Origin of the sequence: Oceanobacillus locisalsi (genome assembly GCF_042675985.1) — a bacterium.
Taxonomy (GTDB): Bacteria; Bacillota; Bacilli; order Bacillales; family Amphibacillaceae; genus Oceanobacillus; species Oceanobacillus locisalsi.
The window spans coordinates 57672-139446 of the sequence record NZ_JBHTKK010000007.1; the positions used below are offsets into that span (position 1 = coordinate 57672).

Sequence of the window (81775 nt, forward strand, 5' to 3'; positions counted from 1 at the left end):
TCAACCGGAAGCGCTGGAGGAATTAACAGCATTTGCTTTACATAACAATCACCCTGTTGTTTATATGAATGACAAAAAAATGACAACCAATGTACCGAATGACCATCCTTATATCAAGGAGAGCATTGCAACGTTAAAGGTAGATGCTTATCCAACGCAAGAGCAAGATTTTGTAAAACATAATAAAATCTACCAAGGACTTCTTTTCAACACAGAAGGCGAAGAGGAAATATATCAACAAACGTTTCCCGATTTTGATTTTATCCGCTGGCATTCAAAATCTTTAGACATTCTTCCGAAAGGGGTCTCAAAGGCCCTTGGTATCAAAAAGCTGCTGGAATATCTTGACTTTCCTGCAGAAAGACAATATGCGTTCGGAGACGCTTTAAACGACATGGAAATGATTCAAATGATTCCAAACAGTGTCGCTATGGGAAATGCACTGCCTGAGATTAAGGAAGCAGCCTCCTATGTGACGAAAGATGTAAGCGATGATGGGATTTTATATAGTCTGCAACAATTTGGTTTACTGCCGGAAGATTCCTGATCCGCTTTAAATGAAACTTCATTCCTTTTAGAAAGAAGCATTCTTTCTCCAATGGAATGAAGTTTTTTATTCCCTCACAACCTATTTTCTTTTAACTGCGTTTTTGGAAACCTTCTTTTTCTCTCCGTCATATTTACCCTTTCTTGCGAATATTCTCTTATTACTGTGAAAAAAACACCTAAGGGAGGATATGAAATGACAGATAACCATGACCGGCAGCCGGAAGAGAATAAAAAAACGAAACAAATGCAGCAATTTTATAGAGATAACGAAGGGAAACCGATGACAACCGACGAATCGGTCACCATTTCAAATGATGAGAATACGCTTAGCGCTGGTGATCGCGGACCACAGTTATTAGAGGATTTTGTTTACCGCGAAAAATTGTCTCACTTTGACCGGGAACGCATTCCTGAGAGAAACGTCCATGCACGCGGTTATGGTGCCCACGGGATTTTCGAATGCTATGCATCTCAATCCGATTTAACTGAAGCACATTTCTTACAAGAAGCAGGAAGAAAAACACCAGTATTCGTCCGTTTTTCACAAGTTGCTGGATCAAGAGGCGCAAATGAAACATTACGGGATGTGCGCGGGTTTGCTACAAAATTTTATACAGAAGAAGGAAACTTTGATTTAGTCGGCAATAATATTCCGATCTTTTTTATACAAGATGGGATTAAATTTCCTGATTTAATTCATGCGCTAAAACCCGAACCTAATAATGAAATTCCTCAAGGACAGACAGCCCATGATACGTTCTGGGATTTTATCGGCAGTAATGAAGAATCCGCCGCGATGATGATGTGGATTATGTCCGACCGTACGATTCCGCGCAGTTTTCGGATGATACAGGGCTTTGGCGTGCATACCTTCCGTCTTGTAAATAGAGAAGGTGTCTCGCATTTTTGTAAATTTCATTGGCGGCCGACCTTGGGAATGCATTCTCTTATTTGGGATGAAGCTCAAAAAATAGGCGGCGCCGATCCGGATTTTCACCGCCGGGATCTATGGGAGAATATTGAAAAAGGATATTTTGCGGAATATGAACTTGGTATTCAAGTTATCCGCGAAGATCAGGAGTTTGATTTTGATTTTGATATTTTAGACTCCACCAAGTTGTGGCCAGAAGAACTGGTGCCTCTTAAAAAAATTGGAAAAATGACCTTAAATAAGAATGTCGAGAATGTGTTTGCAGAGACAGAACAGGTCGCGCTGCATCCAGGGAATATTGTCCGCGGCATTGATTTTACAAATGACCCGCTGCTGCAGGGGCGATTGTTCTCGTATGCAGATACACAATTTTACCGAGTAGGTACGAATTTTAAGCAGCTCCCGATTAATTGCCCGATCCATACAGCGCATAATAACCAACGTGATGGTGCAGCACGTTACGTCATTGATAAAGGCCAGGTCGCTTATCATCAAAACTACTTAGCAAATAACACACCTTATCCTGTTCCGGGGGATAAAGGCGGATTTGTTACCTACCCATCTCTGGTAGAAGGAAGAAAAGTGCGGCAGACAGCACCTAGTTTTGAAGACCATTTTTCTCAAGGACGGCTTTTCTGGAACAGCATGAGTGAGGTGGAAAAAAGCCATATCCTGCAGGCATTCAGTTTTGAGCTTGGAAAAGTGAAAACGCCAGCAGTTCGTGAACGTGTGATTCGTTTGATTGCTCATATCAGCAGACCGCTGGCTGTTTCTGTCGCAGAACAAGTTGGTGTACCTGCACCGCCGGAAGATATTCCAGAATCCGAAGTAACCGCGTCTTCTCCAGCATTAAGTATGCAGAATACGACTTTTACCACAAAGACGTTGAAATTGGGTGTCATTATTGATGAAGGGTATGACAGCAATGCATTGAATGATGCCAGAGAAGCCTGGAAGAAGGCAGAACTGGAACCTGTATTTATCAGCAGACACTTAGGTGACTTGACTGGTACAGCCGGGGATACGATATCCGTTGACCAAAGTTTTCTAACAGGATCCCCAGTACTTTATGATGGATTATTTGTGATAGGCGGCCCTTATGCTAAAAGAGATTTTCAATTTATGAGTAATCAATTTATTATTGAGCAATTTAATCATTACCGTCCAATCGGAGGATACGGTAAAGGTGCGGAATGGATAAAAGAAATACATCTCGATCACCGCCCCGGCGTCTTTGTTACCGAATCGCCCAGTCCGGCATTTAATCAAGCATTTATCGAAGGAATGGCAAAACAGCGTTTTTGGGATCGGTAAAAAAAATTAAAAAATGCGCCGTGCTGCTATGTTTCAGTACGGCGCATTTTTTCAGGAGTTGATTAAAAGGACGCACATCATAATCTGCGAATGCAATAAGACGCGCTTTTGAAAATATCAATCATATGTCGTCTGGATTCGAACCAGAACGGCTATTTTCATTCATTCCGTCGATCTGTTTCATTTCTTCATCCGTTAATTCAAAATCAAAAATATCCGCATTGGAAATGATCCGTTCCGGTGTAATGGATTTTGGAATTGTAATTACATCATGCTGTATATCCCACCGAAGAATAACCTGTGCAACATTTTTCCCGTATTTTTCCCCAATCGAAACAAGGGTTGGATGATCTAATAATTGTCCTCGTTTTAACGGGGACCAGGCTTCCAGATAAATACCTTGATTTTCGCAAAATGCCCGCAAACCAACTTGAGTTAAATGCGGATGAAATTCCACCTGATTAATTGCCGGAACTATTTCAGCTTCCGGTAAAAGCCGTTCCAGGTGCTGTACATGAAAATTACTGACTCCGATAGCGCGGACGCGGCCGTCATGATACAGTTTTTCTAATGCTTTCCACGTGTCTATAAACGTGTCTTTTACCGGCCAGTGAATCAGATACAGATCCAAATAATCCGTACCTAATTTTTCAAGACTGTTTTCAAATGCTTCTAAGGTAGATTGATAGCCCTGCTCATCATTCCAAACCTTTGATGTTAGAAAAATATCCTTTCTTGGTACGCCAGATTCTTTGATTCCTTGCCCGACACTGACTTCATTTTGATAAAAAGAAGCTGTATCAATACTGCGATAGCCATGTTCTAATGCAATTCTTACCGCATCTACTGCCGTTTGCCCTTCTTCTACTTTATAGACACCAAGCCCAAATTTCGGCATATCGACACCGTTATTCAATGTTACCGTATCTCGCAAATGTGTACTCATCTCAGACAACCTTCCTTTCCAATCTTTTCTATCATCATATAACAACTAATCGTGGAAAAGAAAGTGAAAGGGTTCTAGAGAAAAGCAATCATCAAAAACGCTGCCCGTCCCTGTTAACTAATCACATGATAAACATAAATACCGTTCACTAAATCACGCGCACACTCACCTGACAGACGTAAATATTCTAAATGAGCAAGCGTTTCTCCTACCGCAAACCGGGTATCATGAACAGCCAGCTTCTTCGGGAAAAGTTTTTCCATCGTCTCATAGACAGTTAATCCGGTTTTTAACATTTCTTTCAGGCTGCTTAACCGTTCTGCATGATGTGCCTCTATTTCCGAAATCCGCTTGGATGCATTCAGAAATGGATCGCCATGGGACGGGATCACCCATTCCACATCCAGTTTCTTTATCTTCTGTAAAGAATGCAGATAATTTTCCAGAGGATTAGGATTACCATGAAACCAATACGAAATATTTGGTGTAATCTTCGGAAGGATATGATCCGTTGACAAAAGGAGATTATTTTCCCGACTATAAAAAGTGACCAGGCCGTCAGAATGTCCTGGTGTATGGATAATCTCATAGGCATACTTCCCAAATTGCAGCGTTTCGCCTTCCTTTAAGATGTTTTCTACTTTGGGATAAGGTGTGACTAGCGGTGCAAATGCGGCTGTATTCTCCGCCAAAGCCTCGCTTATCTCCTCTGGAATACCCGCCCGGTGATAGTTTGCCTTTAATTTTTCTAAAAAAGGCTTCTCCCAAGCCTGCAGAGCCGCCTGTAAATCAATTTCAGGCATCCATACACGTGCGTTTGTCTTTTCCTGCAGTTTTCCTGCATAGCCGAAATGGTCCGGATGATAGTGAGACACAATAATATCTGTAACCCGCTTCCCTGCCAATTCGTTTTCCCATACTTTCGCGGTAGCTTCATTATGCAATCCTGCATCTAAAATCTTATAGCCGTCCGCTTCCTCTGCGATAAAACAATTGACATGATTTAGGCGAAATGGCAATGCTAATGTGATACATTTTATTCCTAACTTATCGAACATAGGCGTCACTTCTTTCTTAACAATCATCTTCCTTTAAATTCAGGTTTTCTTTTCTCAAAAAATGCCTGAATGCCTTCTTTGTTATCCTCAGATTGCAGCAATAAGGTCTGAATTGCTGTTTCCTGTAAATCATTTGTCCCGCTGCTCCATTCATCCGCGCGGTTAACCATATGCTTGACAAATGTATTGGCAAGCGGCGGTCCATCTACAATAAAGGCAGCATAGTTCATCGCCGCTTCTACCACATCTTCCTCTGTAACTTGATTGACCATACCGCGGTGATACGCTTCTTCCGCTGTTATCGGCCTTCCAGAAGAAATCCATTCCTTCACAACCGCTTCAGGCAGATTATCTGTTAATTCCTTCAACAGCCCTAAGTCCGGGATAATCCCAACATTGGTAAAACTGCAGATGAAAGCAGCATCTTTTTTGGCTACCACAAAATCTGCTGCAACAGCAATACTGAATCCTGCTCCTGCGGCAAATCCATGTACGGCGCTGATCACATATTTATCAAGCTCCCGTATCGTTTGAATAACCGCTAATGCCTGTTTCATATATGCCATTATTTTCGCACTATTATCTAATGTATGAAGTACTTCCAAATCGCCGCCTGCAGAAAAAATTTTTCCCTCTCCGCTGATAATAACAGCCTTTACTTCCGGGTCTTTTTCTGCCTCTTTCAACGCATCTACAAAGTCATTCACCATGTCTACCGACAGAGCATTGCGCTTTTCCGGACGATTCATCGCGATGAAAGCAATGGCATCTTTCTTTTCATATGTTACAGCATCTGTTTTCATTTTCTCTCCCCCATATCAGGTTAACTGATGTACCTTTTTCGCTTGATTATATGCTGTTTTTAACTCAGTAACTGCTTCCTGCACCGTCTGTGTTTTCGTTGTTCCGCCGACACCTTGGCCGGCGCCCCAAATATCTTTCCATGCCTTAGCTGAGGAGTCAGACAGTTTTTCAAAATCAAGCCCGGTCTTTTCTGGCAGATTTTTTGGATCAAGTCCAGCTTTGACTATACTCGGAATCAAGTAATTCGCTGGTATGCCGCTAAAAGCAGGTGTATAGATAATATCAGCAGCTGCAGATTGTATAATCGATTCCTGATAGGCTGCACTTGCTCCACTTTCCTTTGTGGCAATAAAATGGGTACCGATATAAGCAAAATCAGCCCCTAACATTTCGGCAGCCAATACCTGTTCTCCCTTTGTAATCGACCCTGCCAGCACAACTGGTCCATCAAAAAAGCTGCGTACTTCCTCCATAAAAGCAAATGGGTTTAACGTTCCCGCATGGCCTCCAGCCCCGCTTGCTACTAAAATTAAACCGTCACTGCCCTTTTCCAATGCTTTTTTAGCAAATGTCACATCCACCACATCGGATAAAACAAGCCCGCCATAGTTATGGACCACATTTACAACTGGCGACGGGTCTCCTAATGACGTGATTACCAGCGGCGGCTGATGTTTCTCTATTAACGACAAATCTTCATAAAACCGCTTATTAGAAGAATGACTGATAAAATTCACTCCCCAAGGAGCGATGTTGGCATGAGGATCTGCTTCTCTCTTTTCTAACAGTCGCGCATTAATTTCCGCCATCCAGCTGTCTAAAATATCTGTTGTACGTGCATTCAAAGCCGGGAATGTTCCAATAATCCCTGCTTCACATGCCCCGACCACCATGTTGGGATTGGAAATTAAAAACATCGGAGCCATGATAACAGGCAGCTCCATCCTTTTCTTTATATCTGTCAGTTGCATTTGATCAGCTCCTTTTAAATAAGAAAACACAGCAGCGCCACCCATATCGCTTCTCTTTCAAACCGTGGTGTTGTAAATGGACGCTTTCTGTTATCAAAGCATTGTTATATTGTCACGATGGATCAGATATGGCAAGCATCTCTTTCACTTGATCCCGTAAGGCACGTTTTAAAAATTTCCCCACCGATGTTTTTGGAATTTCTTCCATAAACAAAATACGATCTGGCATCCAGTACTTAGCAAATTGCGGTGCTAAAAACTGTTTCACGTCTTCTTCAGTCAATGTTTCTTTTTCTTTTAATACAACACATGCTACAGGACGCTCCTGCCATTTCGGATCGGGAACAGCGATAACAGATGCTTCAAATATGGCCTCATGAGCCATTAGCGCATTTTCTATATCGACAGAAGAAATCCACTCCCCGCCGCTTTTAATCATATCCTTGGTCCGGTCAACAATTTTAACGGACCCTTCTTCATCAATATTGACCACGTCCCCTGTGTGCAGCCAGCCGTCCCGGAACGATTCATTGCTGCGGTCATCTTTATAATAGGAATCCGCAATCCAAGGTCCTTTCACGAGCAATTCTCCGATGGTTTCTCCATCATATGGAATATCCCCGCTCTCATTGATGCCTTTAATTTCAATTCCTGGAACAACCATGCCCTGCCTCGAACGCAATTCTAACCGTTCTTCTTCATCCAGCTCCTGCTGATAGCTTTTTAGTCGGGCTAACGTGACAATCGGAGAAGTTTCTGTCATACCATATGCATGAATAAAAGGAATATGATATGTTGATTCGAAGGTGCGAATCATCTCTTTTGGAGCAGCTGAACCGCCGCAAAGAATATAACGCAGGCTGCTTGTGTCATAATCTCCCTGCTCCAAAGCCTGCAAAAAGCCTAGCCAAATCGTCGGCACTCCTGCTGCCATCGTAACCTGGTACGTTTCGATTAATTCAGCTAAAATTTGCGGCGTCGGCATTGGGCCCGGCAATACCTGTGTTGTTCCAAACCATAAAGCGGCAAATGGCATTCCCCAGGCATTTACATGGAACATAGGGACGATAGGCATCGCAATATCTTCCTCTGATAAACCAACTGTGTCCTTTAACCCAAGGGCTAAACTATGTAAATAAATCCCGCGGTGTGAATAAGCAACTCCCTTTGGTCTCCCAGTTGTTCCAGAGGTATAGCATAAACCGGCGATATCATTTTCATCAATTGCTTCATCGAGCTTTGTATGCGGATCTGCTTCTTCCAGCAGTGATTCATAGGAAGTAACATTTGTTAAGCTGGTTTCAGGCAGCTCTTTTTTATCCGTCAGCACAATGATATTTTCGACATGTGTCATTTGATCTTTCACACGCTCAATCAATGGAAATAAGTCTTCATCTACCAGCAATACTTTATCCTCTGCATGGTTGATAATATAAGCTAAATCATCCGGTGAAACACGGATATTAATCGTGTGCAATACTGCCCCTATTGTCGGAATAGCAAAATAAGCCTCCAGATGGCGATGGTGATTCCAAGCTATCGTACCGACTTTATCTCCTTTTTCCACGCCTAAACGTTTTAAAACGCCTGCCAGCCTGCGGATTCGTTCGGTTATCTTCCTGTACGAAATCGTTTGAACACCGCCCAATGTACGTGAAATAACAGTTTTATCCGTAAAATAATTCTCTGCATGTTTCACCATTGTCGTTAAATTTAACTGCGTTTGCATCATGTTAAAGCTCCTCCCTATCCTTATGTCAATCGTTCCATAACTGCGCCTTTAGTAATGCCTGACCTTTCACGTATGTCTATTGACGAAAAACTTTTTGCTTTCATCCTATGCAAATGGATCATGAATGAATAATCATTCATTTTATGCCGGTAAAAATCTCCTGTGCTATACTAGTTGTAAGGTCACTTATTGGTTGCATCTCATCTTCTTTACATCGTTATTTAAAACAAGCATTTCATTCAGAAGGATTACCATTATTTATTTTTAAGTAAACGCTTTCAATATTGATTTTATGTTTTTCGAAAATGAATGTCAAGTACGAAAAATTTTCAAACAGGGGTTCAATCAGAAAAATATATGCTTCCCCATATAAAAAGACGACGCTACAATTTATCAGAAACTATAGCGTCGTTGTCATGAGAGACTTTTGAACATTCTCAGATATAATAGTATCTCAACTTTCTTACTTTAAAAAGTAACTTCCTTACCATAGGAACAAAGGTAAAGTGTAAGGCGACCGCTGCGGCGGACCGTTTTGCTTTCCTAGGGGCACGCTCTTCAGCTAACTTTTGCCAAGAAGAACGCTTGGCAAAAGTGGATCTTCAGATAGTGCTGATCCCTCAGGAGTCAAAACGGTCCGCCTCCGCTAGTAATATCTTCTATACATGAAATAGCTGAACAAATAAAAGTAAGTCAGACAGAACAAATTTTTCGTGGTGCGTGGTAAAAATAATCAGCAATCATTCCTTTCTATGCATGAAAGCTATGCTCGATATGAACGATCCATGCTGTCATGCAGCTGAAACACCAGAATGATGGTTTATTTAGGCTGAAGCCGTCCCCATGAAAAGCGGAGGGCTTGGCCGGAGCGGTTGCTATACACCCTATCCTGTTCAAAAAATAGAAGGACGCTTTAACGGAGAGCAAGCATGATAATAGGAATCATGTTTATCCTTGAACAGCAAGGGTTATATGCTTATTCTTAAGCGCGAAATTTGGGATAGTAACATTACATCTGATGAATTACTTCTTTCACCAGCTTCACAAATTTACTGCGGGACTGGGCAGCTACTTCGATCACTTCGTCATGACTCAGCGGCTGGTCTAAAATTCCGCTTGCCATATTTGTCAGACAGGAGATTCCTAATACTTTTAATCCGCCGTGCACGGCAACTAGTGCTTCTGGAACAGTAGACATTCCGGCTGCATCCCCGCCGAGTACCCGAATCATGCGGATTTCTGCTGGTGTTTCATAAGCGGGGCCGCTCCACCAGGCATACACGCCTTCTTGTAAGTTTATATTGTTTTCTTCGGCAATATTTTTAGCTACATCACGCAGTTCTCGGTTGTATATCTCCGAAGAATCCGGAAAACGCGTTCCCAAGTCATCATTATTTGGACCAATTAATGGGTTTCTTCCGACTAAATTAATATGATCGGAAATCAACATTAAATCGCCCGGGTTGAACTCCTTATTTACTGCCCCGGCGGCATTGGTAATAATCAGTTTCTCCGCTCCAAGCGCCTGAATCACACGTACTGGAAAAGTAACCTCATCCAGGGAATACCCTTCATAATAATGATAACGTCCCTTCATCGCTACAATTTGCTTCCCGTTTAATGTACCGATAACGAGCTGATTAGCATGTCCGATCGCAGCTGATTTTGTAAAATGCGGAATATCTTGATATGGAATAGTAACGGCATCTTCCAATTCATCTGCCAGTCCGCCCAAGCCGGATCCGAGAATTAAACCAATTTCTGGTGCTATTTCTGTTTTTCCTTGTATATATTCTTTTGCTTCTTTGATTTGACTTGTCTGATGCATTTAAAATTCCTCCCTCAAATGATAATAACAATAGTAAGCGATTGATTGAAAGGTGTCAATTGGATAAAGGGAAGCTTTATTCAATGGGGTTCTTCCACTTCAACGGAATAAGAGAAGAATAAAGACTCCATTCGCGAGGTCATGGACTGAAACTGCGATAGACCTATCCGCTATGCCTTCCATCTATATCCGGCAATATGGAATTCGTATTTTACAGACTGCTGGATTCAACATATAATAGATTCAATTATCTATTATTATATAACACGAGGAGATGCTAAAATGCTGGAGTTAACATATGATATTGTAGGTTCATTTTTACGCCCGGAAGAAATCAAAACTGCCCGCAAGAAATATTTTAATGGAGATATTGATTTACAAGCACTGCGGTCTGTAGAAGATCAGGCCATTTCCGATTTGGTGGAAAAGGAAGTGGCACACGGTCTCCAATTCGTTACAGACGGAGAATTCCGACGCAGATGGTGGCATCTTGACTGGCTAAAGGAATTTGACGGCTTTACCACTAAGCATTTTGACAAAGTGATGAACGGTGTGACGAATCAGATTGAATTAGGATGTATTGAAGGAAAAATTTCTTACGATAAAGACAAGAAGCATCCAGAGATAGAAGCCTGGGATTATCTACATAGCCTTGCTAAAAAATATGATGGTATAGAAGCAAAGAAATCTATCTCCGGTCCAAATATGATTCTCGTCGACCATTTTCTGCAGCTTGGCATCAAAGAAACACCTTACTATGGAAACGATATCGATGCGGTTATTGAAGATATTGGAACTGCCTACCAAGCTGCCATCCAGGATTTATATGACCATGGATGCCGCTACTTACAAATTGATGATACCTCATGGACATATATGATTGATGACACATTCAATGAAAAAGTATCCGCGCTCGGCTACACAAAAGAAGAAATTCTGGAATGGTTCAGCAAGGTTTCCACAAAAGCGCTGGCACACAAACCGGAAGGAATGACAATTGCCACTCATTTTTGCAAAGGGAATTTCAAGGGAAACCCGCTTTTTTCCGGATTCTATGATTCGGTTGCAGAAGTTATCAGCAAGATTCCTTATGATGGTTTCTTTGTGGAATATGATGATGCTCGTTCCGGTTCCTTTGAACCATGGAAAGTATTAAAAAATACAAACGCCACCTTCGTGGTTGGGCTGATCTCCACTAAAAATCCGGTTCTGGAAACACGGGAAGCCATAAAAAAAAGGTATCTGGAAGCCAAATCAGTAGTAGGAGATAATATTGCACTCTCTCCACAATGCGGTTTCGCTTCGGTGGAAGAAGGAAACTCCATTGATGAGGAAGTGCAGTGGAAAAAGATTGACCTGCTGGTTTCCTGCAAGGATTTCTTGTAAAAAATGAAAAGGGTGCTTCGCAATGATTTATTTCGTTGCGAAGCACCCTTTTCAATGTCTATTCCTTAAATTCCAGCATTTTATTTTTCAAGTCCTCTTCCATGCCAATCAATTCTTTTTCTGCGTCCTGACGTTTCTTGCGGCCGTCTGATTGAATTTGTAAGGTTTCTTCAATTGTTGACATTAATTTTTCCTGTGTCTGCTTCAATGTCTCAATATCCACAAGACCGCGTTCATTTTCTTTTGCCGTTTCCACACTATTTTCTTGCAGCATATCAGCATTTTTTAATAATAAATCATTGGTCGTCTGCGATACTTGTTTTTGGGCTTCCATCGCATGACGTTGTCTTAATAATGTTAAGGCAATAGCGACTTGGTTTTTCCACAACGGAATTGCTGTTAACACAGACGATTGAATTTTTTCGACAAGTGCCTGGTTCGTATTTTGAATCAGACGGATCTGCGGCGCACTTTGCAGCGTTATCTGACGGCTTAAGCGGAGATCATGCGTCCGTTTTTCAAGCCGGTCGACAAATTGCAGCATATCATTTACTTCCTGCACGTCCATCTGGCTTCCGCTTGCTTCTGCTTTTTGACGCAGCTGCGGTATAATTTCATTATGAATTTCTTCTGCTTTCAATTCACCAGCTGCAATATAAATATTTAAAGCGTCATAGTAATCACGGTTTGTTTCGAATAATTTATCAAGCATCTCGTTGTCCGATAAGAGTAAATCTTTATTCCGGTCCAAACGGACGCTAATACGGTCAATCTGGGAACTTGTCTTTTGATAGCGGGACAAAAGTTCATTGACGGATTTCTGCAATTTCCCGAATAAACGAGAGAAAAACCCTGTCTTCTCTTCCTGCAATTCAGAAGGGTCGACATCCTCCAATTTTTTCATCAGTTCACTCAAAATAGAACCGATTTGGCTGACATCCTGTGATTGAACATGCTCTAACATTTCATGGGAAAATTGATGCAGCTTCCCTTGTGCTTCCACACCGTATTTCGTTAAAGACTGCTGGTTAGTTGTATCAATCTGCACTGCTAATTGTTCCGCTTTTTTACGTTGTTCGCTGGAAAGTCTGTCAATAAGCCTTGTCGTTTCCGCGCTTTCTTCCACACTTTGATCTGACGTATTGGCAGCAACTTCTTTTCTTTCCCCAAACGGATCATTTAATAAATCATTTATGGAATCATTGGAATGGTCTTTTGCAGTCATGTAGAATCCTCCTTATTTTTTGGAACGGCGCAGCGTCTGCTTTGCAACGTCCAATTCAAAATCTAATGTTTCTAAATCATCCCGCAGCATCACCTGCAAATCTTTTTTTATCGTGTTACTAAACGTATTAAGCGTCTGCCTGGTTTCCTTCAATGATTTTTGCATCTCAATAGACGGGGAAGGCTGGCTGGAAAGGTAAGCATAACGTTCAGATAATTCGACAAGCGAGTCCAGGTGGCTGTAGAAAAAACTTTCCGCCTGATAAAAGCGCATTGGTTCTTTTCGGGCGTTGTTATATATTTTCTGCGCTGTTTTCACGATCGTTAAGTTTTCCCGCGCATGCTGGAGAGACCGCACTTTAAATAAAGCTTTTTGCATACGCCTTAACTTGCCCTTTGCTTCTTTTAAATTGGTATCAATAAATTTATATTCTTTTTTAGTCAGTCCCTGTTTTTTTACAAAGCGATAATCCATAATCTGTTTTGCCGTCACATAAGTCAGCACGCCACCAATCGCAGCAAACAGACTTGTTAACAGGACGGTCTGTCCATATATAAAAAAGCTCACAAGCCATATAATTGTCAGGCTGGCAGCACCAATAAAGCTTTGCATTAAAAATTGCAATATTGCTCTCATACCCTCACCTCTGCGTGATTAATATTATAATATGTCATTTTTACGATAGATTTCCTTCCTCTTATTATACTATTACGAATGAGTGATTTAAAAGTTTCAATTTCTTTTTATTCAAGATATGACCCATTTATTTCCTCACACAGTCACATCTTGAATAAAATCACATAAAAGCGGAACGAGCGTTCTAAGGTTAATAATGGTACAATAAAGAAAATACTTTTGCAATCGCATTGATATGGAGGGGATTCTAATGAAGCGAATCGGGATTGATGCTGGCGGTTCTTTAACAAAAATAGCGTACGAGGAAAATAACAGACTCCGCTTAAAAACCTATTCTTCCAATCGGATGGAGGAGGTTATCCAGTGGCTAAAGATAATGGCTCCTGAAGCAAGCCTTCACGTAACAGGCGGCAGAGCCGAAGCACTGAAAAATCATCGTTCTACGATTTTCAAAGAATTTGAATGTGTGCTAGAAGGAACAAAGTATTTACTGATGGAGGAAAATAAGCTGCCTGCTACGGAATACTTATTAGTAAATATTGGAACAGGAACATCTTTTTTTCATCAAAAAGAACGCTTATTCGGCACCGGGGTCGGCGGCGGATTGTTTACCGGAATTGGCGCGATCATTGCCGGTACCTCAGATTATCATACATTAGTCGATTTGGCTTCAAAAGGAGACCGGTCCAAAAGCGATTTAATGGTTTCGGATATTTATCAATCCAGCTACACTCCAATTGAAGCTTCATTAACTGCAGCAAATTTTGGAAAAAACCAGCTCGATACATCTGTTTCTGCCGAGGATCAGCTGGCAGCTTTAACACAGTTAGTCGGTGAAACCATTGTTTTACTTGCAAGCAAAACAGCAGCTTCTCTAGGCACAAAAGAAATTGTAATGATCGGCGGTGCCTTGTCCGGCAATCCGCTTTTAAAACAGGTTATTGCTTCTTTTGAAAGCATGTTTGACTACCGCCTGACTTTTTTAGAAAAAGGCAGCCATGCCGGCGCAATAGGCGCACTATATTATGATAGATAAAGAATGAACCGGACAAGGAGAATGACGTTTTGAAAAAGATATTATATGTTAGTTTGCTTACACTATGTATGTTACTGACTGGCTGTAACACAGGGTCAGATGCTACAGCTCAATCTGAGAAAGTAGAAGGAGATTTTAAAGCGCACTTTATCGATGTCGGCCAAGGTGACGCCACATTATTTACAGTCGAAGAAGAAGGCGAGGAAACGGTTATCCTGTTTGATACTGGAGACTGGCAAGGGGATGAAGTTGTTCCCTATTTAGAATCGCAAGGAATCTCAGCTATCGATTTAGTTATTATCAGTCACCCGGACGCGGATCATATCGGACAGCTTTCTAAAGTGCTCGATTATTTTGCTGTTGATGAAGTTTGGATGTCTGGTAATGAAAGTACATCAAATACGTATCAGACAGCTATGGAAAATATCTTATCTCAGGATGTCGGTTACCATGAACCGCGTACTGGGGAAGAATATGAATTAGGTCCGGTTGAATTGGAAGTGCTGTACCCGGGGGATATATCCGGTGACGTAAATGAAGAATCAGTCAGTGTCCGTTTAGCTTATGAGCAGATTTCTTTTGTCCTGACCGGAGACGCAGGTGTAGAAGAAGAAAAAGAAATGATGGAAACCAATTCTCTCAACAGCACCTTTTTACATTTAGGGCATCACGGTTCCAAAACTTCCACCGACCCTGCTTTTGTAGATGCAGTGCAGCCGCAAACGGCAATCTATAGTGCCGGTGAAGATAATACTTATGGTCATCCAAGTCCAGAAGTCATTGATTTATTACATGATAAAAATATAGAATCGTATGGAACGGATGTTGACGGCACGATTGTCATAACGACAGACGGCGAATCTTATTCAATAGAGACAGAAATGGATTCAGATAGGAGTGCATCCAATCGAGGTGACAAACAAACTGAAGCAAAGGCGGAAGAAACTCCAGATGGACCAGACAACCCTTCATCTGTTGAAGAAGAAACAAAAGAAGGCAGCTGCATCGATTTAAATCGTGCTTCCGAAGAAGATTTAACAGAGATTATTCATATCGGTGAAGAACGGGCAGCGCAAATAATAGATGCACGTCCGTTTGACAGTTTGGAAGACATCGAAAATATAAATGGTCTTGGACCGAGCAGAATAGCAGATATAGAATCAGAAGGCTATATTTGCGGCTTTTAAAGGAGTTGAAAAGTGATGAAAGGTATCATTGACCGCTTCGAAGGGGATCTGGCTGTTATTTTAATAGAAACAGAAAACCGGGAAATCCACGTTCCTAGCAGAGAGCTTCCTGAAGCATGTACGGTAAAATCAGTTGTGCATATCGAAGAATCATCAGAAACATATCCTAAAATCACCCTTGATGCAGCAGCTGATCAGGAGAATAAACAAAAATCCAGCGATCTGCGTAAGGCATTATTAAACAGGGAAAAGAACAGTAAGCTAAAAAGAAAAAAGTAACGCTGCTTCCTCCTTTAGCGCATAAAGAAAACTTGGCATTCGACAAGCCTTTCGCGAATGCCTTAGTTGCACTTATACTTGGTACTTAAAAATTTTTACTACGTCGAAATTCTTCTTCGCTAAAATTTTATACTTTCCTAACGTGTAAAAAAAGCAGCGCCCCCTGTATCCAATACAGGAGTGCTGCCTGTTTTATGAAACCGCAGATACCGACTGCTCTTCCACCATCGAAAGAAATAACTCTAAAAATCGATTATCGTCTGTTAATTCCGGATGAAAAGCTGCTGCTAATAAGTTACCTTCTCTTGCGGCTACAATTTTATCATCATAGGTTGCTAAAATGGCAACATCTTCCCCAGCCGTTTCAATATAAGGTGCACGGATAAATACTGCCGGATAAGACGTTGTCATGTCTTTCACATCTAAGGCAGCTTCAAAACTATCCTTTTGTCTGCCAAATCCGTTTCTTGTTACTTGAATATCCATTAATCCCAGTTTTACAGGATCCTCCATACCTGGCTCATCTGTTGCAAGCAGGACAAGTCCGGCACATGTCCCAAAAATCGGCTTTTTCAACTGGGCAAAAGATTGAACAGCTTCTATCAGATTATTTTGCTTCATCAAATGCCAAATAGATGTACTTTCTCCGCCAGGGATAATAAGACCATCTACATCCTCCAGCTGTTCTTTATTTTTAATGAGAATCGCGTCATGCCCCAAATGATGCAGATGATTCGCATGTTCTGCAGTTGCTCCTTGCATACCGAGAATGCCGATTGTATATTTACGTTCAGTCATCGTACTCTCTCCTTCTCCAAGACTTAAAAACTGCGTTCCTGCATTCTGTCTTCTGCTTGCAATGTTTTTATATCGAGACCTTTCATCGCTTCACCCAAGTCTTTCGACAGCTCCCCGATCTTCTGATAATCTTGGTAAGCTGTGGTTGCTTCAACAATGGAACGGGCAAATTTTTCCGGATGTTTTGATTTAAAAATACCAGAGCCTACAAATACACCGTCTGCCCCGAGTTCCATCATCAGTGCAGCGTCCGCTGGCGTTGCTACACCGCCTGCTGCAAAGTTTACTACCGGCAGTCTTCCCTCTTCTTTTATTTGCAATAAGGTTTCAAATGGTGCTCCAAGCTCTTTTGCTTCTGTCATCAGTTCATCTTCGTTTATATGTACAATTCGTTTCACTTGCGATTGTACTTCACGTAAATGACGCACTGCTTCCACGATATTCCCTGTTCCCGGCTCTCCCTTTGTACGCAGCATTGAAGCGCCTTCTCCAATACGGCGGGCCGCTTCTCCTAAATCACGGCAACCGCACACAAACGGAACGGTAAACGGCTTTTTATTCAGATGGAATAAATCATCTGCAGGAGTCAGCACTTCACTTTCATCAATATAATCCACACCCAGGGATTCTAAAACGCGTGCCTCCACAATATGACCGATACGGGCCTTTGCCATGACGGGAATCGATACGGCTTCCATCACTTCTTCCACAATATCAACATCTGCCATTCTCGCCACACCGCCTGCAGCACGAATATCAGATGGCACTTTTTCCAGAGCCATCACAGCAACAGCACCAGCTTCTTCCGCAATTTTTGCCTGCTCTTTATTGACTACATCCATAATGACGCCGCCTTTTTGCATTTGCGCCATCCCTCTTTTAACACGTTCTGTACCAGTTACTCGATCTGCCATGTTTCTTCCTCCTTGAATTTTTCATTATTTTTTTATTATTATAAGAATAAGATGACATGAATGAAAGCGCCAATTTTATAAAATTTAATAGGGTCAGTTTTCGAGAGGAGGAAAAACATGGATTTACTATCCGTTCATTTGGACAAAACAAATGACATCGCATTATACGAACAGCTCTATGAATTTATTAAACAGGAGATTATAGAAGAGCGTCTTTCGCATGGGCAAAAACTGCCTTCCAAACGTAAACTCGCCAATCATTTGGAGGTAAGCCAAAATACAGTGGAAACAGCTTTTGAACAGCTTGCCGCAGAAGGATATATCACGTCTCGTCCAAGGAGAGGTTTCTATGTTCTGGCACATGGAGATTTAGAATTTATAGAACAGGCAACCAATAAAGAGATTCCTAAACAGGAGGAGGAACCTGCTGTTCTACTCGATTTTTCCCCAAATAAAATAGATACAGAAGCATTTCCGTTTTCTACATGGAGAAAATTAAACCGGCAAATGATTGATGAATCCCATCACGATTTACTGTTGCTTGGAGAAGCACAAGGTGACAGAGCACTGCGTGAAGCCATTGCGCATTACGTTTACCATGCACGCGGTATCGACTGTGATCCTGATACCATCGTTGTCGGAGCTGGCGTGGAAGTTTTGATGCAGCAGCTGCTGTCCCTGCTTCCGGACTCGACAGTATTTGGCATCGAAGACCCCGGCTATCAGTTAATGGTAAAATTGATTACGCATTTCGGCTTTTTAGGGCGCCCTTTATCTATGAATGAGGAAGGCGTATCCATGGAAGCAGTCCATCTCTTGGAACCTGATTTTATCTATGTGACCCCTTCCAATCATTTTCCTTATGGAACGGTTACCTCTATCAACCGGCGCAGCCAATTACTGCAATGGGCCAATGAAACAGAGAACCGCTATATTATGGAAGATGATTATGATAGTGAATTTCGTTATACAGGGAAAACCATCCCGCCAATGAAAAAAATGGATTTTAATGACCGGGTTATTTATCTGGGTTCTTTTTCGAAATCGCTCATTCCGTCCCTGCGAATCAGTTATATGATTTTGCCGAAAAAATTATTAGAACAATATCGGAACAGACTCACCTTTCAACATTCTACCGTTTCACGAATCGACCAGCATGTGCTGACTCATTTTATCCAGGACGGTCATTTTGAAAAACATTTAAATCGGATGCGGAAAATATACAGAAGAAAATTTGAATTGGTCCATGCACTTTTTGAACCTTATAAGCCTTCGATTCAGCTTCTTGGAGAACAGTCGGGACTGCATGTCGTCTGTGAGGTAAGGAATGGCTTAACAGAACAAGAAATACTCCAAAGAGCCAAACAGCAAAAAATGAAACTGTATTCTATTTCTTATTATGCTACAAAAGATGCGGTTGTCACCTACCCACAATTTGTGATTGGGTTTGCAGGAATACAGGAGAAAAAATTGGAAGAGGCCGTCAAACAAATAATCGATGTATTTCAACTGTAAATTTATCACGGAGAAAAGCAAAAACTCCCACTGAATGAAGTTTCGTTTTATGTTATAATAAATTATTCTATTAAAGTGTATGTTCAAAACGTATCGATGCGTTTTGGCAGAATGACTGCGCCAAACGTATTCATCTGCCATTTTAGGCGGGTTGCAATTTTAGATTGAACGTTTTACACAAGATGCTTGAACATATACGAGAAATGATAGGCGACTGGCCCATCAATCAAACAGAGAAAGGAATGAAGATAATGGATATTTTTGAGTCCATTCTGGGCCATGTGAATGATTTTCTCTGGTCTTATATTTTAATTATTGTTCTCCTTGGTTTAGGCCTTTACTTTACCATAAGAACCAAGTTTGTTCAGTTCCGCTTACTGCCGGAAATGTTTCGTGCGGTTGCAGATAAACAATCCTATAATGCTTCTGGCAAAAAAGGAATCAGCTCCTTCCAGGCATTCGCAATCAGTGCTGCTTCCCGGGTCGGCACCGGCAATATGGCAGGTGTTGCATCCGCTGTTGCGCTCGGCGGCCCCGGCGCATTATTCTGGATGTGGCTGATTGCTTTGCTTGGCGCTGCAACCGGATTTGTAGAAAGTACCTTAGCACAGCTTTATAAAGAAAAAGACCAGAACCAATATCGCGGCGGACCTGCGTTTTATATGGAAAAAGGAATGAATAAACGGTGGCTGGGGATTATTTTTGCCATTATGATTACTTTTACTTACGGTCTGGTATTCAATTCAGTACAATCAAACACCATCAGTATTGCCTTTCATTCACAGTTTGATATCCACCCCGGCTGGATTGCTGTTGTCTTGACCATATTTATCGCCATCGTTATTTTCGGCGGCTTAAAAAGCATTGCAAATGTATCCCAGGTTATTGTCCCTTTTATGGCCATTATCTATATTGGATTAGCACTTGTTATCTTAATTATGAATATAACAGCCCTGCCTGATATGTTTGTACTTATTTTCGAAAATGCTTTCGGTATCCGTGAAGTGGCTGCCGGCGGACTAGGAGCAGCGATTATGCAAGGGATTAAACGCGGACTATTCTCGAACGAAGCCGGAATGGGTGCTGCACCAAACGCAGCAGCAACAGCAGAAGTAAGCCATCCGGTGAAACAAGGCCTAGTTCAAGCATTAGGTGTATTCTTTGATACAATTTTAGTTTGTTCGGCTACCGGATTAATCATTTTATCAGCCGGCGGATTTGCCGGAAGTGAAGCGGATGGTATCGCCTTGACCCAAACCGCCTTCTCACAAATGCTGGGCGACTGGGCAGCTATTTTTATAGCCATCGCTATTTTCCTTTTCGCATTCAGTTCGATTCTGGGAAATTATTATTACGGCGAGAACAACCTGGCTTATATTAAAGATTCTAAAACTATTCTGTTTATCTATCGTATTGCCGCACTGGCAATGGTTGTGTTTGGATCGCTGGCTTCCTTTGGCTTGGTCTGGTCTTTAGCAGATGTAACCATGGCGTTACTGGCATTGATTAACCTTTATGCCATTTCTATCTTATTTAAAAAAGCCAACGTTTTATTAAAAGATTATGTAAAGCAGCGGAAAGAAGGAAAAGACCCTGTCTTTTATAAAGATATCTTGGATGACCAGACTGGTATCGAATGCTGGGAACGGGAATCGGAGAAGCAGTAGCATCAAAATAAAGCCTGACTGATTTTCACCACCAGTCAGGCTTTATTTTGATCATCCATACGTGCACGAATAATAGAATAAAGGAGATGCCGCTCAAATAACGGAGCAGCATCTCCTTTTCTCTTATTATTCAAATACAATTGTTTTATTTCCATATACAATAATCCGATCTTCCAAATGCCATTTCACAGCCTGAGCCAGCACCCGGCGTTCAATGGACTGGCCGATTTTTTTCAAATCATCGACATTGTGTTCATGACTGACCGGCTCTGTCCCCTGCTCAATAATAGGCCCTTCATCCAAATCATTGGTGACATAGTGCGACGTAGCACCTATCATTTTTACGCCTCTTTCAAAAGCACGTTCATACGGTTTTGCCCCAATAAATGCCGGCAAGAAGGAATGATGGATATTAATGATTCTGTTTTTGAACACATCTACAAAGGTTGGAGAAAGAATCTGCATATACCTTGCCAGAACAATTAAATCAATATCATAGTCCTCTAAAATGTCTTTTTGTTTCGCTTCTACCTCTTGTTTGGTTTCTTTCGTAATCGGCAGATGGTAGAAATCAATCCCCAATCCTTCCACCAATTGCCGGGAATTTTCATGATTACTGATAACTACTGAAATATTGGCCATTAAATCGCCGCTTTGCCATTCCCATAACAACTCCAGTAAACAATGCGGCTCTTTGGAAACAAAGATAGCGATATTTTTCAATTCGTGGACAAGGCTAACACGCCATTCCATTTGAAAACGATCTGCAATTTCCTGAAATTCCTGCTTCAATTTTTCTATATTTGTTCCAGGTTGATATTCAAAATCAAGGCGCATAAAAAATTCTCCGCCTTTTGGATTTTGTGTATATTGATTCGATGATACAATATTGGCCTGCTGATTCCATAAGAATGTAGAAATTGCTGATACAATGCCCGGCTGATCAGGACATTTAATGATTAATCTTGCTCTATTTTCATACCGGTCTTTATAAAAATCTGTTGGTTTGTCTGTATACATATTCACTGTCTAACTTCCTCGCTTCATTGGTATTCGTAATTTATAGATTATCGGAAAAAGGGAGGCACGGTCAAGTATTTTATTAGAAATATGCAGCCAGAAGTTTCCACCTGGCTGCATAGCTTATTCTAAATCTATCAGTTGATATTACCGTATATCGTATATGTCCATTGATAATCTTCTGTATCTTCGTTGTTTGTTCATTACTTATGTATGTAAATTTTAAACATTTCCGTATCATTATGATCTTCATTTCTTGCTTACCCTTCTCGTTGTCTTCTATACACCTAAAGCATTTGTGCACAGCTTTAGCCCAGTTTGCATAGAATAGGATTATCCTGCACTATCTTAAGGCAGTCCAAAGTTAACGTAAGGAGGTTATTCGAATGGACTCTGGTAAGCGAGACCCCCATTCAGATAAAAAGAAGGTGTTTCCTGAAAATTGGAATATTGATTTTTCCCCCCTTCAAGAATTTGTTGATCGGATGGATAATTTATTTTCCCGTTCTTTTAAATCTTTCCAGGGGCAGGTGCTTCATGACTTCCCCGCAGAAATCATCGAAGAAGATAAACATATTCTTGTAAAAGCAGAAGTTCCCGGATACAGCCGTAAAGACATTCAAATTGAAGTAATAGGAAATCAAATAAAAATAACATTGCATAAAGATGAATCCATATCATTACAGTCAGATAAAGAAACTGTGAATAAAAAATCTACCCAGCGCAAAGAGCGCATTGTCACACTCTCTTTTAATATACCAAAAAACAGCATAACAGCAACCCTTGAACATGGAATTTTAATGATAAATATCCCAAAACAGTCCATACCGTCCCATGTTATAGATATTAAGGACTAGGATACAGTTAAAATACTATCTTAAAAAGGATGTTCAAAAAGTCCAACAAAAATAACACTGCAAATTTCTGCGTTGACGTGTTTTTTTCCGATACGCACGTATTTAGAAGCATACGGCTCCGTTCGGAAAAAACACGTCGCCCGGAACTTCTTGGTCCTTTTTATCGAACTTTTTGAACACGCACTTAAAGAACTTTTTCTTCACAAGCAAAAAGGGCTGCCGCAAAATGCATGATTTGCATTTGATGGCAGCCCTTTTAATCTTCTTTTACATTCCTGTCTGACTCCGTGCATCTTCTAACACTTCCGCAACGGCAATCGTATGGTCGATTAATTCCTCAAATGTTTTTTCATCTTTGTTGCTGATCATCCGATTAAAGTGAATAAACTCATAAGAAAGCCGTGCACGATCCTGTTTCACGGAAATATCTTTCGTTTTGCCGTCAATGGTGAGTTTCACACTTTTGGCACCATTGGCACCGGGCTTAATATACATATATCCTTTTTCTCCTTGGATGGAGACAAAGTTTTCGCCGGTTGTATCCTTTGATCCGACACAACTTGCTTGAAAACCGGGATACGATAGCAAAGCAATACCAGAGGTATCCACGCCATTATCAAATAGGTTCGCTTTATAAACAACCTCTGAAGGCTTTCCAAACAAGCGCATAACAAAATGCAGATTATAGACATTGATATCAGCTAATGCTCCGCCTGCAAATGCAGGGTCAAACATATTGGTTACTTCACCAGCTTTTAATTGATCATAGCGGCTGGAATATTGACTGTAATTACATTGAATTAACCGAATATCTCCCAGCCGTTCAATATGTTCTGACAACTCTAGAAAGTTAGGTAAAAATAATGTCGGGATCGCTTCAAAAACAAATACATGATTTTGTTTCGCTGCTTCTTTCAGTTCTTTCGCTTCTTCTGCAGTCGGGGTAAAGGGTTTTTCACAAATAACATGCTTTTTATTTTCTATCGCCTGCAAAGCCTGCTTCGTATGCAGTTTATTGGGCGAAGCAATATATACCGTATCTATCTCTTCATCAGCAAAAAAGGATTCCAATGACGTATAGGTTTTCGGAATTTGAAACTCTCCAGCCAATTCATCCGCTGTTTCTTGCTTTCTGGAATATGCAGCAACCGGGGTTACTCCTTCAACCGGCTCAATCGCACGTAACATCTCCTGAACAATTTTACCAGATCCAATGGTGCCTAATTTCATACGAATCAACCTTTCTTATGGTTTAATAATTCTATTATACTAAAGATGATTGAATTTTTAAAAGATACTTTTCTCATCCTAATCATCACCTTTTTGCTGATTAATACTAGAATAACACAGGTTGTCAAAACCTGTGTTATTCTAGTAAGTGCCATTACCGTTCTCCGTAGAGTTGGACAAGCCCCCGCGCTAGGCCTATACTTTTTTGTGAATACCGGAACCGGAAAAGCTCTCTATTGCTTTAATGCACCATATAAGCTTTTAATGTCGCTGCTATTTCTTGTGGATTTTCCTGCCCGGTTATTGTACTGCCGACAATAATGATAGCTGGATGATTTTCGACAATACCGACAATGGAATCTTCATTAATTCCTCCAGCTACAGCAACTGCCAATCCGGCCCCTTCTGTTAATTGGAATAAATCTTCATGAAAAGCCCCTTCCTTTTGCTGGTCTTTCCCCACATGAAGACTTACCAGCTCAACGCCTAAAGAGGCCAATTCTTCGACACGATTTTTAGATTGGATTCCCAGCAAATCAATCATAATTTGTCCGCCTAATTTCTCCGCTTCCTGTAAGGCGTCTTTAATCGAAGCATCTGCCGAAAATCCCATCACAGTTGTTATATCAGCGCCCGCTTCCAGAGCCTGCCTTACTTCATGTTTTGCGGCATCACAGGTTTTCATATCTGCGAGAATTGTTTTTTCCGGAAAAAGCCTGCGCATCTCCTGAACAATAGACATCCCGTACGCTTTGATGACTCCTGTGCCGATTTCAATGATATCGACATATGCCTTCGTGTCCTCTGCCAATTGGATACATTTATCCTTTGGTAACCGATCTAATGCTAATTGCAATCTCAATAGGAATCCTCCTTACCGATCAATCCGTTCTACTTCTCCCAATCTTTCTTGTACATCTTCATAATATGGCAAGCCTTCGTTATCTCCAGCAATCCCAACAACCATAGATCCGATCGTATTTGCAAAATGCAGGCTGCGTTCTAAATCCCAGTTATGAAGATAACCATACAGAAAACCGGCATCAAATCCGTCACCAGCTCCAACCGTATCCACCACTTTGGAAGCTTGGACAGGTTCTGCCTGGATCGTTTTCCCTTGATCATATCCCACAGAACCTTGTTCACCGCGTTTAATAATGACAGTCGGGATAGCAAATTCTTTGGTTTTCTCAATAATTGCTTCCGGCTCACGCTCGCCGATAATAATATCCATTTCATCTTCTCCCGTGAGCAAAATATCCACATGTGGAAGAATATCTAATAATACCTTTCGTGCTTCTTCTTTTGTCCACATCTTCAGACGGATATTCGGATCAAAAGCAATTTTTACATCATGTTTTTTGGCCAGACGGATTGCTTCCATCATCACTTCCAGGTTATTTCCGCCAATAGCCGGGAAGATACCGGTTAAATGCAGTACCCGTGCATTTTTTATATAGGATTCGTTTAATGCTGCCGGCTTCATCGCTAAAGTAGGCGACTTATCACGGTAAAAAAAGACTTTCACACTGCCATCTTCCATTATTTCTTTAAAATTTAATGACGTCGGATAGCCGTCAACCAGATTCACTTCCTGTACATCAACGCCTTCTCCCCTTGCAAATGTAAGAATCGTTTTCCCAAACTCGTCATTTCCCAGATTACTGATATATCCTGTACGAAGACCAAGACGTGAACAACCGACAACTACATTCAGCTCAGCACCTCCAATATGTTTTTTAAACCCATTCACAAATTTCATCGGCCCTGTTGCTTCCGGATTAAAAACAATCATCGCCTCTCCTAATGTAATAACGTCTTTCATTTTATTCCCTCCAGTTTCCATTCTACGGTTTAACAACCTTTATTTTTCCGTTTTCCGAAATAATGACTTCATTCACCATATTTATAAATATACCTGTTTCTACTACACCAAGCAGCGCTTTTATTTCCTTATGCACGTTTTCCGGCTCTTCTATGCTTTTAAATTGGCAATCAATAATATAATTGCCATTATCCGATACAAACGGCTTTTCTTCCTGGTATCGCAAGGTCGTTTGACACCCTAATTCCTGAAGCTTTTTTTCCGTTACTTCCCAGCCAAAAGGAATCACTTCTACAGGTAAAGGAAAAGCTCCTAATCTTTTTACCAATTTGTCTGCCCCTGCAATCACAATAAAATAATCTGCATGACTATCAACCATCTTTTCCCGAACCAGTGAACCTCCGCCCCCTTTAGCGAGTTGAAAATGTTCATCTATTTCATCGGCGCCATCAATAGCAAGGTCTATATGATGATGTTCAGCAAAGGTGGTCAGTGAAATACCAAGTTCGTTTGCTAACTTCTCCGTTTTTTTAGAAGAAGGAATTCCTTTTATCTGAATCCCTTCTGTTTCTATTCGTTCGGCAAGTTTTTGTAACATATAATTAACCGTTGAACCCGAGCCGATTCCAAGTACCATCCCATCTTTCACCTGTTCAGCGGCTTTCTCTGCCGCAAGCTGTTTATCAGATAGCTCCATTTTTTGTAAGCCTCCTTTTTAAATATTTTATTAACTCGGCTTTCGCACCTAAGAATAAGCATATAACTCCTGCTGTACCAGGATGAACATGAACTGAACTCTGTTATCATACTTGCTTTTCTTTAGAGCGTCCTTTTATTTTTTGAACAGGATAGGCTGTATAGCTACCGCTCCGGCCAAGCCCTCCGCTTTCCAGGGGCTTGCGCTCTGATAGGATGCTTCAGCGCTTGGAAGAAATAACACCCTGATGAAGTGAGATGAGATAATCGCTTTTTTAAGCTTAATAAACAATTATTCTGGTGTTTCAAATGGTTGATTTAGAAATTCAACTCATGGCAGCACGAATCTATCGTTCATACCGAACATAGCTTTCATGCCCAGAAAGGAATAATTACTGAACATTTTTACCATGCACCTCGAAAAATGTGTTTTGTCTTATCTAACTTTTATTCGTTCAGCTATTTCATATAATGAACACCCCACTAGCGGAGGCGGTAGCCTTACACCTTACCCTTGTTCTTATGGAAAGGAAGTTACTTTTTAAAGTGCAAAAGTTGAGTTTTTAAAATAAGGATGGGCTGATTAATTCAGGAATATAGAATGCCATATCCGGCAAGAAAGCTACAAACAAGAGAACAATCAACACAATGGCAATATATGGAACGACTGCTACAAAGGACCGTTCTATCGACATATTCCCTATTTTTGCTGCAAGCAGCAAACAAAGCCCATATGGCGGCGTAATTAATCCAATTGCAAGTGTCATAATAACAATTAATCCTAGATGCACCGGATCCATTCCGAATTCTAAAGCAGTCGGTAAAATAATAGGTACAAACAGAATCATTGCTGGAATCGCATCCATAAACGTACCAACGAATAAGAAAAACGCAATAATAATAAGAATAAACAACCATTGTGAACCAATATTATTTTCGAAAAATGCTTGTGCAGTCGCTCCCAATTGGTAATAGCTCATCAATTCTCCAAGAGCGCTGGCTGCTGCCAGAGCGAATAATGACAAAGAGCTGAGTGCCAGTGTATCAAATAAAATCTTTGGAAAATCTTTCATTTTTAATGTTTTATAATAAAACATACAAACAATTGCTGTATAAATAGACGCTACTGCTGCAGCTTCTGTAGCAGTGAAAAAGCCAGATATAATGCCTCCAATAATAATAACAGGGGTTAATAAAGCTGGAAATGCATCTAAAAATAATGTAAACAATTTCTTCATTTCAACGCGCTTATCCTTGGGATAGTTTCTTTTAACTGCTATCACATAAATTAAAATCATCATCCCTAAACCGATTAAAATTCCGGGAATAATTCCTCCCAAGAATAAAGCTCCAACTGAAGCATTCGTCAGCCCTGCAAAAATAATCATTGGAATACTTGGAGGGATGATTACTCCGACAGTTGAAGATGCGGCTGTAACCCCTACAGACGTTTCTTTATCATAGCCTTTACGCTCCATACTGGGAATAAGAATTTTCCCTACGCCGGCTGTATCTGCCTGCGATGCTCCAGACACACCAGCAAACATCATCGAAACTAACACGTTTGCATGTGCTAATCCCCCGCGAATCGGTCCGACAATGGCCAAAGCAAAGTCAATCAGCTTTTCAGAAATCTTTCCAGAATTCATCAGATTAGCTGCCAGAATAAATAATGGAACAGCAATCAATACAAACGAATCCAGCCCATTTACCATCGTCATAGCGACAGTTGCTTCCGGAGTATAAGGAATGGTCAAAATGCCAATTAAAGCTACTATTCCTATAACAAAAGCAATCGGTACACCGATAAACATCAAGACTAAGAATAAAATTAACAGCAAAAATCCCATTATTCATGAACCTCCTTTGCTTTTAAATGCTGCACATGCTGGACCATATGAGATAGTGTATAAACCAGCATTGTACCTGCCATAATTGGTATAGCAATCCAGACATACCCCATTTTCATTTCCGGAAGTGTAGACCATGTATAATTCCAAAACTCATTAACAACCTGCAAGCCTAATAAAAAGATACATACATTAAAGATAATTAAAACACTATCATTAAATAGACTTAAAAAAATTCTTTTCTTGCCTTTCAACTTTTGCTGCAAGAAATCAAAGTTAAAATGTTCCCGGCGATTAACCATAACTGCAGCCCCCATAAACACAGCCCAAATAAAGGAGTAATTAGCTGCTTCTTCCGTCCAGATAATGGATATTCCTAATTGTCGCGTCACAATTTGTAAAACAATAACAAAAAAGAATGTACATAAAAAAATAATTCCGATCGTGATTTGTGCTTTTTCCAGCGCCTGTATCGTTTTTTTCATCTGGTCTCTCCCCCCCCCCCTTTTTACTCCTCTGCTAGAGCGCGGATTTTTTCAAGCATTTCTTCGACTTCAATTTCCTCTGCAAAGTCATCTAAAATTGGCTGCGCTATTTCAATAAAGGGCTCGCGGTTCACTTCATTAACTTCTGCCCCCTCTTCAATGGCTTGCTGTTTGTATTCCTCGTCTTGCTCTAATGTTACTTCACGTTCTGTTTCAACAGATGCCTCTGCCGCTTCCGACACGATTTGCTGCTGATTTTCATCTAAATTATCAAATCGCTCTCCGTTTATCAGAAGAAAACGCGTTGTATAATCATGAGCAGTCTCGCTGATATACTGTCCATTTGGAGTTGTATGATGAGATTGCTGTACAAAAAATGGGTATGCGTTTTCAGAAGAGTCAACAACATCTTGTTGCAATCCTTGGTATAGTTCTCCCCAGGATATACCTGATGGAATGGCACCAACTTCTGTCCAAAAGTCCGATACGACACCAGATGTTTGCGTCCGGAATGATAACCCTCTCATATCCTCCGTTGATTCGACTGGTTGTTTTCCATAATAATGTCTTGTTCCAGCTGACCAATAACCTAATAATTTAAAAGAGTTATCTGATTTTTCATTGATAATTTGCGCCATTTCCTCCCCAACTTCTCCATCTACAGTACGGAGCCAATGCTCATAATCATTGAATAAATACGGAGCAGAGAATAAATCGACTTCACGTATTCCGGTTTGCGTCATAAATCCAGGTGAAACAACAACAACATCCGCTGCTCCCAGCTGGAGTTTTTCAACCAGTTCATCTTCTTCTGTACCAATTGTTCCGGCATGAACTTCAACTTCGATAGCACCATCCGACTCTTCTTCCACAACTTCTTTAAATTTTAAAAGTCCAGCTTGATAAGGATTATCAGGTGATGTCTGATTATGTGCTGCAATAATTTTTAGCGTCCCGTCTTCTTCCTCCTCAAGTTCATCGTTCCCACAAGCGGCCAAGAAAAAGAACAATGCCGCAACCACACAGGAAATGAAAACGCATTTATTCATTTTCATCATTCGTAACCTCCCTTTTCTGCTAAAAAATGAGTGCATCTCTTGTCCGTAAATGATTGTTTGCAGAAATGAGATAGACATCACGATGGCGCCCAACTCATTTCTGCAGCTCTTTCTCTTCGTCTAGGCTTTTTACTTGGCCAATGCAATAAATTCCTTCGCACGTTCTGTCAGCGCTTTATAATCTTCTGCTGTTTTCAGTTTGGTGGCGTCTACCAGATTACTGCCAAGCCCGACAGCTGCACTGCCATTATCCAGATATTCTCTTAAATTATCTTTGGTAATTCCGCCTGTTACCATAGCAGTTACATGAGGAAGCGGACCGCGGATATTTTTAATATATTTAGGTCCGACAGCATCAGCTGGAAATACTTTCACCATACGGGCTCCGTGTTCATATGCGGTCGTTATTTCTGTTGGTGTAAGAACGCCCGGGATATGTTCTACTCCATAACGCTGGCAAAGCTGTAAAGTTTGTAAATTCCATGTTGGAGCCACAACGAAGGATGCGCCTGCCAAAATAACAGAACGTGCTGTTTCTGGATCCAATACAGTTCCTGCGCCGACTTTAATCGATGCATCTACATTTGCTGCCGCTTTTTCAATAATGGCATTGACATTCGGCGTTTCTGCTGTGATTTCAACATGATGAATACCGCCTTCCGCCAAAGCTTCCAGAATGTCTACAATATTTTCTTCACTGGATTTGCGAATAACCGCTACTACTTTCTCTTTTTTGATTCCTTCAATAATAGTCATATCAATCTCTCCTATTCTAAATTTGTATGTTTTTGATTTAAGCTCTCTTCATTACGGTTTCCTGGATAGGTTTGCAGTAAATAAACAATCACGCTGTCTAATATCAAGTGTGCAGATTGGTCAAATTGGCTGCCAAGCGGCTGAATGGTATCTGGCTCTGTTTCCAGCCGTTTTTTGGTAGCGGCCGGGATGCGGACAATATGATTGCTGTATTCGCCAATAGCAGATTGCGTATTTGTTGTAACCAATGCAACCAATGCCGTAATGTCTTTTGCTTTTTTGGCATAGTTTAACAGAGAAGCCGTCCCGCCAGAACCAGAGATTAATAGTAACAAGTCACTTGATTCCAGGCTTGGCGTAACTGTTTCTCCAACGACATATACGGCATAACCACTGTGCATTAACCGCATCGCAAACATTTTGCCAGCTAAGCCCGACCTGCCTGTTCCTGCAATAAATATCCGGTTTGCTTGTTGAATTTCCTCTGCCAATTCTACTGTTTGATTTGCGTCCACCTGCGTTAGGACTTCCTGCATTTCTCCAGCGACGGTATGCAATATTTCCTTCATTCTATGATTCTCCTTTTTTCAACAAGATTTTCTTCGGACTAAAATGGGATTAAAACGCACCATTTCCGATTGCTTATCTGTTTTTTCTTTTAAAATAATCGTAAATAACATCTCTGCTGCTTTTTCACCCATATCAAAAGCTGGCTGCGAAATGGTCGTAAGCGGCGGATTATAAAAATCCGCAAACGATACGTCATCCACATTAATGATGGCCGCATCCTCCGGTATCTGTATATCTTTCCCGCTGAAAAACGACAGGACTTCATGCAGTACACGGTCATTTATCGCAAAAATGGCATCTGGACGCTCTTTATTTTGAAATAACGCATCCAGTTTTTCATAAATGGTATGAATTTCTCCAGTTACCAAAGAAACCTTTGGAATAGGAGAATTTGTCTGTTGAATCGCTTTTTGAAAAGCATGGACACGTTCCATTCTTGGTGTCACTTGTTCCATTAAAGGCGGACTTACTACGGCAATATGTGTATAAGCTCCTTGTAATAACGTTTCAGCCGCCAGCCTTGCCGCTTCTGCATTATCCAAAAGAATCGTGTCTACTTTCAGTTCCTCAACAACCCTGTCCATAAATACCAATGGGTACCCCTCATCCAGCAGCTGCTGGTAAAGTGCTACATTATCTCCAGTAGGAAAAGCAATCATGCCATCCACTTGCTTTGCCTTTAGCATTTCAATGTATTTTTTTTCTTTCTCCGGCTGATCATCGGCATTACAGACAATCACATGAAATCCTCTTTGATGACAATAATCCTCAATCGCCCGGATGACTTGAGTGGAAAATACATGAAGAATATTTGCGACAATCACACCTATCGTTGTCGATGTTTTTTGCTTTAAACTCCGCGCCACCATATTGGGCTGATAATTTAAATGCTTCACAGCTTCTCCTATTTTTTCACGTGTTTCTTTTCCCATATAGTCAAACCGACCATTAACATATTGGGAAACTGTACTTTTAGACACTCCTGCGTACTTCGCTACATCTGCCATCGTCGTTCTTTCCATCTGCTTCACCCATTTATCATTCGTTTTATAAATCGGTTTAGTAAACCGATTTAGATGTAGTATAAATCATAAGAAAGCGTTTTACAATACTTTTTAATAAAATATAAAGGGAAACTTCATTTATCTTCTATTACATATGTATCCCCCTTCACACACCAAGAGGCTGTCCCCTGACTAGAAGGACAGCCTCTTGTTTTCTATTTTTGAAATGCCTGTACAGTAATTCCAGCTTCTTTGACTTTTTCTTTCACTTGTCTAGCAAACGCAAGCGCGTTGGCTCCGTCACCGTGAATGCACACGGTATCTGCCTGAATCATGATATCTTTTCCTTGTACCGTTTCCACTTTATTTTCTGTAACCATACGAATCACTTGCGCGCTAGCGGTATCTACATTCTCGATGAGTGCATTCGCTTCACGCCGCGATGTAAGCATGCCTGTTTCCTGATACGTCCGATCTGCAAACACTTCGCTAGCTGTTTGCAAGCCGACTTTTTCACCTGCTTCAAGCAGTTTGCCGCCTGCCATTCCATACAAGATTAAGTTCGGATCCAAGTCGTAAACCGCTTGGGCAATTCCTTCAGCTAAATTTGCATTTGTAGCTGCCATATTATACAGTGCTCCATGTGCTTTAACATGCTGAAGCGTTCCGCCTTCTGATTTAACGATGCCTTGAAGCGCACCGACTTGATATTGCACAAGATCATACGCTTCCTTGTAGGAAATATCCATATTTCTTCTCCCAAATCCAATTAAATCCTGAAGACCTGGGTGTGCTCCAAGCTTCACATCGTGTTTCATTGCCATCTGAACAGTTTTTCGCATCGTTGAAGGATCCCCCGCATGGAATCCGCACGCGATATTTGCCGATGTAATAAACGGAAGAATTTCTTCATCCGATCCCATTTTATAAGCTCCAAAACTTTCTCCCATATCACAATTTAAATCAACAGTTAACATCGTAAACTCCTCCCTCTTACATTATCGAAATAAATCCAGTAATCCTTCGAGCGCCATGATACTTGCGCCAATGGTAAACAGAGCCGTAATTGCCCCAAAGACAACCAGCCATGTCGGATGCTTATAGTCACCGACAATCTTTTTCTTACGAGATGCGATAAGAATCGTGATGAGAATAATCGGCAAAATGATTCCGTTCAATGCTCCGGCAATGATTAATAACCGAACCGGCTCTCCAAGAAAAATAAAGATAACAGCCGATATAGCAATAAAAGCGGCAATAAACCAACTATTATACTTTTCGAAAATAGGATGAAAGGAACGTAAGAACGAAATACTCGTATAACCGACACCAATAACAGAACTAATAGCCGCTACAAACAGGACGATGCCAAACATATAGTAACCGATATCACCAAGACCGACGAGAAATGCAGTTGCAGCAGGGTTGTTTTCATCAAGGGTATATCCCGCAGTAACCACACCTAAAAAAGCAAGGAATAAAAATAGACGCATGAGGCCGGTTGTTAAAATCCCGTAACTTGCCGCTTTACTGACAAACCCGACGTTTTCTCTTCCAGTTACGCCTGCATCAACCAATCGATGACCGCCGGCAAAGGAAATATAGCCTCCGACCGTTCCCCCAACGATGGTGACAATCGGCAGCAATAATATGACATAATCTTCAGGTACAAATGCACGAACGAATGCTTCTTGATACGGTGGATTGGTCGTAAACATAACATATCCGGTCATAATAACCATGATCACACCAAAAACCTGCATTAAACGATCCATCACTTTGCCGTAATTTCGAATAGAGAAAATAATAATCGTAATCACAGCTGTCATACCAGCTCCGAGCGCTGGAGGGAGATCAAAAAGTACATTCAAGGCAAGGCCGGCTCCGCCTAAATTTGCAATGTTAAATGCAAAGCCTCCAAACACGATAAGTCCGGCAATCAGAAAACCTAAACCAGGCAATACAAAATTGGCTATTTCTTGTCCCCTCATCCCTGATACAGAAATAACACGCCAAATATTAAGCTGCACCCCGATATCAATGATAAGCGAGACAACAATCGCAAATGCGAAACTGGCCATGAAATCATCAGTAAATGTCGCCGTTTGCGTAAGAAACGCCGGACCAATGGCTGATGTTGCCATCAAGAAAATCGCACCGCGTAAAAATCTGTTTCTTTCTTTCTCACTCAGCTGTCCATGCACATGGAGCCCTCCCTTCTCTGTCTACAGAACACCTAATGTCTCATTTTTTATATCCGTAAGAAACATATGCCCCGGTGCATGCGTAATCATATCAAGCTTATTTGCTTTCGCAGCTGCTTGAGGAGTTACCCCGCAAGCCCAGAATACCGGAATTTCTCCTTCTTTTAATGTCACTGCATCACCATAGTCTGGCTGGGTGATATTTATTATTCCAATTTCACTCGGGTCTCCAATATGCACCGGTGCACCATGAACATCAGGAAAACGGGAGGTGACTTGTACAGCACGGATGGCATCCGCCCGCTTCATCGGGCGCATACTTACAACCATCGGACCGCTGAACAATCCGGCTGGTACGGTGTCTATATTCGTTTTAAACATCGGTACATTGCAGTTTTCCTCGTTATGTCTGATAGCGATTCCATTTTGAATCAATGCTTCTTCAAAGGTAAAACTGCATCCTAGTAAAAAAGCAACTGATGTGTCGGTCCAAAGATGTTCCATATTCTCTGTTGTCTCTACATGTTCGCCGGATCGATAAATATGATATTTCGGTATATCGCTGCGTATATCCGCATCTTTTCCTGCAAGTGCCGGCACTGCTATCCCCGGATCAGTAACATCCAGTACTGGACAAGACTTCGGATTCCGCTGGCAATATAATAAAAATTCAAACGCAAAAGCTTTATCCAGCACAACCAGATTTGCCTGCGCATAACCCGGCAGAACTCCTGAAGTAGGTGTCGTCCATCCACCATGTCGAATCTTTTCTATAACACGTTTTCTTTCCTCCACCGGCAACCATCCTTTCTCATTCCTTTTTTTGCTGCTATTTCTCTTCACTTTCCCACTTTAATTGAATAGCCATTGCTCGTTCTCTCATGGCATCTTCCTGTTGAAAATACAGTTCTTCTGCTTTTGAAAACGTAATTTGATCAAAGTGAACGGTTTCATTCGTCCTCAACTGCGCAAGCTTTGGCAAATCCACAACAGCGACCTGAGCAATTCTTGGATACCCTCCTGTTGTCTGCCTGTCCGCCATTAATACCATCGGCTTCCCTTCATTAGGAACTTGAACTGTACCAAAAGCAACTGCTTCGGACAAAACATTGAATGCTTCTTCCAGGATTAATTTATTTTCCGATTGAAAATGAAAGCCCATCCGATCAGCCTGCGTGGATAAAGCATACGCTTCGGAAAAGAAAGTTTTCTTACTCTCGTTTGTAAAACGTTCAAAATGTGTACCCGGAAAAGCCCGAATCGTATATCGATCCTGATCATCAATCCGTAAATCATTCGCTCTCCACCCAGGTGCACAGGCTTGTCCTCCAGCTTTTTCAGCCAATATATCCTTACGTTTTGCGATGCGTTCACTCGCTTTCTGAATCTGCAGCAAGTCCCCTTTCTGCAGCGCTCGTCCTTGATAACCTCCAAATCCGGCACGTAAATAGGTACTTTTGCTATGCATCCGCTCCGGAATATCTAAACCGCCAGCAATAGCCAAGTAGGCACGCATCCCGCTCCCAGTCGGTTTAAACGAAAGAACATGTCCGCCTGGAATATAGATTGGTGAACCAAGATAGAAAGTCTTCCCATTTACCATAGGATGCATACCACCGCCAGTTACTGCAATCAGCGCATCTTCTTTAAAATGGATTTCCGGACCGGATATCGTTAATTCAAGCACAGCTTCCATTTCATCATTGCCTATCAATAAATTAGCCGTTCGCATTGCAACAGGGTCCATTGCACCGCTTTGGAGCACACCCTGATTCAAATAACCGAATCTTCCATTATCTTGTACTGTCGTTAGCATCCCCGGCTTTAAGACCTCTGCTTCCATTATCTCGCCTCCTTCTGCTCCTCATATTCCTGCCGGGAGATTGGCTTAAACTTCACTATATCACCTGCTTTCAAAAGGCTCGGCTGTTCCCGGTCAACGTCAAATAAAGTGACATGGGTCTGTCCGATTAATTGCCACCCTCCCGGCGTTGCAAACGGATAAACTCCTGTCTGGGCGCCCGCGATTCCAACAGCACCGGCTGGCACGAGTTCTCTCGGTTTCTCCTTCCTCGGCGTTGCAATTTCCTCAGACATCCCGCCAATAAACGGAAATCCCGGTGCAAAACCAATCATATAGACCAGATACTCTCCATTCGCATGAATATGAATAACCTCTTCTTCTTTTAACGCATTTTTCTTTGCAACGTCGCTTAAATCCGGACCAAAATCTCCGCCATAGCAAACTGGAATCTCGACAATATGCTGTTTACTTTCTGGCGTGTAATCCTTCCCTGCCTCGTTCACCCTTTCTTGCAGCCATTGCATCACTACTTGATAAATATTCTTTTTATGGCGGGTGTTTTTCCTAACTTTTATTGGATCATAAAATACCGTAATCCCTGTATAACTCGGAACAGATTCAACATATCCTTCGAAAGGGTTTTCATTTAAAATCGACATCACATGCTGAACATAGGCATGCAGATTAGGATCAATCCCCTCTCCTAACGTAATAATCATTGCCCGTTCACTTAACGGATGAAAACTTGCATGAGGTAAAAGGCTCAAATGCACTCCCTCCTTTCCATGCTTTATTGTATTGAACTATTTCTATATTACATCTATTCCCTTTTAAAAAACAAGGAAACCAAGCAACTCCAGATAAGCCCATCCCTGTATTCTCTGTACATACAAGGATGGGCTTATCTGGAGGAGCCGCATGGAAAGGCGATGCAATATCTCATACGACTCGTAACAACATAGATTAGATTAATATATTTCTACATTAAACAGATTGATTCCCTTGCCAATGCAAGGCTGGATGACCATATGGCTGTTCATAGCGAGGAAACTGATCAATAGCCATCCCCGTGATGACCCCGCCCAAAAACGGGATACCATATTGGAAAACCGGATTTCCATAAATTGGAGGTCCATACCCTGGGCCGAAGACACCGGGGCCATAAAATCCCGGACCATAAAACCCCGGTCCCCAGAACCCAGGCCCTCCAAAAAAGAGGCGGGAATCCATACCCCCATATGGATTCATTGGTTCTTCAGGAAATTGACGCATCTCATGCATTCTACACTCGCTCCTTCCCTTTTCACATCTCATTTAATATATGCATCCACCCAAAAAACGAATGGGCTCGTCCTCTCTAATATATAAATCAAGAAAGCGTATTCGCTCGCATCCTTGTTTTTAATACGTTATGATACAATAAAAGAAATATTTTGAGAAAGCAGGTGATACAGATGACAAAGCAGCACTATGCCATCATTGACATCGGCTCCAACACCATGCGTTTAGTCATTTATGAAAAAAACAAGAGCAATCGTCTCAAAGAAATCGAAAACGTAAAAGCCTCCACCAGATTGCGCACCTTCTTGGAAGAGGACAATACGTTAAACCAGGACGGAATAGACCTTTTAATAAATACCCTGAAAAGCTTTCAGGAAGTACTGGCTACTTATACATTGCAGGATACTATTTGCGCAGCTACCGCTGCCATTCGCCAGGCTGAAAACAAAGAGGAAATTGAAACGCAGATTGTTCAAAAAACAGGTTTAAACATTCGTATTTTCAGTGAAGCGGAAGAGGCATACTACGGCTATTTAGCTGTTGTACATTCGACCTCTATCGAAGAAGGCGTTACCGTGGATATTGGCGGTGGAAGTACAGAAGTGACCTATTTCCAAAACCGTGAATTGAAAGATTCACACAGTTTCCCTTTCGGCGCCCTTACGTTAAAGGATTTCTTCCAAAATCCAGTTCCCACCACCCAGGAATTAAAAAAATTGCGCTCTTACTTGAAAAAACAATTTGCAACACTGCCCTGGCTTGAAAATAAAGACGTAAAATTAGTAGCTATTGGCGGAAGTGCCCGTAATATGGCACAAATTCATCAAAACCTGGAGTCCTATCCTCTGGCCGGTCTGCATGAATATCAAATGTCTCAAAAGGATATTGTGGAGGTCAGCAATTATTTAACTTCCTTAAAACCAAATAAATTAGCGAAAGTAGACGGACTTACAAAAGACCGGGCAGACATCATCATTCCTGCCATTGAAGTCTTTCATTGTCTTTTTCAGACCGTTGAAGCACAAAGCCTTGTTCTGAGCCGGAAAGGGCTTCGCGACGGGGTTTTATATGAACATCTGGCCCTGGAAACCGATGCTCCTCTCTATCCGGATGTGCTTCAAGAAAGTATTCAGGAGCTTATCAATGATTATAATTTAAACAAAAAACATATTGAACACGTCCAGAAGCTGGCCAGCCAACTTTTTGATTTTTGCAAAGAAAATGGGCTTATCCATGCGGACAAGCAGGACCGGGAATTGCTTAACATGTCTAGTCTTTTATTTAATCTCGGGGAGTATATTGATTCGGAATCCAGTCCGCAGCATACATTCTATCTGCTTGCCAATCGTACCATTGACGGCTTAGAGCATCAGGAACGGCTTAAACTGGCACTTGTCGCTTCTTATAAAAATAAGACGGTGTTCAAGCAGTTTATCGAGCCATACAAATCATGGTTCTTAAAAGAAGAACGTCATAAATTATTAGATCTGGGCTCCTTATTAAAATTCACTTATTGTCTGGACGCTACGAAAAGACAGGTTGTGGAAGAGGTATCCTTTCAATTACAGAAGAACAGCCTTCTTATTCGCGTCTATACGAATGCAAATGCCATGCCGGAAGCATATCAAGCCGAAAAACAGAAAAAGCATGTGGAAAAGGCCATTCGAAAAGATGTGGAATTGGAGTTCCATACGTGGTAGAACGGACTTTCTGTTTAAGAGGACGTTTGACGCTCTAAGCACAACAGTCTGCAGGGTGATTCGGAAACATTCTCCCCTGTTACACAGAATGTTCACATAAACTTTACATCCCTTTAACATACTTTATATTGAAAAGGATTATGATATATATAGAACCTTAAAAGGGAGGGTGTTCCATGGAAAAACAAATAGAAACCAGCTCATCCGCCTCTTATAATAACAGGGAGCTGAGTTGGCTCTCTTTTAATAAACGTGTATTAGAAGAAGCAACTGATAACAGCAATCCGCTGCTTGAAAGACTGCGGTTTTTATCGATTTTCTCATCGAACTTGGATGAATTTTTTATGGTACGGGTTGCTGGATTAAAAGATCAAGTAAAAGCCAACTTTAACCGGCCGGATGATAAATCAAATTTAACTCCGAAACAGCAGCTGTCTGCCATCGCAAAATTAAATCACGAGCTGGTGGGGCAGCAGTATCAACAGTACAAACAATTAAAAAAGGAATTAGAAAAGCAGCAGATCCGCCTCTTGCAGATGGATGATTTATCCGCAGATGCGTTGTATCAATTAGAGCACTATTTTGATGAACAAATTTATCCGATTCTGACCCCGATGGCCATCGATGCTTACCGTGCGTTTCCAATGCTGTTAAATAAATCGTTAAACCTTGCTATTCAATTAGAAGACAAATATGAACAAGAACAGTGCCATAAGAAAACTGCCATTGTTCAAGTGCCTGCATTGTTAAACCGGTTCATACAGATTGATGACACCCATCATTATGTCTTGTTAGAAGATCTTATCGGCTTTTTTATCCATAAACTTTTTCAGGGCTACCGTGTGCTATCGTCAAGTACCTTCCGTATTACCAGAAATGCAGACATGAATATTCATGAAGACAGCGCACATGATTTATTAAAAGAAATTGAAAAAGAACTGAAGAAGCGGAAATTCGGAGCTGCCGTCCGCTTGGAAATGAGTGCTGCCGATCAGGATCCGAAAATCATTTCCTTTTTACTTCATGACTTGGAAATTCACGAGAAAGACTTATACATTGTGGATGGTCCGCTGGATTTAACCTGTTTAAATGATTTCTATGATCATGTCAAGCATGATTATGAACAGCTTATTTATGAAACATTCATTCCACAGCCGGCTCAAGACATTCACGAAGACGAGTCTGTATTTGAAGCTGTCCGAAAAAGAGATCTCTTTCTTCATCATCCATACGAATCTTTTGAACCGATTGTTGACTTGATGCGGGAAGCTGCAGATGATCCGGACGTTTTGGCTATTAAGCAGACGCTTTATCGTGTCAGCGGCGATTCCCCAGTTATTGCCAGTTTAAAACGGGCTGCCGAAAACGGGAAACAGGTCACTGTACTGGTAGAATTAAAAGCACGATTTGACGAAGCAAATAATGTGGAGTGGGCTAAACAATTAGAAATAGCCGGCTGTCATGTTATCTACGGAATGATTTCGTTAAAGACACATAGTAAAATTACTCTGATTGTCCGTAAACAGGATAATCGAGTGGAACGTGTCGTGCACCTTGGAACCGGAAATTATAATGACCAGACCGCTAAATTTTATACAGACATGTCTTATCTGACAACGAAAAGAAAGTACGGTATCGACGCAACCAATTTCTTTAATTATTTGAGCGGTTATACGGAAAAACCGGATTTTCACCATTTGTCCATGGCTCCATTTGATATCCGAAATGATTTAATCAAACTTATTGATCAGGAAATCCAATTTCATAAGCAATTTAAAAACGGGCGGATTATTGCCAAAATGAACTCCTTAACAGACAAGCCGCTGATTAAAAAGTTTTATGAAGCTTCCAAAGCCGGCGTGCAAATTGATTTGATTGTCCGTGGCATCTGTTGTCTGCGTCCTGGTATACCGACTGTAAGTGAAAACATCCGGGTCATCAGTATTGTCGGGCGATTTTTGGAACACAGCCGCATTTACCTTTTCCATCATAATGGAGATATGCATACGTTCTTATCTTCGGCGGATTTAATGACACGGAACATGATTAAACGGGTCGAGCTGATGTTTCCCATCTATGAGCAGCGAATAAAAGAGCGTATTTACGATATACTTGATACCATGCTTCAAGATACCGCAAAAGCTAGACAGCAAGCAAAAGATGGCACATACGCTTACGTTATATCAGAACAGCCTGGGAACAATAGTCAATTACAATTATTCGAACAGGCAATGGATATATTTGCCTAAAGAAGATACGATAAAGATCAAAGACGAACGAAAGGAGTCTTTGATCTTTTTTATTTCCTGTGCATGCGAGCGGAAAAGTTGAGGCTCCTCCCTTTTATCAGCAATCCATATTGCCATGGTGTATGCATCTGCTTTATAATAAAAAATAATGCATAAAGATTCATGCATCCAACAGACATATTCCATTGATTTTATTATCTAACCGGCATATTACAAAAAAGGAGCCTTTTTCATGAAAATTACAGAGATTACCATGCATCGTATGAACATGCGTATGAAAAACCCATTTACAACAAGTTTTGGGACAGAACAAGACCGTGAATTTATCATTTTAGAAGCTAAAGATGCGGATGGAACCATTGGCTGGGGAGAATGTGTTACGTCTGAATCTCCGCTTTATATTGAAGAATTTACAAAAGCTGCCTGGGTCATGCTGGAGGAATATTTAATCCCTCTTACACTCGGCCGGGAAATATCGCATCCGGACGAACTGACTGATTTATTTGCGCCATTTAAGCGTAATAACCTGGCCAAAGCTGCTATCGACGCTGCTGCCTGGGATATTTATGCAAAACAACAGAGCATCTCGCTGGCTGAAGCTATCGGCGGATCCAGAACAGAAATTGAGGTTGGTGTCAGTATCGGAATTGAAGATGATATGGAGCGCATGCTTCACAATATAAAAGAGAAAACCGAAGAAGGATATAAACGGATTAAAGTTAAAATTAAACCCGGAAAAGATGTCGAGGTGGTCAAGGAAATCCGTGAATATTTCCCTGATATTCCCTTGATGGTCGATGCGAACTCTGCTTATACATTGGATGATATCGATACACTGAAAAAACTGGATCCATATAACCTCATGATGATCGAACAACCATTAGCAGCGGGCGATTTAATTGATCACGCGGAACTGCAAAAACATATTAAAACACCGATTTGTCTGGATGAAAGCATTCATTCCTATGAAGATGCCAGACAAGCAATTCAAATCGGCAGCGGCAAAATTATTAATATGAAAGTCGGCCGTGTCGGCGGAATCACAACCATGAAACGCGTACATGCATTATGTCAAGAAGCGAATATTCCAATGTGGTGCGGCGGCATGCTGGAATCCGGTGTAGGCCGTGCACATAATATCGCGATCACCTCACTTCCTGCATTTACTTTGCCTGGAGACACCGCCGCTTCTTCCCGCTATTGGGACGAAGATATTATTGATCCGGAAGTACACGTCAAAGATGGCATCGTACAGGTTCCGGCATCTCCCGGCATCGGCTATGAAGTAAACCGGGAGACACTAGCAAAATACACTGTTCAGAAACAAACATTTACCCTATAAGTGCACAAAAGGGAAGAAAACCTGACAGCCTTTTCGAAAGAGGAACTGTCAGGTTTTCTTCGCTTTTTCGTTTCAAATTTATCATGTTCTTTCCAAGATAGCACATGATAAAGGCAAGGAACTATCCGATGATACATCAACAACCTGCATTTCTCTATATGCGCAGGAGAAAATTTTCTTCATCATGTTTAAAGCAGGTTTCTTGAAATCAAAAAAGAATCAATGTATAGTTTAATCCGTACTATTTTCATTGGATTTATACAGAGGTGTTCAAAAAGCCTGGGAAGAACAAAATCTTTTACGTAACTTACTTTTTGAACAGACACTTTTAGAAATATTCACTGAAGGAGGATACTGCCCAATGGATAATTGGTTTATTGTATTAAATGTTGTTATTTTACTTGCATTAATCGGTTTATTGATTTATATGCAGAAAAAACATGTTTCCTTTGCGAAACGCGTTTTCACCGGTATGGGGCTCGGTATTGTATTAGGAGCTATTTTCCACGTTACCTACGGAGAAGGGTCAGATATTCTTACACGGACCCTGGACTGGTTCGATATTGTCGGCAGCGGCTATATCCGTTTCTTAATGCTGATTGTGATTCCGCTCGTTATGGTTTCCATTATTCGTGCTATCATTAACCTGAATGAAACGAAACAGCTTGGTAAATTGGCCAGCTTAGTGATTGGTATACTTATTTCCACCACACTTGTTGCAGCAACGCTCGGTGTGGTAACTTCTCTTGTCTTTGATTTGAACGCAGAACAAATTGAAGCTGGTCAAGAAGAAACAGAACGCGGTGCTTCCATGGAAGAAAGCTTGGATTCGATGACAGAAGAAACGACACCGCAGCGGATTATTAACTTTATCCCGAATAATATCTTCCTGGATATGACAGGGGAACGTTCTACATCGGTTATTGCTGTTGTTATTTTCTCTATTCTGGTCGGGATAGCTACCCTCGGAGTGAGCAGGAAACAGCCGGAGCAGGCAGAACGCTTTACCAAGATGGTTAATGCCGTATTTGCCATTGTCATGCGGCTGGTAACCCTTATTTTACGCTTAACACCATTCGGGGTGCTCGCATTGATGACAAATATGGTCGCAACCACTAACTTTGCCGGTATTGTACAGCTTGGTAAATTTGTGATTGCATCCTACGTGGCAATGATTGTGATGGTGCTGATCCATATGCTGATTGTCAGCGGATTCCGGTTAAATCCCGTTACATTTATGAAAAAAGTATTTCCGGTTCTTGGTTTCGCCTTTACATCACGTTCCAGTGCAGGTGCGATTCCTTTAAACGTCACTGCACAGAAAAATGCGCTTGGTGTCGATGACGGAGCTGCGAACATGTCCGCTTCCTTTGGGGCAACCATGGGACAAAATGCTTGTGCAGGTATTTATCCGGCAATGCTTGGCGTCATGATTGCACCAACTGTCGGTATCGATCCAACGTCGCTTAGCTTTATTGTACAGCTTGTACTGATTACAGCTATCAGTTCATTCGGTGTTGCCGGAGTTGGCGGCGGTGCAACATTTGCGGCGATTATTGTACTGTCCTCTATGGGACTTCCAATTGCTCTAGCAGGCTTGCTGATTACTGTTGAGCCGCTGATTGACATGGGCCGTACTGCTGTCAATGTCAACGGCAGCATGGTTTCAGGTACCGTCACTTCCAAAGTGCTGGGCAACTTAGACGAAGACACCTTTAATAAAAAAGACGCTGTTGTTGAAAGCAATGGTCTGTAAACTTTCATGAAAAAAGCAGTTATCTCCGCAAATGGAGATAACTGCTTTTTTATTAACTCAACTTTCGCATCTAAAATAAGCATATAAACCTTGCTGTTCAAGGATAAACATGATTCCTATTATCATGCTTACTTTGAGTTAAAGCGTCCTTTTATTTTTTGAACAGGATAGGCTGTATAGCAACTGCTCCGGCCAAGCCCTCCGCTTTTCATGGGGACGGCTTCAGCTAAATAAACAATCACTCTGGTGTTTCAGTTTCATGACAGCATGAATCGCTCATATCGAGAATAGCTTTCATGCACAGAAAGGACTGCTTGCTGACTATTTTTACCATGCACCACGAAAAATGTGTTCTGTCTGATTTAACTTTTATTTGTTCAGCTATTTCATGCATAGAATACCCCACTAGCGGAGGCGGACCGTTTTGACTCCTGAGGGATCAGCACCCTCTGAAGATCCACTTTTGCCAAGCGCTCTTCTTGGCAAAAGTTAGCTGAAGAGCGTGCCCCTAGGAAAGCAAAACGGTCCGCCGCAGCGGTGAGCCTTACACTTCACCTCTGTTCCTATAGAAAGAAAGTTACTTTATTAAAATACGCAAGTTGGTTTATAAGAAAATACATGTTAAGAAAAAATAAAAACCACATGCATACCTCCCCAAACTGCTGCAATACTTAACAAAACAGACGTAGCAACATACCAAAAAGCCTGCAGCCACTGTTTATCCAGCAGCAGATCAATCACTTCCTTGCCAAAAGTAGAAAAAGTCGTGTAGCCGCCGCAAAAACCAACTCCCAACAGAAGCCACAGCTGTAAAGATAAATCCAGTCCATACAGCATTCCCAGCAACAACGAACCGGATATATTAATAAGCCAGGTCGCCACCGGAAAGATAATACCCTTTTTCGCCCTGAACGGTTTCATATACCCACTGATTATGTACCGTAATAATGCACCAAACGCACCGCCAATACCTGCCGAAATCACGGGACTGACTCCTCCTTCCTTGTTTTTATGTTTTCCTGATACGTAAATGAACGCCTCTAGCTATCCAGAAACCGAGTCCCGCAAAACTAATTCCAACAATCAGGCTTAGCCCAATATACAAAAGAGCCGTCTGCAAGTTAAGAAAAAGGATATCCAACGCAAAGGTAGAAAAGGTTGTAAATGCTCCTAAAAATCCTGTCCCAAAAGTTAACGCCCATACTTGATGATCACGCTTAGAAAGCGAGACCAGGGTCAACAGAAAACTTAAAAAGAAACAACCTATCATATTCACTGTCATCGTCGCCACCGGAAATGACAAGTCGCCAAACCACAGACTGATTCCATAACGGGCCATTGCGCCAAAAAAACCGCCAGCCATAACGAATACATAGTTCATCTAACCACCAGACCTTTATACGTACATTATTGACATCTATAGAATAAGTATAATTTAATCCTAACCGGCAGAAAAAGCAATGGTTTTGAAATAAACTAGTGCCATTTATCCGAAAAACGCGTTTTTTTCATCTGCATTGAAACTTTCTCACACTCAGTCCATAATTATAGTACAGACAAAGTGCGAAGGGACAAATCGAATGGAATACATCTACGTTATTCAAATCTTTTTAATTCTCCTATTTTTCTTTTTCAGTTACCTTATTTTAATACGAAAAAATTATTATATCATCAGCGGATTTCAATCAAGTACACCTGAAGAGCGGCAGAAGATGATCAAAGCAGGGCATCCTCACGCTGTTGGTAAGATGATGTTACATATAGCTATTATTTTAAGCTTTGGATTTCTACTCCAGCTTTTGCATGTCCCTTATGCAATGGAAGGTTCGTACGTTATCATGCTTCTCGTTTTATTTATGGAATCTTTTAGGATAACGAAAAAGGTGAAAAAGAAATCACGAAAGGTAAATAAAACAATATTATTGCTGTCCCTGATGCTAACCATTGTTGTATTTGCTATTCCTTTTATACCAAATACATTGGAAATAAACGAAAATTCTTTTGAATTGACCGGTTTGTATGGAGAAACATGGGCATTTTCTGATATAGAAAATATCTCCCTCCAAGATGAACTTCCTGAAATAACAGTACGCATGAATGGCATTTCCCTGTTCGGAAATCGCATTGGAAATTATCGTATGGAAGGATTGGGAACTGGAAAACTATTTCTTCGTTCGAAGGAGGCTCCATTTATTGTTATTCGTACGCTGGACAGTTTTGTCATTATCAATACAGAACAAATTGATAAAACAGTAGCGTATTATCAGCAGTTGGAGCAAGCATATCAGCAACATAACAACCATTAGAAAAAGCTATCCATTATGGATAGCTTTTTCTAATTATTGATTATTTATTTCAAGAAATCTGGATCCTCAAATGCCGGGTCAGGATATTTGTAAAAGCCTTCTCCAGATTCAATCCCGAATTTCTCTTGATCCAAATAGGTTTCTTTTAAAAACGAAGCAACCCTCTCCGCTTTTTCATCACCAGCCTCTGCTTTTGCAGCAGCCAAGTTATATGGTGTGCGGATACCAATCACATCTAATGTAGCAAATGGACCTCGAGGAGCTCCTGTCGCTACCATCCACGTTTTATCAATGGTTTCGGCATCAGCAACATCATTTACTAACAGATTTTGTGCTGCATCTAAGAATGGAACCAATAAGGAATTCAAGATATATCCTGTTTGTTCTTTATAAATAGGCAGGGCAACCATACCGATTTGTTTTGCGAATGCCACAACATCATCAAATACAGTCATATCTGTCCCTGCATGCTTCATGATTTCTGCTGTATTGTTTTTCCAAATCTCATTTGCAAAATGCAGCATCAGAAATTGATCTGGACGACCAGTTGTTTCAGCAAATTGGCTCGGAAGCATCGTCGATGAGTTCGATGCAAAAATGGTTTTCTCTGGTGCAAATTCAGCAAGTTTTTGATAGAAATCTAATTTAATCGCTTCTTTTTCCGGCACTGCTTCAATTACCAAATCTGCATCGGCGACAGCTTCTTTCAAATCTGTAGAGAAGTGCATACTATTGAGAGCTTCTTTTACTTCTGCATCTGTTGCCTTCAAATCTTCTTTATAACGTTGCTGCCATTTTTCCATACGCGTTTTCGCAGCACTAACAGCCTCGTCATTAATATCGTACACTGTTACATTGAACCCTTTATAAGATACTTGGAAGGCAATTTGGCTTCCTAAAACACCACTGCCCGCTACCGTCACATTATTGAATTCCATGAAACATCCTTCTTTCTTTTTATTACAATTTGTTTACAATTCTATTATATGCCTCTTTTGACAGAAATAAAATATTTTTGCCTGTACAGATACCTATATATAAAGCAGTTTGGAAATGCTATATTTTATAGTATCTCCAAACTGCTCTATTCAATTCCATTCTTTCAAACGAGAAATCATTTGCTTCAGCTTTTTCTCCACCTTCCCTTCCCCGTCACGTTGTTTTTTCCATTCATTGTAACTCGCAATAGCGATAAATAATATACCGGCAATAAGCAGATACGCCCACCATGGAAGATTGCCCCAATATGGCCGTGTCTGATAAATCACATTAAATAGCAATGTGCCGATCCCGACAAAGAAATAGGATTTCAACTGGTAATGCATCCCTGCAAGTAAGGACACAATGGATAGAATACCGATAATCAATGCATCCAGAATCGTCCCGCTTTGGATGGCATCGGCAATTAAATATATCGTAATCATAATCAGCAGCACAGTCTGGATATGCCGCATAAGCGCTCCATGATTATGCCATGTTTTCTTAGACAGCAGAATCGCCAAAGCAAGGATCGGCAAGGCTTGCAGTTCCCCATAAATGACTTTTGGAACCGCATCGCTATAATGACCAAGCAGCAAATAGTAAGGTGCTAACCAAGCCAGGCCGCCAATCGTAATACATATTTTCCGCGGCATACTGTGGTCAATACGATTCATCTGCAAGAAAAACCAGGAAGCGAACAAGATAAGCGGCATCACAGTCAGCCAAATATTATCCAGATCTCCTGCCCACTGCAATGCAGAAATCAGATAGGCAACTGCCATCAGCGAATACCAATCAACAGCTTGCAGTCTCCCCTCATGTGCCTCATACAATTTTGTAAATAAATAGCTTCCAGCAGCTGCTAAAACACCAAATCCAACGTTATAAATCAGCCATAAATCAACTGCGCCCTCAAACACTCCTTGCATTTGCCATAAATAGACGGAGAAGAATAAAGGAACAACAAGAAATACGGTGCCCTTCCGCTTATGAAGGAAATAGGAAATCAAGACAATCAGTCCAACAAAGCTGATGAGCTGCCAAAATTCCTGGACAACTGCCAGAAGTACGCCCATGGCCAGAACCAGATTTAAATACGGAATCAAAAACCAGTCGATACGGCGTTTCCATATGGCAGGCATACCTAACCAAATGGCAGTTATCATCAGCCCGGCAACCAGCCAGGCGTAGATAAGCGAGAAATCTGACAATAGTTCATAATGTGAAATGAAAGAAACCACCGCACCAACCAGCATCAGGAGTCCGGCATATAAAGCGACTTTTATCTGCCATTCCTTTTCCTTTGCCCATACTGTATAAACATAAATAAGAAGCGGAACGAGCCAGACCGCCGGATGAAGAAGCGGCTGAGCTGCACTATCTCCTGCGATGAGAAGAACTAAAAATAAAAGTACAGCCTGTGCAAAATAAAAGAAATAAGGCTTTACATGTGCATCCCATTTTCCTAAATAATGTTCCACTGCCAAAAAGATGATAGGCAGACCAAGCATAAACCAGACAAAACCCGATAACGTATCGATTGAAAATGAACTTAATAACGCGACATAAAAGCCTAAACTTACCGTCGTAACCAAGCTCCAAAGCATTTGCTGCCCCGTAAAACGGACAAGCCAGTACATTACCCCGATTCCGATAAACAACAGTACAGGTCTTACAAATATGTCATCCCCAGCAAAATCTGCAAACAGTAAAAGCATCGCTAACAGATAGCTTCCCTGCCCAGTATAAAAAGTTGTACGTGTCAATTCCTGCTGCTTTCTCTGCTTCCAGATAAGGCTGATACCGAGCAGAATCACCCCCGCTGTCGCCAGCTGAAACGGAATATCCAGCTGGTTTCGGTAAACATAGGAGTTTTCCGCAAATTCAAAGTAGAGTATATACATAGCCAAAAGCCAATGTATTGGAACTGCCCAGGCAGTAATACGCTTTTCTAACGGTTTTTTCGATACAAGCGTCATATATAATGCAATGGCACCAAGAATAGCAAACATAATTGCGATACCAACAAATTCAAGCAATAAGAGCTTCAGTAATATCGTTATTCCGACCACCGGCATGGACCAGAAATACATACTTTTCTGTACAGCTTGCATATACGGAACACGATTTTGAAAACCAATCGACAAAAATAATATCACCATATAGAAAAAGATAAAGTTAAGTATACTTTCCGGGAAGAACGGTTCAATGATTAACGACCAAAATTGAATACCAATCGCCATAAAGAAGGCAGGAGCTATCCATCGGAACACGCCCCGCTTCGTCACCTCTGCTAAATAGACATATGTTCCCGCAATAACGATGTAGGCAAGCAGCATAAACCAAGAATCCCCGTCTGCCCGGACTACCAGACCTTGAAAACTGATATATAGAAAAGCAAAACCTGAAATAATCCCGCTCGTATAGTAAAAAATATTACGCGCAAAACGGTCTTTCCGCATCACATAGGCAAATCCTAAATATGCTGCACCCATAAGTGCATAAATCAACGAATCTGCGGTATACAATATAGAATTCTCTGTCAGCTGATAAATGCCATAAGCAAATAGAGCGACAAACACGAACTGATACCCTTTTGTCTGGTATACAAACACCATGGCCATATATAGAAAAGCCGTTAAAAGCACATTAAAACTGTAAAACACTGCCTGATTATAAACAAACAGCATCAATAACGTGGAGACAATCAGATTCAACTGTGCATAAGCAGGCAATTCAGGTAAAAAGACGCGAAGCACCTTCTGCTCCTTCTTCTGAAAACGATGATATACCACTAACAAAATACCGTTGTACAGCATCATCAAGAAAAAGAACATATCTACCGGTATTTGCAATGCTGCAAGGAAAAAACCGATAAAAAAAGATAAGAATAAATAAAAAATCCACACAAATAACTTGGCCCTTGTCTTATAAGCATTCCATGCATACAACGGAAGCGGAACCAGCGTACACAGTATTCCCAGCCAATAACGCCCCTCTCCGGTTAACGTGAGGTACTCGCCAAACAATCCGAAAAATCCAATCCCGATAATCGCTATCGGCAACAATAAACTGCCCAGTGTCAAAAATGCAAATGCCGTCTTTTCGATTTTAAGAAAGCGGGAAGATAAACCGCTCAATGCTAAAAAGAAAACCGCAACACCAAGCAATGCGGCAACCTTTAACAAAGGCCCCATCTGGTCCCAGGAACTGGTAGCTACCACAAGTCCGCTAATCAGCAGAAAAGAAACCCCTAAAATAAGCAGCCAAGTAATGTTTCTTTCCCGGACTTGCTCCGCCGTCTTCGGCTCCCGTACCGGCTTCTCTTTCTTTGGTTTTGCTCCTTCCTGCTCCTCTGGCGCATTCAGCCAATCTTTTTTATCCTGATCTCCCTGTAAAAACCGCGTCATTCGTTCTTTGCCAGACTTGGCAGCAGGAGATTGCCCTTCTTCATCAGGCTGAAGCTGTTCAGCAGTCTGATACAAATCTTGAAGCGCATCTTCTCCTTCCTCATCCACTGGTTCATCTATCTGTCGCGCATATTCCTGATGAGCGGTTAAGATGCGCTTATAATCTTCCATACTGATTAAATCTCTTTTTAATAATTCAATTAATTCTTCTTGAAGAATCTGGGCTCGGCTTTTTGAATTGGAAATAATGATCACGCCCCTTTTTTAAAGATGAAGCATCTTGCTGTTATATCCTATGAAAACAGGGAATGTAAAATCCCCACTTCACCTTTACATGAAAGCGGGGACATTGCTTTTACGGTACACACACAAATCGAAACAATCAGGCCTGCACATCAATGGAATGTCCTAAGTCCGGATGTTGCGGCTGATCCAGCATTTTAACCATCTCCGCATTTTGCGTTTCCGCATGATCCATGACTTTTCCCATTAAACTGAAAGACATCTGTGTCTGCAAATTAGCCTGACTCATGATCATAGACATTTTTCCGACGTCCACTTATCATTCACCTCGCTTTGAGAGAATTATTGATTAGCTTTATTTTAACATAGTTTTCAGAGAAATAACGTATATTTCTTTTAAAAAGGAAAGAGACAAAAGCGAGAAAACATACCCTTTTTCAACAAAGCTCCAAGAATGAAATCAGTCGATCTATATGCAGGATTAAATAAAATCTAGCGGATAGCTTGGTAAGTATAAAGATTCATGATAAAATCTTAATAATAGAATATAGAACTATTTCCAAAGAATCAGTTACCAGGAAGTCTCGTTATGCATCTTATCAGGTGATAAAAGCAAATTCTGAACCGGTAATAGCTGTCTATTCATCTCTGAAAAGAAACAGCTTCTATTATTTATAAAATGACATACATATTAAAAATGTTACACCTCCAGAAAAAGCTTGATTGTAGAATAAAGGAGAGGAAACCGTTTGATAAACGGAAATATACTATTTTACTTTTTTGATGATTTTTTTATTAATCTATGCATTATTATCACTTTAACGATTTTGTACATACCGCTGCGATCCAAATTAAATATAGCTGCCATGCCGTTTTGGCAAAAGGGAATCATAGATGGAGTTATTTGTGGATTAGCCAGTGTTATATTAATCGTATTCTCCATTGAGATGGCAGAAAATATCCTCGTTGACTTACGTTTTGTACCGATTATGCTGGTGCTTCTGTTTAACGGATTCTTTCCAGCTGTGATTGCCGGTATCGTCTTGATTATTGGCAGATTTATGATTGGAGGCATGTCAGACTTTTCTGTATCCGCAATGTTTATCGTGATCGCCCTGCTTGCCGGTTTTCAATTGATTTATAAACTGTACCAGCCTGACAAGGAAAAAGGAACTTATCGAAAAGCAATTATCATGATTCTATATTCAAATGTGGTATTTGCTATTTTTACGATGTTCCATTTTAGTAACCATTATTTTTATCTGATAACTTTTTTACCGATGTATTGCTTGATATCCTTTGCAGGCGGGCTGACTGCTCTCTTTTTCACCAACTATATGAAAAAAACAGAGATGCTTTTATCGAGGTATAAAGAAGAAGTATCAACTGACTTTTTGACGGGACTGCAAAATATGCGTTCATTTGCAGCTATCTGGGAGAAATCCATTGACAGAGCCGTTACAAAAAAGGAAAAGCTGACCATATTAACATTGGATATAGATCAATTTAAAGAGATAAATGACACCTATGGCCATCCCGATGGTGATCAGCTTTTAACACAGTTTAGCAACATTTTAGCAAAGAACACCCGCTCTTTGGATAAAGCCTTTCGCCATGGCGGAGATGAATTTTTGATTATTCTGCCAAACTGCGGCATTACTAACGGGTTAGAAGTTGCTGAGAGAATCAGAGAGGAAGTCGCGGAGCACTCTTTTCAAATTTCTAAGAATCGGTACATACATGTGACGGTTTCCATTGGTGCTGCAACCTATCCGGATACATGCAGCCATTATCAGCAAATCATCCAGCAGGCGGATGAAGCCTTATATAAAGCTAAACATGCAGGAAAAAACCAAATATACTCCAATATTACGTCATCCCAAAAAGAATCATAAAGATTCCTGGGATGATTTTCTTTTCCATGGGTTACCATAACTTTTCGTAGAATATTCCATAAAATAGCCGGAGAGCCTTTATGGAACTATCTTTTTCGTCTTTAATATTTCCGACATTGCTGGAACAGTTAGCGGTTTGCTGTAGTAATAACCTTGGATTTCATCAATATCATATCGACATAAAATCTCCATTTCATCTTTGTTCTCTACCCCTTCCGCAACTACCTTCATGCCAAGGCTCTTTCCAAGCTGAACAATGGTTGTCGCTATTTCTTTTTTGGTAGAAACATTGGAAATCCCGCGAATCAAAGACTTATCAATCTTCAAAATATCTAAATCCAGCTTTTGCAAGTACGCCAAGGAAGAATAACCCGTTCCAAAATCATCCAGCGCCACCTTAATCCCCTGCTCCTTCATTGTTTCTAAAATTTGCTGGACATATTTCATATTATCAATAAAGAGACTTTCCGTAATTTCAATTTGGATCCAAGCTGGATGAACGCGGTATGTTTGGAGATGAGACCAGAATTTTTCTGTAAAATTCACTTGCAAAAACTGACTCGAGGATAAGTTAATAGACACCGGAAGCAGGTCGTATCCAAGCGATTCCCATTGCTGCAGCTGCCTGCAGACATTTTCTATCACCCAATCGCCAATATCATTAATCATCCCTAATTCTTCCGCCAAAGGGATGAATTCCCCAGGAGAAATCTCTTGAAAATCAGGATGCTTCCAGCGTATCAGCGCTTCACAGCTGGTGACGATGCCCTCTTCCGGAGAAACTTTAGGCTGATACACCATATAAAATTGATTGTTTTCCAAGCCCATTCTTAAATCATTTTTAATTTGAAAAGCCCGTTGATTAGAGATTTTCATTTCCCTATCAAAAAATTCATAATCGTTTTTAGACCTGTTTTTCACACGATACATAGCCAAATCCGCATGCTTCATCATCGTAGACGTATCTGAACCGGCCTCGGGATAAGTAGCGATACCAACACTAGCAGTCATATTTAACTGGTATGCATTGATCGCAAAAGGTTCTTTAAAACTGGTAATAATCGCTTCTGCAAAGCATTGCATTCCTTTTGGAGCAGCGATCGAATCAATCAAGACGGCAAAAACATCCCCGCTTAGTCTGGCAGCGATCCCCCGCTCGCCAATTATCTTTTCCAAACGGCGGGCAACGGCGATAAGTAATTCATCACCTGCGATATTTCCCAGCGTATCAATGACGTATTTGAAACCGTCTAAGTCCACAAACATGATGCCAAATTTCATATCATTCTCTGCAGAAAATGCAATTTTTTGAGTTAAAAGATCATCAAATTTACGCCGATTGGCCACGCCTGTCAAATGATCATAATAAGCCATCATACGAATTTTTTCCTGATTTTTTTTCTTATCCGTAATATCATAACGCATGGCAATATACTGTATCGGTTTTCCTTTAGCATCCTTCACCGGAATAATCGTCGTATCTACCCAATAAAAAGAACCATCTTTTGCACGGTTTCTGATCTCCCCATTCCAAACACCGCCAAAACCAATCTTCCGCCACATTTCTTTAAAGAACGCTCTCGAATGATACCCCGAATTAATCAACTGATGGGTGCTTCCGATTAATTCACTGGGAGAGTAACCGGATATTGCGCTAAAATGTGTATTGGCATGTATAATCTTTCCCTGCCGATCTGTTATTGCTAGAATCACAGACTGATCTAAAGCATATTTAATATCGGACAGCTCTTTTAAAGCGATCATCAATTGATTATTTGCTTCTCGCTCATCTGAGATAATACCGAATATTTCCATACTATTGCCTGATTTGACAGAATAGCCGGACACATGTAACAGCAGGAATTCACCGTGCTGTTTTCCAAAAGTTGCATTAAAATGAACCTGTTCCTCTTCGCCATGAACAAGCTTTGAAAATTCTTCCGCACTCTGCAAGCCGATATAGGCAGAAAGCACTTCTTTATAATCTCCTCCAGAAATGATACCTTTCGACTCATCCAGTACATCTTGTGACATACCTTCTGTAAAATATATTTTCTTATCCTTAATGGTAAATACAATCTGAGCCAAAATTACTTCCTCCTCACATCGACTGTGCACGCTAGTATCAATATATCATGTAAAGACGCGAAAAACATATATTTTGTCGAAATAAACATTTTTTACTGTCTTCATTTTTTATCATTTGACAAAAACTGCTAAAACCCAAATAACAATCTAATAGATCCTCATCCTTTTTACTTATTCACTACAAACATAGCATTTGCTTCCTCTCTCCGTTACAATAAAATCAGAAGATAATGCGTTACGAACATCGGAGGTATCTCATTGAGTAAAGAAAAAATGCAGCAGGAAGCAGCAGCTTTCTTAACAACCTATTACGAAGAAACCGGCGCTTCTGCAGAAAATGCACAGGCCCGAATCGAGGAAGCCACAGCAGAAATACATACAAGCGGGACGTATACACAAACATACGAGGAAATGGCCTACGGAGCAAAACTGGCATGGCGAAATTCAAATCGCTGCATCGGCAGACTGTTCTGGGAACGGCTGGAGATTGTTGACGCCAGAACCGCAAATTCAGAGGAAGAAATATTCGAATTCCTGTTCAATCATTTGAAAAACGCCTTTAACCAAGGAAGAATTAAACCCTATATCACGATCTTTCCAGCCACCTCAGCAAAAGAAGAAACCGTGACCATCTGGAACCATCAATTGCTGCGCTATGCCGGCTATGAAACAGAAGAAGGGATGATCGGTGATTCCGATTCGCTGGCATTCACAAAAATATGTGAGCGATTAGGCTGGCAAGGCAAAAGAACCCATTTTGACATCTTGCCTCTTGTGATTCAAATTGGCAATCAGCCGCCTGTCTGGCGAGAAATCCCAGACGTATTGATTCCCGAAATTCCAATGGAACATCCAACCTATGAAGCCGTAGCCGACCTGCATTTAAAATGGTACGCTATTCCGGTTATTACCGATATGCGCCTGGAAATTGGCGGACTGCATTACATAGCTGCCCCTTTTAACGGCTGGTATATGGGAACAGAGATTGGGGCCAGAAACTTTGCAGATGAACACCGCTATAATCTGCTGCCGAAAATGGCAGAAATCATGGGCTTAAATACAAAGCACGCCAGTAATTTATGGCAAGACCGCGCGCTTATTGAATTGAACGAAATGGTACTGCATTCCTTTAAAAAACAAGGTGTATCCATCGTCGATCATCACACCGCCGCATCCCAATTTCGCGTTTTTGAAACGCAGGAAGCAAAAGCAGAACGCGACATAACCGGAAAATGGACCTGGCTTATCCCGCCTGTCTCCCCGGCAACCACACATGTCTGGCATCAGCCGTACAACAATGAATGGAAAAAGCCGAATTTCTTTTACCAGGATAGGGGCGGCCGGCGCGGGGAGGGTTGTCCGTTTCATGGGTGACAAGTTATGTGCTGGTTCACTGGCAGGAAGTGAACCAGCATTTGTGTTCCATCAGCCTCTTAATATACGCATTAAATCATAGTTTCTGTATTTTTTATTACGTTTTACATCTTTTTCGGTAAATAACAATTCTTTATCGACTAAGCGGTTCAATGCTTGACGTGCAGCATTGGCAGATATTTTGGTTTGCGCGGAAGCCCCTTTCACAGTAGTAAATGGATCTTGAAATGTATACAGCCACATGGTTTTCTCTGAATTGGTTTCACACTTTTTCAACCCATCTTCAGCAAGTTTTTCAGCTTGATATAACTTATGATTTAATTGATCTGCCATCCGCTCACTTGCCTGTATAAAAAAGAGAATCCAGTCACCCCATTCCGGATTTTCTCCCCTGGTGGCATTCAACATATCGTAATAACGTGCTTTTTCTTTTTCAAGCTCTTCACTTACAAAAAAAGTAGGTTTACTAATCATCTTTGACTGAATAAGATGTAAAACGATAAGAATTCTTCCTAAACGGCCATTTCCATCTAAAAAAGGATGAATCGATTCAAATTGCGCATGAATAATTGCTGTTTTAATTAATTCATTTGCATTTTCATCAAAACAATATGAATCTGATGATATATGCTCTTTAGACAATGTTCCGCCATATGGATGACCATTGATAAATAACTCTAAATTATGCATAAAAGATGCAATATCTTCCGCTGAAACCGCGATATAACTTGCCTCTTCAATTCTATTCGAGGGGCCAATAAAATTTTGTATTTTCCGGTAATCACCCGCAGCTTGTTTTGACCCTCTTGCATCCTCCATCAAAATCTTGTGTAAATCTTTTATCATTCGTGTACTAATAGGGTAACCTATAGTGATTTGATGATAACCTTCCATTAAAGCACGGTGATAATTCGTTACTTCTATAATTTCTTTTCTCGGTTTCGTATCATGTATTTCTTCAACCATATCTGTAAATGTCACCTGTGTACCTTCAATTCTCGTAGATTCAACCGATTCATTTAAAGATAGCAATTCAATAAGGTGCGTACTAACAAGCGGTGATCGGAACCTCTCTTCTAATGCTCCGATTTTCCTCGAAATCATTGGCAGCTTTTCTAATATCTTTAATGCTTGACTGGTGGACACTCCAATTGGGAGCTTACTTACACCTTTTTTCACCATATAAACACACTTTCTCATTATTTTTTAGTTATTATTCATTATACCTTTTATATAACGCAATTATAACAATAATTTGCGTTAAAATGTATAATATCATATTTCAAATAAGAAATAGGTGTATCTACTCTGATAAAACGTTTATATTTATTTGTTTGTTGCTGTTAGATAGTATATCGGATTGTTTCGTACAGATGTGAAGTTATAGGGGCGTTTTTATTTGGTGTTCTCAAAAATAAAAAAGAGTCCTCATAGCCAGACATAAGATTCAAGCTAAGAAGGACTCCATGCATATACAAAATGTATCAAAGATATAATCATCCAGAAAACTTCATCTTATAAAATAACTGCTGCGATTACACCAAAAATAAACAGAGGAATATTGTAATGCAAAAAGGTAGGTACACAAGTATTCCATATATGATGATGTCTTCCATCAGCATTTAACCCAGCAGTCGGTCCAAGCGTACTGTCTGAAGCAGGTGATCCTGCATCTCCCATGGCACCTGCTGTCCCAATAAGTGCTGCGGTTGCCAAGGGAGATAACCCAGCTGCTGCACAGATTGGAACATATAATGCTGCCAAGATAGGAATCGTACCAAACGATGTACCAATCCCCATTGTGATGAATAATCCAACCACCAACATTGTTGTAGCAATAAGAAACGATGATGTGCCAACCATGGAAATTGCCTGTTCAACCAATTGTTCAATATCTCCAGTTTCTTGTAATACAGTTGCATAACCAGAAGCAACTAGCATAATAAAAGCGATCATTCCCATCATTCCAATACCCTGTTGGACAACTTTTTCGTTCTCGTTCATTTTTATCACTCTAGTTACAAATAAGACAATGATTCCAGCCAATGCTCCAAGGATAAGCGATTCCGTTATAAGCTGTGTTACCAAAGCTACGATAATTCCAACAATCGTCATCCATTGATAAAATCCCCATGTCCTCCCTTCTTGCGTATAGGCAACTTCTGTATTTGCTTCGTTCGGATTCCCCTCCTTAGGCAGATGATCTTTACGATATGTGATAAAAATTGCCACAAATAATCCTACTACCATCCCTGCCCCAGGTATCAACATAGATATTGTTACTTCATTCAAACTGATAGCCATGTTATTCGCTATCATTTCATCCCTAATAATGCCTTGAAATATTAAACCAAACCCTACTGGTATTGTCATATATGGAGCTTTAAGTCCAAATGTTAAAGCTGCAGCAACTGCTCGCCTATCTAATTTCAATTTATTAAATAAACCTAACAATGGTGGAATCAAAATAGGTATAAAAGCAATGTGTACAGGTATTATATTTTGCGATAAGCAAGCAATCCCAGCAATCGTCAAAACTAAGGCTGTTTTTTTGCCCTTAAAGAGGATTAACATCTTATTTACAAGTGTTGTTGTAATACCTGATAAACCAATCATTACAGCAAATATACCGAGCAGAACATAACTTAATGCTGTATTTGACTGTCCCCCCATTCCCGATACCATTAGTTCTGCTGCTTCCGCTAAACTCATTCCAGACATTAAACCCGCCGTTAAAGCTGCAAGAATAATAGCGAACAAAACATTGACACGAAATAAACTTACCACTACCATCACAAGCACACTTACTAAAACTGCATTTGTAAGCATCTCCCAACTCCCCCTTTATTTTTCAAGTATTTATGAGGTATCATGCGAGGCAACCTCTCATGATAGCGCTATCATTTTTTTAAAAAAAGAAGAGACAGCTTTACGCCCTTCATAAATACCTATGAGTGCTGTCTCTTTTTTATTTATTTAATACAAATTTCTTTTTCTAAAACGCTATTGTTTTGATGTAGCGGATTTAATACTTGATTAACCTTCTCTATATCTTCTGAAAATACTCTATCTTTAGTGATACTCGGAATAAAACCTCGCATTTTCTCCCATTTTTTCTTTAATTTTGGTGATACATTTTCTACTCCTTGATATTCTACTGCTTGTAGGGCACAAATACATTCAATCGCCAATACACGCCGCGCATTCTGTATCATCATTCCTGCATGTCGTGATGCCGTCATTCCCATGCTGACATGATCCTCTTGATTAGCAGAAGACGGAATGGAATCTACACTTGCCGGATGTGCTAATGTTTTATTTTCTGATACAAGTGAAGCTGCAGCATATTGCATAATCATTGCGCCTGATTGTAAGCCGGGTTCCGGGCTTAAAAAGGCAGGTAACTCATTTAACTGTGGATTTACTAATCGTTCAGTACGCCGTTCAGATATATTTGCTAATTCTGCAACAGCAATCTTCAAAAAGTCCATTGCAAATGCGATTGGCTGACCATGAAAATTCCCACCCGAAATAACAACTTTTCCTTCTTCAAAAATAAGTGGATTATCCGTAGCCGCATTCATCTCAATCTCCAGTTTTTCCTTCACATAATCAAGTGCTTGCCATGACGCACCATGCACTTGTGGAATACAACGCAGGGAATAAGCATCCTGTACTCGCTTTTCACCTTGCCTAGTGGTCAGTTTGCTACCTTCTAACCATTCCTGCATTCTTTTTGCTACATCCACTTGTTGAGGATAACCCCTTGCTTCATGTATTGCAGGATGGAAGACGTCAACAATACCTTCTAATCCTTCCATTGTCATCGCAGCAATCCATTCACTGTCAAAAGCAAGTTGTTCCGCTTCTATATAATTGACCACCCCCTTGGCAACCATTGCCTGCGTTCCATTGATAAGCGCCAGCCCTTCTTTCGCTTGCAAAGTAATCGGTTGCACCTCTTTTTCAGAAAAAATGGCAGCTGAATCAATTATTTTTCCGGAATTGTCATAAACCTTTCCTTCTCCAATTAAAACAAGTGCTAAATGAGCCAATGGAGCTAAGTCGCCAGATGCTCCTAAAGATCCTTGTTGCGGAATGACTGGATGAATGCTTTTATTAATCAATTCAGCTAGTAATTCCACTAATTCCCCGCGAACTCCTGAAAAACCTTTTATCAATGCATTTAAGCGCAGTACCATCATGGCGCGTGATACAATCTCCGGAAACGGGTCACCAACTCCGCATGCATGGGAACGGATTAAATTTAATTGCAAATTTTCTACATCTTTTTGATTGATAATCACATCACTAAATTTTCCAAAGCCTGTATTAATTCCATATACCGTTTCTTTATCAGCTACAATTTGTTCTACAGCACATCTGCTCTCATAAACTTCCTCCATACTATTTTCTGAAATAGACACTTTTTCTTCAGCAATCAGAATTCTTTTCATTTGATCAATTGTTAAAGAATGTCCTGTTAATTCAATCATAGTTTATTCCTCCCTCTTATCGATTTGTTTTTCTTCTGTTAAAGTGATTTTCTCTAAAAACATCAAAAAGAGGTGATAACGGCATACCAAAGTAAGCCATCATCACCTCCTAACAACTCGTTACTATAGGTCATGATTTCATATTTGATTGTTAAATGTGATTAATTCCCAAACCAACCGCTTCATGTTCCAATCCCCTTATAGGCGCTCCAATTGTCCCGTAAAAGGCAACGGCTATCCATTCTCCTTCTTTTTCCTCTGCATATGGTTCTCCGCGTACAACAACAAAGCGAAGGCCTACTGTCCGCATTGTCTCTCCAATCGCCAATTGTCCTCTGGTTACACCTTCAAGCGCCTCAACAATTGTATGGTATAATGCGTGGGTTTCTCGATAAACCCCTTCTTCAATTAATCCGCTTCTTTTAACTGCTGTTTCTACTGCGGAAATAACTTTCTGCATATTCATGGATCCCACTTTCCCAAGACATGTATCCACCTCATCAAATATGGATTCAAAGGAGCTATATTCATTTTCATCTAACATAGCAAGTAACGTTGCAATTTTTCCAATGCGAATTTTTTGCGACATGTAAACGCTCCTTTTTATTTTCAAAATAAACTGTTAACTACTAATTACCTTTAATTATGATCTGAATAGTGTTAATAGTCAATTATTTTATTAGTATTTAATTTTTAACGAAAAAGAATTTTTGATACTTCCCTGTTATATTTATATGATCTCTTTTCCTTTTTGATAACCTATTATCGAACGAAATTTCATTCAGTGGGATTTTTATAATCTGTTCTCTGCAATAAATTTAGGAACCGTAATTGCTTGGAATTTTATTAAAATGATTCGTTTTACCTTAAAGTAATAAATATCCCACTGGAGCAGCAATCAAAATAGTTAATACAACTCTTTCAAACCATATTACAATTAGCTTTGGAATACTAATGGGAATGTCTGTTGATAAAATAACTGGTACAACAGCTGAGAAAAAGATGATAGAAGAAATACATACTACCGCTATTACGTACTTCGTAATTAAAACTGCTTCCGTCACCATTAGAGCAGGTAAAAACATTTCTACAATTCCCATGGAAGCGGCTTTTGTTGCTAATAAAGGCTCCGGTAATTGCACTAACCATGTGAAAGGATAAAAAATATAACCAACAATATCAAAGATTGGTGTATATTCTGCTAACACCAGTCCAAGTAAGCCAATAGACATAATAGATGGCAAAATTGCCATCGTCATTACCATTCCATCCTTAAAATTCATTTTAATATTTTTAAATAAACTCGGTGCATTATCAGCAACTTCCATCGCTTGCCCCCATGCTACCTTTAAGCGGTGTTCTTTAATTACTTCTTCATATTGAGGTTTAGCCCCATTGTAATATTCATTACTCATTTTATTCAGCGGCCATAACCGTACAGTAATTGCCGTTACTAAAAATGTGATGATAAGAGTTGACCAGAAATACAAGTTCCAAATATCCATTAAACCTAATGTGTTAGCAACAACGACCATAAATGTAACAGAAACAGTAGAGAATCCAGTTGCAATAATGGAAGCCTCTTTAACTGAATATTTTCCTTCTTTGTATACACGATTTGTTATCAGTAATCCAATTGAATAACTGCCAACGAATGAAGCAACTGCATCAATTGCAGAACGGCCGGGAGTTTTCCAAACAGGCTTCATAATTCTTTGCATTAACACCCCAATAAATTCCAGAAATCCATAACTTACGATAAGCGCAAGGAATATTGCACCAATGGGAACGAGAATACCAACAGGTGTAACTAGACTATTGAATATGAAAGGGCCCATATCTGGATTAAATAACCAAGCTGGGCCAATATTCAAAACAATCATTAGAGCAGCGACTAATCCTAAAAGTTTAAAAAAAGATAAAACTGTATTTACCTTACCTTTATTCCATGTACCATTAATAAAAGGATAAATCGCACCCAAAGCAATAACTATTAATAAATAATAAGGTACAAAAGTGGGAAAAGTATTTCGAATGAAAGTTACCATGTGGTCTAGCATAATGGAAGTATTTCCGTTAATCGTTATGGGAATAAAAAACATAAATCCACCTATTAAACTATAAATGCTGAATTTGATAATATTTTTACGATTATTCTTATAATCATCATCAACATCATATTTAGTCGTTTGACTCTCTCTCATTTTACACCCAACCTTTTTTATTTGAATTTAGTCTGTTAACAATATACTCCCATAACAAAACCTTTATCTTCATTGGCTTAGTTATTGCGATAATCGCCCTTTTCTCCCCTCTTACAATATCCAGTCAAAAACGACAACATCGTATGAACGGCATTTTTCACCGTAATTTGTGCAACATCTTTTCTCGGATCCAGACAAACAATATCCATCGCTTTGACTTTCGGATGTTCTCCGGCAAGCTGAACAGCATCAAATAATTCTTCTGTATACATCCCGCCTGGCGCTGCTGCCGGTGTCCCAGGGCCATGTACAATGTCTAATACATCCATATCTACCGTTAAATAGATCGTATCTACTTGTTGATTCAGCTGTTCTAATGCATACGCAATAACTCGCTCTACACCTTCTTTGCGTGCCTGCTTCATAGTCATATAACGAATCCCATTTCGATTTGCAACGTATTTTAGTTCTTTTGCGTTAAAGAAACCATGGAGCCCAATGGTGTGGATATGCTCTCCTTTAACCGTACCACTCTCAATAATATTTCGGATTGGGGTACCATTTGCCGGACCAAATATTTTCAGATCACGTAAATCAAAATGAGAGTCAATTTGTAAAATTCCAATTGTCTCCTTAGGATGCGCCTCTTTCCACCCCTTTACCAGCCTAGCCGTGATGGAGTGATCACCGCCCATCGTAATCGGTAGAGTGTGTGGATGATGACTTCTTATTGCAGCCATTGCCTCTTCAATATTTCGGTGGGAAGAGGCGATGGCTGTTACATGCTGCTTCACATCTCCTAAATCAACTACCTTTAACGCTGCCAAATCTATATCTTCATCCAGATTGTACGTACCAAAGGATTTCCATGCTTGCCGCATCGCGTCTGGATTTTCACTGGCTGCTGATGTACTGATAGAAGATTTAGAAAGCGGAACACCAAGGATCGTCACATCATATGGAGACCAGTCCACCTCGGTATCTCCAATCGTTTCAATCCATTCATGCACCTTTAAATCTCTTGTTTTATCCGTTTCTTTCGTCCATATCATACTGGGCCTCTGCAGCATTGGGTAAGGATAGTGACTCATTGTAACTGCCCCTCCACGACAAGCTGCTTCCCAGATTTTATAACCGTATCCACATGATTCATGCCATATTGATACGATAACGTTAAATAATTGGGAACATCAAAAATCGTAATATCTGCTTTTTTCCCTGCTTCCAGGCTCCCCGCTTCATCCGCAACACCAATAGCATGTGCCGCATTGATCGTCGTTGCAGTCAACACTTCTTCAGGTGTCATATTCATCTTCAGACAGCCTAAATTCATGATAAACGGCAAGGAAATGGTAGGAGAAGATCCTGGATTTTGATCCGTTGATAATGCCACAGCAACCCCTGCATCGATCATCTTCCTCGCAGGAGCAAATTCTGCCATTAAGAAAAATGCTGTACCAGGTAATAAAACACCAACAACTCCTTTTTCCGCCATTGCCTTTATCCCTGCATCGGAGGCTTTCAGAAGATGATCCGCCGAAATGGCACCCACTCCTGCAGCTAATTCCGCTCCGGCATAGGCTTCAATCTCATCAGCATGAATTTTAGGAATCAGTCCATGTTTTTTACCAGCTTCTAATACACGCTTTGATTGTTCTGGTGTAAATACACCGCGCTCACAAAATACATCATTAAATGTAGCCAGTTTTCTTTCGGCCACTTCCGGAATCATTTCTTCTACGACACGTGTAACAAACGTTTCCGGATTCTTTTTCTCATCCAGCGGCACCGCATGCGCTCCCATAAATGTAGAAACAATATCCATCGGATGATTTTGCCGCAACTGCTCTGCCACTTCTAACTGTTTTAATTCATGTTCAAGCGTTAATCCATATCCGCTCTTTGCTTCAACGGTGGTAACACCATGTAATAAAAACTTATCTAATCGTTTTTTCGACGCTTCATATAATGTTTCATAGCTGGCAGACTGTGTAGCACGGGTTGTGGCATGAATTCCCCCGCCAGATTCCATAATCTCCATATAGGTTTTTCCTTTTAAACGCATGGCATATTCATTTTCACGTGTTCCAGCATGAACAAGATGCGTATGTGGATCAATCAAACCAGGTGTGACAGTTTTGCCTGATGCATCAATTTCCGTTGCAGAATCAAGTTGTTCTTGGTATTTTTTGCGAATTTCTGTGTCTGTACCTACCTCAACAATGTTGCCATCTTCTATCCAGATACTCCCATGTTCTAAAATTGTTATATCAGACATCGCCTCTTTTTTGGCAGGCTTATGAGAATGTCCAGCCATGGTAACTACTTGGTTTGCATTTGAAATAAACAGCTTTTGTGTCAATGTTTTCCCCTCCTGAAGTTACATTCTATCTATTTACCAGTACCATTGAAAATAGCACTCCCCAGTCAAAGAACTGCTTTTCCCAGGGAGTTGCTATCCATATTATTGATCTTTTAACATCGGAATTTTCATATTCTTCTTACGGGCTGTTTCCTGGGCTAACGCGTAGCCAGCATCTGCATGACGGGCAACCCCCATCCCAGGATCTGTCGTTAACACACGATCCAATCGTTTTTCCGCATCTTTGGTACCATCCGCTACAATGACCATGCCAGCATGGAGGGAGTATCCCATTCCTACGCCGCCGCCATGATGGACACTGACCCAGCTTGCTCCACCAACACTATTAATCAGAGCGTTTAAAATCGGCCAATCCGCAACTGCATCACTACCGTCCTTCATCGCTTCTGTTTCCCGATTCGGCGAAGCAACAGAACCGGAATCGAGATGATCTCGGCCAATAACGATTGGAGCACTTATTTCACCGCTGGCAACCATTTCATTAATAATTTTTCCAAAACGGGCGCGTTCTCCATAGCCAAGCCAACAAATACGTGAAGGCAACCCTTGGAAACTCACCTTTTCACGAGCCATACGAATCCAGTTACATAAATGCTTATTATCACTAAACTCCCGCAAAATAACTTCATCTGTTTTATAAATATCTTCTGGATCTCCCGATAAAGCTACCCAACGGAAGGGTCCTTTCCCCTCGCAAAATTGCGGACGAATATAAGCTGGGACAAAACCAGGAAAATCAAAAGCATTTTCCACTCCTTCGTCCTTTGCTACTTGGCGGATATTATTCCCATAATCAAAGGTAACAGCGCCCTGTTTTTGCATTTCCAGCATTGCTTCAACATGCTTTGCCATACTGGCTTTGGAAAGTTTCGTATATGCGGCTTCATCTTTTCCTCGTAAATCAGCGGCCTTTTCCAGACTGAATCCTTCCGGAATATAACCATTCAATGGATCATGTGCCGATGTTTGGTCCGTTAGTACATCTGGAGTAAATCCTTTTTCAATCATTTTCGGCAGCAATTCTGCTGCATTTCCCAACAATCCAATAGACAACGCTTTCTTTTCCGAACGGGCTTCATTAGCAAGACGAACGGCTTCATCCAAATCATCGGTATACGTGTCTAAATACTTCGTTTCGATTCGGCGATTAATTCGATGCTGATCTACTTCCATCGCGATACAAACACCGCCATTCAACGTTACCGCCAGCGGCTGCGCACCGCCCATTCCACCGAGACCTGCAGTCACTGAAATGGTACCAGCCAAATCGCCATGGAAATGTTGCTTGGCACATTCCGCAAATGTTTCATAGGTTCCTTGAAGAATCCCTTGGCTTCCAATATAAATCCAACTTCCTGCTGTCATTTGGCCATACATCATTAATCCTTTTTGATCCAGCTCATGAAAGTGATCCCAATTTGCCCAAGCAGGAACAAGATTTGAATTGGCAATTAAAACTTTCGGTGCATCTTTATGAGAGGGTAAAACAGCTACAGGCTTGCCAGACTGAACTAGTAATGTCTCATCTTCTTCTAATGTTTTTAAAGAAGTAACAATCGCATCATAGCATTCCCAATTTCTTGCTGCTTTCCCTATTCCTCCATAAACGACTAATTCATCTGGGTTTTCTGCTACATCCGGATGCAAGTTATTATTTAACATTCGTAATGCAGCCTCTTGAATCCATCCTTTTGTATTTAATTCCGTACCTCTGTATTGCTTGATTTCTCTTGATTTTGTCTCCTCCATCACGCATTCACTCCTCATTGAAGTCTTCTGATAATTCTTATTTTATCAACGAGGAGAAACGGAATATAGATAACTCCAATTCGAAATAAGATAAAAATAATCGGATATTATAAATAAATAATTAAAACGCTTTCACATTATAGAAATAATATTAGATTGTTATAAAAATATATGATAATTAATCAATCTTCCTATTTTTCCTTATTGTAGTCTCCACTCGCGAGGTGTTAGTCCTGTATATGATTTAAATACTCTACTAAAATAATTCGGATTGCGGAAACCAACGGCGATTGAAATATTTTGTATGGACTCATCTGTCGCACCGAGCAGTTCTTTCGCTTTTTGTAATCGAAAATAAATTAACATTTCACGAAATGATTGATGATATTTTTTGGCAAGAATATGACTTAAATAAGAAGAACTTCGGCCAACATGCTCTGCTACTTCTGTTAATGAAAGGGTCGTATCGCTATAATGATTTTCCATATACCCGATGGCTGCCTCAACGACATCGGCTTTCGCATACATTTGCTGCTTTTTAACTGTTTGAAACAGATTATAAATAAACAGAATAAGTTCTTGGACAATCCGATATAAAACAGGACTGTATAAAATAATCTCAAATATCTTTTTATAATAAACCTCAGTCTCTTGATCTGTAATTCCTTTACGAAACATAAAGCGACGTATTTGCGCAAGAATACTTGTTAAACGAGTACGAAGCAACCCCGGTTCAGGATAAGGGGGCTGCATATCAAAAAATGCCTCATACAACCATGTTTTCAACTTATCTCCCTGGCCTTCATCCAACATAAAAACCCAATTTCTTTGTTCTTCCACTGTTAAAAAAGGGTCTATTTCCACCCAATTCTGTAACTCTTCTGAAGGCAACACCTGCCCATAACCGATAAAAAAAGTTGTTTCCATTATTCGGAGGAGCTTCATATAAATTTGATGAAGAGAGTCTTCCTTCTCCATATGTACAGCTATCGCAATCGAACTTGCTTCCACATGTCTCCATTCTCTTAAAAATCGCTGCGCTTGTTTTAATGGAGATGGAAAATCATGATGGAACACAAGAACAATACAATCATGCGTCGAAAACACAGATGGCTTATAATCAAAATCAAATTGGTGAATAAAAGATCGTAAATCAGTTAACGTTTCCCTTTGTTCCGCCTCTAATAAATAGACTGGATAAGGATAAGGCACTTGGTCATCCATAAATAAAGATTCGTATCGCACAACTTGACCCAGTTCTGTTTCTGCTTTTTTCTTACGATTTACCGTTAGGTTTCCAATAGCTTGTTGTATAGCATGCTTCATACGCGAAGGCGAGAGTGGCTTCACCCATAAATCAACCGCCTTCAAAGACATCGCCTGCATTGCCCGCTCAAATGTTGCTTCCGCAGTAATCGCTATGACCTGCCCAGAATACTGATGAATAAATGATTTCACCATCTCCCATTTATCCTCCGATACCATATCTAATTCAATACATAAAATATCGGGAAGTTCATTTTCTAGCATTGCTAGCATATCGGTTACATGATTCGTTAAATGAATATTCGTTATTGGAAAAGAATATTTAGATAGCAGCCAATTAATACCATGGAGTTCTTCTTTATCACGGTCAGCGAGAAGTAGTTTGTAGATAGGAAGGACCTCCTTACAGGATGAATTGTTATATGTTTATTGTATTATAAGTGGTTATTGTTGGGTATGGGTTTGTGGTTTTATTTGTCAACTCTAATTGAATTAAAATCACACAATAATAATATGAATCGAATAAATTAAAAATAAAAGGATATAATGAATTTATGATTTAAATAAGTAATTCTAATTTAGATTTTACTTTTTAATTACTATTGACTATAATAAACGATAAGGAGGGATGTCTAAAATGTTACTTACTTTTGAAATCGAAAACTTTTTATCCTTTAAAGATAAGCAAATATTTACTTTCCTGGCTGATTATAATCGGGCGGATATCTTCAATGGTAATACGATTGCAAAAATACCCAAAAACAGAGATTCCAGCAAAAAATCGAATGTTTTAAACGGATCGCTGCTTTATGGTGCAAATGCTGGTGGAAAGACAAATTTTATCAGTGCTTTTCACACTTTAAAACAAATTGTAAACCATGAGGACAGCTTGAGACAGCTTCACGGAGAATTTAGTTTTAAATTTACCAACACTCCAAAACCAGCATCATTTAAATTAGCTATACTAAAAGAATTAAATGAAAAAAACTATGTTTTACATTATGAACTATCATTTTCCAAAAATGAAATTACTTATGAAAAACTGACCAAACAAACTGTTAAGCATACCAAATTAGGAAAAGAATCTGTCATTTACGAAAGAAATTATCAAGACCTGGTACAATATGATACAGCAATCCAATCTCTTGTATATGATTTCCTGCCTAAAAACTTTCAGCACAGCACATTGCTGCATTTATTTGTAAATAAAATTAATCACTCCTACTTTAAAGATATTGTTGAATCCAAAGAGTTTCAATGGATGAATGAAGTTTACCGTTTTATCACACAAGATATTGTTTTAAAAAATCAAGACGGCATATCCAAAAGTGATTTAGCTGACCGTATAAATGAAGATGAAGGCTTAAAACAAGCAATACTCGGCGCGTTGGATGATGTTGATATAACCATTGATGATTTTGAAATTATAGATATCACAGATGCTTATATAAATGAGCTTCGTCAGAGTACTCTGGAACTAAATGAATACACACGTAATCAAGTTATTCATGAACAAGAACAGAAGCGCATCTTTGATATTAAAACAATCAGAAAATCAGATGACAACCATTATCCTTTGGAACTTATGAACGAATCCAGAGGTACCATTGAATTTATCCGTGACTTCATTCAAATTTTTGACTGCATTCAAAATAATAAATTATATATCGTGGATGAAATCGAAAACCATTATCATCCTTTGATTCAGTTTTATATTATAAAGAGATTTTTAGGTTCACCTGATGATAATTCTAAATCGCAGGGGCAATTTCTCTTTACTACACACAATACAGATTTTCTGGAAGCCAATTTATTAGCAAAGGAACAAATCTGGTTTATTGATAAAAATCAGCAAACATTAGCATCCGAATTCTACCGCTTTTCTGAATTTCAGGAGATTTCTTATAAGAATCATAACTGGAGAAATTTATACAATGAAGGACGATTTGGGGCCATTCCCAAGGTGATGGATTAGTGAGAAAAACTACTCCTATTATTCATATGTATATTGAGGCAAAGCAAAATAAAACAAATACAGAAAAAGAATATTTTGGAATACTAAATAGAAACTTTGAAAATATAAGAATAGAGTTTTTACCAAGCTATCCAGAACTGCAAAAGAAAGTTAGGGAAGCAAATAAAAAAAAGAATCGTACACTATTTAAAAACGATGAATTTGTCGCCATTTTAGACGGAGATATTGATTATAATAACAAAGAGATAAGCATGGAAGACCGAATCCGGAAAATTGAACAGTTAGCCAAATTAGATAAAGTGAAAATTTATCTCTCCAATCGATGCTTTGAAAATTGGATTGTATTACATTATGAACGTTTTTCTAAGTTTACGGATCACCGTACTTCTTTCCCGATACCTGACTACACTAAGACAAGGTCCTGGTATCGGGGGCAAAGAGATTTTTTATTAAGCAATCAAGAGACTGCAATCAAAAATAGTATATCCATTCGGAAAGAAATTTACCGGAATAATCAAATCAGCAGATATGCTGTTGATGAATTACCTTTTCTTCAGTCAAAAGAGCAGATTAAAGAAATACTGGAATTGAATCCGATCACTTACTTAGATTTACTGGTTGAGATGTTGAATGAAAAGAATAGACAGTAAGTTTATGATTTATTTTTATCAAATGCATAGTAATTCCATATCTACTATGTATTTGATTAAATGATTTCTTTCAACTTAGTTCTCCTGCGAAAGAAATTAATGCTGCTTTAATTACATTATATTATTTGATTAGTTATTAGAAAAACAGCAATTTTTAAGAAAAGTATTTATTCATTCTCAAAAATATAAACAAAAGACTACTATACTATATTGTAGATAAAGAAACCTGATGAACTATATTTTTTAATGGAATAACCGGTTTGATATATAATAAACTGGCTGAGGTTTGATTTAATCCGTTAAATGAAGTTAGCAAAGTACACCTTTCTTTTCAAACATGATGTATTTTCTTACATAAAATAAGAGACCCTAACCCAAAAGCTAGAGTCTCTTAAACATATTATTTTATTGAAGTAATTGTAAAACACCTTGTGGTTGTTGGTTGGCTTGCTTTGCCGCTACGTTTTTCAATCATAGAATAGACTATATCTTCACCCTTCAATTTCAAAGGGGCTGGGCACTTCGAATGATGAACGATTTCATCATCCTACGAATCTCATTGCCATTGTTTTGACCACTTTAGGCAGTACATTCTAGTCGTTGAACCTTCGCCAGGTTTTCACCACAGGCGCTTGGCTGCTGATTATCCATTGTTTCATTGCTTTGTTTTTCAAACCATCACGTTTGCCGTTTCCAGCTCCGTTGTGGTACAAAACACTTTAGGAAGTTCCAGCAATTCACCCAGTTATTCTCTAACCCGTTACCAAATTAGACGCCCTCATCAAATTACTGAAGAAGTTGTAATACTCCTTGAGTAATTGACTGAGATTGAGCTAACATAGATTGCGCTGATTGAGAAAGAATATTGTTCTTAGTGAACTCCATCATTTCTTTCGCCATCGTGCGAACATTTACTTTCATAAATGACTAGACTATATCTTCACCCTTTTATTATTTAAAAGGGGCCGGGAACTTCGGATTCTGAAAGATTAAGCGCCTCTCTCATTCACCTACGAATTTCATCACCATCGCATGCGCATTAGGTGGTTTATTCTAGTCGTTGAATCTTCTCCGGAGTTTCCTCATAGGAGCTTGACTGCTGATTGCCCAATCTCGTCTTTTTTCAAACCTTCACGTTTGCCGTTTCCAGCTGCGTTGTGGTAAGACAAGCTCTAAGGGGTTTCCAGCAATTCACCCGGTTGTAATCACTAACCGTTACCAGTTAGGACGACTGCGACTGTCACTGTCTAAGCAGCTAAGTCATAATCAGTGTCACGGATACGAGATTCCGCTGCAGTTAAGTTTTCAGCAGATGTTCCTAAGTTATTGATAGTATGTTCTAAACGATTTTGTACTGCTCCAAGATTGGAACGTTCCGTAGATACAGTTTCAATAGCTTTATCAATTTTTGCAATTTCATTATCAAAATCAAATGGAGTATCTGATGTTGGTGGTTCAGCACTAGGGTCCCCTGGTTCACCCATTACATTTAAATCATTAACTTCTAACGCCTCAGCACTCATATCATTAATGTTTATAGATAATTGTTGTTCTTCATTCGCCCCTACTTGGAATGTTATTTTATCATTTTCAAATGAGCCGTTCAATAAGTTCTTACCGTTAAATTGAGTACGATCAGAAATGCCCTGACTATCGGAAGTACCACCTAGTTCTTCCGTTAATGAATCCAGCTCATCTTGAATCGCTTGTAAATCTTCAGTTTCTTGAGTACCAGTATTACCAGCTTTTACAACAAGTTCTCTCTGACGTTGCAATATGGAATGTGTTTCATTCAAAGCACCTTCAGCAGTTTGAATAAGAGAAATCAATTTTGTTATCGCAGCAGTATTTAATCCACCGCTTCTTTATGTTTCCATAAAGTTCAGATCATATCTTCATCCTCTTAAGGATGCTCCGCGCTCGTGGGCAGGTTATTGGTTATGTATCCTCACTACCTGATCGTTACACCTTCCCGGCTACCGCTTGCTTACAATTCACCAGGCTTGGCTCGGTATTGCCCACCATCCACAACTGCCAGTTTGGTTTGGGGTTCCACCGAATTCACGGAGTTGTCATCTAAGTATTGCTACTTAGAGCGGCATTTAATGTCTACCGTCCTGCGCATTGGTAGAAGCTTGCTCCAACCCTCTAATCTGACCACGCATTTTTTCTGAAATAGATAATCCTGCAGCGTCGTCTCCAGCCCGATTAATCTGTTGTCCAGAAGTTAGTTTTTCTAAAGACCCTTGCACATTGTTTTGGTTTGCACCCAACTGACGATGCGCGTTAATCGCAGAAATATTGTGATTAATAATCATAATTTTTTACCTCCATGTAATTGTCATTTTTTTGAGCCACATCCTTGTGAACTCATCTATATTAACCTAGCAGGTCAATATCAAAATAAATAATAAACGTTAAGGCCCTAACGAATCATCTTTTGATGACCTATTTCTTTTATCGGCAAAGCGAATAAATTGTTGAAGCACTTTTTAGATATTTTTTTAATTTTTTTGATGAAAATGCATTTTTATGCGATACTTTCTTTTCAAAATAAACATGCCTCCATTTACAAAGCTCTTTTAAGGGAATGTAAAAAATTACTACCTCTAATATTCTTTATTATTCTCGTATTTACTGTTAGAATCTTGCTTAAGAGCCTTATCACATCTTTTTATGCCATATCCAAATTAGCTTTTCTGTTTGGTAATTGGAGAGGGCGTGAGAGTATGTCGGAAATAGATGAATTGAACAAGCAGATTGAAATGAAGCGTAAAGAAATGTATGCAGTATATGAAAAAGATCCAACGGACCCGAATTTGTTGAAACTATCGCAGTCGCTGGATAAATTACTGAATCAACTAGACCAGATGTTAAAAAAATCTTAGTAATAACAAACGCAAGATTTCTTAAAGAGGGATTTTTTACTTACGCAGCAAAATCAGGATAAATATTTTCAATTTGTCCTATAAATCAAAAATGAAAAAATCCCATGCAATGAAAAAAATGATAATGAATAGCGACACTTTCTGGTAATTGCTTAATGTTGCGACTTTGTTTAAAGCTAAAAACAAATTACCGCATTCTATTATGCAAAAACATGGATGGATAATATGTATAGAAAGAATAAGGCTGTACTCCAACTTTTTGAGTGGATAAACCTTGGTAACTTTGTCCACTCAAAAATATTATCTTTTAAAAAATAGGTACGGAGTGCAAGTAAAATACATATTAAAGAAGGATTCCCTATGACAAAACTTGGGAATCCTTCTCTTTTTGTGTGATAAAAACTTTAGTATTTATACTCCGCTACTTTTACTGTTAAATCTTCTGCCATCGTAGACAGGGATTTTGCGGATGCCGAGATTTCTTCCATAGAAGCCAGCTGTTCTTCTGTAGAAGCAGCAACTTCCTGAGAAGATGCAGCATTATTTCTGGCAATGGAAGCAAGATCATTGGCCGTTGCTGTTACTTGCTGAACAGACGCAGACATTTGCTCGGAGATAGCCATCACTTCTTCCATTTGCGGCTTTATTTCTCCGCTTGACTGCAGAATTTGTCCAAATTTATCAATCGCATCATAAGACACATCTAAGCCATCATTGACATTAGCTGTTACTTCGGACATTTTGTCAACCGCTTTTTGCACATCTGCCTGGATACCGTGAACGATCGAGCTGATTTCACCGGCTGATGTTTTCGATTCCTCCGCTAATTTACGCACTTCATCCGCAACAACAGCAAACCCTTTTCCATTTTCTCCAGCACGAGCCGCTTCAATCGCTGCATTCAATGCCAGCAAGTTGGTCTGCTCAGAAATATCCGTAATTGCTTTTAATATCGTATCTACTTCTTTTGATCGTTCCAGCAAGGAGGAAATATCCAGATTGGTATTATCTACAGACGTTTGAATCGACGTCATTTGATTTAACGTATTGCTGACGGCTTGTCCTCCGACTTCCGCCTGCGTACTCATTTGACCTACCATTTCCGATACTTTGGTAGAGCTGTCGACAATCCGGCCGACACCGGTAGAGACTTCCTCTAAGGAATTCGCACTCTCTTCTGTACCATGCAGCTGTTTTTCGGAGCTGGAAGATACTTCTTGAATCGCTAAAGATACCTGTTCCGATGCGTTTGTCATTTGGTCGGCATTCGCCGTTAATTCCTCTGCAGACGCTGCTACTTGCTGTGCATTATGTTCTACATCATGGACCAGACTTCTTAATCCCTCCTGCATCTCATTAAAAGCCTGACCCAGTTCGCCAATCTCATCCTTCGTTTTTATTTCAATCGAATGCGTCAGATCACCGGTACTGATGATTTTCGCATTTTCTTTCAGATTTTGGATTGGACGGGTAATGGAACGAACCAATAATAGAATAATAACCGTTCCCAGCACTAAGGTGATGACAATAATCGTTATCATCGTTACGAATGTAGATGTTGCTTCATCTTTAATCTCATCATAATCAATCGTTCCTGCCAGTTTCCATCCGGATAATTCATTTGTCTGGTACACCATGATTTTCGATGTATCCTCAAAGGTATATTCATAACTGCCAGCATCATCATCAAACATCGTTCCCAGTACACTATCTTCTGCTTTTTCCCCCGTTTCAAAGGTTGGGTGATACACATAATTTTGCTGCGGATCAATCATGACAGCATAGCCATTTTCCCCAATCGAAATTTCAGAAGCTAATTCCTGGATGGAATCGATGTACAAACTTACCCCCATAACACCGGAACCATCATCCAATGTTTTGGTGATGCTGACTACAGTCCCTGTTTCACTTGCACTTTCAAATGGTGCGGAAATTTGCACTTCTCCAGGATTATCTACGGCATTGATAAACCAATCGCGTTCGGTTGCATCGAATCCTTCTGGTAATTCTGTATCCGGCTGTCTATAAAATAAATCGCCGTCATTGGAAGCGACATACACTTCGGAGACATCCTCATTCATTTCATTATATTGCCCCAATACTTGATCTAATGTTTCTTCATCGTCTTCTATTTGCCTGCTGTTAAATTGTGCTGCAAATGCATTCAAATCACTTATTTTCAGTTCGAGGGCATTATCGATAGTCTGATTCAGCACCGCAGCAGTATCTTTTACCTGCTCTGTCTGTTGATGCTCTAATGAATCGATCGAACTGAAATAAGTCATGATCCCAATGGTTAATCCTGGAACCAACAACATAAAAAAGAAGGATAAAACTAATTTAAATCGAATTCCTTTTGGTTTCGTTAATTTCTTCACTACGGACTCTCCCTTGATATAATCTTTCATTTTATCGCGATGTAGCTGTATACTCCCGCTATATAAAGTTTTCCTATTATAATATCTCGTATGCTTTGATATGTTCATGTATCGAACCAGTTAGTTATACAAACAAGCCCCTACTCGGTTTATAGAAATAAGTACAAAATAATTCCGATTGTCTCCCTCCCTTTTTATACAAAACACTATACTTATCCCTAAGATTTCATACCTATTATGTATCGGTAGATTTTTAATAAAATAAATATATTATCATGATTTCATGATTTTAAACCTGTTTCTTACATACTTGGTCATGACTAAATATCTATAAATATTAAAAACTGTATTGGAACAACGTGCTTTGTACAAACGCGTTCCAATACAGTTCAATTAGATTATATTTTCCATAGTTAACGTGTTTAAACAATTATCTTGCTTCAAATAGAGTGAAGTTATTCCTTTTCATATTTATACACGTTAATCTTCTCCGTTAATTCCTCCGCCATAGAAGACAAAGATTTTGCGGAAGCGGAGATTTCCTCCATGGATGCCAGCTGTTCTTCCGTAGAAGCTGCTACTTCCTCCGAAGATGCAGCGTTATTTCGGGCGATGGTCGCTAAATGATTGGCAGTGGTGTTCACCTGTTCAACCAGTGCAGCCATTTGTTCCGAAGTAGCGGTTACTTCTTCCATCTGCGGTCTGATAGTTTCACTTGTCCGGATGATTTCTCCAAATTTATCGATAGCATCATAAGATACATCTAAACCATCATGGACAGAGTCGGTCACACGTCCCATTTTCTCCACGGCTTTTTGTACATCATCCTGGATACCTTGCACAATGACACTGATCTCGCTTGCAGATGTTTTGGATTGTTCTGCCAGCTTCCGCACCTCATCGGCAACCACCGCAAATCCTTTGCCATGTTCGCCGGCGCGGGCCGCTTCAATTGCTGCATTCAGCGCCAGCAAGTTTGTCTGCTCGGAAATGTCCGTAATCACATTGAGAATCGTGCTGACTTCTTTCGAACGCTCTAATAAAGAATCAATATCCTGATTGGTTTCTTCCACAGATGATTGGATAGACGTCATCTGATTCAATGTATTATTAACAGCCTGTCCACCTACATCCGCCTGTTCATTCATCTGTTTCACATATCCGGAAACGGTTGTTGCACTGTTTACAATCTTCTCTACTCCAGTCGATACTTCTTCTAACGCGTTTACACTGTCCTCTGCACCGTCTAATTGGTTTTCCGCACTGGAAGACACTTCCTGAACTGCAAGGGATACTTGTTCAGAGGAGCTCGTCATTTGATCTGCATTGGCAGTCAGCTCTTGTGCAGATGCCGCGACTTGCTGTGCATTCATTTCTACATCACGGATTAATTCTCTTAAACTGTGCTGCATTTCATTGAAAGCTGTGCCAAGCTGTCCGATTTCATCATTCTTGGTGACGCGAATTTCCTTTGTCAGATCTCCAGTACTAATTATTTTTGCTCGTTTTTTCAGTCCGTTAATAGGGCGGAGAATCGATTGGATGGTGACAGCATTAATACCGGCTCCAATCAGAAAGGCAACAATCATTACAATAACCAGTGTTTTGATAATACCCGATGCACTATCTTGAACTTCCCCATAATCAATACTCCCTGCTAATGTCCAGCCCGTGAACGGGTCGGTATCATAAACCAGAATGTGGGATGCACTTCCCTTCTCATATTCCAAAATCCCTGCTTCCTGCGCATCGGTTAATTGATTATCAAGGTCTTCCTCCAGATCCGAACCTACCTCATAATTCGGGTGAAAAATCACGCTTCCTTCGCTATCCAGTAAAATCGGGTAACCGTTTTCACCGATTTCAACAGATGAAGCCATTTCCTGGACAAAGTCGATCGATAAATCGATTCCGACAACACCTGATCCATCTGCTAATGATTGGGACATGGTTACAACCGTACCGCCATTCACCGCTGCTGTTTCATAAGGAGCAGAGACAATTAATTCTCCCGGATTTTCCATCGCTTCGATGTACCATTGCTGCTCTCGGGGATCATAGCCATCTGGGACCTCTGTTTCTTGTTGAATCAGGAATGTCCCTTCTTCTGAACCGAAATAAACTTCATTTACTTCCTCATGAAAATGTAGATATTGGTTAAAAACCGTAAGTAACTCATTATCCTCTTCTTCTATTTGGTCTCCTCTCGTGTTTTCAGCAAAAACATCAATATCGCGGCTTTTTAATCGGAGTGTATCATCAATATTCTGCCCCATCAGGGTGATAATTTCATTTACCTGCTGTTCCTGCTGCGCTTGCATAGAGTTGACAGAAGTTTGGTACGTTAAAAAACCAATCAGGATAATCGGTATAATTAAAATAGAGGAAAAAGATATAACTAACTTTTTCTTAACGCCATTTGTCTCTTTTTGTTGCTTCATCTTTACCAACCTCCTATTTCTAAATTCTTCTCATTTTTTATCGGTTATATTTCGATAAAACTGAATCTTTTCTCCTTATTTCCCTACTTCTAACCTAATTAAAATTACTCTTTTGAATAGAAATATCTACACATAGAAAGAATCCCGAAGCAAGTTATACAGTTACTTGCCTCGGGATTCAGATGACTTTCAGAGCCATTTCTTCTTGCTTTTTAATACTGGTATCTACTTATCTTTTCTGTTAAATCTTCCGCCATCGTGGACAAGGATTTTGCGGACGCTGAAATTTCTTCCATAGAAGCAAGCTGTTCTTCAGTTGAAGCAGCTACTTCCTGCGAAGATGCAGCATTGCTTCGTGCACTTGCTGCCAAATCATTGGCTGTGTCCGTAACTTGTTGCACGGCAGCTTGCATCTGCTGGGAAATCGCCATAGCTTCCTGCATTTGCGGCTTAATATCGGCACTGGATTGAACGATTCCTTTAAATTTGTCCATTGCATCATTGGATACTTCTAAGCCTTTATCTACATTAGCAGTTACTTGAGACATTTTCTCCACAGCATCTTTCACATCTGTTTGAATGCCTTGAAGGATGGAGCTAATTTCCCCTGCAGAAGTTTTCGATTGTTCTGCCAGCTTCCGCACCTCATCGGCAACCACCGCAAATCCTTTCCCATGTTCGCCGGCACGGGCCGCTTCTATTGCTGCATTCAGCGCCAATAAATTCGTCTGTTCAGATATATCGGTGATAACTTTTAGAATCGTACTTACTTCATTCGAACGCTCTGTTAAGGAAGTAATGTTGACATTTGTATTATCCACAGAAGATTGAATGGACGTCATTTGATTTAATGTATCCGTAACAGCTTCTCCGCCGACTTCTGCCTGGTCACTCATATGATTTACCAATTCGGTTACCTCAGATGCGCTGTCGACAATTTTACCGACACCAGTGGATACTTCTTCTAAAGCATTGGCACTGTCTTCTGTTCCGTTCAGCTGTGTTTCCGAGCTGGATGATACTTCTTGAACAGCCAATGATACTTGTTCCGACGAACTTGTCATTTGATCGGCGTTGGCTGTTAATTCCTGTGCTGAGGCAGCGACTTGCTGTGCGTTCCATTCAACATCTTGAATCAATCCTTTTAAGCTGTTTTGCATATCATTAAAAGCAGTGCCTAACTCGCCGATTTCATCTTTCGTCTTCACTTCAATGGTTTGTGTTAAATCTCCGCTGCTGATTGTTTCAGCTTTGGCTTTTAATTCCTTAATCGGACGGATAACGGAACGGATAAGAAGTAAAATAATACCTGTCCCGATAACGACGGTAAGGGCCAGAACAATGGTAACCGGTGTAGAGATTGTTTTCGCCTCGGCAAGCACTTCACTGTAGTCAATCGTTCCTCCTAATTTCCAGCCTGTCGTATCATTGGTTTCAAATACCATTATTTTTGACGTGTCATTGTAGTCATAATTAAACGTTCCATTTTCTTGTTCATACATCTTTTGATAAAACGATTCTTCCGCTTGTTCCCCGCCTTCTATCTCCGGATGATATATAAAGTTCTGATTATTATCCAATAAAAGGGCATAGCCGTTTTCACCTACGTTCATCTCTGATACCAGCTGCTGAATAAAATCAATGGATACATCAAGACCGATCGCTCCCGATCCATCTTCCAATGCTTTAGCAACACTTACTGCCAGCTGTCCATTGCCGCTTGCAGTCACATAAGGATCCGATATAATCACTTCTCCCGGATTCTCCATCGCATCTTGATACCAATCACGTTCTCTGGGATCGTATCCTTCTTCCATTTCTAACTCCGGCTGCATATAGTAATCTCCTGTGGTCGTCGCAAGATAAATTTCCGGTGCTTCTGCATGCATCTCAATATATTCAGACATTCTTCGCTCTAAGTCATCGGTGTCTTCTATGACATCTTCTGTAATCACATTCGACAAAACCTCTATATCGTTCTGCTTCAATGCAAACGTATTATTAACGGTTTGATCCATCACTGCAGTCAGCCTCTGCACCTGCTCCTTCGTCTGTTCCTCTATCGTATCGGATGAGCTGATGTACGACATGGCAGCTATGATAGCCCCCGGTACGAGTAAAATGAGGAAAAAAGATAATACTAACTTAAACCGTATTCCTTTAGCTTTAAATATTCTTTTCATTTCCATCTCTCCTTATCTATATTCTATATCGGGAGAAAAACAGAAAATATGTATCGAAAATATAAAATTATAGAAAAAGTTCATATTTATTACCTAAAAATATTTCATCATTCCCTATTATACAAACAAAATTCCTGATATTATTTTCACATTTCATCCAAAAATTTATTTTTACATAAATTGAACTAATAAACCTGTCTTTTGTGCTTAAACAATGAAGTTATTTATTTTAGGATTAAGCATAATAACTAGCGGAGGAAAACACGGAGACTCCTGTGGGAACAGGGCGAGCTGAAGATCCACTTGAAAAGCGGGTTTCTTTTCAAGTTAGCTGAAGCCGTCCCCATGGCAGACTAAGAACGCAACGTCCTGGGGTTGCGCTTACTCACCCCATTAAAACCG

Annotated in this window: 65 protein-coding genes and 2 pseudogenes (1 of these 67 running past the window's edge); 19 read left to right on the forward strand and 48 right to left on the reverse strand. The window is 40.2% G+C overall.

Going from position 1 to position 81775, the window contains the following annotated elements:
* Both ACFQ19_RS07830 and ACFQ19_RS07835 read left to right on the forward strand, forming a co-directional pair.
* Window positions 1-547 carry the 3' portion of a Cof-type HAD-IIB family hydrolase gene (locus ACFQ19_RS07830; RefSeq protein WP_379591523.1) on the forward strand. 254 nt of this gene lie to the left of the window's left edge, so the window shows 547 of its 801 coding nt (coding positions 255-801); the start codon falls outside the window, past its left edge; the stop codon is at window positions 545-547.
* 195 nt (window positions 548-742) lie between these two features.
* Window positions 743-2794, forward strand: coding sequence for a catalase (locus ACFQ19_RS07835; protein WP_379591524.1), 2052 nt, complete (start codon window positions 743-745; stop codon window positions 2792-2794).
* Between the two features lie 121 nt (window positions 2795-2915).
* Here the strand turns inward: ACFQ19_RS07835 and ACFQ19_RS07840 are convergent, their stop codons facing one another.
* The 6 genes from ACFQ19_RS07840 to ACFQ19_RS07865 all read right to left on the reverse strand — a co-directional run bounded on the left by ACFQ19_RS07840 (window position 2916) and on the right by ACFQ19_RS07865 (window position 10133).
* Entirely contained in the window at window positions 2916-3740 is an 825-nt protein-coding gene (locus ACFQ19_RS07840; RefSeq protein ID WP_379591525.1) for an aldo/keto reductase, read from the reverse strand.
* A gap of 113 nt (window positions 3741-3853) precedes the next feature.
* Window positions 3854-4825, reverse strand: a complete 972-nt coding sequence (locus ACFQ19_RS07845) for an MBL fold metallo-hydrolase (protein ID WP_379591526.1) — start codon at window positions 4823-4825, stop codon at window positions 3854-3856.
* On the reverse strand, window positions 4822-5601 hold the full coding sequence (locus tag ACFQ19_RS07850; protein WP_379591527.1) for an enoyl-CoA hydratase/isomerase family protein: 780 nt from the start codon (window positions 5599-5601) through the stop codon (window positions 4822-4824). The genes ACFQ19_RS07845 and ACFQ19_RS07850 overlap by 4 nt, the downstream gene beginning before the upstream one ends.
* A 15-nt stretch (window positions 5602-5616) precedes the next feature.
* On the reverse strand, window positions 5617-6573 hold the full coding sequence (locus tag ACFQ19_RS07855) for an NAD(P)H-dependent flavin oxidoreductase (RefSeq protein WP_379591528.1): 957 nt from the start codon (window positions 6571-6573) through the stop codon (window positions 5617-5619).
* A gap of 112 nt (window positions 6574-6685) precedes the next feature.
* The gene (locus ACFQ19_RS07860) at window positions 6686-8305 is read right to left on the reverse strand and encodes a long-chain fatty acid--CoA ligase (RefSeq protein WP_379591529.1); all 1620 of its coding nucleotides are present in this window, start codon (window positions 8303-8305) and stop codon (window positions 6686-6688) included.
* A 1009-nt stretch (window positions 8306-9314) separates the two neighbouring features.
* Window positions 9315-10133, reverse strand: coding sequence for a purine-nucleoside phosphorylase (locus ACFQ19_RS07865; RefSeq protein WP_379591530.1), 819 nt, complete (start codon window positions 10131-10133; stop codon window positions 9315-9317).
* Between the two features lie 282 nt (window positions 10134-10415).
* Here ACFQ19_RS07865 and ACFQ19_RS07870 point away from each other — a divergent pair, with 282 nt between their 5' ends.
* Window positions 10416-11519 carry a 5-methyltetrahydropteroyltriglutamate--homocysteine S-methyltransferase gene (locus tag ACFQ19_RS07870; protein WP_379591531.1) on the forward strand — a complete coding sequence of 368 codons (1104 nt, stop codon included), beginning with the start codon at window positions 10416-10418 and terminating at the stop codon, window positions 11517-11519.
* 58 nt (window positions 11520-11577) lie between these two features.
* Here the strand turns inward: ACFQ19_RS07870 and ACFQ19_RS07875 are convergent, their stop codons facing one another.
* Together ACFQ19_RS07875 and ACFQ19_RS07880 are read right to left on the reverse strand one after the other, a co-directional pair.
* On the reverse strand, window positions 11578-12744 hold the full coding sequence (locus tag ACFQ19_RS07875) for a toxic anion resistance protein (RefSeq protein ID WP_379591532.1): 1167 nt from the start codon (window positions 12742-12744) through the stop codon (window positions 11578-11580).
* Window positions 12745-12756: 12 nt separating this feature from the next.
* The gene (locus ACFQ19_RS07880; RefSeq protein ID WP_379591533.1) at window positions 12757-13380 is read right to left on the reverse strand and encodes a 5-bromo-4-chloroindolyl phosphate hydrolysis family protein; all 624 of its coding nucleotides are present in this window, start codon (window positions 13378-13380) and stop codon (window positions 12757-12759) included.
* Between the two features lie 250 nt (window positions 13381-13630).
* Here ACFQ19_RS07880 and coaW point away from each other — a divergent pair, with 250 nt between their 5' ends.
* Genes coaW through ACFQ19_RS07895 form a run of 3 tightly spaced genes read left to right on the forward strand, consistent with a single transcriptional unit; the run spans window position 13631 to window position 15882 of the window.
* Complete coding sequence (coaW, locus tag ACFQ19_RS07885) at window positions 13631-14416, forward strand: type II pantothenate kinase (RefSeq protein WP_379591534.1); 786 nt, start codon at window positions 13631-13633, stop codon at window positions 14414-14416.
* 29 nt (window positions 14417-14445) lie between these two features.
* The gene (locus ACFQ19_RS07890) at window positions 14446-15603 is read left to right on the forward strand and encodes an MBL fold metallo-hydrolase (protein WP_379591535.1); all 1158 of its coding nucleotides are present in this window, start codon (window positions 14446-14448) and stop codon (window positions 15601-15603) included.
* A 15-nt stretch (window positions 15604-15618) separates the two neighbouring features.
* Window positions 15619-15882, forward strand: coding sequence for a DUF3006 domain-containing protein (locus ACFQ19_RS07895; RefSeq protein WP_379591585.1), 264 nt, complete (start codon window positions 15619-15621; stop codon window positions 15880-15882).
* 192 nt (window positions 15883-16074) lie between these two features.
* Here ACFQ19_RS07895 and pdxT read toward each other — a convergent pair whose 3' ends face one another.
* Together pdxT and pdxS are read right to left on the reverse strand one after the other, a co-directional pair.
* Complete coding sequence (pdxT, locus tag ACFQ19_RS07900; RefSeq protein ID WP_379591536.1) at window positions 16075-16680, reverse strand: pyridoxal 5'-phosphate synthase glutaminase subunit PdxT; 606 nt, start codon at window positions 16678-16680, stop codon at window positions 16075-16077.
* Between the two features lie 23 nt (window positions 16681-16703).
* Complete coding sequence (gene pdxS / locus ACFQ19_RS07905) at window positions 16704-17594, reverse strand: pyridoxal 5'-phosphate synthase lyase subunit PdxS (protein WP_379591537.1); 891 nt, start codon at window positions 17592-17594, stop codon at window positions 16704-16706.
* Window positions 17595-17711: 117 nt separating this feature from the next.
* Here pdxS and pdxR point away from each other — a divergent pair, with 117 nt between their 5' ends.
* Complete coding sequence (pdxR, locus tag ACFQ19_RS07910; RefSeq protein ID WP_379591538.1) at window positions 17712-19109, forward strand: MocR-like pyridoxine biosynthesis transcription factor PdxR; 1398 nt, start codon at window positions 17712-17714, stop codon at window positions 19107-19109.
* Between the two features lie 251 nt (window positions 19110-19360).
* Window positions 19361-20776 carry an alanine/glycine:cation symporter family protein gene (locus ACFQ19_RS07915; RefSeq protein WP_379591539.1) on the forward strand — a complete coding sequence of 472 codons (1416 nt, stop codon included), beginning with the start codon at window positions 19361-19363 and terminating at the stop codon, window positions 20774-20776.
* A 126-nt stretch (window positions 20777-20902) separates the two neighbouring features.
* Here the strand turns inward: ACFQ19_RS07915 and purU are convergent, their stop codons facing one another.
* A complete protein-coding gene (purU, locus tag ACFQ19_RS07920; protein ID WP_379591540.1) occupies window positions 20903-21802 on the reverse strand; it encodes a formyltetrahydrofolate deformylase in 900 nt (299 codons plus the stop codon).
* Window positions 21803-22182: 380 nt separating this feature from the next.
* Here purU and ACFQ19_RS07925 point away from each other — a divergent pair, with 380 nt between their 5' ends.
* A complete protein-coding gene (locus tag ACFQ19_RS07925) occupies window positions 22183-22653 on the forward strand; it encodes an Hsp20/alpha crystallin family protein (protein ID WP_379591541.1) in 471 nt (156 codons plus the stop codon).
* Between the two features lie 267 nt (window positions 22654-22920).
* On the opposite strand, the gene ACFQ19_RS07930 is transcribed toward ACFQ19_RS07925, so the two are convergent.
* The 16 genes from ACFQ19_RS07930 to ACFQ19_RS08005 form a co-directional block, all read right to left on the reverse strand.
* Window positions 22921-23883 (reverse strand): Gfo/Idh/MocA family protein, encoded by a 963-nt coding sequence (locus ACFQ19_RS07930; protein ID WP_379591542.1) that lies wholly within the window; start codon window positions 23881-23883, stop codon window positions 22921-22923.
* 241 nt (window positions 23884-24124) lie between these two features.
* Window positions 24125-24745, reverse strand: coding sequence for a 3-hexulose-6-phosphate synthase (gene hxlA / locus ACFQ19_RS07935; RefSeq protein ID WP_379591543.1), 621 nt, complete (start codon window positions 24743-24745; stop codon window positions 24125-24127).
* Window positions 24746-24757: 12 nt separating this feature from the next.
* The gene (locus tag ACFQ19_RS07940) at window positions 24758-25708 is read right to left on the reverse strand and encodes a sugar kinase (RefSeq protein ID WP_379591544.1); all 951 of its coding nucleotides are present in this window, start codon (window positions 25706-25708) and stop codon (window positions 24758-24760) included.
* 22 nt (window positions 25709-25730) lie between these two features.
* Entirely contained in the window at window positions 25731-26405 is a 675-nt protein-coding gene (rpiA, locus tag ACFQ19_RS07945) for a ribose 5-phosphate isomerase A (protein WP_379591545.1), read from the reverse strand.
* A 562-nt stretch (window positions 26406-26967) separates the two neighbouring features.
* Window positions 26968-28254, reverse strand: coding sequence for a TRAP transporter large permease (locus tag ACFQ19_RS07950; RefSeq protein ID WP_379591546.1), 1287 nt, complete (start codon window positions 28252-28254; stop codon window positions 26968-26970).
* On the reverse strand, window positions 28254-28739 hold the full coding sequence (locus tag ACFQ19_RS07955; protein ID WP_379591547.1) for a TRAP transporter small permease: 486 nt from the start codon (window positions 28737-28739) through the stop codon (window positions 28254-28256). The genes ACFQ19_RS07950 and ACFQ19_RS07955 overlap by 1 nt, the downstream gene beginning before the upstream one ends.
* Window positions 28740-28762: 23 nt before the next feature.
* Window positions 28763-29797: a TRAP transporter substrate-binding protein gene (locus ACFQ19_RS07960; protein WP_379591548.1), complete on the reverse strand. Its 1035-nt coding sequence runs from the start codon at window positions 29795-29797 to the stop codon at window positions 28763-28765.
* Between the two features lie 129 nt (window positions 29798-29926).
* Window positions 29927-30553: a bifunctional 4-hydroxy-2-oxoglutarate aldolase/2-dehydro-3-deoxy-phosphogluconate aldolase gene (locus tag ACFQ19_RS07965; RefSeq protein ID WP_379591549.1), complete on the reverse strand. Its 627-nt coding sequence runs from the start codon at window positions 30551-30553 to the stop codon at window positions 29927-29929.
* Window positions 30554-30564: 11 nt separating this feature from the next.
* A complete protein-coding gene (gene hxlB, locus ACFQ19_RS07970) occupies window positions 30565-31122 on the reverse strand; it encodes a 6-phospho-3-hexuloisomerase (RefSeq protein ID WP_379591550.1) in 558 nt (185 codons plus the stop codon).
* Window positions 31123-31140: 18 nt separating this feature from the next.
* Window positions 31141-32145 (reverse strand): LacI family DNA-binding transcriptional regulator, encoded by a 1005-nt coding sequence (locus ACFQ19_RS07975; RefSeq protein ID WP_379591551.1) that lies wholly within the window; start codon window positions 32143-32145, stop codon window positions 31141-31143.
* A 197-nt stretch (window positions 32146-32342) separates the two neighbouring features.
* Window positions 32343-33104, reverse strand: a complete 762-nt coding sequence (locus ACFQ19_RS07980; protein ID WP_379591552.1) for a LamB/YcsF family protein — start codon at window positions 33102-33104, stop codon at window positions 32343-32345.
* A gap of 21 nt (window positions 33105-33125) precedes the next feature.
* The gene (locus tag ACFQ19_RS07985; protein WP_379591586.1) at window positions 33126-34271 is read right to left on the reverse strand and encodes an NRAMP family divalent metal transporter; all 1146 of its coding nucleotides are present in this window, start codon (window positions 34269-34271) and stop codon (window positions 33126-33128) included.
* 81 nt (window positions 34272-34352) lie between these two features.
* On the reverse strand, window positions 34353-35132 hold the full coding sequence (locus ACFQ19_RS07990; RefSeq protein WP_379591587.1) for a putative hydro-lyase: 780 nt from the start codon (window positions 35130-35132) through the stop codon (window positions 34353-34355).
* Window positions 35133-35160: 28 nt separating this feature from the next.
* Window positions 35161-36174 (reverse strand): 5-oxoprolinase subunit C family protein, encoded by a 1014-nt coding sequence (locus ACFQ19_RS07995; protein WP_379591553.1) that lies wholly within the window; start codon window positions 36172-36174, stop codon window positions 35161-35163.
* A complete protein-coding gene (gene pxpB / locus ACFQ19_RS08000) occupies window positions 36174-36902 on the reverse strand; it encodes a 5-oxoprolinase subunit PxpB (protein ID WP_379591554.1) in 729 nt (242 codons plus the stop codon). Before pxpB ends, ACFQ19_RS07995 begins: the two co-directional genes overlap by 1 nt.
* Window positions 36903-37119: 217 nt before the next feature.
* Complete coding sequence (locus ACFQ19_RS08005) at window positions 37120-37416, reverse strand: hypothetical protein (RefSeq protein WP_379591555.1); 297 nt, start codon at window positions 37414-37416, stop codon at window positions 37120-37122.
* A gap of 173 nt (window positions 37417-37589) precedes the next feature.
* Here ACFQ19_RS08005 and ppx point away from each other — a divergent pair, with 173 nt between their 5' ends.
* The 4 genes from ppx to ACFQ19_RS08025 all read left to right on the forward strand — a co-directional run bounded on the left by ppx (window position 37590) and on the right by ACFQ19_RS08025 (window position 44463).
* Window positions 37590-39116, forward strand: a complete 1527-nt coding sequence (gene ppx, locus ACFQ19_RS08010; protein ID WP_379591556.1) for an exopolyphosphatase — start codon at window positions 37590-37592, stop codon at window positions 39114-39116.
* Between the two features lie 176 nt (window positions 39117-39292).
* A complete protein-coding gene (locus tag ACFQ19_RS08015; RefSeq protein WP_379591557.1) occupies window positions 39293-41365 on the forward strand; it encodes an RNA degradosome polyphosphate kinase in 2073 nt (690 codons plus the stop codon).
* A 232-nt stretch (window positions 41366-41597) separates the two neighbouring features.
* The gene (gene menC / locus ACFQ19_RS08020; RefSeq protein ID WP_379591558.1) at window positions 41598-42707 is read left to right on the forward strand and encodes an o-succinylbenzoate synthase; all 1110 of its coding nucleotides are present in this window, start codon (window positions 41598-41600) and stop codon (window positions 42705-42707) included.
* A gap of 361 nt (window positions 42708-43068) precedes the next feature.
* Entirely contained in the window at window positions 43069-44463 is a 1395-nt protein-coding gene (locus tag ACFQ19_RS08025; RefSeq protein ID WP_379591559.1) for an L-cystine transporter, read from the forward strand.
* Window positions 44464-45084: 621 nt separating this feature from the next.
* Here the strand turns inward: ACFQ19_RS08025 and crcB are convergent.
* Both crcB and ACFQ19_RS08035 read right to left on the reverse strand, forming a co-directional pair.
* A complete protein-coding gene (gene crcB, locus ACFQ19_RS08030) occupies window positions 45085-45447 on the reverse strand; it encodes a fluoride efflux transporter CrcB (RefSeq protein WP_379591560.1) in 363 nt (120 codons plus the stop codon).
* 25 nt (window positions 45448-45472) lie between these two features.
* Window positions 45473-45844 (reverse strand): fluoride efflux transporter FluC, encoded by a 372-nt coding sequence (locus ACFQ19_RS08035; RefSeq protein ID WP_379591561.1) that lies wholly within the window; start codon window positions 45842-45844, stop codon window positions 45473-45475.
* 199 nt (window positions 45845-46043) lie between these two features.
* Between ACFQ19_RS08035 and ACFQ19_RS08040 the strand changes: the two genes are divergently transcribed.
* A complete protein-coding gene (locus tag ACFQ19_RS08040; RefSeq protein ID WP_379591562.1) occupies window positions 46044-46769 on the forward strand; it encodes a DUF3784 domain-containing protein in 726 nt (241 codons plus the stop codon).
* Between the two features lie 44 nt (window positions 46770-46813).
* On the opposite strand, the gene ACFQ19_RS08045 is transcribed toward ACFQ19_RS08040, so the two are convergent.
* The 3 genes from ACFQ19_RS08045 to ACFQ19_RS08055 all read right to left on the reverse strand — a co-directional run bounded on the left by ACFQ19_RS08045 (window position 46814) and on the right by ACFQ19_RS08055 (window position 51719).
* Window positions 46814-47707 (reverse strand): 3-hydroxyacyl-CoA dehydrogenase, encoded by an 894-nt coding sequence (locus ACFQ19_RS08045; RefSeq protein WP_379591563.1) that lies wholly within the window; start codon window positions 47705-47707, stop codon window positions 46814-46816.
* A 150-nt stretch (window positions 47708-47857) separates the two neighbouring features.
* Window positions 47858-51331 carry a hypothetical protein gene (locus ACFQ19_RS08050; protein ID WP_379591564.1) on the reverse strand — a complete coding sequence of 1158 codons (3474 nt, stop codon included), beginning with the start codon at window positions 51329-51331 and terminating at the stop codon, window positions 47858-47860.
* A 211-nt stretch (window positions 51332-51542) separates the two neighbouring features.
* The gene (locus ACFQ19_RS08055; protein WP_379591565.1) at window positions 51543-51719 is read right to left on the reverse strand and encodes a YjfB family protein; all 177 of its coding nucleotides are present in this window, start codon (window positions 51717-51719) and stop codon (window positions 51543-51545) included.
* 433 nt (window positions 51720-52152) lie between these two features.
* Here ACFQ19_RS08055 and ACFQ19_RS08060 point away from each other — a divergent pair, with 433 nt between their 5' ends.
* Window positions 52153-53298, forward strand: coding sequence for a diguanylate cyclase (locus tag ACFQ19_RS08060; RefSeq protein WP_379591566.1), 1146 nt, complete (start codon window positions 52153-52155; stop codon window positions 53296-53298).
* Between the two features lie 78 nt (window positions 53299-53376).
* Here the strand turns inward: ACFQ19_RS08060 and ACFQ19_RS08065 are convergent, their stop codons facing one another.
* A complete protein-coding gene (locus tag ACFQ19_RS08065; RefSeq protein WP_379591567.1) occupies window positions 53377-55386 on the reverse strand; it encodes a putative bifunctional diguanylate cyclase/phosphodiesterase in 2010 nt (669 codons plus the stop codon).
* Window positions 55387-55644: 258 nt separating this feature from the next.
* On the opposite strand from ACFQ19_RS08065, the gene ACFQ19_RS08070 reads away from it, so the two are divergent.
* Window positions 55645-56760, forward strand: a complete 1116-nt coding sequence (locus tag ACFQ19_RS08070; protein WP_379591568.1) for a nitric oxide synthase oxygenase — start codon at window positions 55645-55647, stop codon at window positions 56758-56760.
* A gap of 51 nt (window positions 56761-56811) precedes the next feature.
* Here the strand turns inward: ACFQ19_RS08070 and ACFQ19_RS08075 are convergent, their stop codons facing one another.
* From ACFQ19_RS08075 to ACFQ19_RS08115, 9 genes are all read right to left on the reverse strand, one after another.
* On the reverse strand, window positions 56812-57942 hold the full coding sequence (locus tag ACFQ19_RS08075; RefSeq protein ID WP_379591569.1) for a Fic family protein: 1131 nt from the start codon (window positions 57940-57942) through the stop codon (window positions 56812-56814).
* Between the two features lie 333 nt (window positions 57943-58275).
* Entirely contained in the window at window positions 58276-59589 is a 1314-nt protein-coding gene (locus tag ACFQ19_RS08080) for a Na+/H+ antiporter family protein (RefSeq protein ID WP_379591570.1), read from the reverse strand.
* A 143-nt stretch (window positions 59590-59732) separates the two neighbouring features.
* Window positions 59733-61256: a histidine ammonia-lyase gene (hutH, locus tag ACFQ19_RS08085; protein ID WP_379591571.1), complete on the reverse strand. Its 1524-nt coding sequence runs from the start codon at window positions 61254-61256 to the stop codon at window positions 59733-59735.
* A 151-nt stretch (window positions 61257-61407) separates the two neighbouring features.
* Entirely contained in the window at window positions 61408-61845 is a 438-nt protein-coding gene (gene hutP / locus ACFQ19_RS08090) for a hut operon transcriptional regulator HutP (protein WP_379591572.1), read from the reverse strand.
* Window positions 61846-62122: 277 nt separating this feature from the next.
* Window positions 62123-63460 carry a YjiH family protein gene (locus tag ACFQ19_RS08095; RefSeq protein WP_379591573.1) on the reverse strand — a complete coding sequence of 446 codons (1338 nt, stop codon included), beginning with the start codon at window positions 63458-63460 and terminating at the stop codon, window positions 62123-62125.
* Between the two features lie 77 nt (window positions 63461-63537).
* Entirely contained in the window at window positions 63538-64551 is a 1014-nt protein-coding gene (locus ACFQ19_RS08100) for an agmatinase family protein (protein WP_379591574.1), read from the reverse strand.
* On the reverse strand, window positions 64548-65777 hold the full coding sequence (hutI, locus tag ACFQ19_RS08105; protein ID WP_379591588.1) for an imidazolonepropionase: 1230 nt from the start codon (window positions 65775-65777) through the stop codon (window positions 64548-64550). The genes ACFQ19_RS08100 and hutI overlap by 4 nt, the downstream gene beginning before the upstream one ends.
* A 147-nt stretch (window positions 65778-65924) precedes the next feature.
* The gene (hutU, locus tag ACFQ19_RS08110; protein WP_379591575.1) at window positions 65925-67592 is read right to left on the reverse strand and encodes a urocanate hydratase; all 1668 of its coding nucleotides are present in this window, start codon (window positions 67590-67592) and stop codon (window positions 65925-65927) included.
* Window positions 67593-67793: 201 nt separating this feature from the next.
* Window positions 67794-69248: a helix-turn-helix domain-containing protein gene (locus tag ACFQ19_RS08115; RefSeq protein ID WP_379591589.1), complete on the reverse strand. Its 1455-nt coding sequence runs from the start codon at window positions 69246-69248 to the stop codon at window positions 67794-67796.
* Window positions 69249-69495: 247 nt separating this feature from the next.
* Between ACFQ19_RS08115 and ACFQ19_RS08120 the strand changes: the two genes are divergently transcribed.
* Window positions 69496-70833 carry an AAA family ATPase gene (locus ACFQ19_RS08120; protein ID WP_379591576.1) on the forward strand — a complete coding sequence of 446 codons (1338 nt, stop codon included), beginning with the start codon at window positions 69496-69498 and terminating at the stop codon, window positions 70831-70833.
* On the forward strand, window positions 70833-71483 hold the full coding sequence (locus tag ACFQ19_RS08125) for an RloB family protein (RefSeq protein ID WP_379591577.1): 651 nt from the start codon (window positions 70833-70835) through the stop codon (window positions 71481-71483). The genes ACFQ19_RS08120 and ACFQ19_RS08125 overlap by 1 nt, the downstream gene beginning before the upstream one ends.
* A 786-nt stretch (window positions 71484-72269) precedes the next feature.
* On the opposite strand, the gene ACFQ19_RS08130 is transcribed toward ACFQ19_RS08125, so the two are convergent.
* The 3 genes and pseudogenes from ACFQ19_RS08130 to ACFQ19_RS08140 all read right to left on the reverse strand — a co-directional run.
* Window positions 72270-72404 (reverse strand): flagellin, encoded by a 135-nt coding sequence (locus ACFQ19_RS08130; RefSeq protein ID WP_379591578.1) that lies wholly within the window; start codon window positions 72402-72404, stop codon window positions 72270-72272.
* Window positions 72405-72730: 326 nt separating this feature from the next.
* A pseudogene (locus ACFQ19_RS08135) lies at window positions 72731-73309 on the reverse strand (flagellin N-terminal helical domain-containing protein); the annotation flags it as partial.
* Window positions 73310-73594: 285 nt separating this feature from the next.
* Window positions 73595-73801 (reverse strand): annotated as a pseudogene (locus ACFQ19_RS08140) (flagellin N-terminal helical domain-containing protein); the annotation flags it as partial.
* A 411-nt stretch (window positions 73802-74212) separates the two neighbouring features.
* On the opposite strand from ACFQ19_RS08140, the gene ACFQ19_RS08145 reads away from it, so the two are divergent.
* Window positions 74213-74371, forward strand: a complete 159-nt coding sequence (locus ACFQ19_RS08145; RefSeq protein WP_379591580.1) for an aspartyl-phosphate phosphatase Spo0E family protein — start codon at window positions 74213-74215, stop codon at window positions 74369-74371.
* A gap of 404 nt (window positions 74372-74775) precedes the next feature.
* On the opposite strand, the gene ACFQ19_RS08150 is transcribed toward ACFQ19_RS08145, so the two are convergent.
* From ACFQ19_RS08150 to ACFQ19_RS08160, 3 genes are all read right to left on the reverse strand, one after another.
* Entirely contained in the window at window positions 74776-76749 is a 1974-nt protein-coding gene (locus tag ACFQ19_RS08150; RefSeq protein WP_379591581.1) for a methyl-accepting chemotaxis protein, read from the reverse strand.
* Window positions 76750-77204: 455 nt separating this feature from the next.
* Entirely contained in the window at window positions 77205-79190 is a 1986-nt protein-coding gene (locus ACFQ19_RS08155; RefSeq protein WP_379591582.1) for a methyl-accepting chemotaxis protein, read from the reverse strand.
* Between the two features lie 212 nt (window positions 79191-79402).
* Window positions 79403-81373: a methyl-accepting chemotaxis protein gene (locus ACFQ19_RS08160; RefSeq protein ID WP_379591583.1), complete on the reverse strand. Its 1971-nt coding sequence runs from the start codon at window positions 81371-81373 to the stop codon at window positions 79403-79405.
* Window positions 81374-81775: the final 402 nt, after the last annotated feature.

Excerpts from the sequence above, each read along its gene's own strand:
- ACFQ19_RS08155 (WP_379591582.1), bottom strand. The coding sequence starts at position 79,190 with ATGAAGCAACAAAAAGAGACAAATGGCGTTAAGAAAAAGTTAGTTATA.
- ACFQ19_RS08005 (WP_379591555.1), bottom strand. The coding sequence starts at position 37,416 with ATGCATGAGATGCGTCAATTTCCTGAAGAACCAATGAATCCATATGGG.
- ACFQ19_RS07930 (WP_379591542.1), bottom strand. The coding sequence starts at position 23,883 with ATGAAATTAGGCACCATTGGATCTGGTAAAATTGTTCAGGAGATGTTA.
- hxlB (WP_379591550.1), bottom strand. The coding sequence starts at position 31,122 with ATGAAGGAAATATTGCATACCGTCGCTGGAGAAATGCAGGAAGTCCTA.
- ACFQ19_RS07915 (WP_379591539.1), top strand. The coding sequence starts at position 19,361 with ATGGATATTTTTGAGTCCATTCTGGGCCATGTGAATGATTTTCTCTGG.
- hutH (WP_379591571.1), bottom strand. The coding sequence starts at position 61,256 with ATGATTGAATTAACAGGACATTCTTTAACAATTGATCAAATGAAAAGA.
- ACFQ19_RS08145 (WP_379591580.1), top strand. The coding sequence starts at position 74,213 with ATGTCGGAAATAGATGAATTGAACAAGCAGATTGAAATGAAGCGTAAA.
- hutU (WP_379591575.1), bottom strand. The coding sequence starts at position 67,592 with ATGGAGGAGACAAAATCAAGAGAAATCAAGCAATACAGAGGTACGGAA.
- pdxR (WP_379591538.1), top strand. The coding sequence starts at position 17,712 with ATGGATTTACTATCCGTTCATTTGGACAAAACAAATGACATCGCATTA.
- coaW (WP_379591534.1), top strand. The coding sequence starts at position 13,631 with ATGAAGCGAATCGGGATTGATGCTGGCGGTTCTTTAACAAAAATAGCG.
- ACFQ19_RS07995 (WP_379591553.1), bottom strand. The coding sequence starts at position 36,174 with ATGGAAGCAGAGGTCTTAAAGCCGGGGATGCTAACGACAGTACAAGAT.
- ACFQ19_RS07845 (WP_379591526.1), bottom strand. The coding sequence starts at position 4,825 with ATGATTGTTAAGAAAGAAGTGACGCCTATGTTCGATAAGTTAGGAATA.
- ACFQ19_RS08035 (WP_379591561.1), bottom strand. The coding sequence starts at position 45,844 with ATGAACTATGTATTCGTTATGGCTGGCGGTTTTTTTGGCGCAATGGCC.
- ACFQ19_RS07940 (WP_379591544.1), bottom strand. The coding sequence starts at position 25,708 with ATGAAAGACGTTATTACATTAGGAGAGGCGATGATTGTTTTTAATCCG.
- ACFQ19_RS08120 (WP_379591576.1), top strand. The coding sequence starts at position 69,496 with ATGTTACTTACTTTTGAAATCGAAAACTTTTTATCCTTTAAAGATAAG.
- ACFQ19_RS08040 (WP_379591562.1), top strand. The coding sequence starts at position 46,044 with ATGGAATACATCTACGTTATTCAAATCTTTTTAATTCTCCTATTTTTC.
- ACFQ19_RS07840 (WP_379591525.1), bottom strand. The coding sequence starts at position 3,740 with ATGAGTACACATTTGCGAGATACGGTAACATTGAATAACGGTGTCGAT.
- ACFQ19_RS07850 (WP_379591527.1), bottom strand. The coding sequence starts at position 5,601 with ATGAAAACAGATGCTGTAACATATGAAAAGAAAGATGCCATTGCTTTC.
- pdxS (WP_379591537.1), bottom strand. The coding sequence starts at position 17,594 with ATGGCAGATCGAGTAACTGGTACAGAACGTGTTAAAAGAGGGATGGCG.
- ACFQ19_RS07980 (WP_379591552.1), bottom strand. The coding sequence starts at position 33,104 with ATGTTAACTGTTGATTTAAATTGTGATATGGGAGAAAGTTTTGGAGCT.
- ACFQ19_RS07895 (WP_379591585.1), top strand. The coding sequence starts at position 15,619 with ATGAAAGGTATCATTGACCGCTTCGAAGGGGATCTGGCTGTTATTTTA.
- ACFQ19_RS07965 (WP_379591549.1), bottom strand. The coding sequence starts at position 30,553 with ATGACTATTATTGAAGGAATCAAAAAAGAGAAAGTAGTAGCGGTTATT.
- ACFQ19_RS08075 (WP_379591569.1), bottom strand. The coding sequence starts at position 57,942 with ATGGTGAAAAAAGGTGTAAGTAAGCTCCCAATTGGAGTGTCCACCAGT.
- ACFQ19_RS07950 (WP_379591546.1), bottom strand. The coding sequence starts at position 28,254 with ATGGGATTTTTGCTGTTAATTTTATTCTTAGTCTTGATGTTTATCGGT.
- ACFQ19_RS07865 (WP_379591530.1), bottom strand. The coding sequence starts at position 10,133 with ATGCATCAGACAAGTCAAATCAAAGAAGCAAAAGAATATATACAAGGA.
- pdxT (WP_379591536.1), bottom strand. The coding sequence starts at position 16,680 with ATGACTGAACGTAAATATACAATCGGCATTCTCGGTATGCAAGGAGCA.
- ACFQ19_RS07880 (WP_379591533.1), bottom strand. The coding sequence starts at position 13,380 with ATGAGAGCAATATTGCAATTTTTAATGCAAAGCTTTATTGGTGCTGCC.
- ACFQ19_RS08160 (WP_379591583.1), bottom strand. The coding sequence starts at position 81,373 with ATGAAAAGAATATTTAAAGCTAAAGGAATACGGTTTAAGTTAGTATTA.
- ACFQ19_RS07975 (WP_379591551.1), bottom strand. The coding sequence starts at position 32,145 with ATGGAAAGAACGACGATGGCAGATGTAGCGAAGTACGCAGGAGTGTCT.
- ACFQ19_RS07875 (WP_379591532.1), bottom strand. The coding sequence starts at position 12,744 with ATGACTGCAAAAGACCATTCCAATGATTCCATAAATGATTTATTAAAT.
- ACFQ19_RS08130 (WP_379591578.1), bottom strand. The coding sequence starts at position 72,404 with ATGAAAGTAAATGTTCGCACGATGGCGAAAGAAATGATGGAGTTCACT.
- ACFQ19_RS08050 (WP_379591564.1), bottom strand. The coding sequence starts at position 51,331 with ATGGAAGATTATAAGCGCATCTTAACCGCTCATCAGGAATATGCGCGA.
- ACFQ19_RS08045 (WP_379591563.1), bottom strand. The coding sequence starts at position 47,707 with ATGGAATTCAATAATGTGACGGTAGCGGGCAGTGGTGTTTTAGGAAGC.
- ACFQ19_RS08025 (WP_379591559.1), top strand. The coding sequence starts at position 43,069 with ATGGATAATTGGTTTATTGTATTAAATGTTGTTATTTTACTTGCATTA.
- ACFQ19_RS07985 (WP_379591586.1), bottom strand. The coding sequence starts at position 34,271 with ATGGCAACATCAGCCATTGGTCCGGCGTTTCTTACGCAAACGGCGACA.
- ppx (WP_379591556.1), top strand. The coding sequence starts at position 37,590 with ATGACAAAGCAGCACTATGCCATCATTGACATCGGCTCCAACACCATG.
- hutP (WP_379591572.1), bottom strand. The coding sequence starts at position 61,845 with ATGTCGCAAAAAATTCGCATTGGAAAAATTGCAACGTTACTTGCTATG.
- hutI (WP_379591588.1), bottom strand. The coding sequence starts at position 65,777 with ATGGCTGGACATTCTCATAAGCCTGCCAAAAAAGAGGCGATGTCTGAT.
- menC (WP_379591558.1), top strand. The coding sequence starts at position 41,598 with ATGAAAATTACAGAGATTACCATGCATCGTATGAACATGCGTATGAAA.
- ACFQ19_RS08100 (WP_379591574.1), bottom strand. The coding sequence starts at position 64,551 with ATGAGTCACTATCCTTACCCAATGCTGCAGAGGCCCAGTATGATATGG.
- rpiA (WP_379591545.1), bottom strand. The coding sequence starts at position 26,405 with ATGGAGCTATCTGATAAACAGCTTGCGGCAGAGAAAGCCGCTGAACAG.
- ACFQ19_RS08015 (WP_379591557.1), top strand. The coding sequence starts at position 39,293 with ATGGAAAAACAAATAGAAACCAGCTCATCCGCCTCTTATAATAACAGG.
- ACFQ19_RS07835 (WP_379591524.1), top strand. The coding sequence starts at position 743 with ATGACAGATAACCATGACCGGCAGCCGGAAGAGAATAAAAAAACGAAA.
- ACFQ19_RS07960 (WP_379591548.1), bottom strand. The coding sequence starts at position 29,797 with ATGATGAAAATGAATAAATGCGTTTTCATTTCCTGTGTGGTTGCGGCA.
- ACFQ19_RS07870 (WP_379591531.1), top strand. The coding sequence starts at position 10,416 with ATGCTGGAGTTAACATATGATATTGTAGGTTCATTTTTACGCCCGGAA.
- ACFQ19_RS07860 (WP_379591529.1), bottom strand. The coding sequence starts at position 8,305 with ATGATGCAAACGCAGTTAAATTTAACGACAATGGTGAAACATGCAGAG.
- ACFQ19_RS07925 (WP_379591541.1), top strand. The coding sequence starts at position 22,183 with ATGGACTCTGGTAAGCGAGACCCCCATTCAGATAAAAAGAAGGTGTTT.
- ACFQ19_RS08095 (WP_379591573.1), bottom strand. The coding sequence starts at position 63,460 with ATGAGAGAGAGTCAAACGACTAAATATGATGTTGATGATGATTATAAG.
- ACFQ19_RS07955 (WP_379591547.1), bottom strand. The coding sequence starts at position 28,739 with ATGAAAAAAACGATACAGGCGCTGGAAAAAGCACAAATCACGATCGGA.
- ACFQ19_RS07855 (WP_379591528.1), bottom strand. The coding sequence starts at position 6,573 with ATGCAACTGACAGATATAAAGAAAAGGATGGAGCTGCCTGTTATCATG.
- ACFQ19_RS08080 (WP_379591570.1), bottom strand. The coding sequence starts at position 59,589 with ATGCTTACAAATGCAGTTTTAGTAAGTGTGCTTGTGATGGTAGTGGTA.